Raw genomic sequence first — 115,343 nt, forward strand, 5'->3', positions numbered from 1 at the left:
CAGGAAGACGGCGTAGTCATGATTGATGAGGAACGATGCATCGGCTGCACCTCCTGTGTTTTGGCCTGCCCCTTCGGGGCAATCGAGGTGTCTCCGGTCTATCGAGCCGGGCACGTTATCACGCAGTCCGGCCTGACTCACCGTGCAAATCGAACCGCGCTTCCCCGCACTGCGGCAAGCAAATGCGATCTGTGCGCGGAAACAGAGAACGGACAGCCTGCTTGTGTAGAAGCCTGTCCAAATCATGTGCTACGGCTGGCCAATGGTATATCCGACTCGCCTCCAGAGCCTCGGCGGGAAGTCTTTTTCCCACGCCTGTAAGGTCAAAATCAGCCGCAGAAAGGTAGAAAAACATGTCAACAACAGACAAGATCTCTTCGCCTCCTTGTATGAGGACGTCTGATTCTACAGACCCCGTCATTCATATTGACCCAACGCTCTGCACTGGATGCAGACGCTGTGCGGGTGTTTGTCCGGTAGATGCCATAGAGGGACTGCCTGGAGAACCTCAAACCGTGAACGCAGACCGCTGTGTTATTTGCGGTCAATGTGTGCAAATATGCAGCGTATACGCCTCAGATTGGGCAGATTCATCTCCACAGGCAGCCGCCATCAGACGACAGGAACGTATACGTGAACGCGATATGCCTGCCGACATCGGCGAACCGCTATTTGCTGCCTATTATAGCTATAACCTGAATAAGGTAGCTGACATGATGAAGAAGCCAGGACAGCTTCGAATCGTGCAGTGCGCCCCAGCCATTCGCGTGTCACTCGCAGAGGAATTTGGTATGCCGTTTGGTACCCTGACGCCCGGCAAAATGGCCGCTGCCCTTCGTCGCCTCGGTTTTGATCGAGTATATGATACGAATTTCGGAGCTGATGTAACTATCATGGAAGAAGGCACTGAGCTGATTCGCCGCGTAACCGAGGGTGGACCGCTGCCGATGTTCACATCCTGCTGTCCAGCTTGGGTCCGTTTTGCCGAGATTGAATACCCCGATCTGCTAGACCATCTATCCAGCTGCAAATCGCCAATGCAAATGGTGGGAGCGCTGATCAAGACCTATGGTGCACAGCTGGATGAGGTGGAACCTGCGAATATTTACAGCGTCGCGATCATGCCATGTACCTGCAAACAATTTGAATGCGATCGTCCCGAAATGGAATCCGACGGTTATCGTGATGTGGATGAGGTGCTGACCACGCGTGAGCTGGCATACTGGATCAAGCAGCGCGGCATTGATTTTATGAACCTGCCTGATGAAGAATTTGATGCACCGCTAGGACAATATTCAGGCGCAGGCACTATTTTTGGGGTAACTGGAGGAGTTATGGAAGCTGCCATCCGCACAGGCTATGAGCTGCTGACGAATGAGAAGCTGCCCAAGCTCCAGCTGGATTTTGTCCGTGGCGAGGAAGGCATTCGAGTAGCAGAGGTACAGGTAGGCGAGCTGCAGCTCAAGGTGGCGGTCGTCGCTGGACTCCAGCATGCCTACCAACTCCTGGATCGTGTGCAGGCGGGTGAATGTGATTACCATTTTATTGAGGTCATGGGCTGTCCAGCCGGCTGTATCAGCGGAGGAGGGCAACCCAAGCTCATGTTGGAGAAACAAAAAATCGATGCTTATCGTGCACGTAAATCGTCCATCTATGGACACGATGCTGCATCTCAGGTGCGCAAATCGCATGAGAACCCTTTTATCATCAAGCTGTACGATGAATTTCTGGGTGAGCCGCTAGGTCATGTATCGCACCATCTGCTGCACACGACCTTCCAAAAGCGTGGACCCGGCAAGCAGAGCCGTAGCAATGATATGCCCGTCAAAGGGCATAACGATTATTCCATTCATTAGTGCGCTCAACACATAAGTATGATCATTAGAAATTATATTTTGCTGTTAGTTAGAGAGGAGTCGAGTTGTATGAATCGCTTTGTTTTAGCTGATCCCGATCAGTGTATCGGCTGTCGCACCTGTGAAATCGCCTGTGTTATCGCACATTCGCCGGAGAACCCTTTTATCTCGCCAGATGACGAGTTTCATTTTCACCCTCGCCTACAGGTGATCAAATCATTCGGAGTCACTGCACCTGTTCAGTGTCGTCACTGTGAGGATGCTCCATGTGCTAATGCCTGTCCGAACGGCTCCATTACGAACGCAGACGGCTGCATTCTTATTAATAGCGAAAGCTGCATTGGCTGTAAAACCTGTATGATCGCCTGCCCTTACGGTGCGATTACCATGGTGCCTCAATACAGAGACGGGCAGCCGGTCGTGCAAGACGGACTGTACACCAATGTGTCGGGTCGTTTGCAACCTAAAGAACGCATGATTGCCAGCAAATGTGATTTGTGCGAAGGTGTGGACGGCGGACCGGCCTGTATTGGAAAATGTCCAACTCAAGCCCTCAAGCTGGTCGAGCCAGATCTGGTTCATGCCCGGGTTGAGGAAAAACGAGCTGCAAGTGCACGTCAGCTGCTGCATATGACACGCATTCCGGCGACGGGTCTATAACATGACTCCGTCTTCTCCTCTGGTCAAAGTTATGCGGACCGAACGGGATGCACTAGGAGACATGGAAATTCCTATGGATGCCTTGTACGGTATTCATACCGCACGTGCGATGAACAATTTTGCAGTCAGCGGCAGGCCCGTGAACAGAAATCTGATTCACGCTCTTGTGTTGGTAAAAAAAACCGCCGCTCAAGTGAATGGTGAGCAGGAACGATTACCTGCCCACCGGGTCTCTGCCATTGTAAATGCCTGCGATGAATTACTCGCCGGACGGCATCAAGATATGTTTATCGTGGATGCCATGCAAGGCGGCGCAGGCACCAGTACCCATATGAACGTAAATGAGGTCATTGCTAATTTGGCCATTGTACAGCTGGGGGGGCAGCCAGGACAATATGAGATTGTACATCCGCTGGATGATGTGAACTGCTGCCAATCTACGAATGATGTATATCCGACGGCGCTACGAATTGCAGCGATACGCCTGCTGCGCCCTTTGTGTGACACGATGTCTTCGTTACAAAATGCTTTACAGCAAAAAGAAATAGAATATGCCGACCTGCTCAAGCTAGGCCGCACACAGCTAATGGATGCCCTGCCTATGATGGCCGGGCAAGGCTTTGCCGCATACGCAAAAGCTATAGGGCGTGACCGTTGGCGCCTCTATAAAGCCGAAGAGCGGCTACGAGAAATCCCTATTGGAGGCACGGCGATTGGCACAGGTATGAATGCGCCTCGGGCTTACAGCTACCGGATGGTCGAAAAGCTGGCGGACGAGACTGGATTAGGGCTATGCCGTAGCGACCACCCCATGGACCCGATTCAAAATATGGATGTCTTCGTCGAGGTGTCAGGTCTACTTAAATCCGCCGCGGTAAATCTGCTCAAAATATCTAGCGATTTTCGTCTGCTAGCCTCTGGTCCTTTCGGTGGTATCGGTGAATACATGCTACCTCCGGTCCAAGCTGGTTCCTCTATTATGCCTGGCAAGGTCAATCCGGTGATGGCAGAAATGGCCGGATTGACAGCGATGCGTGTGATGGCCGAAGATGCGGCTATCACGATGGCTGCTGCCTCTGGACAGTTGGAGCTGAACGCGTTCCTGCCGTTGATTGCCGAATCGCTGCTGGAATCGCTGCATATTCTCACCAATGCCGTTCAACTGTTCGAGGAACGGTGTGTGCGCGGTCTGATCGTACAGGAGGAACGCTGCTCTGCTAATCTGCACAGCTCAGCTGTGATGGCCTCCGCGCTGGTCGCTGAGCTTGGCTATGATGAAGCTGCTTCCATTGCATCAGCAGCCATTGCACAGGGTCGCACACCAGAGGATATTGCAGAGGATCGCGGTCAGCTGACCCGTGCGCGGATTGACCAATTGTGCCATCCCTATACCGTAACCAAGCCCGGAATTCCGGGGCAGGAAGAAGGAACTCACCATGGGAATGAATGATACCCCAAGAAGTAACCGACCACATATCGTTCTGCTTGGTCGCCGAAATGCAGGCAAATCCAGCATTCTGAACGCCTTGACCGGCCAGCCCGCCGCTGTGGTATCACCTATAGGAGGAACGACTACGGACCCTGTTTTCAAGCCGATGGAGCTACTTCCTGCGGGTCCCATTGTTCTGGTGGATACCGCCGGACTGGACGATGAGGGTGAGATCGGGGAGCTGCGCCGCAACAAAACGTTAGAAATACTTAATAGTACAGACTTGGCTCTGCTGGTCATCGACGCCACTGTTGGAGTCGGACCATTCGAGTACGAGCTGCTCGAAAAGCTACGCACCAAAAAGATTCCTGTCATTGGTGTACTGAATAAAATAGATACCCTTGCTGAATCAGATCCAATGGCTGCAACGCTGGAGACCGAATTGAATCTCGCACTGATTCCTTTCAGTGCATCTATACTCCGGGGTGACGCAGAACTGAAAAAGGCCATCACAAATACACTCCCCCAAAACGAAGATCGCTTCCGTATCGTAGGTGACCTGTTGTCACCCGGCGATCTGGTCGTGCTGGTGGTTCCCATCGATAAAGCGGCACCAAAGGGACGATTGATTCTGCCGCAGCAGCAAACGATCCGTGATACGCTAGAGAGCGATGCCATCGCTGTCGTGACCAAAGAGCATGAGCTACGTTTGACGCTGGAGCGACTGGGACGCAAGCCCAGCCTCGTCATTACCGATTCACAGGTCTTTATGAAAGTTGCGGCCGACACGCCCAAGGATATACCACTTACCTCTTTCTCCATTCTGTTTGCCCGTCACAAAGGCGATCTGGACGAACTGGTGCGAGGAGCAAGAGCTATTGAACGCCTCAAGGATGGAGACCGTGTGCTCATTGCGGAAGCCTGCACTCACCAATGTCAATCTGACGATATTGGTCGAGTAAAAATCCCTCGTTGGCTGCGTCAAACGATAGGTAAACGCCTCATTATTGAGCATGCATCCGGCTCTAGCTTTCCTGATGATTTGAGTGAATATGCATTGGTTATTCATTGCGGTGCCTGTATGCTCAATCGGCGTACAATGCTTCACCGAATGTCTGAAACGAAAGCGTCCGGCGTGCCGATTGTGAACTATGGTGTGTTTATCGCTTATGTCCAGGGGGTCTTCCCCCGGGCTATTGAATGCTTTCCATCTGCTATGCTGGCCTGGGAGCAAGCCGCTAAAGCAGGAAGTTATTCTTAAAATCTCGTCATTAATATTCTTTTCTCTAGACATACAAAAGCAGCCGCGCTGATTCCAACGCGACTGCTTTTTATTTTCAAATGCTATTATTATCAATTGCTAAAAATACAAATCGCGCTCGCCTGCTTCTAATCGTTCAAGTCTGTCAAGCGTCAAACGGCGCGTTGATTCACGTGGTATACGCTCCAGATTTTCACGCAGAGCAGCAGCTCCCAATTCACGTGCTTCCTCATCCCCATAATCCAGCAGATATTCTTGGAAGGTCAGCAGCGAATTCGGCTGGCACACATTGTGAATTTGTCCGGATTTGGCAAGTTCCATGAAGCGATCTCCGGTTCGTCCCTCACGGTAGCAAGCTGTACAGTAGCTTGGCATATATCCGCCACGGCACAAACTTTTAATAATTTCCGATGGAGAGCGATGGTCTCCCACCTCAAATTGAGGCTTATCTTCCGTCTCCTGTTTTGCATAGGCGCCTACGCCTGTAGCTGATCCAGCACTAATCTGTGACACGCCTAAACCAATGACACGGTCTCTATATTCCGGCTCCTCGCGCGTAGACAGGATCATCCCAGCATAAGGGACAGCCAGTCGAAGAACGGATACAATTTTCATAAAATCATCGTCGTTGACCAGGTACGGATATCGCTCCAGATCTACATTTTCAGCCGGACGCAATCGTGGAACCGAGACCGTGTGAGGCCCGCAGCCAAAGGTTTCTTCCAAGTGCTCTGCATGTTTCAGCATGGCTACTGTTTCATACCGGAAATCATACAAGCCATACAACACACCGATCCCCACATCATCTATACCCGCACGCATAGCCCGGTCCATTGCGGTGGTGTGCCAATCATAATCCCGTTTGGGTCCCTGCAGATGAAATTTGCGATAGCTCTCCCGATGATACGTTTCCTGAAATAAAATATACGTACCAATACCCACCTCTGCCAGCTTCCGATAGTCCTCCTCGGTTGTAGATGCAATATTCACATTAATCCGCCGAATGCTGCCGTTATCTACCTTGACCTCATAGATCTGGCGCAGACAATCGACGATATAATCAATGGGACAATGGACTGGGTCTTCCCCCGCTTCTAATACAAGTCGCTTGTGTCCCAGTTCTTGAAGCACTCTAACCTCCTCCACCAATTCCTCCGGGGTCAGGCGGCTACGCGCAAAGCTATCATTGGTATGCTTATACCCACAATATTCGCAGTTATTAACGCAGTGGTTGCTTACATATAAAGGAGCGAACAACACAATCCGGTTGCCATAAATCTGCTCTTTGACGGCCCGCGAAGATTTGAACATCTCTTCCAATAATTCAGGATCATCTACATGCAAAAGAGCCGCCGCTTCACTTGCATTCAGCCCGCGGCAGGCTCTACCCTTTTCTAAAATTTCCAAAATGCGTTGTCGATTTGTTGCCTCTTGTTTCCCCTGCTCCACTGCGGCCATTATCTCTGCTTCATTAATAAAATCTGCCGACACTTTCTCCCGTACTCCACTCACGTATACCCATCTCCTTATTTATGGTTACTGCAATGTTTCCGTCACGTTCTCACACGGTCCCCTGTCTCATAAGCTGTCGTTGCACTCTCAAACTATCGCCGCGCCCCATATCGACTTCAAATCCCGCTCCACGGATTCGCAGCTCCAAGCAATGTCTACATTGGGCAGACTCATCGCCCAAACATATTTTATTCTCATAAATCGCATACTTAGGCCTCACCGCCAGTGGCGACAAATTAGGCATCACCACATTCGCTCCCGCCTGAAGCGCCTTCTCCCTTCCCTGGGGATGAATCGTCCCCATGGCCGTGGATGCCGGAATAAGCGCATCTGGAACGACCAACCGGGATAATGAAATGATATCAAGTGCCTTTTCCATGCTCCCCTGGCTGGCCTCACGAAGCGGCGTATTGCTATGTGGTAAAAAGGGGCCAATTCCGATCATATCTGGCGACAGGCTATGCAAATAGACCAAATCATCTGCTAATTCACTGTTCGTTTGTCCCGGCAATCCCACCATACATCCAGCCCCGATCTGAAAGCCGATCCGTTGCAAAGCCAGCAGCCGGCTACGCCTGCTTTCGATCGTCATCGTCGGATGCAGCTTGGCGTACAAACTGGGTGAAGCTGTCTCATGCCGGAGCAAAAAACGGTCCGCGCCCGCCTCGTATAGTTGCTCATAAGTTTCGTCATCCCGTTCACCGATGGACAATGTAACCGCCACATCTGCAAAACGGCTTTTAATTTCCCGAATTAGTTTCGTCAGCCGGGCAGCCGTAAACCAGTAATCTTCCCCACTTTGCAAAACAAAGGTCCGATAACCCAGTTCATACCCCTCCGCGCAGCAGGCCAGAATTTCTTCCGGCTGCAAACGGTAACGGTCTGCCTGTTTATTCGAAGCACGCAGCCCACAGTACATGCAATCCTGACGACATATACTTGAGAATTCAATTAATCCTCGTAAAAAAACACCTTTGCCATAACGCTCCAATTTGGTGCGAGCTGCCAGTTGGCGCAGTTGTGCTCGTAGCGTCGGCTCACTATCCAGACGTGTCAGCAGCTCCGTCATTTCCGTATGCGTCCATTCCTTGCCATCAGCCAGACGCAGTAATAATTCGTCCGTGACTCATCCCTTCTTCCCTCGTCCATCCGGACTTTACATCATCAGTGGCTTATATCGTACATGTATTATTCTAGCAACATCAGAGAGAATATAACGTGACTAGTTTCACAAAAAATCCCATTTTCTGAGAACCAATTTCATTCTCACCTTAAAAACTACATATTCATCTCTACACACAAAAAAAGCTGTTCCTCCGTTATAGAAGAAACAGCTTCTCTCGATAGGTCTATTTATCACTGAATCAAATCAATCGCCTGCTGGGGTACAAAATAATCAACGCCGTTAAATACGACTACACCGTTGAGCGTAGAATTTTTACCATTCAGTGTAGCAATATTTTTGTATACTGGAAGCTCCAGCTTGTTACTGCCTTTGGTCACCGTAATGACTTTCGTGTCCGCAGTAAACTTGGCTCCTTTAGCTTCAAAAGCGGCTTTTGCAGGAACAAACAGTTGCTTGCTGACTGTATCCAAATCCAGTCCAAGTACACGTGTCATATACTTATTTACATCTGTATTGTCGATGACACCGGATGGACGGTCACCGTTCGGCGCGTACGTGTACAACACGACATCACCCCCTGTGTGTCCACCTGTAGTCCAGCCAATATTGGCGCGTTTGCTAATAATTGGTCCGACGGCATAGTTCATGCTGCCTTCTTTGGCATCTTTAATTGTTTTTACTTCTTCGTCTGACAAATCGGTGATGCCAAAATACGTGGAAAGCACCTCTTTAATATTGCTGCGATCTGCATTCAGCTTGGATTCCAAGCCTTCACCCGTCAGCTTCGCTTTTTTCAATGGATCTATAAAAGAAGCTAAAGGCGTTTTGTCATAATTGCTAGTTGTATCACTGCTACCAATCGTCAATCCACCGTTTCCGTGGTCTGTCACTGCTACGACGACAGTATTTTGGTTTTGCTTGGCGTAATCAAGAGCAACCTTCACTGCATCGTCAAATGAAAGCACGTCACTAATAATTCCCGTTGGATCATTAGCATGTGCAGCCCAATCCACTTTACTGCCCTCTACCATTAAGAAAAAGCCTTTATCATTTTTGGATAACACATCAATGGCTTTCGTTGTCATTTCTGCCAAGCTAGGTTCCTTCGATGCATCGCGATCCAGGTCATATGCAAGAGCTTCAGGAGAAAAGCTGCCCCAGAGCTTGCTGGAGGTCGAATTTTTCAGCCCTTCAGGTGTTGTGACAAAATCATAGCCCTGGTCTTTAATTTGAGCAATTAAATCTTGGCCGTCCTTACGCCCTGCTGGCTCCAAAAACTTGCCGCCTCCACCTAACACAACGTCAACTCCGTTGTAGGCTTGTTGCATGCTGAGTGCATCATAATTTTTGCGGTCAGGATAATGTGCGGTAAAATCAGCTGGTGTCGCATGCATAATCTCCGAAGTAGCAATAATTCCGGTTGATTTCCCTGCTAGCTTGGAAGCCTCCAGAATGGAAGCTACAGGCTTTTTGGCGTCACCTGCTGCGATCGGTTGCTGTCCGGGCATCGTTGCTTCATCTGGAAGAACGCCTACATACCCAGTATGTGATTTATGTCCTGTGGCAAAAGCTGTACCCGCCGGAGCAGAATCGGCAATCGGTGCATCCGCAGAATGTGTACGCACCATCCCGCTTGCCATGCTGTCTAACGTTAAGGATGATCCTTTGTACCATCTAGCCAATGCAGTAGCGTCATTAGCCATGCCGTCTGGAATCAGAATAATTACATTTTTAATTGTCGTGTCCTTCTCGACTGCCATCGCTGTCCCGCCGCTTACGGTTAGCATCATCGTCGCTAGGAGTGCAGCTACCGATTTTTTCGTATGTATCCCCCAACATTTTAGCATTCATTTTCCTCCCAGACCTTTTTTTTGTACAACCAGAACTAAGATTAATTATGTTTTATCAGGAGAATGTTAAGGGAATTAATTATCTATATTAAAAGACTCTATTTGTGAATAAACGCTTCATCTTATATAAAACTTGTGACACATGAGATTCGTTAGGATTGGGCATTTAATTTTATTATTGTATAATCAGTCTATGATGTAATAGGAAAAGCTTATAAGATAAGGAGCATAAAATTCGATGGAATTCAGACAGCTTCAGTACACCCTGCAAATTGCAGCGGAAAAAAACTTCTCACGCGCAGCAGAAAAACTGCATATCGCTCAGCCTTCGTTGAGCCAGCAATTGTCCAAACTGGAAAAAGAGCTTGGGGTACTGTTATTTCAACGCAACACCAGCACGGTGGAACTAACACATGCCGGAGCAAGCTTTGTGGAAAAGGCAAAAAAAATAGTCGACGCGGTGGAACAGCTCCGACAGGAAATGGACGATATCTCTCAGTTGCGAAAAGGGAAGGTCGTCGTTGGCAGTATGCCTATCACGGGCTCCCATTTGCTGCCACATGTGCTGCCTGTATTCAAGAGGGCTCATCCAGACATTGAAATCGTGTTAGTCGAAGATTCATCCATGAATCTGGAGAAAAAAACGGCAAGTGGCGATACCGATCTCAGCCTGCTCTCTCTTCCCCTAGTAGAACCTACACTTTCTTATGTACCCATCGGTGAAGAGTGGATTGATCTCGCTGTTCCTCCAGGTCATCCCCTAGCCCTGCGTAAAAACGGTAATCAGCCGCAGCCAGTGCACATGGAAGAACTTAAAGACGAGCCTTTTGTCGTCCTGAAAAAAGGGCAAGGCTTCCGCAAGCTGACGATGGATCTGTGTCATCAGGCAGGCTTTGAACCTAATGTGGTGTTTGAAAGCACCAATATGGAGACACTCCAATCGCTCGTAGCGACAGGTATGGGAGTGACGCTCGTTCCCCGTTTTATCGCCCGCGCCGCCAGCAGCGAGTTTGTTCCAGCATTGCTGCCACTAGCCGAACCTACCCCCAGCCGTACTCTGGCGATTGCTTACCGGAACGGACGTTATTTGTCTAAAGCTGCCGAAGCTTTTATTGATACCTTCCGAGAAACGGTCAAGCAACTTTCTCAAAAGTAGCATCGAACGTGAAAAGGACCGTCTTCCTCCCCAGCCCAAGCCAGAGAGGAAGACGGTCCTGGGGCTTCGCCCCTATACTTTCAATACGGCATTTAGATCACGGGTTCGATTACACTGTTGCGATTGCTTCCCTCTGTCTTCAACGAACCACATTTCATGTTCATTTGAAATCCATGTCAGCCTCGCCTGATTACTCTACACTTGCTCGGAAACTCCACTTTATCCATCCCGCATCACTTCTTTCCTTAAGGTCTCTAGTCTTGGTATCCAAGAATGTCCTACCTCAGTTCCAATGTGCTGTGTGATCCCAAAGTGCCTGTCCTCGCCTTGTTGTGATCAGGGTCTCCCTACATGGGGGGGACTTTTATCCTGATCATAGCCCATTTCAAAGTTGTTTCCGACAACCTGTCTATTTAAGCCTCTCGGCCGTGACAGGCCATCCCTATTCGCCAGTTCGGATCTACTTTGGTTATCCATCGTTATCAACCTCCTGGTGTCGGGATACTATTATAATACACCTATGGGCTGTATCTGAAACAGATTCAACAATTTTTTTATCGGGATGAACCAAATGCTTGCTGCACGTCGGATTCACTCACTTGTGTCTTAATAACCAGTTTCGAAGGATCTTGAGGCGAATATATCACCTCTATAATACTTCCCTGTTGCAGTTTGGATAGTTGGGAAGAAAAAACTTCCTTTTGCGTGGTTACATTAAATGTTTCGCCATTGCTTTTCGTCACCGCTAGTGTAAATTGAAGCTTAATTTTATCGGGTCCCGCTTCCCCCATGGGTGTAACATCCAGTATCTTCGCGTAAGCCTGCTCACCGGTTTTGGCGATTTCCATCAGCTCAGGCGAGACGCCCTGCTTGACCATCTGCTCATTCATTAATGCTTGCAAATCCATTTGCGACACCTGACCTTTCAGGTCAAGACCTACCTTCATTTTGTCTTTCTCAGATACGATCAACGGAATGATCGAGCCTGGCTGAAATTGAGCCATGGAGGTCAAAGGAATAATCGTCGTCAAGGCAGTATCATATTTATCTTCACCCTGTTTGGTTACGGTCAACCCGAGCTTTACCTGTGGCTGATTGTTTACATAAGTCCCTGTTTGTTGAACACTTGTAATGATTCCAACCCCCGGAACACCCTTCTTGACTTTACCGCCACCAAAAAACAAACCTAAAATACCCGGTAGAAATATAAGCGCAAAGCCTGTATAAATTAACGGCCGATACCACGGGGCTTCCATAATTAAAAATGGATCATCCCATAAATATTCAGCCAGAAAAGGCGAAAATCCTACCCCAAACACCAGAAGTACCCCGATCAAACTCAAAAATCCTTTCATTCTCCAAAACCCCTTTTTCAATCATTTATTTAAAAAAATGTGCTCGCAAGAATGGTGAAACGCCCGCCAATCATTTACGCTGTCACCAGCCCCATATAAATCAGCTCTGATGGATTTGCCGGATTGCTACCCAGACCCACCACATCTCCAGGTCGCGGAATTTGCAGCTTAGATACGAGCGTTTCCAGCGTTTTTTGGTATTGATTGCCGCTAACTTCCGTCACATCTAGTACAAGCACCACAATCGGATCAAAATTCACGAGCTTCCCGGTATCTGTTACCGAAATCACAACCGCAGTTGCTGCCATCGCCAAGCCTCCGTTAGCCGCCGTTTGAGCTTGTCTTGCCGAGTTTAAGCTCTGGTTGATCTGTTCCCGATGCTCTTTGGGGACCAGACCTTTCATAAATAATCCGGACAAGCCCTTATTCATCAGTTGATCTGCATGTTCTATCGCATCCTGCTGTTTTTTCTTCTTACCGAAAAAGTTCATCATGTGGTTGCACCTCATATTTTGTATTGTTGTACCTTATGAATTCAGTATAGAAGACGGTATCCAACACCACAATACGTTTTGACGCATACAAAAAAACCGAAAAAACAGCAGCTTTAAACTGTTTTTTGTCGGTTTAGTTTTGAGCTTTGGGGCGGTTTGCACAAAATTTTGCGCACTTCAGAGCATTCTTTTGCACGATCATCTGAATGTTTTGTGAAAAACGAGTGCATTCAGCCTATTTTTTACGCAAAAGATAGACCAGTTTACGATAATACGCTGATGATTCTTTATAGCGACGACTGTCCTCGGATACTACAGCCAGCGTTTCATATAGTTGCTCAAGCCGCGCTGGATGCTGGAGAGTTTCAAAATAAGGCAAACATTGCAGAGCATGCGTCCAAAAAGCATCCTGTTTTCCCTGGGCAAGCGCAAGCTGGCTTTCATAAAAATCAAGCCCCATTTGCTGATCCGTTGTCAGATTAGTTTTACGTAGCTGATCCAGATGCTGTGAGAGCAGTCCCCAGTTTTTTCGGGTAAATGCAATCTCACAACGGTATATCAGCGTAACGGGCAGCATCATTTGTTGCATTTCCTCTCGCTCCCGACTCACCAATGCTTCAAAACGCACTACTTCCTCCAAGGCCTTATCCAGCTCGCCAATCGACGTCAGCATAATAATCCGATTGTTCAGGATCGTCGTAAGCATATCTGCCGCATTTTCCAAATAGACCAAATTCGCCTCCGCCATAGACAACGTTAACAGTGCTTCCTGTACAGAACCCATAGCAAAGCAATATCCGCTATAAGTCACGTACAGGCCCGTCAGACGGTGAAAGAGCCGATCATCATATACCCTGCGCATTGTTTGCTCAAACACCTGTTTGGCCTGATCAAATTGCTTGACCTGAATGCAGGCCTCCATCATAATGTTTTGCGCATTCAGCCAGTTTTCGGTTCCCTCATCCACCAGGCGGATGAGCTGCGTAACGTTATTTAGTACATCATAATAATGATTTTTAGAGCGGAAATATTGAATTTTATAAAATAAAATTGCTTTTTTTAGTGGTGCGGGCAACTCCACCTCATCCGAGCGACCAAACCTCTCCAAATAAAAATTCAAATAGGTTTGATGCAAATATTCATAGGCTGTTGGATCATTTAGCTGCTGGAAATAAACAGCCTTCATCAAATAAGTCGTCATTTCCACCACGAGCGAATCGTTGCGATCCTCCAACTGATCCACATAGCTTTCCGTAGCGGGATTAGCCAGCTTGGACAGCTCTGTGAAAATCGTATCCGCTGTAGCCAGCGTCTCCTCATCCTCTGCCGATGCACGTAATAGGTAGGAAGATTGTACACCTAGACGTTCAGCAATTTGCTCAGCTAAATCCTCAGCCAGCGGGTAACGGTCAGCCAATATATTCGCAAAATGTGCAGGTGTAACTAATCCGTCTACTAACTCTTTACGGGATAGGTTTTTCTTTTTACACAAAAATTCAATGCGTTCCTTAAGCATGGATTATCCTTTCTATACTGACTATCGGTCATACAGCAGGGGACGCCGATCTTCAAACACTGGAATACGCCCACGCACGTCCTGAACCAAGGCAGACTCAATTGAGCCTGTGAGAATCTCCTCCTGCTCTCCGCCCTCGGCAATCATTTCTCCCCATGGATCAATGATGAGCGAATGCCCGAAGAAATCGGTATCTCCACTACGACCTACCCGGTTACAAGCAATGACATACATCTGATTTTCAATAGCCCGTGCGGTCAGCAGGGTACGCCAGTGGTGAAGCCGGGGATGAGGCCATTCTGCAGGTACGATCAGCAAATTTGCGCCAGACAGGGCCAGACTGCGAGCCAGCTCAGGAAAACGGATATCGTAACAAATTGACGCCCCAGCCTGTATTCCACCATCCAGTGCGAATACAACTTTCTCCTCGCCAGGCTGTAAATATTTCTCTTCATCCATAAGTCGGAACAGATGAATTTTAGAATACGACGCCACTTCTTTGCCTGTACGGTCAAAAACGAGCATCGTATTGTATACATGACCGTCGCTTTTTTTCTCTGCGATCGACCCTGCTACTACATTCACTTGATAAGTGGCGGCAAATGCCGCTATCCATGCCCGAGTCTCCGTGCCTTCTTCGTCCGCCAGCTCATGAATGCGATCCAAGGCATAACCTGTATTCCACATTTCCGGTAGAACAATCAGATCTGGCTTTTGTTCGGCCTTTACCGCTTGTTCCATTAAAGAACGGATATGATTGTGGTTTTCGGGAGGATTTCCTATCTCTATATGAGCTTGTATAAGTGCCACACCGAATGGCTGAGCTTCCTGATACGTCAAAGTTCTTCATCCTCTCTATGAGCCGGAACTTTTCCCGTGTCCCATTGTCCGGTATTTTCTCCCATCATAGCCCGATTAGTCTGGGTTACGCAACCATACAAGCTCAATTCCCCCTATACAACTCGGTAAAATCGTGATAGATTGTTTCTTAAACTATTCCAAAAGGTCGTGTACATTGATGACTCATTTTTCTATTCCCTCGGCTGACGTCATGAAACAGTTACCCACTCAATTTTTTGCCACACTTGTACAAAATGTAAACCGTGAAATTGCAGAAGGGCATGATGTCATTAATCTCGGACAGGGAAACCCGGACACTCCTACTCCATCTCATATTGTAAAAGCTTTGCAGGAATCAGCGGATAACCCGCTGTATCATAAATATTCTCCTTTCCGCGGCTACAGCTTTCTCAAAGAAGCCATCGTCCAGCGCTATCAGGAGGATTACGGTGTAACGCTTGACCCGGAAAGCGAGGTCGCCATCCTGTTTGGCGGAAAAACAGGCTTGGTTCAGCTACCGCAAGTTTTGCTCAATCCCGGCGATGTGTGTCTCGTCCCTGATCCCGGCTACCCGGATTACTGGTCTGGCGTAGCCTTGGCTAAAGCGGAAATGTCATTTCTCCCCTTAAAGGAAGAGAACCGTTTTCTGCCTGATTATGAAGCCATTGCCGAAGAAGATCGCCGCCGCGCCAAATTAATGTTCCTTAATTATCCGAATAATCCCACTGCGGCAACTGCCCCACTCTCCTTTTACGAGGATACGGTTGAATTTGCGCTACGTAACGGTATTGTGGTTGCCAGTGATTTTGCCTATGGCGCTATTGGATTCGATGACAAGCGGCCTGTAAGCTTCCTACAGGCCGAGGGGGCTAAGGATGTGGGGATTGAGTTCTATACCTTGTCCAAAACATACAACATGGCCGGCTGGCGTGTTGGTTTCGCGCTCGGTAATGCCAAGATCATCTCGCTGATTAATTTGCTACAGGACCATATTTATGTAAGCCTGTTTGGAGGTATTCAGGCAGCAGCGGCGACAGCTCTGACGTCCTCACAGGAATGCGTAACCGAGCTGGTTGCTCGCTATGAATCACGCCGCAACGCTTTTTATGATGCCCTTGGTCAAATAGGCTGGAAGGGGACGCGTCCAAGCGGCTCCTTCTTCAGCTGGTTGCCTGTGCCGCAGGGCTATACTTCGGCTTCTTTTGCTGATCTGCTACTGCGTGAAGTCAAGGTAGCTGTCGCTCCAGGGATTGGGTTCGGTAGCGGCGGCGAAGGATATGTGCGAGCAGGACTTCTGAGCTCAGAAGCCCGACTGGCCGAGGCGGCTGATCGAATTGGCAAGCTAAACCTGTTTGGTTAAGCCGTATTTTCCAGCTACAACTTCTTTGCCAAACCTAGTCTTTTCGTGGTATTCTGTATCCAATATCATTTAGCGCGTTGAAGGGACTACTAAGAGAGGCTCAGTCCTGTTCAGAGAGTAAATTCCGATAGGCTGCAAGAATTTACCTGGACTCTCTCCCAACTCCTATCCCCGAGCGCCCTGCGCAATCAGGCGGTTCCTGCCGTTAACAGGTTTTAAGTGGGATGATCATGAATCATCAATGAAGGTGGTACCGCGGAAGCACAAACTTTCGTCCTTTGCATACAAAGGATGGAAGTTTTTTTGCATTAAAAAGAGTAAAATTAAGGAAGTGGACGTCTTGTCAACACGTATCGTCATTAAAATCGGTAGTAGCTCCCTGACTGGAGTGGAAGGTGGTCTGAATCGGGAAGCCATCGCTTATTTTGCTAGGGAAATCAGCTTGCTTCGTGCAAAAGGCCATGAAGTGCTGCTGGTTACATCAGGTGCTGTAGCTGCCGGATTTCGGGAGATTGGGTATCCCTTTCGGCCCAAACTGCTGCATGAAAAGCAAGCAGCAGCTGCCGTCGGCCAAGCTCTTCTCATGCAAGCCTATGAGCAGGCTTTTAAAAATTTTGACCTCGTAATCGCGCAGGTTCTGCTGACCCGTAGTGACTTTCTGAGCCGCAAACGGATGAACAATGCCGGAATGACTGTAGAAGAATTGCTGCGCCAGCAGGTTATCCCGATTTTTAACGAAAATGACACCGTATCGATTGACGAATTGAAATTCGGCGATAATGATATGCTGTCTGCACTAGTTGCCAATCTGGTCAAAGCCCAGCATTTGATTATCATTACGGATACCGATGGCGTATATACGGCTGACCCGCGCAAACATCCAAACGCTGTACGTTTTGAACGTATCGAGGAAATTACAGAGGAGATTTATGCATTAGCCGGAGGTTCTGGATCAGCAGTAGGAACTGGCGGCATGCGATCCAAAATCGAGGCTGCCAAAGTGGCTACACGCGGCGGTGTGCCTGTATATGTGGGACGGGTAAGCGAAAATGGTGATCTGGACGCAGCCGTCGAAGGACACGGACCGGGCACTTATTTTGATACTCACCTCTCCTCACTGCCGATGAAAAAACAATGGCTTGGCTTTATGTCCACCCCTCTGGGCTCGGTGCATGTAGACCAAGGGGCCGAAGAAGCGTTAGTACACGGAGGACATAGTCTGCTTCCGGTTGGCGTACGACGTGTCGAAGGCAGCTTTCATGCTGGAGATGTCGTTGAGGTACTGGGACCGGAAAATAAGGTATTAGGACGCGGCATCGTCAATTATGATGATGAACAGCTTAAAATGGTACAAGGTTTACCTAGCGGTGAGGTTGTGGGCAAAATTGGTCCCATCCATCGGCTTGAGGTGATCCACAGGGATGAATGGATTACATTATGTATGTAGGGAGGCCATAATATGAGTGATTTAACGACAAACACAGCAATAACAGAGGATAACCAGTTCAGCGAAGTACGAACCAAAGCAAGTCTCGCGAAAAAAAGTGCCGGGGTTATGAACCGACTGACTACAGCACAAAAAAACGAAGCATTGCTTGCTATGGCTGAAGCTCTAGTAAACCATGCAGAAGAGCTGATTGCAGCGAATCATATGGACTTAAAACGTGGTCGGGAGTTGGGAACGTCGGAATCGCTGCTCGACCGCCTCAAGCTGACCGAGGAACGAATTGAAGCTATTGCTGAAGGATTGCGGCAAATTGCGGCACTACCTGATCCGGTCGGCGACACGCTTGAGCAAATTGAACGTCCAAATGGTCTGCGGATTGAGAAAATACGTGTACCGCTGGGTGTCATCGGAATCATATATGAAGCGCGTCCAAATGTGACTGTGGATGCAGCGGGTCTGTGCTTGAAAACAGGCAATCCGGTTGTGCTGCGCGGGGGTTCGGCTGCTCTCTCCTCCAACCGCAAGATCATTGAAGTGCTTCAGCAGGCGCTAGACGCAACAGCCGTGCCACGCGAGGCGCTTCAACTCATTGAAGATTCAGACCGTGCCTCCGTCAGCGAAATGCTCACCTTGAACGGCTTGCTGGATGTGATTATTCCACGCGGCGGGCGTTCACTCATTCAAAATGTTGTTCAGAATGCTACCGTGCCTGTCATCGAAACCGGGGCTGGCGTATGCCATACGTTCTTGGACGCTACAGCGAATGTAGAAATGGCCGAAGCGATTACACTCAATGCGAAGGTACAAAGACCGTCCGTGTGCAACTCAATGGAAACACTGCTCGTACACTCGGATTATGCCCAAGCACATTTAACAGGATTGGCTGAACGTTTTCGTGATGCTGGGGTTGAGCTGCGCGGATGTGCACGGACACGAGAACTAGCTCCTTGGGCTGTCTCTGCGACGGAAGAGGATTATGGCACTGAGTACAATGATTACATTTTGAATGTAAAAGTCGTAAACAATTTGGACGAAGTACTGGAGCATATTGCCCGGTATGGCACGATGCATTCAGAGTGTATTGTTACTGAGAATAAAGCTCATGCTGAGCGTTTTCTGCAAGAAGTGGACGCGGCAGCCGTGTACCACAATGCATCCACCCGCTTCACGGATGGCTTCGAGTTTGGATTTGGTGCCGAGATCGGAATCAGCACACAAAAATTACATGCCCGCGGCCCTATGGGGTTGCCTGCCTTGACTTCAACCAAATACCGCGTGTACGGTACTGGACAAATCAGGGAATAATATCATAAATCAATCCGTATCTTTGGAGGTATGAATCCATGTGTGAATCACAAACAAAGGTGTTAATTAACGAGCAAATTACGTTTTTCGGTGCAGGTTCAATGGCTGAGGCTATTATTCGTGGGATGACGAATCGTTCTGTCGTTAAACGTGGCGGTATTACCGTCATCAACCGCAGTAATCAGGCTCGTCTTGAAGAACTCCAACAGCAATACGGAGTATTGTTCCAAACTGAGGATGCAGCCAAAACGGAACTGCTGCGTCATTCTCCAGTGATCGTGCTTGCCATGAAGCCTAAAGATGCTGCCGGGGCACTTGGACAGCTCGGTCCCCTTCTGTCAGATGAACAGCTGATCATTTCGGTCATCGCCGGGTTGTCTATTCGTACCATGCAAACGTTGCTTGGTCGCAAACAGCCAATCGCACGAACGATGCCCAACACATCCAGTTCGATTGGACTGGGAGCCACAGGCATCAGTTTTTCCAAGGAGATCAGCGAAACTCAACGTAAAAACGTGCTTACGATGTTCGAATCCGTAGGTACAGTAACGGTTATAGAGGAAGAGAAAATGGATGTACTGACCGGCATTTCCGGAAGCGGCCCTGCCTATGTCTACTACTTAATGGAGGCGATGATTGCCGGGGGAATCCGCGGTGGCTTGACTCCTGAACAAGCGCATGAACTAACAGTGCAAACTGCGCTTGGCGCAGCACGCATGGTCCAGCAAACCGGAGAGGAGCCTTCTGCCCTTCGTCATAAAATCATGTCTCCTAATGGCTCCACGGTAGCTGCATTGGAAACACTGGACAAAGGTGACTTCTACGAAACGGTGATTGCGGCGGTGCAGCGCTGCGCTGAACGATCCCGCGAGATGGGAGCTGTACTTAAGGAGGGAATTGAGTGAGCTATTGCCTGGCGACCTACCGAATATACGATGACAAAGCTGATTTTAAGCAAAAGGCCCAATCTATTGCCATCGGCATGACGGTGGGCAGCTGGACTGAGCTCCCGCAGGCCAAGCGGGATGCGATGCAAAAGCATCTCGGCTCTGTTCAATCTGTGGATATTCACGATGGAGGTCCCGGTGAGCGGTACGCCGACTTAACGATCGCTTACCCGGATGTCAATTTCAGCCGTGATATTCCCGCATTGTTGGTTACGGTCTTCGGCAAAATTTCGATGGATGGCCGAATTAAGCTGACGAAGCTGGGTTTCTCGGAAGCATTCCTCTCTGCTTTTTCAGGTCCGAAATTCGGTATCAGCGGCTTGCGTGAGCAGCTTGGCGTGTATGACCGGCCTCTGCTCATGAGCATTTTCAAATCCATAATTGGGCTCAATTTGGACGAACTGCGTGAACAGTTTACCCGTCAGGCTCTCGGCGGCGTTGATCTGATCAAAGATGACGAGATCTTGTTTGAAAATGGGCTGACGCCGATTGAAAAACGTGTCGAAGCCTGTATCCGGGCTGCCGAAGCGGCTGAACGTGAAACTGGTAAAAAGCTGCTGTATGCCGCTAATTTAACCGGTCCAACCTCGCAGCTCAAGACGCAAGCCCTCAAGGCTATTGACGCAGGCGCGAACGCGTTACTGTTTAACGTGCTGGCCTATGGTTATGATGTGCTGCATGAGCTTAGCAGCGATCCCGCCGTTTCGGTACCGATTGCAGCCCATCCTTCATTAGCAGGTGCTGCATACCCATCACCTCATTATGGTATATCGGCGTCCGTCCTGCTTGGTCAGCTTATGCGGCTAGCTGGTGCTGATCTCGTTCTCTTCCCTTCCCCCTATGGCTCAGTGACAATGCCGCGTAAGGAAAACATGGCGATTCGCGACGAGCTGATCACCCCTGCTCTACCGCTGAAGACCAGCATGCCTGTCCCTTCCGCAGGGATACACCCAGGTCTGGTGCCACTCATTGTACGCGACTTTGGTACTGATGTGGTGGTTAACGCCGGGGGCGGTATTCACGGACATCCACTGGGTACGGAAGCTGGTGGGCGCGCTTTTGTGCAGGCGATTGAGGCGGTGCAGCAGAATGTCCCGCTGGCCCAATACGCCCGCACTCATCCTGAGTTGCAATCTGCGCTCGACACCTGGGGAGGCGAACGATGAGCACAGCCAAGAAGCCCGTCATTTTTTGTGATTTTGACGGGACCATTACGAACAGTGATAATATTGTCGCTATTATGAAGCATTTTAAGCCTGTGAGCTATGAGCCCATCATGCATCAAATTGTGAACGGGCATATGTCCATTCGTGAAGGCGTAGGTGCGATGTTCGCCTTGATGCCTTCGAAGCTTAAGGAAGACGTTATCTCATATGTACTTGGACAAGCGGGTATACGTCAGGGCTTTGCACGCTTTTTGGACTTTGTACGAGAGCAGCAGATTGAATTTTTCGTTACTAGCGGCGGCATTGATTTTTTTATTGATCCATTGCTAGAACCGTTCGGCATCCCGCAGGATCACATTTTTTGCAACGGAGCGGATTTTTCCGGGGCTCACATCCAGATCACGTGGCCGCATCGGTGTGAGGAGCCATGTAAGAATGACTGTGGCATGTGCAAAACGACCGTCATTCGTCAATACCCTCCCGAGCAATACGAACGGATTTTGATTGGCGACAGCCTGACAGATTTTGAAGGAGCCAAAATTGCCGACCTTGTGTACTCCCGCTCACATCTGACATTAAAGTGTCAAGAGCTTGGCGTACCGCATGTACCCTTTGAGACATTTGACGATATTATCGAGGATTTAAAGCAAAAACAGGAGCAGGGGGTACTGTAATGAGTTTTAACTTGGCAGACATTTCGTTTGAGGAAAAACGCCGTTCACTGGAAGAACTCGCTGATGTCAAGGAGCTATTCGCCTCTCGCAACTGGTTCCCAGGTACAAGCGGTAATCTGTCGATCCGAATCGGTAATTTTCACCCAGAACAATTTTATTTTGCAGTCACCGCTAGCGGCAAGGATAAGACCAAACGTACTCCTGAGGATTTTCTGTTCGTAGACCAATACGGAAAAGCGGCAGAAGCCACAAACCTCAAGCCAAGTGCAGAGACGCTCATCCATTGCGAAATTTACCGCCTGACAGGCTGTGGAGCAGTTTTTCATGTGCATACCGTGTTTAACAACCTGATTTCCGAATATTACGGTGAGCAGGGCTTTGTACCTGTGCAAGGCATCGAGCTCATTAAGGCTTTTAACATTTGGGAGGAAAATGCCGCCATTCAGATTCCCGTACTGCCAAATTATGCTGACATCGCCTCGATTGCCAAGCTGGTATCAGACGTGCTGAATGATCAGGTTCCAGGCATTTTATTGCGTAATCATGGCATTTATGCATGGGGTCGTGATGTGTTTGAAGCTAAAAAGCATCTGGAGGCGTTTGAATTTCTGTTTGAAACGACCTATCGCTCCTTGCTACTGAAAACTTCAAAATGAATAAATTATATATATTAAAGATGCGTATCATTGAATGGTAAAAGTGGTCATTGAATGAATATTGAGAACGGTACCTAGCGAAAGCACGGAACGTTCTCTTTTTTATTTAAAAAAAGCAACCTATCCTACTGGCTACCTAAAAACTAACCTGTTTTCTCAAATGGACTTTTTTAATCCCATGAAGGTATCACTGAAAATTGAAAGGCAACCTGGGGTGATAAGTTGAGTAAAGAATTAAAAGATATAATATTAAGTTTAGAAAAGCAGTTAATGCATGCTCGAAGAGAGGATTTTGAAAAACTATTAGCTCATGACTATATTGAGTATGGTTCGTCGGGTAGAAAGTACGACAAGTCAATGCAATTAACCTTTTTAAAGAGTAGGTCTCCATTGAACCATATACCATTTATAATTACTGACTTTAACATAAGGTTGTTATCTTCAGAAATTGTGCATGCAACATACTGTACTGAGTCAAATGATACCGGAATTAAATCATTAAGAAGTTCAATTTGGAAATTAAATGAAGGGCGATGGCAAATGTTTTTTCATCAGGGTACTCCAACCAAGTAGAGACTCTTTTTAAACAATTGTTCTTCTAAATCCTACAATCCTCTCTGAACATTTCGTTGCCTGATAATTCTTTTATTCAATGTTGTAAAAAAAAACAACGTCCCCTATTGGGGACGTTCCAGCGTGAATTGCTCTCCTAGCTTTGCATAGTTGTTTCCAGCCAACCGACTCACCGGACGCAACTCCTTGGCAATCACATATGTATTTTGGTACGCTTCCTCTGATAAATGATACTGCACTACGCGCCCAATTAATAGGTCACAGGCAGGTGTGTCCTCCTTGCCTCCCAGCGGTATCACCTTCTCCAAAATACATTCCATACGTATTTTCGCTTCAGTCACACCGGGAACTGCAATTTTTGTACTCTTTATTGGGGTGAGACCTGCCAGTGTAACCTCACTCTCCTCCGGCGACAGACGAGAAGCCGTCACATTCACTGCCCCCACATTGTCTTCGTCTGTAATATGTACGACAAAAGCATTGTGCTCCATCGCATTACGCGCTGTATCTTTAGAAACTCCATCGACACGCTGTACGGATACAGACAGCAGTGGCGGCTCGGCGGCAACGATGGAAAAATAACTGAACGGAGCACCATTCAGCACCCCTTCGCTGCTCAAAGTCGTTACAAACGCTACCGGCCTTGGGATAATACTCCCGGTCAACAGCTTATAATTTTCACGCTCTGTAAGTGTGTCAGGATTTAAAGAAATCATTTTTCCCCTCTTTTCCGACTACATTCGCCTCGAATGTATATCATCAAGTTACGCCTGGTAAGCAACTACATCTTATAACCAGTCACATGGTGCAACTCAGGCTTCCCTAACAAGTATCGCGTGAATGATACAAAATGTAAAGCTGAAGCTAGAAGCCCTCTCTATTTTTCAATCACATTCCCCTGAATGTCACGCACAGTAACCGCTATTCCCTCAGGGACAGCAATGGTAACGTCAAGCTGATGATGTGTCTGCATAAAACGTGTGGGAACCTGGCTGAGAAGTACATATAGTGTGTCTCCAATTTGCTTTGTCTGATACAGCTCCGTTCCTTTGAAATCATCCTCATTGCCTGTATATATATAATTCCCGAACACATGCACCTCCGGTGAGGTGGTTGCGTCAATTTTGACCGCATAGGGATCTTCTCCCTGTACAATCACCTTGGTCACTCCGGCAGGCAGTTTTTCATGCCAGTCTGGGAGAGTCCTTGTTTCCTGAACCGAACTCATCATTTCTCTGACTTGCGGAGTGATGCCCAATGAGCTGACTAAGGCAAATCCGATACAACAAAAAACCAATATCGCCGTAATAAACATACTGAACAGATCATAGCGAATGCGCTCACGTGTCCCTTTCCAAGCGGTATACATTAAAATCTCCAGTCCCAGCAAAACAAACACGACAGGCCACCACGTCAACGCTTGATCCAGTATGCCCGCTCCCCAAAACTTAGACGCAAACGTTACGCCGCCCAGCAGTACCAGAAAAAGCCCCATGGACAGCCTTCCAACTTTCCACACACCTGTTGGAGCGTTTGAGCTCTTGGAGGTGCCATTCTTATGGGATGAAGTACCCAATAAACCTATTGCCCCAGTCACGTCGCTCTGAGAGTGATGGGCTCCCTTAAAGGAAGCCTCACTCTTTGAAAATTCAGTATCCATTCTATCGTTTCTCCTTTGCTCGCTTCAATTTGGAATTACCGATCATCATCCAAACACCGCCGCCAATTAATAGAAGGGAGACAATAATGGTTCTTAAATACATATCAACTAAATTGTAAATTTGTCCATCCGGGAACAGACGGTCCAGTGTCGGAACAAGTACGTTAATCAGGATGTAGTATGCACCTAGCAGAAGCAGTCCCAAGCCTACCCAGCGATGATATTGAGCAAACATACCGATCACAGGCTTGTCGATCAGCTGCTCCTGCCCATAACGGCTTACCTGCTGCAATGCATCAAAAAAGCTGTAAAACCAGACCACCGGGATTAGAAACAAAAAGAGTGAAAGATGCAGCACGTCCAGTATATAGATAAATCCTAAAAACAGTAGCATGAGCTGTAGTCCACGTTTTTGCAACCCAATATACATATGTCCGGCACCAGGAAATACCGATAAAATGGTAGCCAGCATTTTACTACGACGTCCCTCAACTCTTCCATGCTCCAGTTCCTCAAACAAAGTCCGGTCCTGAAGAATGTCTCCAGCTTGTTTACGATGTACATGCTGCACCGCATCAAACATGCAATACAGCCAAATAATCGGCAACACGCCTGCAAACGCCAAAAATCCGGATTCGTTTGTTATGCTAGTAATAAAGATGAGGATCGCACCAAAGCCAAAGAAGGATAACAGAAAAGACAAGCCACGCTGCATCAGCCCCAAATGAAGGTGCCCCAATCCCGGAATGAATGACAGCAAAATCGTAAAAAATCGTTCATTATCCGATCCTTTTTGAAAAACAGGTGATCCTGCCATACCATAGTATCCTTGTTGATAATACCCGGGACCAGATCCCATACCTCCCCCCGTGGTATTCGTGCCTGTGTCTGTTGCCCCCTCCGGTATCTCTCCTGATAACCCAGTCTGTCCATAAGACCCATTTGGAGAGTAGAAGCCATATGGATTAGAACCTGCATGAGGAGGATATGGAGCAGCGACAGCACGAGGATCATAACGTAACAAGCTAATCACGATATGCAGCATGCTAAGTCCCCATAAAAGGGCAGCAACAAATATACTAGCAAAAAAAGGCGTTCCGTCACTTGCTATCACTGACAAAAATATTCCTCCTGCCAGACATCCGAAAAACAAAATCGTATAGACAAACGCATTGGCTTTTCTGGTCCAGTAATAGTGTCCTACACCCGGAATGATGTTCAATAGAAATGCCAATAGCTTGCTTCGTTCCGTATAAGGCATCGCTACACTTCCTTTCTATTTATGGAATCTTGGTAAAATTCCCAACTGAAGGTTGATTTTAAACTTGTTCATATTACCCTTAAGTTATTTAGGGCTTTAATTTATCGAGCCAGGTTGTCGTAGCTTGCATGACTTCTTCACTGTAAGAGACGCGTTCTTTTGAAGGAACTGGCTTATTGCCTGTTTGCGGCATCATTTTGTCAAAGGCTCCACTGGATAGCAAGATCAACGTCAGACTTGCGGCAATAACATAGTGGAACACAGGTTTCTCAAACCAGCGACGTTTTTTAAACATAATTTGACTCGGTTCAGCTTCTATATCGGGAAGAACGGCCATTACCTGATCTGTGAAGCGCTCCGTATCCATCCAGGCAGAGTGTTCTTCCAATGTCGGCTCTAATTGCTCCAGTGCGACAAGATATAGCATCAGCGCTTGTTCATCTTCCAACAAGAGCTTTTCCAGTCGGGTAGATTCCTCTATCGAACAAGTTCCTGTAATGTATGCATGCCAGTCATTCGTTTGCCCTTCCATCCACGGTCTATCCTGTTGGTCAGTCATTGCCATTCCTCCTCCTTCCAGTGATTCCGAATCCATAGTCGTGCCCGATAGAGTCTGGACTCTACCGTTTTTAAAGCTACCTGCGTCTCTTCTGCTATTTGATCGTAGGTTTTGCCCTGCATATAGTAGGCTTGAATAATATCTCGATGCTGCTGGGGCAACTGGGCGATTTTTTGTAATAGTTCTACCGTTTGCTCTTCACGGATGAGACGGGCCAATACATCTTCATCCGGGGAAGGGAGCTGCACAAGGGATTGTGCCACGTCTATAAGCTCTGCGGGTCGCCTGTCTTGTTTGCGTTTAATATCCAGCGCTTTATGGAGCGCAATTCGGCTCAGCCACGTTTTAAACCCTTCGTTCCGGTACTGGGGGAGAGACTTGTACACTTGAACGAACGCCTCCTGCGCGGCATCCTCCGCTTCCTTGCTGTCATGCAGTACCGAATAGGCCACATGAAATACATGCTTGCTGTACAGCTCTACGATCTCACGGAACGCCTGCCGATCACCGGACCGGATTCGTTCAATGATTCTCTCTATATCAATGACGCTCTCCCCCTTCCCAATACTATAGACGCCAGGAATTTTTCTTCCCCTGCATATTTCTAAAAAAAATTTAAAAAGGACACACCCTCCTAATCGGAAGGGTGTGTCCTCTATCATTAAAGTCTACTTGCTCACTTTAAATTTCTGCCCTACATTACATGTTGCACAAGCGATACTCCGCGTTGTCCATGTATCGCCATTTCAATGTGACAGCCATAGCGCATCAATTTACTACCTAAAAGGCTCAGTTTGCTACTTTAATTGCGACCGCCACCACGGAATCGCTGGGCATATTCTTTCGCATCCTGTGCATTACGAACCCGGTTTCGGCTCCACTCTAGCAGAATGCGATCTATATACCGGAAATGTACCTTCCCAGCAAATACCGCTTCCTTCAGGGCCAGCAAAATAAGCTCCTCCGGATACCGATCCTGATCCACCCAACTGCTGATCGTCTCATATTCCATCGGTGATAATGGTCGGCCGAATTCTTTCTCAAAAATTGTGAATAAATTTCGTTCTTCTGTAAGTGGAGATTCCGATACTCCATTCAGTAAATCCGGCTTCCCGGCAAACAAAATGTCATCTTCATCGTGCTGCTCCGAACGCTCGGCGATCATACATTCAGCCAGCTTGCGATACAGACCCGCCAAGTTATAACGTTCAAATTGGACGGATGAACTGCGGTCCTCCACGGAATCTATTCGCAAAAACCCTTCTTTCATGAGCTTACTGAAATAAAGCGCGATTTCGTTTGCAGTGCACCCAATTCGAGCCTGCAATTGCTCCCATGTCGGAAATTCATTACGTTCCGCTTGTTTAAATGCAAGTAACTGCATCAGTAGCAGCATTTCACCATCCGTCAGCCGAAGCGTCCGATAATGCTTGAGCAAAGCGTAGGGAATTTGAACCATTCCGGTTTCCATAGCATAGGCTACTCCCTCCGCCCATTCTGCCGCTGATGTCTTATCAAATGATCCTGTCATTGATTATGGATACAAACGATACAGCATACGTGGGAACGGAATCGTTTCACGTACATGATCGAGTCCACAAATCCATGCTACTGTACGCTCCAGACCCAATCCAAAGCCAGAATGCGGAACGGTACCATAGGTGCGCAGATCCATATACCATTGGTAGGCTTCACGTGCCAGGTTATGCTCGTTAAAACGTTCTTCCATCAATGCTGGATCGTCAATTCGTTGGGAACCCCCGATAATTTCGCCATAACCTTCAGGAGCGATCATATCGGCACACAGAACAACCTCTGGGCGGGATGGGTCAGGTTTCATATAGAATGCTTTAATGTGAGTCGGCCAATGCGTAATGAACACAGGCTTGTTATATCTTTCGGCAATAGCTGTTTCATGAGGAGCACCGAAGTCTTCTCCCCACGGGATGTCGAATCCTTCACCTTGAAGGAAGGCAATCGCCTCATCGTACGTAATCCGTGGAAACTCGCCTTGAATTTGCTCCAGCTTCGAAACATCGCGTCCGATAGCTTCAAGCTCCTTCGCACAATTTTTCAGAACAGACTGCACGATATGGCTTACAAACTGCTCCTGAACGCGCAAGGATTCTTCGTGATCCACAAAAGCCATCTCAGGCTCGATCATCCAGAACTCAATCAGGTGACGACGTGTTTTGGACTTTTCCGCACGGAAGGTTGGACCAAAGGAATATACTTTACCCAGCGCCATTGCCGCAGCTTCCATGTACAGCTGTCCGCTTTGTGTCAAATAAGCATCCTCGTCAAAATATTTGATGTGGAACAACTCAGTTGTACCTTCCGCAGAAGAAGGAGTCAAAATAGGCGGGTCTACCTTCGTAAAACCGTTGCCGTTGAAAAATTCCTGTACAGCACGGATAATTTCCGCCCGTATGATCAGAACCGCACGTTGCTTGGCGGAACGTAGCCACAAATGGCGATGATCCATCAGGAAATCTACACCGTGCTCTTTTGGGGTAATCGGGTAGTTTTCGGTCAAATGAATGATTTCAATACCTGTAACCGTTAATTCATAGCCCGATTGACTGCGCGGCTCCTCTCGCACGATTCCAGTTACATAAAGGGAGCTCTCTTGTGTCAGGGATTTGGCGTCATTCCAAATATCCTCAGACACTTCGCTTTTTACGATAACCCCTTGAATATACCCGCTACCATCACGTAGTTGCAGGAACTGAATTTTACCGCTAGACCGCTTATTGTTTACCCAAGCGCCAATTGTAACCGTTTCCCCTACATGGCGACCCACTTGGGCAATCGTACTTTTATTTGTCATGACCGTCTCTCTCCTTGAACCGAAAATCAAACAGCCCTCCCCCTTGGGTTAGGCTGTTTGCTCTCGCTGTTTGGTGCATGTGGTACTTAAACCATAGTTCCACATGTATAAAGTTTACACTTACGGACCGAACTACTGAACCAGACGGAACGTGTCACGGGCAATTACCAGTTCTTCGTTTGTTGGAATGATCAGTACTTCTACCTTTGAATTTGCAGTTGTAATCCGGCGAATCTCGCCAGAACGAATAGCGTTCAATGATTCATCCAGCTCGATACCGAGGAATGTCAGTTGTTCCAACACTCTCTTACGCAGAACGATGGAGTTCTCGCCTACGCCTGCTGTAAATACAATTACGTCTACTCCGTTCATTGCGGCAGCATACGAACCAATATACTTGCGCAGACGGTATTCATACATTTCAAATGCCAATGTAGAATTAGCTTCGCCTTTTTCCATACCTTCAGTGATTTCACGCATATCACTGCTGATACCAGAAATAGCTAGAAGTCCACTATGCTTGTTCAGCATCGAATTGACCTCATTGACAGTCAATTCTTCTTTGTTCATGACATAAGGTACGATTGCTGGATCCAAATCACCACTACGAGTACCCATCATCAGTCCTTCCAGTGGAGTCATACCCATGGAAGTATCTACAGACAAACCGCCTTGAACTGCTGTTACACTACCACCATTACCGATATGGCAAGTGATAATCTTCAGGTCTTCCAAAGGACGGCCGACAAATTTGGCAGCTTCCTTACTTACAAAGTCATGGGAAGTGCCGTGTGCACCGTAACGACGTACCTTGTACTTATTGTACAACACTCTCGGTATGGCGTACATATAAGCTTTTTCTGGCATGGTTTGATGGAACGAAGTATCAAATACCACAACTTGTGGTACTTCTGGCATATTCAATTCAGCCGCTTTAATCCCCATCATGGATGCTGGGTTATGCAGTGGAGCCAGGTCGAACAAGCGACGGATTTCACTCTTCGCTTCAGGAGTTACGAGCGCTGACTGTTTGAAGATTTCGCCTCCATGAACCACACGATGGCCCACAGCCTGAATTTCGCTAATGCTGGAGATAACACCATGCTCTGCATCTGTGAGTGCATTCAGCACTTTACGGATGGCAGTAGTATGCTCCAAAATTTCGCTAACTTCAGTGTATTCTTCCTTATTGGTTGGTTTATGCGTCAGAATTGAAGAGTCCATACCGATACGCTCTACCAATCCTTTTGCCAAAACGGACTCGTCCGTCATATCATACAATTGGTATTTCAGGGAAGAACTCCCTGCGTTGATTACGAGAATTTTCATATCCGGTCACCATCCTTGTCATACTTAAAGAAGCCTTCGCCCGATTTCACGCCCAGATTACCTGCACGCACCATTTTCTTCAGGACGATGGACGGACGGTATTTCAGTTCGCCAAATTCACGGAACATCCGCTCCAAAGCAGCCAAAACGGAATCCAGACCAAAGCGGTCAGCCATTTCCAAAGGACCGTTTTGGAAGTTGTAGCCGATGCGCATAGCATCGTCAATATCTTCCGCAGAAGCTACGCCCTCTTGAAGTACATGAGCTGCTTCGTTAATTAGCAGACAGATAATCCGGCTAGTTACAAAGCCAGGAGATTCATAAATCATGACTCCTTTTTTCTCCACGATTTCTTCTACGAACATTTTCGTGTTTTCAAAGGTATCGTCTGAAGTTTTCAAACCACGAATAATTTCTACAAGATCAATACGGGATACTGGATAAATAAAGTGCATACCAATAACACGCTCTGGATACTTGGTCGAGCTGGCAAGCTCGGTCAGGCTCAGCGTGGATGTATTACTTGCAAGAATAATGTTGCTTGGACACACATGATCCAGCTCTTGGAAAACAACTTTCTTCTCGTCCAGATTCTCTGTAATGGTTTCAATGACCATATCACAGCTAGCGAGCTCCGCCAGATGGGATACTTTTTCAATGCGAGATAAAATCAGTTTTTTCTCTGCTTGGGTGATTGCCCACTTTTCCAGTTGCTTGTCTAGACTTGTTTCAATCATATTATAAGCGTAGTCTAGTTTCTCTGGTGTCTGCTCTACTAGCAGCACATCGATTCCTTTGGACGCGAGCATTTCAGAAATACCTTGTCCCATGGTGCCGCCGCCAATGACGCCGATTTTTTTAAATTGCATGGTTCTTAACTCCACCCTTTCCTGGTCACTCTCATATATTGTATCCTTCTTTGTCGAAAAATACATGTTTATGTCCCAATAGATAATAATATCTTAGCACGGACTAAAAGTAAAAAAAAATAACCAGCATAAAAAATTATGCTGGTAATAAAGCATTTTCACTAAATTGACATCTAAATTGATCCCCGGACAGAGTTTCTTCCTTCATCAGAATGTCAAGAGAATTGTCGAACACAGGACGATGCTTTTCCAGCAACTCCAAAGTCCGATTATGCAGGTCATTCATAATTTCGCCATTTTCCCGCATAAGTTCCTCTTTTGTAACCATTTCCATGTTAATAATCCCAAGAGAAGTCAAACCGGAAGTCATCATCGTATGAACAATGTTCAGCGCCTGCTCAAAATCATTACTTGAGCCCGTACTTCGACCGCCATAGTACATTTCTTCCGCAGTAGCCCCTGCGAGCGAGATCATAATCTGCTCCTCCAGGTACTGCTTGGTATATAAATAATGTTCTTGCTGTGGATTGTGACGCACGTAACCGAGCGCTTTCCCACGCGGGCTGAGCGCTACTTGACTTACGCTACCGGGACGGACGATTTCAGCCATAATAGCATGTCCCAGCTCGTGAATCGCTACACGTTTTTTCTCTTCCAATGTTGATTCTCGGTCTGTTTTTTCACCCATCATCACCTTGTCAATCGCCATGGATAGATGACTCTGCGCAATCATTTGCTGATCCTGTCTCATTGCATAGATGGCCGCTTCATTCATGACGCTCTCTAACTGTGCACCGGAAAAACCGTAAGACTCCTCTGCAATTTTGTCCAAATTAGCATCTTCCTGGATCGGTTTATTTTTGGCATGAATTTTAAGGATATGAAGACGGCCCTTCTTATCAGGCAAATCTACTTGAATATGACGGTCAAAACGTCCTGGGCGCGTTAAGGCGCTATCCAGCATTTCTTTGCGGTTTGTTGCCGCAATGAGCAATATCCGCGGCGTATCTGCCGAATAAATGCCATCCATTTCTGTCAGCAACTGATTCAAAGTCTGATCATATTCTCGTTGCTGTCCACCCTCACGCTTACCGCCAATAACATCAATCTCGTCAATAAAAATGATTGCATTTTCTTTCTTTTCCTTGGCTGCACGAGTGCGAGCCTCCCTAAACAACTCACGGACACGACCTGCACCAACACCTACATACATTTCAACAAATTCACTGCCTGAAGCTGCAACAAACACTGAATTGGTATAGTGTGCAGCTGCTTTCGCCATCAGCGTTTTCCCTGTTCCCGGGGGGCCTGTAAGCAAAACGCCTTTCAATGGACGGATGCCAAACTTGGAAATTTCATCATGACGATTCAAAAAATCCAAGGCTTCACGCAATTCCTGTTTAGCGCTTTCTTGTCCACCAATTTCCTCAAAAGTCAGCTTGTCCGGACCATTTTTTTTACGTTTGCGCTCTTGCCCGGCACCTACGGCCAAGCCGCCACGAGCATGCATGAGCATTAACAAGCCACTGAGCATCACGCCCGCAACAAGAAGAGGGATAATATTCACCCCAATAAAAACGAGAAATATAATGGCCACCGGCACAATACCGATTAATATTTCCTTGATCCATCTAGGCATTAGGCCATACCCCCATTTGCTGAGATTGACGTGGCAAAACGATAAACTTCGTCGCATTGCCTTCGCTGAGTCGGATATAGACATTGTTCGAATCCATATCGGTATCAGCCTTGATACCTGTCTTTTTCTTTTTCATCTGCTCAACTGTAGATGAAATTTGAGTATACTTTTTATTTTCCATCGCTTCGGCTACAGGAAACATAGCCTCAGACCACCATTGATTCAGTGCTGAATTGGAACGATCTGCGATATCCAGCTTAATGGTGCGGCTGCCAATGATGGATTGCCCTTTTTGCTTAACCACATCGACTAATCCGGCCACATCCGCCTGCGGTTTGAGATCTAGTTTCAATACCACCTGATCCTGTTTAATATCTATTTGAGCGCTTGTCACGCCTGGATATTGAGATACCAGTTTTTCCAGAGGACTTTGCATTGTAACCTGACGATAAATGAACCATCCTCCAAACATTAACAAGGCTGCCAAAACGGCCGCCACAACAATAGGAACTGCACGCAATTTCAAACAACATCCTCCTCTCAAAATGTAAAACCCAGAAGAAACGGGACGAATGTCAACAAACAACCAAATTGCATGATCTTATAATGATCAGCAACTCATTTATCTATCATTTTTGTCTATCACTTATAAAATATAGTATATCATAACGTAAATCTAATATCGAAGGCAATGTGTGGAGGAGTTGTGATAAGGCAAAAAGATGCTTCTGGCTTTTAGTCCAGCTTTGCGGAGCATTAAGTAAAAAGACGCAAATACGAATTAAATCGTATTTGCGTCTTTTTCTAATACTTTCAATCATTCCAAGCTATATAGACTGAGTATAAAAGTTATTTGGAGTGGCCCCATAGCTGTCAGCCAGCGGAGTGGAACACTTGAATCTGCAGAAGCGAAGCGATCGTAAGATCAAATGGACTACGCAGCGCTCCTAACGCTCTTGGGTACTCCCAAGCCACCGATCCACACTCTTAACATCGCGCTAGTAATTAGGCAAAGTATACTTTATCCCCGTCGATGCTCCATCTGAGAAACGGTAAAAGGTATAGTTGTGATGGCTTTCATCATCGTAAAACAGTTGCCATACATATTCGCCATTGAACACACTCGGTTGGAGCCTTACAATTTTTGCATTTGGAAGTTGCTGCTGAATTATCGCTGTCATTTTTTGCTCGTCGACTCCGTTTTTCATCAGCTCGGTATGAACACCGCTTGGATCTGCCGCAGGTATGTTAGGTTTCCCCTCCATTTTTTGAAAAGGAACCCATACCATTATATTTTCATTCTGTGCGTTTTTTCCTTGAACTACCCAATATATCTGATCCCACACAGACTTCCATGTCTGAGTCGTGCTAACCAGACCACCTGATTGCTTGGCCTTCATGATAGCGGCATTTTTCTCAGCCACCTGGTCTTGAGTAACATACGAATAATACCAGAAAATGCTGACCAGGATCAGTATTACGGCCAAAATGGCGACCGCTATCCATTTCTTCTTATTTTTCAAACCTGTGCTTCCTCTCTAAGGGGATGTGACACCTAAATTAGCGCGACAGCAGCCCTTCAAAGGCGGCTTGTGCCTCATGTTTGATACGTTCCTCGTCCATCGTCAGGCATTCGCCATTTTTCACAACCTGACGGCCGTCTACCCACACATGAGCCACGTCTTTGGCACTTGCAGAGTATACGGCATGAGAAATAAGATCTGTACGCGGCAAGAAATGGGCCTGATCCAGATCTAGCGCGATAAAGTCAGCCTTATTGCCTGCTGCCAGCGCTCCTACCTCTTTTAAACCAATCGACTTTGCACCATACTCTGTTGCCAGACGTAGTGCTTCATTTGCAGGAACTGCCGTTGGGTCGCCAGATACTCCCTTGTGAATGAGTGCCGCCAGACGCATTTCCTCGAACATATCCAGGTTATTATTGCTGGCAGGACCATCTGTTCCGAGTGAAACAGTAACTCCTGCACGCAGCAATTCAGGCACTCTAGCTACACCACTTGCCAGCTTCAAGTTGCTGCCTGGATTATGCGATACCGCCACACCTCGTTCCGCTAACAAAGCTATTTCTTCGTCGTTCAAGTGAACGCCGTGGGCAACAAGTGAAGGACGGGAGAAAAAGCCAAGCTTATCTAAGTGTGCAACTGGACGCAAGCCGTAGTCGCGTACGTTTTGTTCAACTTCGGCGATCGTCTCGGACATGTGCGTATGCAATGGTAAATCGAGATCATGTGCTGCTTGAACAAATTTCTCAATAAACGCAGGCGGGCATGTGTATGGGGCATGAGGAGACATCATTGTTGTGATACGTCCGTCTGCTTTTCCATGCCAGTTACGCGCAAAAGTCACGGCCTCAGCTAGCTTGATCCGCTGTTCTTCTTCTGAACAGAGTCCAATGGCTCCACGCATCAAGCTTGCACGAATGCCCGACTCTTCAGCTACACGAGCCACCTCATCCATATGATCGTACATATCCAGGAAAGTCGTGGTTCCACCTTTCAGCATTTCCAGCACTGACAAAGAAGTTCCCCAGTACACATCCGTAGATGTAAACTTGGCTTCCATAGGCCACATTTTTTCCTGAAGCCACACTTGAAGTGCCAAATCATCTCCATACCCCCGCAGCAGAGACATCGCCGCATGACCATGAGTATTGATCAGACCAGGTAAAAACAATAACCCCTTGCCGTCGATTGCTTCTGTCTCTTCCTCACCCGCAGGCAAAGTCTCGCCAATGTAAGTAATACGGCTATCCTCCACAATCATAAAACCATCGATTACCCCAGCCTCGGGTCCATTCACGGCAAACGAGCCGTTTTTAATCATCCATTTATTCACTGTCATATTGTGCTTCTTCCTTTCCGTCCTCCAGATAATAAGCGAGGCTAAGCAAATCAGTTGTAAAGTCTGTGGCATGTATCCGAATGTTAGCCGGTGCCTTGAGAATGATAGGTGCAAAGTTCAAAATCGCTCCAATTCCACTCTCAATCAGCCTATCAGCTACGTGCTGTGCCTCAAAATCAGGTACAGTAATAATCCCGATTCGTATATTTTTTTCTTTCACAGTCGCTTCCAGTTCATCCATCGGCTGTACGACCAAAGTATTGATTCTGGTCCCAACCTTATCCGGGAACGCATCAAAAACCGCCACAATCTTCATATTGTCTTTTAAATAAGCATTATAGTTCGATAGGGCTTGACCCAGATTACCTGCTCCGACCAATACTACATTAATTTGCTGGTCGATTTTCAGGATATGGCGTATTTTCTCAATTAGATAAGAAACATCGTAACCGATGCCCTTCCGACCAAAATCGCCAAAATAGGCAAGATCTTTACGAATTTGGGCCGGATTCAAATCTAACCTCTGTCCCAGCTCTTGAGAAGAGACCGTAGCCACCTCCCGTTTGTGCAGTGCATTCAGATAACGTAAATATACGGGTAATCTCCGTACGACAGCCTCTGAAATTTTATCTGATTTCATACTTGCTCCCCCTAATTGTAACGGACTTTAAGTGTCCGTCCGTTGTGCCTCAGTCTCCGGGGCGGATTGGAGCCATTCGGCGATGCGGGGCACCATTTGCTCCGATGGCATATGCTCCATTTTTGGTCCCGGTAACGAGTACAAAAAGTGCTTTCCATAATAGGATTCGATCACACGCGTATCGTAAACGATGACGACTCCGTGGTCGCTCGCTGTACGTACCAATCGCCCAAATCCCTGTTTGAAGCGAATAACTGCTTGTGGTACAGACAGCTTCATAAATGGATTCTTCTTCTGCTGCTGGAGCAACTCGCTTTTGGCCTCCAGTAACGGGTGGTTGGGCGGTTGAAACGGCAAGCGAACGATAGCCAGACAAGTCAAAGCTTTCCCTGGAATATCGACGCCTTCCCAGAAGCTACTGGTTCCCAGCAATACAGAAGCTTTCGCTTCCTGAAAACGGCGGGTTAGCTTGCTGCGACTCCCACTGTCCACACCTTGTCCTAACACGGTAATATCGCTGGACGCTAACGCCTCTTTGAGCGGCTCATACACTTGCCGGAGCATCCGATAGGAAGTAAACAGAACGAGCATTCTCCCCCGCGTCGCCTGGGCAGTCGCTCCTAGAGAGCTAACGAGCATCTCTACAAAATGTGCATCTCCTACACTGCCCTTCACACTCGGAAAATCTCGCGGAATGACCAGCAACACCTGATCCCTGTAATTAAAGGGTGATGGGAGCTGTGACGTCATTAATCGTCCTTGATCTGCTGCCTCCTGCAAGCCGAGTTGATCGGTCATGTACTGAAACGATTTATCTACCGATAAAGTAGCAGATGTCAGAATAATACTTCTTTTTTTGTCAAAAAACATTTCTTTCAACTGGCGGCTCACATCGACGGGCACCGCATAAAATTGCAATGATTTACTACGGAATTGTCCACTCGCTTCAAGCCAATATACGGTTGTTTCATCATCGAGTCGTATAAAGAAGCGCAAATTTTCCCTAATCCCCGCCAAATCCTTAAGCAGACCCGTGATATCTGTAATGAGACTATCCGCCGCATAATCGTCATGTTCTTCCTTGACATCCAGCATCAGCTTGTCGCCCTTGCGCAAAATTTCGCTCAATGTTACATAAAGCTGATTTTCCAATGCCGCCGCCTGATCCCACTTTGCAGGCTTGGCTGACGGTTTGAGACGCGAAGAAAATTGCCCCGTTTCACCTGGTGTGGCATCAGTTCGCTCTGGTAACATGCCAAACAGCTTATCGCTTAGTAGGTCCCAAGTTTCCTTAACCTCTAACACAAGTGGGTACAACTGATCAATGACCGAGGCCCATTCCGTCGACTTCTCATGCCCCGACTTTGCCAACTGCTGACGTAACGAAGGCAATTGCCCATTCTTGCTGTCCTTGAACAATCGAGTCAGCGTATGCACGAGTGTGAAATATTTCATATGCATGCCCAGGTGCTTACCAGCTACTTCCTCTAGATGATGTGCCTCATCAATCACCAAGTGTTCATAGCTAGGCAACAGTTGATGACTTGCTTTGACGTCGGTGAACAGCTTGGAGTGATTCGTTATAACCACATCCGCTGTTCCTGCTTCATGACGTGCACGATGATAGTAGCATTTGCGGAACCATGGACAAGAACGACCAAGACAGGACTCGGAATCACTAGCAACCGTTTCCCAAAAATCCCCTCCACGGTTGCTCAGGTTTAGTTCCTCATCATCACCGGTTTCTGTCAGAGTCAGCCAGACAATCATTTGAGCCGCTGTAATCAAGTCTTCCTTTGGTGTGGCGAAGTCTCTTCTGTTTATTTTATGTTCAAACTTACGCAGACACAAATAATGCCCCCGTCCCTTAAAGATGGCAGCCCGGAACGGGAAGGGAATCACTTTGGTCAGCATCGGAATATCACGCTCTCGCAATTGCTCCTGCAGATTAATGGTATGCGTGCTTACGGTGACCCTCTGCCCATATTTTACACTGTGATACAGTGACGGAAGCAAATAGCCCAGGGACTTCCCTGTTCCTGTACCCGCCTCAATCAACAAATGCTTATCTTGACTCAGGGCTTGATTTACACCCTCAATCATTTGTATCTGCGCCTCGCGCTCCTCATATTGGCTCAAGGATGAACGCAAATTGTCCCGTACATCATCCATATACTGCTCAAAGGAAACGCCTGACAGTGGATTCGGATCATCTTCTCTGCGTGGAGCAGCCAGTTCAGTCCAATCTTCCACTTTAAGCGCAAGCTGACGAAAAAACTGATGTTTCTCCAAATCCTGAATAGGATCTAGCTCTTTCTCTTCTCGTATGCCGTCAAGAAACCAACCCAGGTCGCTGTCTTCCTCTGCGAACAAATCGCTAAGCCGCTGTATCGTTATCAGAGGCAGTGCTTGAAGCTCACCCAGACACTTTAAAAACACCTCAGCCGTAGCCAACGCGTCGCTGTCTGCTTGATGAGGGCGGTCATGCGCCAGCCCAAACTCTGAGGAAACAAAACCTAGCTGATAAGAAGATAATGATGGAAACATAATTTTCAGAAAATCCATCGTATCCAAAATTCTACCGCTAAAGGGTAAATATCCACACCGGTCCAAAGCGCTTTGCAAAAAATTAAAATCAAACGCCACGTTATGACCGACGAGTACGACATCGTCCAGCATAGGCACGAGCTCCATCATCATTTCTTCGAGTGCAGGTGCATCCTTGACGTCATCGTCTGTAATTCCGGTCAATCCGGTGATAAAAGGTGGAATAGATCTGCCAGGGTTTACATAAGAGCCGTAAACACGGGAAATGCTGTTATCATGATCTATAATTGCAAGTCCGACTTGAATGATGTCATCCGCGGACTGGGTGCCTGTCGTTTCAAAATCCAATACCGCAAATTTCATTCGAGCTTAATCCTTTCTTATGACACATACAATAATAATAACTCTGTATAATAGCATAGCAGAAGATTGCCTGTTTGGAAATTAAGACAGCCAAAAAAGACGATGCACACGCCGCCTAAGAGAGGTGGGCATGCATCGTCTTACTCGGTGTCTGACAACTACATCCAGGTCAACATGGAGCTGTCGTAGCGAAGCTTTTCGACACCGGACAAACAGGCTTGCATATTGTGCAGTGGCTCGGGCAACGTTGGATCGAACTGATGCGCGAGAGCAAAATATTTTTGCGCCTCTTTTACGTCAGCCTGCTTTGCCATCAAACAACCCAGCGCATTATAGATGACCGCTTTTAGCCCTGGCTGTTCAGTCAGGTGCAGCACCTTTTGAAACTGGCTTATAGCCTCTGCTGGATCATCCAGTTGAAAATGAGCCATTCCCATATACATGTGACTCTGCCAGCTGTTCGGAAAATGCTGTAGCACCTGCTCAAATTGCTGGATTGCCTCCGGGTACATAAGTAAGCGATAATACCCCTGCCCCCTGTTAAATGCCGGTAGCTCCTTTTCAGGCAGCTCAGCGTCAGACATGTCGGCCTCTGCAGAAAATCCTGCTGCACGCAGGTAAACCATTTTTTCCTCAAAGGCCAGCCACTCATCCATAATTCCGTCACTCATTCTCCGCAGCAGACTCCAGTGCTGTAGCAGCTCCTGTCTGCGGGGGCCCTGGGCTGATGGGTAATGCTTCACGATATCATCTAACATGCTGTTCATTTCTGCGAATACATGCTGGAACATGTGCATCCCGCCCTTACGAAAGATGGATTAATACACTCACATTTTTCGCTTAAAAGACGGGTTTCATCCGCATTCCCATTCATTACATGATCGTTGCATGTACTTCCTTGTTCATCGTTTGGGCTGGTTTATTATGTTCATCCACAAATACCACAGTTGGTTTGTATGTTTTGGCCTCTTCATTTGACATGGAAGCATAGGAAATAATAATGACTGTATCACCGGGCTGGACCAGACGGGCTGCCGCACCGTTGAGACAAATTACGCCGCTCCCACGCGGTCCGGGGATCACATAGGTTTCCAGTCGAGCTCCATTATTATTGTTTACAATTTGAACCTTTTCATTCTCCAGTAGATCCGATGTCTCCATTAAATCCTCATCTATGGTAATACTTCCCACGTAGTTCAGGTTAGCTTCGGTAACCGTCGCGCGGTGAATTTTTGATTTCATCATAGTTCTAAACATGGGAAAGTACCTCCACTTTCTGTATTCTTATATTATCAATCAGTCGGGTATTCCCAAATTTTACAGCCAGCGCAACAATGACGTCTTCTTGCACATCACATAGGCGCTGCTCAGGGCGAAGGGGCTCCAGGCCAGGAAATGTTAATATTTCAATATAGTCAATATCTGCCAAAGGAGATGAGGTAATGGTCGACTCCACCATTTGATGCAACTGCTCAATCGTAATGGTGTTCTGTACAATATCTTCGCTCACTTCTTGCACCTTGCGCAGTGACTGGGACAGCACTAACGCCTGCTCTCGCTGTTCCGCACTTAAATAGACATTACGGGAGCTAAGGGCCAAACCATCGGCCTCTCTAACGATAGGACAAGGTATGAGGGTCACATTCATATTAAGATCAGTCACCATTTGTTGAAGCACAGCAACCTGTTGCGCATCCTTCATGCCAAAGAAGGCCAAATCAGGACCTACCATGTTAAACAGCTTGGCTACCACTGTAGTCACACCATCAAAATGGCCAGGACGGGAAGCGCCGCACAAGCGGTCTGTCAAAGCGGATACGCGAATTTTGGTTTGAGTTGGCTGTGGATACATTTCTGCTACAGTCGGCAAAAAGACAATATCCACGCCTTCGCGCCGTGCTACTTCCAGATCACGAGCTTCATCGCGAGGATAGCTGTCCAAATCCTCGGTAGGTCCAAATTGAATCGGATTAACGAAAATACTAAGCACGACTGTATCTGCCATTTCACGCGCCTTTTGCATCAAGCTCGCGTGCCCTTCGTGCAGGTATCCCATTGTTGGTACAAAGCCGACTTTATGTTGTTGTACAGAGGCAGAATCGTGTAGCATTTTTGCTCCATTGGCCCCAAGCTGCCGACGCTCGGCAATAACCTTACGCAGTTGAGCCACTTCTCTTACGATGATCATGACTGTGATTCCACCTTTTCCTTAGCTTGTTCCTGCGCTTGTCCTTTTGCCTGACCGTACAAGGACTCCAGGGACTCCACAACGCGATCATCCGCGCTGAACACATGCTCTGCGGCCGGGAATGCCCGCCCTTTTACATCGCTCACATACTGCTCAATGCTGCTGCGGATCAAGCCGCCTACATCGGCATAGGTTTTAACAAAACGTTTACTGAAATATGGCGATGCATATTGAATCAGATCGTGATAAACAAGTACCTGACCGTCACATCCACGTCCTGCACCGATTCCAATGGTTGGAATGGAAAGTTCTTTAGAGATCGCCGTTGCCACTTCCTCAGTCACTAATTCCAGTACAATACCAAAGGCACCCGCCTGCTCTAACGCCTTGGCATCAGCCATTAACCGGCGTGCGTCTGCTTCATCCTTACCTTGAATGCGATAACCGCCAATCTGATTAACCGATTGCGGAGTAAGTCCGATATGTCCCAGCACAGGCACACCTGCCTGAACAGTCGCTTTTACGACATCGGCAATTTCAGCTCCGCCCTCCAATTTAACAGCATGCGCATGCCCTTCCTGCATCAAACGGCGGATGCCTTGAAGACTTTCGGATATGCTGCCGTGATATGTCATAAAAGGCATGTCCGCTACGATAAATGTATGCTCAGCGCCTCTTGCCACTGTCCGGGAATGGTACACCATATCATCCAAGGTCACAGGGATGGTTGAATCGTAACCAAGAACTACGTTACCCAGCGAGTCACCCACGAGAATGATATCAATTCCCGCCTCCTCAGCTATTTTAGCCGATGGATAATCATAGGCGGTCAGCATACTGAGCGGAATGCCCTCCTGCTTCATTTTTTTCATTTTTACAATATTCAGTGCTTGTTTTCCTGCCATTGCGAATGGCTCCCTTCCATCTTTTTTTGGCACAAAAAATAACCTTTTATGAACGCCTGTACATCTGCGTCATCAAAAGGTCCGAACAGCCAAAAAAGACACTCATTTTGAGATCGTCCCTTCTGTCTCGGTCCTGTTCGGCTCAGAGCAGAATCCAACGTAACCTTCAAATGAAGTTATGATGGTCTTACAAACTTACTAAAGTAGAGCATGTGCCCTTGGAGTGCAGCTCGGACCGTCCGATGCCGCCTCCTGCACAGTATAACAAAAAATATCAGCTTTTTCACGTGAAGTTTTACACAGGAAACAGAAAAATTGTGGTCGTATGCTCAGCTAAGGTCGCTTCTACAATTGTATATCCCCTGAAATGACCTGGATTCGCTCACCGTGGTCCGTTTCAATTACAAGTGCTCCTGAAGGGTCCAAGCCAACCGCTGTACCTTCTACCGCCATCCCTTGTCCCGTATGTGCCCGTACGCTGCGGTTCATCGTCACGGATAACGCCTCCCACAGCATGGCTATAGGCTGGAACCCCTGATCGGCATATAGCTTGCTTAGCTGCTCCATTTCTTCCAAAACAGCAGCAATCAGCGCAGTACGGTCAATTTCAAGCCCTGCCTCTATTTTCAAAGATGTCCCTACATGGGATAACTCTTCCGGGTAATCTTCTACATTCAAATTAACGTCAATGCCAATCCCTGCAATGCAGTAGCGAACCCGTTGATCCTCTGTTGCAGATTCCAGCAGAATACCGGATACCTTGCGACCATGAATCAGCAGATCGTTGGGCCATTTGATGCCTGCCTCTACACCCGTCAGTCGGCGAATAGCCCTACACACCGCCACGCCTGTTAACAGCGTTAGCTGAGGGGTAAAGGCCAAGGGCTGGGTGGGGCGCAATACAATGCTCATCCAGATACCTTTGCCGCGAGGAGAATACCATTTCCGCCCCAGACGTCCCCGACCTGCCGTTTGTTCCTCCGCAAGCACTAACGTTCCCTCCGGCGCACCCTCTTCTGCCAAACGCATTGCATCCTGCTGAGTGGATACCGTTGAGTCCAGAATAACGATACGCTGACCAAACGATTGAGTGGTTAACATACCTGCCAATTTGGAGACTTCCAGCCGGTCTGGCTGAGATATCAGCCGATAGCCCCGCCGTGAGGAGGCATCGATATTATAACCCAGCTCACGCAGTTTGTTGATCTGCTTCCATACCGCTGTACGACTAACCGACAGTCGTCGGCTAATCTCCTCCCCAGATACGTAATCGGATGAACCTTCCTCCAGTATGCCTAACAATCTTTCATGATTATTCACTACTCATCACCCGTTTCACTTCCTGAAGCAATGTTTCTGTTTCATTCGGGATATCTCCGCAAGCGACCGCTTGTAAAAGCCGTTCCATCATCTGTCCCAGCCAAGGTCCACCTGGTCGATTCATTGCCTGAACCAGTTCATTTCCAGTAATATTTAAATCCTTGATACGAACGACGACCGCCTGCTGTGTCCACGAGTTTGCCAGTTCGGCAATTTTCTTCACATGCTTTTCTACCCATGGCGGTAATCCGCGAAACGAAGAAGGCAGTGTCTTGTAAAGCTCCAGCCAGTCTGAAGCTGTGTCCTTTCCCAGCTTAATTAACAATCGAATCCAGCTACGACGTAATTCCTCATCGTTGATACGGTCAGGACCCCTCGAAACTGAGTTGCCAGCTATGGCAACAGCATGACCGATGAGCTCGTTTTCCCATTCCAATAAATGAACCAAACGTAGACGTACAGCGTTGGAGAAAGTCCAAGCTCTTAAAAGCTCGTCCGCTGCCTCTGAGCTAAGTCTACAAGACATAAGAAGCAAACCCCACCGCAGCTCTGCTGGCAGCTGCACGATCTCCTGGAGCGCCTGTGCGTCACATTGTTCCCAGGGAACCGGAACCTTCGTACAGCCCAGCAATCCGCTACGGCCCAGCATCTCCAGTCCACGTAATGGGTCAGGTCCCGCTAGCACCTTTTCTAACTCGACTCGCACCCGTTCCATGGCTATGTATTGAAGTCCCTCTCTGCGACGAATCATACCTTTCCAAGTATTGTAGGCCACTCGGAACCGAAATACAGAGGCGAAACGGATGCAGCGCAGCATTCGCAGCCCGTCCTCCTCAAAACGTTCCTCAGCTCGTCCCACACAACGAACGAGAGAGGCTCGCAAATCTGCTTCCCCTCCAAACGGGTCCACTCGCTCCCCATGTTCAGCCATCGCGATTGCGTTCATCGTAAAATCGCGCCGCATCAGATCCTCACGGATGTCCTTCACAAAGGATACTTCCGTCGGACGGCGGTGATCGGTATAACCGCTTTCCGTACGAAAAGTGGTCACCTCGAACGCATGACCGTCCTGCATGACCGTTACCGTCCCATGCTGGATTCCTGTCGGAATAACATGAGGGAATAGCGCTAAGACCTCTTCAGGTTCAGCCGAGGTGGTCAGATCCATATCATGAATAGCACGTCCTAATAGCTCATCCCGCACACAGCCACCGACCCAATAAGCTTCGTGGCCTGCTGTGGTTAGTGTATGTATGACCTCTCTGCCGTGAAGAGCCATCTCTGGGTCAGCATGTTGCCAAGTATTTGTATTCACAGGGTTTCCCCCTTTGCAAGTATTCAATAAAAAAACGGACGCGAGTCCGCCCCCTTAAACGCTGATCGGTTTAAGATCCGGCACCTCGCGTCCCAACACACGGTAATAAATCTCTTCATATTGACGAGTAATCAGCTTATCACAGAATACGGTACGTGCGCGTGTCAGGCACGCTTCACGGAAACGTTCCGCCATTGCTTCATCGGACAACAGTTCTACAGCATATTCTGCCATCGCCTCTGTATTACCGATTTCAGCCAGATACCCCGTACTTCCATGTACAACGAGTTCAGGTACTCCTCCTGCCTGAGAACCGATTGTTGGCACTCCACAAGCCATGGCTTCCAGCGCAACTAGACCAAAACTTTCTTTCTCCGACGGAAGCAACAGCACATCTGCCATAGAAATCACTTCTGCGATTTGATCCTGCTTACCTAAAAAGAAGACTTTGTCCTGTAAGCCTAAACTTTCGATTTTACAACGAATTTTCGGAAGATCCGGTCCTTCTCCCACCAACAGTAGCTTCGCAGGTACCTTTTGTTGCACTCTGTCGAATATATCCAGCACATCTCCCACCCTTTTGACAGGACGGAAATTGGAAATATGCATCATAATTTTTTCGTGCGGTTGGGCAAAATCTCTCCTAAGCGCAGCAGCATCTCGTGGATAATATACTCGTTTATCTACAAAGTTGTAAGTCAAATCAATAGGTCGTGTTATTTCCAACGCATCAATCGTCTCCCGAATCAAATCTTTGGAGACGGCTGTCACAGCGTCACTTTTGTTAATAGCCAGTCGAATCAGATCCTTTAATGATTCATCCTGTGCCAACACTGTAATATCTGTACCGTGCAGGGTGGTAACCACTTTCAAATGATCGCCCACCATTTCCTTCGCCAAATATGCGCATACTGCATGCGGAACAGCATAATGGACATGGAGTACATCCAAATTCTTCATTTGAGCCACCTGGGCCATTTTTGTCGCTAGCGACAAATCATATGGCGGATATCTAAACACGTAATAATCGTTAACCTCAACTTCATGATAAAAAATATTCTTCTGGAACGCCCCGCCTAATCTGAACGGAATGCTATTGGCAATAAAATGAACCTCATGCCCTTTTTCTGCCAGCAACTTGCCCAGCTCTGTAGCCACAACGCCAGAGCCACCCAGCGACGGATAACAGGTAATCCCAATTTTCAGTTTGTCATTCAAGCTAAGCTGCCTCCTTCCGTCCATCCATAATCACTCGTATGCCCATGTATTTCAGCATTCTACAACATGCGTAAGTATATAGTCCTTATTTGAATAGCTTAACCAGATATGGCGTTTTGGACGCAAATCCTTCTGCATATGAAATCAGTATACGTTGACCCAACAACGAGTCCCGAGCTTTTACACGTTCCACATACCCCTGATTCAGTGGTGTGGATACCGTATCCTTCCCAGGCGCTGCCTGAAATTGCGAAGCATAACTCAACAACGACTGTTCCTTGGCTTCATAATGCTCGGTAATGTCCACGATCAAGTCCGTTCTGCCGATATCATTAATAAAATAAAAATATAATTGCTCTACCTGTACCGCAGGACTTTCTGGCATAAAGCGTCTCAACTTGGCGTTAAACACAGCTTCCTCTACTAGCTTGCTGCACATGACATGATCCGGATGCCGATCCTCCCAATAAGGAGCAAATACAATTTTTGGTGCATGTCGTCTGATTTCTGCTGTAACTGCAGCTACATGTTCAGGAGTTACATATAACCCACGATCAGGCAGACCCAAATTCGTCCGCACAGCCAGCCCGAGCACTTTTGAAGCGTGTTCAGCTTCTGCCATACGAGTATCCACATCACCATTAGATGACATTTCAGCCCGTGTCAAATCGCACACCCCCACCTTTAACCCAGCGGCTGTATGCTTGGCAATCGTGCCTCCCATTCCTATTTCTGCATCGTCGGCATGGGCTCCGAAAATCAGGATGTCCAGCGTCATTTTACATCACCCTGCTGGTCAATGCCCGGTTTATATTTATGTACCAGCTCACGCCAAGCAAAATCGCCACGATCCAACGCTTTAACCAGTATTTCAGCAGTTGCAACGTTGGTTGCCAAAGGAATCCCCTGTACATCACACAGACGTAATAATGCGCTAATGTCCGGCTCATGCGGCTGTGCCATGAGTGGATCACGCAAAAATATAATCAAGTCCATGTCATTTTGCGCAACCATAGCCCCGATTTGCTGATCTCCACCAAGCGGCCCAGACATGAAGCGGTGAATTTGAAGCTTGGTTTGCTCCATAATGCGCTGACCTGTTGTACCTGTTGAATATAATTGGTGATCTGTAAAAACATGCTCATATGCCGTAATAAAATTAACCATTTCATCCTTTTTGCGATCATGCGCTATAAATGCAATCTTTAACATTCGAAATTCCTCCTGCCTCATTCTATAATTCCATTCATCAATTCATTCGTATATCTTAATCAATGTAATGCTCAAAACCATATACAAGCCCCGGCTGCTCCATTACCTTCTGGATACCGATTTTAACACCAGGCATGTATCCAGCCCGTTCATATGAATCCTGACGAATTTTCAGAGATTGTCCAAATCCTCCAAATATGACTTCTTGCTGTGCGAACACACCGGGAAGACGGACACTGTGAATGCGGAAGCCTTGATAGTAACCGCCACGCGATCCTTCTAGCGTTTCTTCCTCTTCCGGGTTGCCTTGTCGTAGCTCCTGACGCTGCTCGGCGATCAGTTCAGCAGTCTTAATGGCTGTACCTGAGGGCGCGTCCAATTTTTGGTCACCATGATATTCGATGATTTCCAGATGTGGGAAATACTTCGCTGCCTGAGCCGCAAACCGCATCATCAAAATGACGCCGATCGAAAAGTTGGGCGCAATCAGACCACCAATTTGTTGCTCACGACACTGCTTGTCCAGTTCATCAATTTGTTCAGGAGTAAACCCTGTCGTACCGATAACTGGACGAACTCCATGCTTAATAGCAAGCGCTGTATGTGCGTACGCAAAACGCGGCCCCGTAAAGTCAACCATGACATCGGCTCGGCTCTCCAGTAAAGCCTGCTCTACATCCTCCATAATAGCGATACCAGCTTCCGGTAGTCCGACGAGAAGGCCGGCATCACTGCCGGCGTGTGTTCTGTTCACTGCGGCTACAAGCTGTAGTTCCTCATCCTGAAGAACCAATTTGACCACCTCACGGCCCATACGTCCTGCTGCTCCAACGACAGCCACTTTTATTGGTTCTGACATATCCCTACAACTCCTTATGCATCCATTTGTGCTAGATTTGTTCATTCATCTGCTGGCATAATTTCTTCATGAGGTTGGCAAGCTGCACATTGTGAGGAAACAGCGCTGCAGCCTCACGAGCAGCCTGCACAGCCAGCTTATATTCATTCAATTCGTCATAAATCAAAGCGAGCAGTAAAAATGCATCACCACATAACGGATCAAGGGAAATTGCCCGTTCGAGCAGCAAAATCGCATCCTGGCGCATCTGTGGCGTAGCTCTGTCGACTTCCAGCATTTTTCTGGCTTTTTCTGTATACTGCCTGGCTTCCTGCGCATGCAGATGGAGAACATATTCATCCTGCTGTGGAGCGAGACGGACCGCATGCTCTGCATATGCCAGGGCCTGCTCCAATCGTCCACTGCGAGCATAGGTAACCGAGCAACGGAAATAATGCTCCGCATGATCAGGCTGGGCTGAAATCGCTTTTTCAAACCATTCCACCGCCTGCTCAAAATCGTTCTGCAAAATGCACTGATAAGCTTTCTGAACGTATTCCTCCGCCTTCATGACATTGCACCTCCGGGTAACCGGTTTGGTACAGCATATGTACAAAACGCCTAATCGGTGTCCTTTTTGGTCCAGCGATTCGCGTCACGCGTGTTAAATTTATGCATAACCTTATCATGTGCCTCAGTCAAATTGATACCCAGTGAGTTCGCAAAGCAAACAGTGATGAACAAAATGTCCCCCAGCTCCAGCTCAATGGAATTGTCCGCCTCATCCGTTTTTTTCGGCTTCTCACCAAAGGAGTGATTGACTTCCCTCGCCAGTTCACCGACTTCCTCGGACATCCGGGCCAACATGGCCAAAGGACTGAAATACCCTTCCTTAAATTGAGAGATGTACTGGTCTACCTCACGTTGAATTTCATCTAACGATTTTTCCATGAAACACGCAATCCCCCCATGTGCAGGTTTATTCATATGTTATCGTAAAGCACATTTTAAAACAAATTTTTTTTAATTGTGAACTAACGAACCCAATTTGCAGTCATCTGTCTTTTAAAGCTGTCGCAAAAAGGTATACTAAACATAAGAGGCTGCGATTTAGCAAAAATTGCATGTAGTCGCCATCCTTAAACTGCTACTGTGAGGGATCATATGAAAATATCCAAGTCTATGGAACAGCTTAAATTGATTTTGCCCATCGTATTTGGCACCGCCATCTATGCATTCGGTCTGCTTTATTTTATTATACCCAGTAAACTGATGGAAGGCGGTATTACAGGGATCACCCTGCTGCTAAATTATGCTTTTTCGATTTCACCTTCTCTCTCCACTTTGTTACTGAACATTCCATTATTTTTGATTGGATGGAAAATGCTTGGGGGCAAGCAGATTATATACACGGGGGTTGGTATCGGGTCGCTCACATTCTTTTTGTGGTTGTTTGAAAAAATGATTCATCTCGGATGGATGGGGACCTTTCAGACTGAACACGATTTTATACTTTCTTCATTATATGCGGGGGTTACGCTTGGGGCCGGGTTAGGTATTGTGTTCCGCTTTGGCGGCACTACTGGAGGCTCGGATATTATCGCTCGTATTTTAAACCGGAAGTTTGGCTGGAGTATGGGAAGGATTCTGCTGGTCATTGATATTGTCATTATCGGTGCTTCACTACTTTACATACCCAAAGAAAAAATTCTATATACATTAGTGGCTGTGTTCATCGCGTCTAAGATTATTGATTTTATACAAGAAGGGGCGTACTCTGCCAGAGCCTTTATGATTATCAGCGACCACACGATGGATATCGCAGATATTATTACCAGGGACATGGATCGCGGAGTTACCATTATTCCGGCTGTAGGTGCATTTTCCAAACAGGCCAAGCATGTTGCCTATTGTGTCGTGTCCCGTCAGGAAATAAGACGACTGCATCAAATTGTTAAATCAGTTGATCCACGGGCGTTTATCATCATTCAGGATGTGCATGATGTACATGGCGAGGGGTTCAAAGAGGAATAGCCCGGTAATCCGGGCAATGGGCTGACATCTATGAATGGCTCCACAGCCAGCGATGCGAATGTTCAAACTTTCATCATTACCCAGTGAAACCAGCCCGATATTTACGATAACCTGCATAGGCCAGCGCCAACAGCACAATCATGCCGATAGCCAATTCAGCCCGGCGCTCACTCTCACGCGGGATAAATGGTGCCAGTGCGGTAGCGTCTTTTTCACGTCCAAACAAGGCATTCAACGTCGGGTTGCCCTGGTCCAATGCTCCTCTAATCGCTGAGGCATCTGCATTTTGCTGATCCCCCAATCCTTTGACGTAGGAAATCCAGGAATCAGTCCGCACGACCTCGGTTGTTCTGCCATGGATCAATGCTGCTGTACGGATCGTTTCATAGTGGTCTTCCAGGACTTCGGTACCAGCTTTGAATCCCTTCATGTTCCCTTTAGCAAACTGGTTATTCAAACCGCTAACATCTTCTCTTAAAATCTTATAATACTGCTGCCATAAGGGCTGGCGTGGGTGTGCAATCGCATCTGTCGCAAGCCGTAAATTGGCCGCTGCCTTCACCCACTCATCCGGGGATGCTTGAACCGACTGTGTAGCTTGCTGCACCTCCAGGATGCTGCCGGATAGAGCATGAATGGCCTCTACAGATAACGTGGCCTGTACCTGTCCAGTGCTGAACCATCTGCTCACCTCGGCTACATCCACACGCGCTTTTTCAATATTCCCGTCCATTACGTCACGGTACAGTGTCGCAGCTGCATGATCCAGTTCTTCAATTTCCTTGCTATTACCTTCGAGTTTTGACTGATCGCGCGCTTCTGCCATACCTGGAGGGACGCAGACGGACAGCAGCAGGACCATGGATAACACAATACTCGAAACCAAGCGTAACGTAATATGAACCCCCCGACCCCTAATCATGGGACATCCCTCCTCACCTTACTGTATGGCAAGGTTAACGGGACTAGAACTGGCTTTAGGTGAAACCGGCTATGCTCTGGACAAAATAGGAAACATAAGTGGATTTTCATTACATCTGTTTGGGTGCTTAGTCATATAAAACAGTGTAGTATAAGGAATGTCGCCCGCTCCAAAAATATCGTAACAGTTCATCGTATCTCCTTCAAATCTGCAACAACAATCGTCTCGTATTGAGGTATGGCCAAAACTTGTCTTTATAAAATAACGTACTATAAAATAAAACCAACCACTCATTGTTTTCCGCAGAAAAAAGTGAATACGGATTGAAGTCAGCACTCTTCATTTTCAACAACTGCAAATCCGGCATTTCTTCCATATTTAATTGATCAATCTTTATGTTTAGGTTGCTGGTAGGTGCCTTCCGACTACATTGATACTCAGGTGCCGAAGCGAAGCCCAATCTAGGATAAAAATCCTTCACACTATCATTTCCAAACAGATAGATACCGTCACAATTGCCATGCCAATCTTTCAGCGCTTGCTCTACTAAAAACCGACTCAAACCTTGATTCCTGTAGTTTGCAATCCCCCAATTGAAACCAGGTTTAAAATCAAAACCAAAACTCTGTTTTGCTAAATAATTAAAGCTTACTTTTATTTTGTGATCATCACGGATGCATTTTTGGAATACATATTCCTTCTGATTTATAACGATATGCATCTCTATTTCTCCATTCAAAAGACTCAAGCTAGTTCACGATAAGACGATACCTTTCGATTGCGTGCTAGCATGGCAAGCCATGCCGCTACAATACTAACAAGGGTCAGCATGTAGGTAAAAGTACGCACTTGCGTCACATCATCCGTTAGCGTCCTGGGAAGATAAGGGTATATGCCATAGGTATAATCCATCGTATCATTTAACAATGTCCAAAGTGCGGCTAAGCATAAAGCAATCCATTTGCAGCTAAAAAACCGTACAAACAGTAACGCTTCGACCGCCATTGCTGTGTGAGATGCTATCAGCATCCAATCCTGCCACACCATGGCCCCCCCCTGCGCAACTCCCCACAAAATAATAGCCGAAGCCCAAATGCCGTACTTTACACTCGTAACGACAGCCAACGCTTCCATGATCTGGCGAATGACCTTCAAGCTTTTGAAATGCGGAGGATAGAGCAAAAATGCTATAGAAATTGTAAAAAATAGGCTGGCCGTCGGACTATCAGGCACAAATACAATCTGCCACGCCGGGTGATAATTCAGTGTATATTCCAGCTGTCCGCCATACCATATGTACCCATACACCGTTCCAACTAAATTACACCAGAACAGCAGCCACAAAAAGGGCCGGCTCGTCAAGAACGACCGGCTCCACAAATAAGATAACGACACGTCCTTCATCCTCCGTTCATACGACAGTTGCCTTGTACAGGCACTATCCTACAATGACTATATCATATCCAAGCGTATCAAAAAAACCTGACCGCCGTTACAGTCAGGTTTGATGATATAATCTCGAACTGGCGCTTGGTCAAAATGACCACCTTAAGCTTACCAAAAGCGTTCTAACTCATTGCTTTCAGCTCATCCGTAAGATGACGAAAAGCTACTTCATCTCCGGAGGCTAACGCCTCATCAATATCCTTGTAGAGTTTTTCACTCCGGTGTTTACGTAATGCCTCGTCCAAAACCATCTCAGCAGACAGGCCCAACATTACCTCATAAGTAACCTTCATTTTATCCATAGGATGCACCTCCAACATGAGTTTAAGAGATCCTATATTCTTTTCCTTTCGCCACATAGCTGAGTGTCGTTCGTGACATCCGCTGCAAATCTGCATCTGTCAATTCGCGCACCACTTTGGCAGGTGTACCGATAGAAAGAGTATAGGGTGGTATTTTGGTATTTTCCGTAACGACCGACCCTGCTCCTATTAAAGCATATTCACCAAGCTCCGCTCCGTTGAGTACAATGGCCCCCATACCAATTAAAGTGCCTTTGCCTATCGTACAACCGTGGATAATGGCAGCATGTCCTACCGAAATATCATCCGCCAGCAACAGGGGCTGATTCGTGTTCACATGTCCCACGACACCGTCTTGAATATTGCAGCGTTCACCGATGATGATAGGCGCCATATCCCCGCGCAGTACGGCATTAAACCATACGGAGGAATCTTGGCCGATCGTTACTTTTCCGACAATTTTTACTCCTTCTGCCACATAGACAGATGAATGGAGTTGTGGCAAGTTTCCGTTGTAGTGAATTAGCATCAACTTCACCCTCTCATATTTTGGGTGAAATTCTATCAACATGTGTACTGCTTGTCAATGGAGCTGTATACCCGAGTCGCTTCGCCCAAGACGGCACTCTCCCGCCAACTTCTGCCCCCAGGCCGTCATTTGTACTGAGGGTCCTGTCGAATGTTCACCTTGTCGAAGCATACCCAAGTGAAGCATCATTCGTATAATCCTCTGATCAAAGACCGAACGGGAGGTATCATAGTAAAACGGTCGGATCAGTGGGCCGATATGCACAAAAATCGACTCTGAGGAAGTCCATGGCCTGGCACATTCTCCAATCCAGTAGACTAGTGAAAGCAGATTGGGTACGGCTCCTTTATACAATCTTAACCAAAACCTGAATAGCTGTATCATTTCATCCTCAATTGCGAGTTCCTGTTGTGCCTCCCCTTTTGCGGTCAGCTCAACCCTGTCTCCCTTCTCCTCAATATACTTGGAGTGCCGGGCGTAATCATACAGTAATGCCATTCGATCCGGATAAAACTTAAAAGAGGAACCATAGCCAAAACGCCATCCTCCTTTACCCAATAACGGCTCCGCAATGTGCAAATGCTCCATTAGTTGCTGCTGATTGCGACGGTACCAAGCTCCCTCAGGATTAAGCAGAACCTCATGCTGCCTCATATATTGAAGGAAAAGCCGTAAATCCTCCGCCAGTAGATGCCCTTCATCCCGATACGACGACGGTTCGCTTACCCGGATCATTCCGTTTTGAAAGTCATGTACCATAACACGCCGAAAGCGCTCCTTCATATCCGAAGGAATTTGGTACAAATATCTCGTATTGTGCGTTGAACCATTGAACAACCAGCCGCTAGAACGTAGACGGGTCACAATATCTCGTGGTCGCTCACCAACATCTCCGTCCTGCTCGACAGACTGTTTGGCAATCGCAATCAATTCCTCCATACTGAAATAAGGTCGGTCATCGAACAATAGCGCATTCAAAAACCTTACCTCTGACAACCTCAGCTCCTTGACCTGCGTCTCAAAAAAACTACTACTGCCGAGCTTTGTCAAAATCCCTTGGATCAACTCATGCTTGGAATTAGGTTTGCAGTCACAATCGTAATACACTGCGATTCTGTTCAAATGCACAATATCCGCAAATGTCAGCATATCCGCCAGATTCATTGTTCCATCGCCTCGTCACTGGACTGTCATCCGGAAATGATTCTTACCTGTTGTACCCACAGCTTTGACGGAATCTTCAGACTCTAAACCTCTTTTTTTGCAAAGGTATAATTAAAAAACAAAAAGACCACGACTCTACGATGAGTAGAAGCCGTGGTCTTTCACAAAGTATTGGAGTTGCAGTCACTTTTTCTCTTGCAAATGCTTCGTGCAATTATATAAAAGCGGTTCCCAGTCCGCATCCTCACGCTGGAGTACACTTAGTGACAAATTGCCAATTCGTTCTGTAAATTTTTCCTGATACAGAGCCTTATACAAATTAGCCAAGAAACCCCCGTGGGAAACGATCAACAGATTCTTGTCCCGATTTTCTGTCCAAAGAGCCTCCATAAAAGCTAGCGCACGAAGCTGAAGATCTGCATCGCTTTCCTGCCCTAAATCCAGCAGATGCCAGTCAACTCCCCACTTCTCTTCACGTTCGGCCTGTGTCATCCCCTCGACCTGACCATAAGCACGTTCTCTTAGTCGATCATCAGGTTCCAGCAATGGCAAATGCAGGGCAGAGGCAATAATATCCCCCGTCTCTTTCGCTCTGGAGAGACTACTTGTAATAAGCCCGTCCCATTGATAAGGCTCTTCCTTCAATCGTTCTGCCAGCAAGCGTGCCTGCCGACGCCCTTCCTCATTCAACGGAATATCACTGTGCCCCTGGATTTTTCCTACCGCATTCCAATCCGTCAATCCATGTCTGATCAAGCCAATAAGCATTGTGTCAGTCCTCCGCTGTTGTGTTATTCAGGCATATAATGAATTTTATATGGAGCCCATCTGCCAGCTAATTTCTAACTCTTCTCGTCCGATGGATCCAGCCCAGAGAAAATAAAGCAAGCGCAAGTGCCAATACAGACAACAACATCCAGTATTGCGGGTAAGTAGGAACAATGCTTGCAACCAGCGGATCCATAATGCCACTATTCACATCTTTAATGTGGTATTGATACTGTGGAGATGTACTTGTAGTTTCCAGCAGGCCTGTCGGTAAAATACCCGTGTCCATGACAGGAGCCGCTTGGGGGGGATTTTCCTGAGAGGAGCTTCCATTCCAGTTCAAAAACAAAAAGCTGCACAAAAATACGGCCAAGAAGCCGGCGATCCATACAGACATATACTTACGGGCTGCTGGGTTCACACGCGCACGTCGATGCTCGCCCGGAACAAGCCACGGTGATTCTTCATAAATTCGATCCATGACTCTACGATTCATTGCCTCTAGCTTATCATCTGTTATTTCAAAGGAAATATCACGAATAGCCGATCGACTTTCTTTTGACAAATTCCAATCATTCTCTTCCGAACCATGCTCCCACCCGGCAGACGAGCTTTTGGCCCGTCTGCGCTCCGAGTCTTGTTTCGATACATTTTTGCCTGTAGCGAACAAATCCTCAGCGTCCCTGGATTTCATTGGCTGCTCATCCCTTCGTTTTCCTCATAGAGAGGCTCAAAAAAATAAGGCTCCAACTGCGTCTTCACACTGGTTCTTGCCCGGAAAAGCAATGACTTCACCGCACTGACCGTCTGTCCTAAAATAGTCGCAATCTCCTGATAATCTAATTGCTCATATTCACGCAAAATCAGCGCAGATCGCTGTTTCTCAGGCAATCTGTTGATTGCTTCACGAACCATCTCTACCTTCTCACCGCGAAGAACAGCCTGCTCCGGGATTACATCCGATGGAGCTACCGGTACATAACCGCTCTCTTCCAATGGAACCTGACCACTACGGTGCTTACGAAGCTCACTGAGCACCGTATTGCGTGCAATTGTATATAGCCAAGTGGAGAACGATGCATCTACCTCGCGAAAAGAATGCAGGCTCCGATACGCTTTATAAAACGTCTCCGAGCATAAGTCCTCAGCAATCATTTCCAGGTTCGAACTTTTCAGCATATGATAAACAAAAGCTAAAATTTTACGTTGGTGCCGCCTCATTAATTCTGAATAAACCTCAACATTACCTTGTTTGATTTCCTGAATCATCTGGGAATCTGTCATCATCCGAGTGAGACCCTCCTCGCCCATACATGTGCTGTTTTCCCGTCCGATTCTGTCTATATATACCGAACAGGCCAAAAAAAGTTGCGCCCTCTGCGCAAATGGATGAAACAGCATCATGGAACATTTGTTATTTTCTTACCCTATGTAGTGCCAACATTAACGGTGCTATCCCCAACAATATTCAATATCCAAAATGGACTTACCCATTGTACCACAAAATGGCCGCCAGTAAAAAAGTCCAAAATCCCCACGATTTCCATCAAAGGCTCCCTAACGCTGGCAGCTAATTCATTTAAACCGCTTTTCATTGGATTTTAAGTTTATTCAAGATAAATGACAAATCCAATTAAAGTGTTTCATTTAGAGCACCAATAAGGATAATTAAACAAAAAGAAAACGCTTTAAAAAAATATTGACAAAATGAAAACGTATACATATAATAAAAGTACAGTATGGTTTCTCTCCACTCCTATCCTACTCAGCTACTTTACTGAAAGTAGCTACCACCCGGGGCTTTACCCGGGTGGTTTTTTTTTCTTTATTAATAAGTAGTAAAGGACCATTCCATCGACTCTTCAAATAACAAAAAAGCGGGAAGAGAACCTTCGCCCGCTTTAAATCTTTTCTTACTACTTCACTCCAGAAAGTATGATGCTTTTAAGACGGTCCGTAGCGGAGCGATTCATTTGAATCTGGAGAAGCGCAGCGTTCGCCTTTGCCTGCGGATTTCCCCCTTTGTACATATAATCAGAAAATCTGCAGGCAACAGCGATCGTAAGATCAAATGAATCGCGGAGCGGTCTACCTCCTTATTGAACACTCATACTTTCCTTCTATACAACCACTTTATAACCCATCGAATCCAGTAAGGTTTTGGCACGCTCCCAGTCCTGCTCTTGACGGAAGGAAAGCCTCATGATGCCAGGAACATCCTCCCGACTTTCAATAATTCGCATATTGCTCAGATTAATGCTGTGATTTCCTAGTTCCATTGCAATTCTTCCGATAATCCCTGGGGTATCCGGTACATCAATATACAGATCAAACGTAGAGACAATAACTCCTTTACGACGTTCTGGCAGTTCACTACGGAAATGCCCTGCTGTCAAAAATTCGTCAGCAATTCCCTCTCCGTCTTGTGTTCTCAGCAAATGAGTAAAACGCTCAATCTGCCCATTCCATTCTTCTAACAGGCCCAGTAAAACATCACGATTACTCAGCAAAATGTCCCGCCACACAACCGGATCACTAGAGGCTATCCGTGTAATATCACGAAACCCACCAGCAGCCAATGTACGGTACAACGGATTTTCATCATTGTGCTTTCGTACCTGATTCACCAGCGCTGCTGCAATAATATGTGGAAGATGGCTAATCGCACCGACAATATCGTCATGCATATCAGGTTGGACACGCACAACATGAGCACCGGTATATTTCAACAAACGCTCCAGCGAGCTGTAAGCTTCCTCAGGCACACCCTCTGCAGGGGAAAGCACATAATATGCATTTTCAAACAACAACGCAGAAGCGGCCCTGACACCGGAACGCTCCGAGCCAGCCATCGGATGACCCCCGATAAAGTAAGCATTGTGCAAAGATATTTCTGATGCCTTTTTGGCAATCGCCGATTTTGTGCTACCTACGTCGGTAATAATACACCCCGCTTTAAGCGGTAACTTGCTTAACAATTCGAGGTAATGCTCCAGTAAACCAACCGGAACGCATAAAAAAATAAAATCGGCATCCTTGACCGCCTCTTCAACCGAAAGAGTCGCGGTGTCCACGACACCACGGCTTAGCATCGGTTCTATCAGTTCAGGAAGATGAGCATGACCGACCACAGTAATATCCGGCTTCCCTCTAAAACAAAGTGCGAGGGACCCGCCAATCAGTCCCACGCCGAAAATGGCAATCTTCATCTATTATCAAATCCCATCTGCGGAAATTATAGGCGTACTTTCGCCGCTTCCGCCCCCAGGACCTGTTCCAGCGCACGAATAAACAACTCATTTTGCGGCTGTGATCCAACCGACACCCTAATATATGTCGGATATTTGTGATGACCTGCGCGAATAATCACACCTTTACGAAGCAACTCCTGAAATACCTCACCGGATGGACGACGTACGTCCAGCATAATAAAATTACCATGTGCCGGGAAAGACTCCAGCCCCAAACGCTTCAGCTCATTTTGCAAATAAGCTCTACCCTCTGCATTACGATCCCGACATTCCTGAACAAATTCCTGATCTTCCAAGGCAGCAATGGCCGCAGCCTGTGCTACCCGTGAAGTATTAAACGGCTCACGAACCTGATTGATCAAGCGAATGGTTGCCTCGGCTCCCATACCATATCCGATACGTAGCGAAGCCAGACCATAGATTTTGGAGAAGGTACGCAGTACAACCAAATTTTCATAAGCTGACAACAAGCGAATACCGTCTGGATACGAACGATCTATTACAAACTCAGCGTAGGCTTCATCCAGCACCACCATGATATGCTTTGGCACTTGGTTCAGAAACGCAATCAGCTCAGCTTCGGGTACAATCGTTCCCGTCGGATTATTTGGATTACAGATCCAAATAATTTTTGTACGGTCATTGATATGAGACAGCATGGCATCCAAATCATGTACACCGTCACGCAAAGGCACCTCAACTGCAACTGCTCCCTCAATTTCCACGTTACTTTTATAGACGGAAAATGTCTGATCAGCCATGATGCTTTCTTCCCCTGGAAGGAGGAATGCACGCGTAATCAACGCAATAATTTCGTCAGAGCCACAGCCATAGATAAATTGTTCTTCTTTTAATCCCGTCCGTTTAGCTAGTGCCTGTGTCAGAGCAACTGCACTTCCATCAGGATATACACTGATGTTAGCAAACTCCTGCTGAATGGCCTGCAACACTTTGGGAGAGCTGCCATACGGATTCTCGTTTGAGGCGAGCTTGATTACTTCATCGAGTCCCAGCTCACGTTTCACATCCTCAATCGGTTTACCGGGCTGATATACTGGCAAATGTACAATATGCGGTTTAGGCTGCATGCCCCTTCCTCCTCTATCCAATCAGAACTAAATTAAATATTTTATATTTGACACCCATTACTGCTTTAATTGTGCCACAAAATCGCGAATTTGCAAAAGTCCTTCTTCTCTGCGTGCAGAATCCTCCAGCAATGGAATGGCTTCCTCCACCTGTCGCACAATGGCACTGCCAACCACAACTCCATCGCAAATGTCTGAAAACCGGACAACCTGCTCACGATTTGAAATACCAAAGCCTATCGCCACCGGAACATCCGTATGCCGTTTGACCTGCGCGATAAAGCCCTCTATACCTTCAAAAAAAGAAGCTCTTTCTCCGGTTACACCCAGCGAAGATACACAGTACACAAATCCTCGGGCCTGACGGGCAATTCGTTCGATCCGTTGTTCAGACGTTGGGGCTACCAGCGGAATCAGATGCACACCTACCTCTGCTGCCCGTCCTCCCAACTCCTCTGCTTCTTCAAGCGGAAGATCCGGAATAATCAGACCACTGATACCGTGCTCCTGCAAGCCTGCAAAGAAAGCATCCATCCCCATTTGCAATACAGGATTATAATACGTGAACAGAATAAAAGGCAGGCTTGAACCTGCCGCCCTAGCCAGAGACGCTGTCTCCATACAGGTGCGGATTGAAATTTGCCGTTTCAGTGCACGTTCAGACGCACGCTGAATCACAGGGCCGTCAGCCAACGGGTCCGAATAAGGTACGCCTAGTTCCAATATATCGGCTCCGGCTGACTCTAACTGCCGAATGATCTCTATCGTAGTATCCACATCCGGGTCGCCTACCGTCAGAAAAGGAATTAATGCCGTTTTGCCTTCATGTTTAAGGCGTTCAAACGCCTGATCAATTAAATTCATGACGGATTTCCCCCTAAATACTTGATAATGGAGTCCACATCTTTATCCCCGCGCCCAGACAAACAAATAACGATAATATCATCTGAAGTCAACGTAGGTGCCAGCTTGGCGACCTGTGCAACGGCATGTGCCGACTCTAATGCAGGCAGTATTCCTTCGGTACGGCAAAGGAGCTGAAGTGCATCCAGCGCTTCCTGATCAGTAATCGGGACATATTGGGCCCGCTCAATATCTTTTAGGTATGAATGCTCCGGTCCAACACCTGGATAATCCAGTCCAGCCGAGATGGAATGCGCAGGTTGCACTTGTCCGTACTCATCCTGAAGCAGATAACTCATAGAGCCTTGGAAGACTCCTTGCGTCCCCTTGCTCATGGTAGCTGCATGGAATTCCGTCTCGACGCCTTTACCAGCAGCCTCCACGCCAATCAAAGCAACACCTTGATCCTCTATGAAAGGATAAAACATACCGATAGCATTGCTTCCGCCACCGATCGCTGCCACAACAACATCCGGAAGTCTGCCTTCCTTCTCCAAGATCTGACGGCGTGTTTCATCGCCTATCACACGCTGGAAATCCCGCACCATCATCGGATACGGATGCGGACCGACAGCCGAACCCAAAATATAGAACGTGTCATGAACATGGCTCACCCAATAACGTAAAGCTTCATTCCCGGCATCCTTAAGTGTACGCGTACCGGATGTCACCGGAATCACTTCTGCACCCAAAAGCTGCATCCGAAATACGTTCAACTGCTGGCGAACCGTATCCTCTTCGCCCATAAACACTTTGCATTCCAATCCGAGCAATGCAGCTACGGTAGCCGTTGCGACACCATGCTGTCCTGCACCTGTTTCGGCAATGACCTTCTGTTTACCCATACGCTTTGCCAGCAATCCCTGGGCCAATGCATTATTAATTTTGTGGGCGCCAGTATGGTTTAAATCTTCGCGCTTCAAGTAAATTTTAGCCCCGCCCAGATGTTGGCTCAGACGCTCCGCATGATAAAGCGGAGTTTCCCGACCCGAATAGTCTTTTAGAAGTCCGTTCAACTCTGCTTTAAATTCAGGATCATCCGCGTATTTTCGGTAGGATTCCTCCAATTCAATCAGTGCGTTCATCAACGTTTCCGGTACAAAACGTCCGCCAAATGTTCCAAAACGTCCGTTGTTATCAGGTAATTGTGTCATGCCTGCTTCACCCTTTCTACGAATGCTGTGATTTTTGCAATGTCCTTGACTCCGTTCGTCTCTACACCGCTGGAAACATCCAGCCCGTCGGGATGATACTCGCTAATCAGCTTTTCTGCGTTATCGGCAGTCAGCCCCCCAGCTACAAACAGAGGGATTCCGTGTTGATGAGTCCAAGCCTGATAGGCGGGAATTCGATCCCACGCAAACGTTTTTCCAGAACCGCCGCCATACAGGGGATCGTATGTATCCAGCAGTAAAGCATCAATTGTTCCGACATAAGCCTCTAATTCGTCTGCTCGGTGTTCGGTCTTCCCCTGCTCTGTCTGCCCTTGGCTGTCCACAGACCAAGCCTTGAATATCTGTATGCCAAAACGTTCCTTAAGCTCCCGACAGCGCTGTGGACTTTCCTGTCCATGCAACTGAATGACATCCAATGGTGCTTTCTCCATCACATCGTTTAACAGTGCATCGTCAGGGTTCACAAATACGCCCACGCTGCGCGGTCTGCTGCCCGAGGCCCATTCATCCAATACGCGAAGCAACTCTCCAGCATGTGCGCCGTCAATCCGGCGCTTGCTGTCAGCAAACACAAAACCTATATAATCGACCGGTAAGTTTACCATAGATTTTAGCACTTCAACGCTTTGAAGTCCACAAATTTTTACGCCCGTTTTGTTCATGCTTTAACCCCGTCCATCAATTCGACTACAGCCTGTCCTACATCTTCCTTACGCATCAGATGCTCCCCTACCAGAATGCCGTGCGCACCTACCGAATGCAGATACTTAACATCTTCCGGTCCTGCAATGCCGCTTTCGCTGATGAATGTAACCCCTTTTGGGATCAGGGAGATCAGCTCCTCTGTCGTCTGGAGACGGGTCTCAAATGTCCGAAGATTGCGATTGTTCACACCAACTAAGGTCGCTGTACCCAGATCCAGCACTGCTTTAAGTTCCTCACTGTCATGCACCTCTACCAACGCATCCAGCCCAAGATCCTTGGCGATTTGTAAGAATGAACCTAATACATTCTGTTCCAATATCGCGGCAATCAACAGTACCGCATCCGCTCCCAATAGACGAGCTTCATAGATTTGCCGTTCATCAATGATAAAATCTTTTCGCAGCAGTGGAATTTTCACTTGATCGCGAATTTGCTGTAAATATTCAGGACTCCCCTGAAAATACGTAACATCTGTCAGTACAGAAATGCAATCGGCTCCTGCTCCCTCATATGCACGCGCAATATCCACCGGATGGAAATTTGGTCGAATCAACCCTTTGGACGGAGAAGCCTTCTTTACTTCAGCAATCAGCCCGAGCGGACGGTTGCGTCTGCTAGCGATCGCATTTTCAAATCCTCTCGTCACAGGTAAATCTGCAATTAAGCGTTCGGCTTTATTAATCTCAAAATGCTGCTTAAGCTGCTCCACTTCTTGTCGCTTCGTCACCACAATTTTATCAAGATACATATTGATATTCCCCCGTTGCCTGTATTAATTGATCCAGCTTGGAAAGAGCCAATCCAGAGTCGATGGCTTCTGCCGCTCTCGCTACTCCGTCTGTCAAGGTAGCTGCTGCGCCTGAGACATAAATACACGCTCCTGCATTCGCTAGCACAACATCACGATAAGCTCCATGCTCTCCGTTCAAAATTCGCCGTATGATCTCTGCGTTAACCTGAGCATCGCCGCCCAACACCTGATCGAGAGAATGTGTCTGCAAGCCCAGATCGGACGGATGAAGCTCGAACGTGTGAACCTTGCCGTCCTTGAGCTCGGATACTCGTGTGGCGGCCGAAATACTAATTTCATCTAGCCCATCCAAACTGCTGACGACCATGGCTCGTTTGGAGCCAAGCTGGTTCAATACCTCGGCAATCACTTCCGTTTTGCCAGCATCATAAATACCCAGCAACTGCCGATCCGCACCAGCCGGATTCGTCAATGGACCGAGCATATTGAATACCGTCCGCACACCTAGCTCGCGGCGCGGTGCTGCGGCATGCTTCATAGACGGATGATACAGCTGTGCGAATAAAAAGCAGATACCGATGCGGTCCAGACACGAGCGAGCCTGATCACTTGTCAAATGAATGTTGACTCCGAGTGCCTCCAGGACATCAGCGCTCCCGGCACGGCCACTTGCAGAGCGGTTGCCGTGCTTGGCTACCCGTACAGAAACCGAAGCCGCGATAATAGCGGAAATGGTGGAAATATTAAACTTGTGAATACCCGAACCCCCGGTGCCGCATGTATCCAGTAGACGACTGTTCCCCTCTCCAGCTTGCACTGGACTAGCGTAATTGCGCATTGCTTCGGCAAAACCGGTGATTTCATCTACCGTCTCTCCCTTGAGGCGAAGAGCCGTCAGGAGCCCGCCGATTTGCGCCTGTGTAGCACTCCCACTCATAATCTGTTCCATCACGCTACGGGCCTCCGTACGCGAAAGATGCTGTCCTTCAATGATCCGGCTTAACCCTACTTGTATCATGTCATGTCGTTCCATTGTCGTCTCCTCCTCAGAATCAGATTTTTGTGTTACGGAGTGTACAAATAATCTTGGTTGATGACGCTGTTGTAAGGCTGTGTCGTTGCTGGAAACATCGCTTCCGCCGTGCGGATTGCTTTGAGCAGTGCCTTTGCTTTGTTCACCGTCTCCTGATACTCGCTTTCCGGTACCGAGTCCCACACAATTCCAGCCCCTGCCTGGACATAGGCCCGGTTCTTTTTAAACACAATTGTGCGAATCGTAATGCAAGCATCCATATTGCCTGAGAAGCCCAAATATCCAATTGCTCCTGCATAGGTTCCGCGTGCTTCCCGCTCCAGCTCAGCAATAATCTCCATCGCCCGTAGCTTTGGAGCTCCGGATACGGTGCCGGCCGGCAGGCAAGACAGGAAAGCATCGAAGAAATCTTTGTCCTCACGCAGTTCGCCCGACACATTCGATACAATGTGCATCACGTGGGAATAGCGTTCAATCTCCATGAATGTATCGCATTTTACGGTGCCAAACTGGGATACACGTCCCAGATCATTTCTTCCCAGATCTACCAACATCAGATGCTCTGCACGTTCTTTTTCATCCTTCAACAATTCTTCAGCAAGCGCCGCATCTTCGGTTTCCGTTACGCCACGCGGTCTCGTTCCTGCAATCGGTCGGGTCTCTACACGGCCGTTTTCCACCTTGACGAGTGCCTCCGGCGAAGTGCCTACGATGATCTCGTCATCCATTTTCAGATAATACATATATGGCGACGGGTTCATCGTGCGCAGCACGCGGTATACCTGTAGTGGAGAGGCCTCTGTATCGATGTGAAAACGCTGGGACAGTACAACCTGAAAAATATCACCGGAGCGGATATACTCCTTTGCCTGCTCCACGTTTGATATAAACTGTTCCTTTGTCACATTGGATTGGATCTCACCCAGTTCCACATCATCAGGAATGGAGGCAGAGCCTAATCGCTCCGGTGGGGACTGCTTGCGCAAATACTGCGCCGTGTTCTCCAACTTGCGTTCCACATCTGCATAAGCAGCACGAATGTCCTCCTCGCGGAACCCTTCACCTATATGAACATTGCCAACCAGCAAAATTTGCTGTTTCACATGATCAAAGACAATGACTTGATCGCAAAACATAAAACGAATATCATCCATATTCAAATCATCTACCGAGTGCTCTGGCAGCTTTTCGTAGTATTGAAGCAGGTCATATCCAAAAAATCCGATAGCCCCGCCTGTAAATGGAGGCATGTCTTTCAGTTTCGGACTACGGTATTTACGAAGTAATGCTTTGAGCGCTTCAATCGGCTTGTCGCTTAATATTTGCCGTTTACCGTGTTGTTCCAAAATCAATCGACCTTTTTTACCTGAGACCATCAGAAATGGGTCTGTTCCGATGAAGGAATGTCGCGCCCACTGCTCGCCTCCCTCTACACTCTCCAGCAGAAAGGCACGGTCCCGCTCAGCATACCGACGGAAAATCCGAATCGGCGTCTCCATATCAGCCAGCACTTTTTTGTACACAGGAATCAGGTTAAATTCATTCGCCATCGCTATCACTTGCTCCACATGCGGCGTTAACATGAGATCACTTCCTTTCCAAATTGGCGCAGAACCCAATGGAGAGAATAAAAAAGCCTCTACCCGTAAGGTAGAGGCTGTCAGTTATTGAAATTATAAGAATGCTCCATATGTAAAATGATCACAGCAAATAGAAAAGCATACACTTATCCCTTTTGCATAACCGCGCAGGTTACCTCAAATAAGCTTCTCTTTATGAAGAAGGTCTCTTCACGGACAAAAGCTTACCCGCTACCGCTGGTCTCTGTAATCTCATATGGAATTGGCTAGACTACACTCTTCTCATCTCAACTCTGCTCTGGCTAACTCTACTCTACTCAACTCTGCTACACACACTATATCTCATGGAATGTTACTTTGGCAACCATCAACTTAAAAAATGGACGATTATTTCCCTTGGGAAGCCAGATCCGGTCTTAGCATCTGTGCTCCGTTCAAATATACATGTTTCATTTCACGCTGAGATTTATCGGTATTCACCTGTACCATCAAACGGATGCACTTGGGCAAGCTACCAGCCACAGGAATTTCTAATGCACACATGAGCGGGACCATGTCCCAGCCGTCAAGCTGACGGATGGCCATGGCTGGAAAGGCAGCATCCAGGTCATGGGTCACCGTTATCCATACATTACTAATATCCTCCGGCTGAATTTCATTGTAGGATACAATTTCCTCCAGTAGTTGGCTTGTTGCTTCCAAAATTTCGTTTGCTTCATTATTCGTCACGGTCGTCGCGCCACGAATTCCACGATTGTACATCGTTACGCCTCCTCTTTTAACTGTTCAATGACTTCCCGGATGTAAGAGACGGAAATATCCTTCACAACCTCCACACGCCCAATACTGCGTGGGACAACGAAAGTAATGCTGCCTTCTTTGAATTTTTTGTCATGCATCATCGCTTCGAGCAATCGATCTGTATCGAGATGTGACGGAAGAGAAGTCGGTAAGCGCAGCGATGACAGCATTTCCTTCGTTTCGTTTACCAAAGAAGGATCTGCCCCCAGCTTTACACCCAGAAGTGCTGAGCCGACCATACCAATAGAAATGGCTTCCCCGTGTAAAAACTCACCATATCCCGCAATCGCTTCAATCGCATGACCGATCGTATGGCCTAAGTTTAAAATAGCGCGCAAATCATTTTCTCGTTCATCGCGCGATACAACTTCGGCTTTAATGGAGCACCCCTTCTCCAGCCCGTACTCCAGTGCCGTCGCATCCAGTCCGAGCAAATCCGTCGAATGTTCACGGCACCACTGAGCAAAATCAGCATCCCAGATCAAGCCATGCTTGATCATTTCAGCAAGCCCCGCAGATACCTCGCGAGAAGGTAATGTTGACAACGTATCTACGTCATACAGTACGAGTTCCGGTTGGTGAAAGGCTCCTATCATATTTTTCGCCAAAGGATGATTGATGCCGACCTTACCACCCACGCTGCTGTCATGGGCAAGGATAGTAGTTGGAACCTGTACGAACTTGATGCCTCTCATAAAAGATGCCGCCACAAATCCAGCCAAATCACCCACCACACCACCACCAAGAGCGATAACAGCTGAATTGCGATCCAAACCGCCCTCAATGGCTGCTGTTATACCCCGCTCAAATACAGCAAGCGACTTGGATGTTTCACCTGGCTTAACGACATATGATACCGTTTTGTACCCCGCCTCTTGAAGATTGCTTTCCAATGTTGCCAAGTAGAATCCCGCTACATTTTCGTCTGAAACAATCAATAATGGGCTTTTTTGTGCAATTCCTCGTTCCTTCAACGACTCTCCGGCTTGATGCAGCAACCCACGTCCGATAAGAATAGGATAAGAACGTACGCCAAGCTGTACCGTCAGCGTACTCATCTTAGTATTGCTCCAGTTGTTGTTCATAGGATGCAATATTCGCGCGGATTTCTTCAATTGAATCCCCGCCGAATTTCTCTAGTAAAGCTTTGGCTATCTCCCAAGCTACCACATGCTCCATGACTACGCTTGCCGCTGGTACCGCACATGCATCCGAACGCTCAACCTGTGCAGTGAACGCTTCTTTCGTATCAATGTCAACGCTTTGCAGCGGCTTATAAAGTGTGGGAATTGGCTTCATAACGCCACGAACCACCACTGGCATTCCGTTGGTCATGCCACCCTCAAAACCACCCAATCGATTCGTACGACGGTGATATCCACGTTCCTCATCATATAAAATCTCGTCATGCACCTGTGAACCACGCAATTCTCCTGCTTCAAACCCAATGCCGATTTCCACACCTTTAAATGCATTGATCGACATGACGCCTTGTGCGATACGTGCATCCAACTTCCGATCATACTGTACATGACTGCCCAGACCAATCGGAACACCTTCCACGATACATTCCACTACACCACCGACGGAGTCACCTTCTTGCTTGATCAGGTCAATATACGCTTCCATCTTCTTCTCCGTTTCTGGATCGGTTACTCTTACCGAAGAAGCTTCTGTTACGGCAATCAGTTCATCAATCGGCAAATCGCGATAAGGAGCTTCGATTTCACCAATGCGGATGACCTGACCTGCCACCTTGATCCCGAACTCAGCCAGTAATTGACGAGCCAAACCGCCACATGCCACACGAATTGCTGTTTCACGTGCACTGGAGCGTTCCAACACGTTACGAAGATCCTTCAGGTTGTATTTCATTCCGCCATTCAAATCCGCATGACCCGGACGCGGCCGATGAACCCGACGTTTTTCTTCATCACTGCCTTCAATAGGCTCAATATTCATAATATTCTGCCAGTGCTTCCAATCGTTATTTTCCACAACTAGTGCAATTGGTGCACCTGTGGTATATCCGTGACGTACGCCACCAGCAATCTTCGCCGTATCTTTTTCAATCTGCATACGCCGCCCCCGTCCATATCCTTTCTGACGACGGTGCAATTGAAAATTCAATTCTTCAAAATCCAATTTCAAATTACTCGGCATACCCTCTACAATGGCAGTTAGCTGGGGACCATGCGTTTCCCCCGCGGTTAAATAACGTAAACTCATGACGCGTTCCCCCTTTAAACTGTTAAACTGTGCATCGCTAAAATCTTTAACTGTGCTTCATTATAGTATACGCACCTTTCTTTGACAAGAAAAGCCACGTCTGAGGCAGATAAACAAAAAAACACGTCCCTCAGCCAGAAGAGCTAAAGGACGTGCGCTGTTGATAAGCCAGCCATCCATTACTTAAGAATAGAAATAAGTTCCTACGAAACGATGGATGATATGTACAGGCTTATGCTTTTTTGCGATAAAAAAAGGTTTCAGTCGATTCCAGCCCATATTGGTTAGGAGAAAAGATTTGCTCGGTACTGCCGACAAATAAAACACCGCCGGGACGAAGGCTGGCAGCAAACTTTTGATACAACGCATGTTTGGCCTCTTCTGTAAAATAAATCATAACATTTCGACAGATAATGAGATCATACCCATCCTCAAACCGATCCAGCAGCAAGTTTTGCTTTTGAAATTTCACAGCCTGTTTTAGACGGTCATCAATCCGATACATGGCACCATCTGGTTTAAAATATTTGCTAGCTACCTGCTCAGGCACATCCTTGAGCGAACGCTCCAAATATTTACCTTCCTTGGCTTTAGCCAATGCACCATCATCAATGTCGGAAGCTGTAATAGAGCAATTTCCTAAAATTCCTTTACCCTCGAGAACCATAGCCAGGCTATAGGGCTCTTCACCAGTCGAGCAGGCTGCACTCCACAGCTTAAGCTTCTGCTTTCCTACAAGCAGCTGTGGCAAAATGATATCCCGTAGCACTTCCCACCGATTGGGATTTCGCCAAAATTCGGAAACATTGATCGTCATACGATCCAGAAATTCATAGAATAGAGGTTTTTCCTTCATCATGGCATCATAAAAAGAAACAAAACTGGGAAACCCGTTTTTGTTGCGAAGCGTCGTTAACCGCCTTTTCATCTGTGCTTCTTTGTATTGTGCAAGATCAATACCTGTGCTGTCCTTGATTTTGCGGATAAACGCTGTGTAATCGGGGTCCGTCTGACCCAGTTCCAGATCCGTCATGCTACCATCCTTCTTCATACGTAATTAAACTTACACCCAGGTCGCTACAGTTTTTTCATACCGAACCAATTCTTCTGGTGTGAAAAAATTTGCAATCTCGCGCTCTGCGCTCTCCGGTGAATCTGAACCATGAATGAGGTTAAACGGTGTGTGTGCAGCAAAGTCTCCACGAATGGTGCCGGGAAGAGCCTCTGTTACTTGTGTTTTACCAATCAGCAAGCGGGAAAGCGTAACAATGTTATCCCCTTCCCAAACCATGGCAAATACAGGTCCTGATGTGATAAAGCCTACAAGCTCTTCAAAAAAAGGCTTGCCCACATGCTCCGCATAATGCCGCTCTGCTTGTTCTCTAGATACCTGCACAAGCTTGCCAGCCGCCATTTTGAAGCCCTTGTCTTCCAAACGACTGACAATACGTCCAATCAGTCCGCGTTGTACACCATCCGGTTTAACCATCAAAAACGTACGATCCATCGGCTCACTCCCAATCCAATCTAATGTATTTATACAGTACTAATCTGTATTGTAACAGAAAGATTGGAAACGGTTAAAGTATTTTGTCACAGCAAACCTAAAATACAACTTTAGTAGGAACGGCGTGTTACAAAATGAGCAATATCGCGCAGCGTCTTTTTTGTTTTGACATCTGGTAGTAAGTCCAGCGCGTTCAGCGCTTTATTAATATATCGGTCGGCGAGAATTTCAGCTTTAGTGATTCCTTCACTTTTTTTGATCATATCCACCGCTTTACGGGCGTCTCCTTGCCCGTCCCCATCCTGAATTCGCCGAATTTCAGCCAGCAGATCATTCCGCAGTTCGGGTTGTTCAAGCGCATAAATGACCGGAAGAGTAATATTGCCCTGTCTCATATCACTGCCTGGCGGCTTGCCGATCTTTTTTTCTGTTCCACACAGATCAAGCAAATCATCCTGAATTTGAAAAGCCATACCTACGTTATAGCCGTAGCTGTACAACAGAGAGTTGACTCTTTCCCGTGCTCCTGCAGCCATAGCTCCCAACTGGCAACTGACCGCAATCAACAATGCCGTTTTGCGCCGAATGCGAAGCAAGTAATTGCGCACACTCTGATCCACATTAAAAAAATCACGTATTTGTTCCATTTCACCAATCGACATCTGCACCAACGCCTTAGACAGCACTCGGTGAATATCGGGATTCGGCAGCCCAGCAGCAATAGATAGTGCGCGTGCATATATGTAGTCTCCGGTGTACATAGCCACCCGATTGTCCCATTTGGACTTCACGGTGGGTTGGCCGCGTCTCATTTCCGCATCGTCAATCACATCGTCATGAACGAGAGAGGCAGAATGAATCAGTTCCAGAGGTACCGCTATGCGCTTGAGCTTGTCCAGATCATATTCTCCAAACTTGCCTCCCAGCAATACAAATACGGGACGCAAACGCTTGCCCCCTGCTTTAAGTAGATGAAGCGACGTATCATTAATCAACGGCTCCCTACTGTCAATGCTACGGTACAGCTCTTCTTCTATGAAGTTCATATCCTTTTTTAATAAACCGAACAAATCCAATCGTTTCATTCTTTCACCCGTGTCAGCGTATTGTCACTCCAGAGAAGCGGCTTCACTCGTCGGTCAAGCAGCCCCAGTTCATATGCATACTTAAAATAAAGCTCTAAACCTTGTTGTTGCTTCTCTCCAAAATCATAACACAGATTCGTAAAGTAGCGCTCCCAATAATCTTCTGAACCTCCAATTTCCTTGCAAGCTTCAGAAATAACAGGTGTCAGGTCAGACAGACTACGCTGTTTGCTTACGCGGAACGCACTCGCAATTTCAGCCACTGCAGCGGGATTCTGAGCAGCAACAGCACGTCGAACTGCCCATACAGCAAAGGTCATACTATAGCCCGTCCAGCGTTTCCACTCTTCCCCGAGGTCGGTTACGTACAGGCCCTCACTTCGCCAGGAAGCCTTGATCGCGTGATCTCCAATCAGCAGCCCTGCATCTGCCTGTTCCAGCATCAAATCAAGATCTGGTTCACAGTCAAAGTAAGTAGGCTGGCCTTCCCATGCCTTTTGCATCAAAATTTTCAACAAGTTCACCGATGTGGCTGAAGTATTCGTCAGTGCAATGGTTCCGTTAATGATTTCATTTAGCGGCTTGCGTGAAAATAATAAAATGGATTGGACTGGACCGTCTGCACTAACGGATAAATCGGGCAACAGCAGCATTTCCTCAGCACCTGATGCATACGCAAAGGAAGACATCGCACTCATATCCAAACTCCCGTTCAGCATGCCTCGATTCAATTCAGCCGGAACTTTGGAAACCATCTCCGCCGAATGGAGAAGCTTTGAAGGATTAAAGTAATGAAAAATAGGCCAAGCGTTTGTATATTTAATTTTTCCGATTGTGATTGTCTTGGTGTCCGGTGCCGGCATCGGAATCCCCCCATCTCGTAAACAATTGATGTTCTATACGCAAGCTGTCTAATACTTTGCCTACGAGGAACAGTACAATATCATCCAGCGTCTTTGGATGAAAATAAAAAGCTGGCATGGCCGGAATCATTTTGACTCCGAGTCTGGCAAGCTTAAGCATATTTTCCAAATGAATGGCATGCAGCGGTGTCTCACGAGGCACAAGGATTAGCGGACGCCCTTCCTTCATCATCACATCTGCTGCACGTGCCATGAGATTATCAGACGAACCGTGGGCTACTGCTGACAACGTCCCCATCGAGCAGGGCATGATAATCATGGCATCTACTAAATAAGAGCCACTCGCTATTGAAGCTCCAATATCTGTGAACGGATGGTATACAAGAGAACCGGGACGGCCTCCGAATTGTTCATTCAAAGCTCCTTCCCGGTCGGTCACATTCCAGCCCAGCTCCTCTTTCAATACCCGCCAGCCAGCATTAGAAACAATCAGGTGAACTGTATACTGCAAGTCCAGCAGTGTCTCTACCAGTCGTACACCATAAATGCTTCCGCTCGCACCTGTAATGCCAATAACGATTCGTTTGCCTTGATGGTTGCTCACCTGATTATTCATTAGTATTGACGCACCACCAAATCAATCAGTGTAAAAGCAAATACGACAATGCTAAGTACACCGTTCATAGTAAAGAATGCCGTCTGCAAACGACTCAAATCTTTTGGAGATACGATATAGTGCTCATAAAATAAAATAATGTATGAAATAATCATGCCCGCCAGATACCACCAGCTTAAATCTGCGATAAAGAACAGCACAATAAATCCGATCGCCGTAATGACATGGAACACACGGGCGATGTTCAGAGCACCTGCTACACCAAAACGGGCAGGAATAGAATAAACCCCTTCGCTCTGGTCAAAATCAATATCCTGACAAGCATAAATAACATCAAAGCCAGCGGTCCAAAATGCAATCGTGAGATAAAGTACGATAGCAGTTAAATCCATTTGTCCCGTCACTGCAACCCACGCGCCTAGCGGCGCCAAACCAATGGTCAAACCAAGTACAAAGTGGCAAAGCCAAGTAAAACGCTTGGTGTAAGAGTAAAAAACAAGCATAAAAAAGGCCAGCGGGAACAGCTTGAACGCCAGCGGACTTAACTTGAATGAGGCCCAAAATAACAACAACAAGCTAACGATGATGAAAATCACCACTTCGCTCGATTTGAGCAGCCCTGCCGGAATAGCGCGTCCTGCTGTACGCGGATTTTTCCCGTCAATCACACGGTCAATCATACGATTGAAGCCGAAGGCTGCGCTACGTGCGCCAACCATAGCCAGCAAGATCCAACCGATCTGCGGCCATGAGGGAAGGTTGTCCGTCACGACAACTGACCCCAATACAGCCCCCATAAATGCAAATGGGAGCGCAAATAAGGTATGTTCAATTTTAATCATTTCCAAAAAAATGGCAATTTTCTTAAACATGCTGACTCTCCTTGATTCCAATATGCAATGCCGCAATGCCTCCGGTGAGAGAATGAGCCTGAACATCCTTCAATCCGACTTCACGAAAGATGTCAGCCAGTTCATCCCTTCCTGGAAAAAGCGCCAACGAATCAGGGAGCCATTTGTACTGCTCATAACGTTTGGCGAACAATTTGCCGAGCATGGGCAAGATGTGTTGAAAATATGCGTAGTAAATTCCCTTGAACGGCTGCCAAGTAGGTTTGGACAACTCCAAACATACGACCTGCCCACCAGGCTTGACGACACGTTGCATTTCCTGCAACACGCGGCGCAAATCAGGTACGTTGCGAAGACCGAAACCAATCGTCGCATAATCAAATGAATTGTCTTCAAAAGGTAGATCCATCGCGTTGCCTTGAACAAGCTTGATTTGCTTTTCGCGGGATTCTGATGTAATCTTGCGCTCGCCAACATTTAGCATGTTCTGGCTAAAATCCAGTCCTACGATGTGACCACTTTCACTTGCACGCGCCATCGCAAGCGTCCAGTCACATGTCCCACAACAAAGGTCGATTGCCGTATCGCCGTGATGCATGTTCATTTTTTTCATTGTAAATTTCCGCCAAGCCTTATGTCTGCGAAAGCTCAGTATATCGTTCATCAAATCGTATTTACCGGCTATACTTTCAAACACGCCATGAACGAATTGCTCTTTCGGCTTGGTGTCGCTTGATCCCATGACGTTCACCTAACCTTCCCTCACAACCGGGTGCGAACTGTTTAGCAGCTTCAGGAAAGGCTCAAGCATGCATTCAAATTCCTCAATCCCCGTGTTTTGTTCATCTGACAGGGTCTGCCGGATGTGTGTAGCAGCCGTGCGAAGCTTGTCCAGTATCGCATCCTCGGCTTTGTATTTCAGCACAAGCTTACGCCAAACTGCTGTTTCAGTACCACCCTCTGAAAGCAGTGCCTGCTCATGCTGGTCTCCGTTACCGTAAATATGCCAGAACATATATCCGAAACGGGACTTGTCTGGCTCTGCCCGCTTCTCCCATTCCTCCACCAGCGTGTCACAGAGAGCGAATTCATTAAGAAGCTGCTTCCAGACTTCCTGATCCTGTTCTGCAATAAGTGAAGTCAATGATAAAAAAAGCTCCTGTTTGAAGCAAACCATCTGAGATAAATACTGAGCGGCATTCAATCGATAATGCTTCATCTCCCAGTATAAGCTCATTTTCCCTGCGTTCACTTCACATACAGCATCACTCAGCTTCGAAATGGCCTCGATTCGGCCTGCCAGTGCAAGTAGCTGATAAAAACGGCTACTGAAGTAGTCACCGGCTAACACTTTCAGCTGTCTGGATCGCATCTCTTCCGGACTTCGTATACCGGATAAAGTATCAATCATATCATGCGTATCCAGTCCCATCTGCACAAGTGATGTAACCAAAGCGTACAGTTCATCCTCACTGGCATGCAGCCCTTGCGCATTCCGGTTCAAAAACTCAAACAGCAAACGGGTACGGCTGTCAGGAAAAGCCGGCATTTCCGTATGTTGTTGAATCATGTCGTATTCCACATATTTCCTTGCTAATTGAGGTACGCGATACGGTTTCATCCTAAGCCTCCGAGCCATGACTTTCTGGTATACTCAAATAATTGCAATGCCTTATATTATATCACAATTTAAAATGATTCGCGACTAAAGTACTGTAGGTCCAGCGGTAGAAACATCTAGTTTGTATATACACCGCTAAACCTGTTTTGCCACATAGGCGTTACTGTAATGCGGAAACGAGATTTCAAATCTTCTGGCAGTTCAGCGCCTTCCCGATTTCTAAGTTGTTCCAATGCCTCGTTCGTCCACTCGTTCCGGCGTATATCGGATGCCAGCAGCAAATGGCGTTCTCCTGACCATTCGTCCTGCGTCACCACCCGCAACAGCAATTGCCGTACATTCGTCGTTCCGTAAAAGCTAAAGGCGGCAAGCTCCGCCATGTTCTGATAAATCTCCAGAGGTGTGGTTTCTTCCTTGGACAGCTTAACATCCAGAGTCAGGACAGAATGTTCCCAGCTTGCACTTGCAATCGGTGTGGTCAATGGAAGCTCGTTCAGTGTATCTACCAGATTGTCATCCGTCAGCAACACTCGTTGCTGGGGCGAGATTGTTGCTTGTGTTTCACGAACTGCTGCGGTACCCGAGTCCAGCATCTGTAAGGACGGCAGCAATATTGCTGCTGCGGCGGTTATGAGAATGGAACCACCGAGTGCAATCCAAGGTTTCATCAGAGCCTCCCCTGACCCCTACCCCATAATGTGGGTTTGCTACGGTAAAGGTCCTCACTCTCATTGTACAACAAAAAAAAGCAGGCTATGCCTGCATTTTACTCCTCCGTATCTACAACACCGTGCTTGGTCATCACCACGGCCTTGCCGCGAATTTTGATGGCAGAAGTATGATCCGTAAATTGAACGATCAGTATCTCACCCTTGTCCAATTTTTCTGAATGATGCAGGCGTGTATCCTGACCTCTGGTCAGACCAAAAACCTGACATCCGTTGCTTTTTGCTTTAATTACGACGTACTCACTGCTGCCCGTCACGTTATCTTCCATGTCCTTTTCCTCCCTGAGAGCCGAAGCTATATTTTTATGATGGAGATTTAAGATTGTTTTGTCAACTACATGCTTTCCTCGCGCCTGCAACAATTAGTGCTTCCTGTGCCATACTATCTGTGCAGTCCCATCTATTAACGAAAGGAACGGATCGGATGGAAAACTATCGTCCCGCCAATCTCAGTCCTGCTCAGATAGAGCAGCTTCAACGGCTGGAACATGAATTTGCCGAGCTGACAGGTGAACCCCTGGTGCTGATTGCTTATGCCTCGCGAAACGGCAAGACACCTTCCTCTTCTTCAGTCCATAGCACCTCTACCACAAAGTAAATAGGACAAAAAGAAAAGGCCGTGAATCAAATTCACGGTCCTTTCAGCGCATTGGGAATATGTAAGAAATCTTATTTAATTCCGTCTTTGAGCGCTTTACCCGGTTTGAATGCCGGAATTTTGCTCGCAGGGATTTCGATTTCTTCTCCTGTTTGCGGGTTACGTCCTTTACGTGCGGAACGTTCACGAACCTCAAAGTTCCCGAAACCTACCAGTTGTACCTTGTCTCCGTTTTGCAGTGCTCCAGCGATCGCTTCAAATACTGCATCGATTGCTTTGGTTACGTCCTTTTTGGACAATTCAGTGCTCTCAGAAACCTGATTGATCAAATCCGTTTTATTCAACATATTCACCTCCCAATTCAAGTGTAGTCCAGCATTAAGGTTATCGGTGTGCTCCACCGATAATGAAGTCGCCTGTATAAAATAACCCGGGCGGCATACTGCCTTCCATAATGTTATCATCTGTTTCCGTTTCGTCGTTAAATATACATATAATATACCTAACCACCGCCATATAGGCCGAAACTGGCGTTTTATGGCACCCTTCTTGCGTGGAACAAGGTTTATAGTAATACAGTCGACAGACAATTTCAAGTACGACGACGGTTCAGTACGTAAAAAGTAACAGCCAGCGCAAGCACCAGCACTACTCCTTTGACAATGTCATGGGCAAAATATTGCACATTCATCATGGTCAGTCCATTAACTAATACGCCGATTAACACCGCACCAATAAATGTACCAATAACATTGGGTTTACCCGCACCAAACACTGAAAAGCCGACGAATACTGCAGCTACTGCCTCCATAAGTAAGGGAGAGCCAGCGTCAATTTGACCCGAGCCTACACGCGAGGCATATAAAATACCGGCAATTGCCGCAAATACGCCTGAAGCAATATAGGCCAGTGTACGGACCTTTTTTACCCGTATACCTGACAGACGAGCAGCCTCCTCATTCCCGCCAGTTACATACATTTGACGCCCGTGCTTTGTGTAGGTCAAGAAAACATGCACCGCTGCCACAGCTAGCAACAGTAAAATAACCGAAATCGGGATACCCAACCATTTACCCTGCCCCAGTAAAAGAAATGCTGGAGATATCTCGCCTGGCGCCTTGCTGCCATCAGGAAACTGCATATGATTGTAGATGGTATAGCCTTGTGCGTATGTTTGGTGAATCCCGCTAACGATATACATAATGGCTAGAGTTGCGAGCAAATCGGGGATACGCAGTTTAATAATCAAAAGTGAATTCAACAGCCCAACCAAAGCTCCAACAATCAGAGATACAATAATAACCACTGCAACAGGCTGTTCATACCAGACCATCAACGAGGCTGAGACGACCGTCGTCAAGGATACCGTTGCACCAACCGACAGGTCAAAACCGTCTACAATAAGTGATAACGTCACACCAATGGCCACGAAAGTCACAATCGCAATGGAGCCAAGAATATCCATCAAATTATCATACGTCCAGAAATAAGGTAATGTGGCTGAGAAAAACGCCAACACACCTATAATGACAACTACAGCACCGTAACGAAACGAGACATTTAACCATTTTTCCTTCATGAATGCACCTCTTCACCACCGCTGGCGTACAACAGAAGCTGTTCCTGTTCGACTTCGCCTCGCGCAAATTCCCTTATTATTTTACCGTCATACATGACTGCTATCCGATCACCAATGCCTATACCTTCCGCGAATTCACAGGTAAGATAAATGATTGCTTTTCCTTGTGCAGCCAATTCTCCGATGATACGGAAAATATCACTTTTTGCCCCTATATCCACACCCTTGGTTGGCTCGTCAAAAACGAATACATCCGCACCGGAATGAAGCCATTTTCCTATCGCAACCTTTTGCTGATTCCCACCGCTCAAATACTTAACGTTCTGGCGCAGTGAAGGCGTCTTAATACCAAGAGAGGCGACAACCCCATTAGCGTTATTACGTTCTTTATGCCGACTGATGAAACCCAGGACACTCAGCTTGCCCAAGAGCGGAAGACTAAGGTTTCGTTCCACGCTCTCCTCAATCAAGACCCCCTGCTTACGCCGCTCCTCGGGTATGGACACAATTCCTTGAGCTACCGCGTCCGCTGGCTCACGCATACGAATGAAGCGCCCCTTGAAGGTCAGCTTCCCCACATCGGGCTTGTCTGCCCCTGTAAGTAGTCGTGACAACTCCGTCTTGCCCGCACCGACCAAACCCACAATAGAGAGAATTTCACCGCGTCTGACCTGCAAATCAACGCCGTGAACTCGCAATCCCTTACGGAGTCCTTTTGCTTCCAATACCGTTTCACCAATAGGTACCTCTGTTTTCGGAAATTCCTCATCAAATGTTTTCCCAAGCATATACGTGATAATGTCGCCTACATTTAAATCAGAAGCAGGTCCCGAGAACACGCGCTCACCATCACGCATCACCGTAATACGGTCACTGTGCGCGATGACCTCCGGCAATCGGTGCGTGATGAGAATACATGCTACTCCCGCATCCTTGAGGGTATGAATGGTGCGGAACAAACGCCTCGTTTCTTCCTCGCTCAGCGGTGCCGTTGGCTCGTCAAAAATGATAGTATTCGCCCGCTGTGTCAAAATCCGTGCGATGAGTACAAGTTGCTTTTCTGCCAACGTCAATTCTGACACGTATCGTCGTACATCTATATCAACCTCCAGACGCGCTAATGCCTCACGTGCTCGCCTGCGCATGGACGCTGGTGCAGCCCACCATCGACCATTAGGTGCAGACAAATCGTCCATTACAATATTTTCAGCGACGGTTAACTGAGGCACAAGTGCCGAATCGACTTCTTGATACACGCAGTGAATTCCGGCTCTTTTGGCTTCCCACGGTGAACGAATAATCAGCTCCTTGCCATCCACAACGATCGCTCCCTGATCGAAACGATACGCACCTGATAAGATTTTCATTAATGTGCTTTTCCCTGCCCCGTTGGCACCTAGCAGAGCGTGAATTTCACCACCCTGCACCGTAAAATCCACGGCTCGCAGCGCATCTACACCAGCAAACCGTTTGCTGATGTTCTTCATCTCCAATGTATATACTTGTGTACTCATGAATGTCCCCTCACTCCCGCTTATGATAAAAGCGCGCCGAAGCGCGCCTTTGCATTTGCGTTATGCATCCATTTTATTTGGACGTTTCATATTCCTTCATCCAATCCTTGTAGCCCTGCTCACTCTTGCCCCATCCTTTCACAAATTGAGACAACTCGGATGTGGAAATTTGCTTATCTGGCAACTCTTCGCGCTGTACATATACTGCCTTCAGCACAACTTTCTCCTCAGGGTTATCCCCATGCAACTTCTGGTATGCATAGCGCACTTGTACGCGCCCGATATCTGTTGGATCTACGGCTGCTGAAGCCACCCACGGGTTTTTCGGGTCCTGAATCATTTGCAAATCTTCATCACTCATATCAATCCCATAAACTTTAATTTCCGTACGCCCAGCTTGTTGTATCGCACGAGCTGCACCTTTGGCAAATTCATCCCAAGCCGCCCACACTGCTGTAATTTCACCCTTAGGATATTGCTTTAGCACTGCTTCCATTTTGGCTTGCGTATCCAAAGCAGGATTCTGAGCCGAACCAAAAGTTGCAATCTCTTTAATATCTGGATTGGCTTTCAAAAATGCGTCATAAGCAACCTGACGGCGCTCCATTGGCGCAAACCCAGCAACCCATACCTTCACAATGTTTCCTTTGCCACCGATGTCCTTTTTCATTTGCTCAAGCGTCAGCTCTGCCATGCTTTGATCATCCTGTGAAAGCACTACCGCACCCGGAACATTGACGGCGGCATCGAACACGATAACCGGAATATTGCGGGAAATTGCTTTTTTAAGTCCTGGCTCCAGCAATGCGTCACCGTGGTCAGTCAAAATAACATCAAACTGCTGGTTAATCGCACTATCTAGCAAAGAAGCCATTTTAGCCTTATCGTTATTGGCAACAAACTTGGTCAGCGTACCGCCAAATTTCTTAACCTCATCTTCCACACCTTGAACATACTGCTGCGAAAACGTACCTGTATTAAACTCCATGATCAAAGCAACCCGTTTACCCTTTAGATTCGAACTATCTGTTTTTCCGTCTCCTGTACTCGTTCCTGCAGTGCTTGTCCCTTGAGCGCCGTTCTCTGTTTTCGGCGCGCCACATGCTGTGACCAGTATAATCAGCACCAGTAGCATGATGGCTCCGAGCCCTAGCTTCTTGTTTTTTTGGAGCCCTTTTTGGATATACATGATTTGTTTCCCCCTCGTTCGATCCACTAATATGTTTCAAATTTGATACTTAATATATCGCGTTAAACCAAGTATGTAAATAGGTTTTATTCAATATAAAAAAATACCGCAAAGAGCAGTCAGCTCTCTACGGTATTCCCCTTACATATTTTGGTTATGGCTTAGCCTTAAAGAATGATAGCAATAAGACCACCAGAACCTTCGTTAATAATGCGACCCAGCGTTTCTTGAAGCTTGTAGCGTGCATTGTCCGGCATCATGGCAATCTTGCCTTGAATACCTTCACGCACAATAGAATGCAGCGAACGTCCGAAAATGTCAGATTCCCAGATTTTGATTGGATCATTCTCAAAATCTTGCATCAGGTAGCGTACGAGCTCCTCACTTTGCTTCTCTGTTCCGATAATCGGAGCAAATTCCGATTCCACATCGACACGAATCATGTGAATGGAAGGGGCTGTCGCTTTAAGCCTCACGCCAAATCTTGTACCTTGTCGAATCAACTGCGGTTCGTCCAGTGCCATCTCGGCCAGTGACGGAGCTGCAATACCATAACCTGTTGTCTTGACCATTTCCAGAGCCTCGGCAAAGCGGTCATATTCACGTTTAGCGTGGGCAAAATCCTGCATCATTTGTAGCAAATGATCCTTGCCACGAATCTCTACCCCAACGACTTCAACCAAAATCTGGTCATACAGCTCATCAGGCGCATACAAATCAATTTCCGCTACGCCCTGCCCCATATTCATACCGCTTAATCCGGCTCTATCGATGAACTCATACTCCATAAACTGGCTGACCACCCGATCTACATCACGCAGGCGTCGAATATCTTTAACCGTATCACGAACGGAATTTTCATAGTTGCTACGCAGCCAGTGATTTTCGTTCAATACCATAACCCAGCTCGGCAGGTTCACATTCACCTCATGCACCGGGAATTCATACAATACTTCACGAAGTACACCCGTAACATCATCTTCCGTCATGGTCGCCGCGCTGAGTGTCATGACTGGAATATCATACTTGGCAGCCAGTTCACTGCGAAGTTGGAGTGTTTCATCACTGCGTGGATGCGTGGAGTTGATAACCAGAACAAATGGCTTGCCAACTTCCTTCAACTCTTCAATGACGCGTTCCTCCGACTCTACATAAGAGCTACGCGGGATTTCAGCAATGGTGCCGTCTGTGGTGACTACCACACCAAGTGTCGAATGTTCTTGAATAACCTTACGTGTACCGATTTCTGCCGCTTCCTGAAAAGGAATGGGTTCTTCAAACCATGGTGTAGAGATCATCCTTGGACCATTTTCATCCTCGTAGCCTTTTGCACCTTCTACTGCATATCCCACACAGTCAACCAGACGTACATTCACGTCCAGTCCTTCCGTTACTTTGATCTGGACGGCATTATTCGGTACGAATTTAGGTTCCGTCGTCATGATCGTCTTCCCTGCCGCACTTTGCGGCAACTCGTCTACGGCGCGGGCACGGTCCGCCTCACTCGTAATGTTGGGCAGTACAATCGTTTCCATAAACCGCTTGATAAACGTTGATTTTCCTGTTCGGACTGCGCCGACGACCCCAAGATAGATGTCTCCTCCGGTGCGTTCGGCAATGTCTTTAAAAATGTCCACTTTCTCCAATGAAATCCCCTCCTCAAAAGTCTCCGAAGGAAAAATGCTTAAAGAGCATCCGCTTCGTGTTCAACCAACTGCTTGATCCCAGATGCGGCAGAACAGCCTTTAAAATGCCCGGAAGTCGTCCGCCGCCGAGATTCAGGAGACTGATGGAATCGGCGAAACGGCGTAAACTCGTACATGCATTTGGACTGATACCATCATATGTATCCCCTCCGTAAAATATGTTTAGTTTTTTAAAAATAGATTACGTCACCGTGATCATTGCAGGAACGATATTTTACGTTTGGGTCCACTCACCTAATATATGCACAGCAAGATTTCCCCATGACTTTGTTGCTAGACCTAAATAAAAAAAGGATATTTCTCTGACCGGTTCTAGCCGTTGAGAAATATCCTTTTCTTGTTCTAATTATTAAAATCGATATTACCACAGCTCGTCATCCAGCGCTTGACGCTCCAGTTGACGTCTAATAGCTGCTTTGAGTCTATCCTCCGGTATGGTTACCTCCATATCACCTTGAACACGTGTCTGGCAGGATAACCGTATTCCTTCATTCAGTAAGGGTCCCAGCTTACGCCGCTCTGCATCGTTAGGACGACCTGCGAGCTCAGCCCGTTCCGGTGCTATCTCTACCTTACACATCAGACAGGCTGCTTTTCCATCACAACGTGTAGGAATGTATACACCTGCTTTACGGGCAGCCTCGAGCAATGACGTGCCCTGACCGACTTGTACGCGCTTGCCTGACGGCTTGAACGTAATCTGCACATTCATGAACGGTCCTCCATTCACCTTTTCTCTTAATACGCACGCAACCTATATTTCATTACTCATCCCGATTATGGAGTGAAGTTCTGGCCAAGGGAGAAGCTCTATAAGCTTGCCCAACTGCTCCTTATTCCAAATGTTACGGACCAATAGCTGTGTTAGTATCCCTATGTGTTGTTGTGGGTCTCGCTTCATGACATCTGCAATCGCTTGATAGCGGTCAGGACGATTTCGCAACAGATTGAATAGCAACTCGTGACTGAGAGGCATCAAACGCAATGAGGTATTTTCCAGATCAAGCTGAATCCCAGCCGACCAGAGTAGCCGCTCGACCTCTAAGCGATATAAAGCTCCATCACATAAAACCTCAAATCCTCCCACCAATTCGACTGGAAATCCCTCCAGTTCATAGTGGCTTAGCAAAGAAACGTAAGATCCGCTACGGTCAACCTGCTGTTGATCTATACTCACACCTGGCGAGTGCGCGTGTAATAGCTTTGCGGCATGAATATCCGCATAAATATCAATGTCCCGAGGCAGACGATCCAGTTCAACTTCTTGCACAAGTAGTGCACAGCTTCCCCCCAGCATCCACGGAACCGACACCGCTGACCAGCTCTCAGTCAAGCTACCCAGCGCAACTGCCAGATCGTGAGGAAGCCTGTCCACTAACACTGATGATATTGCCTCCTTCAACATCGTTTCCTCCTTTGCTGTCTTTCCACCCGTTTCCTGATGGGCATCATTATAACATGTTCGACATGGCAGTTCGACATTTTGTGTACTGAAAAAGCACTTTACTGCCTCAAAATATAAAAAAAACCGCGAACCTTCCCGGTTCACGGTGAATAAAACGAACCATCGTACGGCCAGTGTTTTATTTTTTCATCATCATTTTCATTAACGCTTCCATATTGGAAGGATTCATTCCACTCTTTTTGACGGCTCCGACAATATCCCTGACTGTATCTTCCGATACCGGAATGTTAGCCATCGCAGACACCTGTTTTATAAGCTGACGCAACTGCGCTTCACTTTGAAGCGTGTCCGGCTTTACCGTGCCTGCCAGCTTTTTCACTGCATTTTCGGATATGTTTTTTCCGCCTTTTTTGTTAATGGCCTTCAATGCATCTTTCGGAAAGTTTTTACTCACAATCTCCCCTCCTCCGCCATTGCTCAACTCAGTCTATGAGTGACGGAGACAAAAGGTGATTAAGCATACAAAAGACATGCCAAACGCCTAACTAAAAAAGGCTATCTCATCGTAGAAAGATCTACTCATGAGACAACCTTTATACTTTAGAAGCTCCTCTGTACTCTTATGAATGCCATTGCTCCCAAGTTTGAAGCGGCATGACTTCCATCTCGGTTTTCGGATCGCGACCCATTAATGCCTCAACGGCTTTGCGGACGTCACGTCCTTCAAACAGCACTCCATACAACACCTCTGTAATAGGCATTTGCACACCCAATTTTTGTGAGATAGCGTATGCTGCTTTTGTCGTACGAATCCCCTCTACGACCATTCCCATAGATTCCAGTACGGCATCAAGCTGTTGGCCCTGTCCCAATAATGAACCTGCACGCCAGTTGCGGCTGTGACGACTCGTTGCAGTCACAACTAAATCGCCTATACCAGCGAGTCCGGCAAAGGTTAATGGATTAGCCCCCATCTCAACTCCGGCACGGGTAATCTCAGCCAATCCACGGGTCAACAAAGCCGCTTTGGCATTATCACCGAAGCCAAGTCCATCCGACATTCCCGCGCCCAGTGCAATAATATTTTTTAAAGCACCGGACAGTTCTACACCGAGTAAATCACGGTTTGTATAGACGCGGAAATAAGAGTTCATGAACAGCCCCTGGGCAGCCTGAGCAGCCTTCTCATTGGAAGAAGCTACAACAACCGTTGTAGGACATTTCTTCACCACTTCCTCCGCATGACTCGGGCCTGACAGCACGGCAATATCATCCTCCGCGATTTCCAGCTCTTCCGAGATCACCGTGGACATACGCTTGAGTGTCTCTGTTTCAAAACCCTTAATGGCATGTACTACCAGCATATCCTTGGTGAAATGAGCCTTCAGACTACGTGCAACCTGCCGAGCGGCAGACGAAGGAGATACGATGATCACCGCTTTAGCTCCAGATACCGCAGTCTGCATATCCGTTGTAGCTGAAATGCGATCAGACAAAATAGAGCCTGGTAAATAATGCTCATTCGTATGCTTCTCATTGATCTCAGCAGCTTGTTGTTCGCTTCTCGTCCAGACAGAGACATCGTTGTTATTGGTCGCAAGTACGGAAGCTAAGGCTGTTCCCCAACTCCCTGCCACCAGCACAGCTATTTTCTCAGACAAGACGATCTCCTCCTTTGGAGCCAAGCTTATTCTCATTTCCCCGTGCCAACTTGACTATGTTAGTACGGTGTCTCCACACAGCGAACAGGCAAATGATTAGAGCCGTCCAAAATAACGGCCAAGCATAACCAAGTACGAGTAATATCCAAGGGGTCAAAATGACAAAAATTAGTGATCCCAAGGATACATAACGCGTTATTACGATCGCAAGTATCGCAATGATTCCGGCATATAATGCCGGCAGCAAGGCAAGAGATGCCAATACACCAATGGCAGTCGCAATCCCTTTGCCTCCGCGAAAGTGAAAATATACCGGCCAGTTATGGCCCGCAATCGCCGCTATGCCACACAAACCCGGTAACCAGGATGATTCTCCACCCAACCAGTGCCCTATCAGCACCGCAATAACCCCTTTAAGTACGTCCAGCAGCAGTACCAGAATAGCTGGGCCTTTTCCAAGCACGCGCAGCGTATTCGTCGCACCGGCATTGCCGCTTCCATGCTGGCGAATGTCGATTCCTTTTAATTTTCCATACAGCAAACTAAAGCTGACAGAGCCAAGCAAGTAACTGAGTACGATGGCAACGATCTGTAAAATCAACCTATTCGCTCCTAACTTTCGTCAGACTTGCGCCGTGTAAATATTCGAATTGGAGTTCCTTCAAAATTAAAGGCGGCGCGAATTTTGTTCTCCAGATAACGCTCATAAGAGAAGTGCATTATCTCTGGATCATTTACGAATACAACCATCGTAGGCGGTTTAACAGCAACCTGAGTCACATAGTTAATACGCAGACGACGGCCCTTGTCTGTTGGCGGTGGATTGATGGCAACCGCATCGGAAATGACATCGTTCAGCAGATGTGTCTGAATACGCATGACATGCTGCTGTGCCACATGCTGTACAACTGGAAGCAACTTTTGCAGACGTTGCTTTGTCTTTGCAGACAAGAACACAATCGGAGCATAGGTCATGAACAGAAAGTGATCACGGATTTTAGTCTCAAACTGATGCATCGTTTTATCGTCTTTATCTACGACATCCCATTTATTAACGACAAACAACGAGGCTTTACCCGCTTCATAAGCATAGCCAGCAATGTGTTTATCCTGCTCAATGATGCCTTCCTCGCCGTTAATAACGACCAGTACAACATCTGCACGCTCAATCGCACGCATCGCTCGCATTACACTATATTTTTCTGTGGTTTCGTATACTTTACCACGTTTACGCATACCTGCCGTATCAATCAGTACATACTTTTGACCGTCTTTTTCAAAAGGCGTGTCAATTGCGTCACGCGTTGTACCAGCAATGTCACTAACGATAACCCGTTCTTCTCCTAGAATGGCATTAACGAGTGAAGATTTACCTACATTCGGACGTCCGATCAAAGCGACACGTATAACGTCTTCATCATAATGATCTTCTTCTAGTTCAGGTAAATTGGACGTAATTGCATCCAACAGATCACCGATCCCTGTACCATGACTACCAGAAACAGCAATTGGATCACCAAATCCATAAGAATAAAACTCATAGATCAGATCAGCGCGACTGAGGTTGTCCACCTTGTTTACTGCTACGATGATCGGTTTACCCGAACGATACAGCATTTGAGCTACCTCTTCATCCGCTTGCGTTATTCCTGCTTTTGCATCGCTCATGAATACAATAACATCTGCTTCTTCTATTGCGAGTTCGGCCTGCATACGGATGGACTTCAAAATAACATCCTCACCATCAATCTCAATGCCGCCAGTGTCAATAATACTGAAGGACTTACCATTCCACTCCGATATACCGTAAATACGGTCACGAGTGATTCCCGGTTTATCTTCCACGATGGACAGACGATCCCCGATAATCCGATTAAAAATCGTGGACTTACCCACATTCGGACGACCAACGATAGCCACAACGGGTCTTGCCATAAATTCACTCCTCCTGTCAATTCTTCCGCTATCATCATAGCAAAAAACATACCTATTGGCGATATAGTGACGTAACAACAATCGGCGAACCCTCTGGGTCCGCCGATGGTGTACGTTATGCTTATTATAAAATGTATTGATTTAAACTCATTTAAATTTGTTCAGCTTATCACCAAAACGCTCGCCAAGCGTAATGCTCAGTCCGGAGTTGTTGAGGGAAACGTTAGGATTATTCAGTTCCTCACGAGGTGCGCGAGATGCACGTGGTGCTCTTTCTGCTTTTGGAGCAGCTTCAGGAGCCTCCTCAGTTTCTTTAATGCTCAGACTAACACGTTTTTCGGAAGGATTCATTTCAAGAATTTTAACTTTAACTTCTTGTCCTTCTTCCAGAACTTCTTGTGGAGTTCCAATGTGTTTGTGGGAAATTTGAGAAATATGAACCAAACCTTCCACACCAGGAGCGATTTCAACGAATGCACCGAAGTTAACCAGACGTTTAACAACACCAGTTACGATGTCATTGTTATTGAATTGTCCAGCAGCCGATTCCCAAGGACCAGGCTGTGCAGCTTTCATGCTCAGGCTGATTTTTCCTTTTTCAGGATCTACTTTCAAGACTTTCACTTTCACTTGATCTCCTTCGGAAACTGCATCAGAAGGCTTATCAACATGAGTCCAAGCAATTTCAGATACGTGAACCAGACCATCTACTCCGCCAACATCTACGAAAGCACCAAACTGAGTAAGACGTTGAACCGTACCAACGATTTCTTGTCCTTCTTTCAGCTCAGCCATTACTTTAAGCTTGTTAGCTTCAAATTCTGCTTCCAGAACGTCTTTTTGGGAAAGGATCACTTTGTTGTTTTCACGATCCAGTTCTTTTACAACAACACGCAATGTGCGGCCTTTGTAATCACTGAAATCTTCAACAAAATGGCGTTCTACCATGGATGCAGGGATGAATCCGCGCAGACCCACGTCTACTACGATGCCGCCTTTAACAACATCATTCACAACAACTTCAAATACTTCTTTGCTTTCGAACAGTTGCTCCAACTTTTCCCAAGCATTTTCACTGTCGATTGCACGTTTGGACAGAACAAGTTTTTCCTTGCCGTCGTCGATGCTGATAATTCTAGCTTCAACTTCTTGGCCTACTTGTACTGCTTCTTCTGCATTGTCCAGACCAGAAGACAATTCGCGAATTGGAATAACTCCATCGTATTTATATCCAATGCTTACTACCGCTTGGTTATCTTCCAATTTCACAATTGTACCCTTAACGGTGTCACCTTTTTTCAGGGAAACGATTTGATCGAGCTCGTCTTGATTTGCCGCTTCAGCAGCTTCTTGATTTTTAATTTCTTCCGACATGTCAATACCCTCCTCAATTCAAAAAAACCATTTATTTAAACCTGCGCATAGCAGAGTTCAAAACAAAATACATTTTTGTTCTAGTTTTCCAAGCTTAGACACAATTCATGCAAGCCGTTCAATCATTCGTAGGCTTACCCGTTTCCTTCATTGTGCGAATACGTGACATAATTGCTTCTGTTGCCAGTTCAAGAGGATCTCCTTCGATATCGGCACCCTTTTGGTAAGCGTCCAAATTAACAGGTTTACCGTATATCACTTTCGTTTTACGGAAAAGCTTGTAATCACCAATAATGGCGACCGGAACGGCAGCCGCTCCACTACGCAGTGCAAAACTGGCAGCACCCTTTTTACCAATTCCCCCAGCTCCTCTGGAGCCTTCGGGAAAAATCCCCATAACCTTACCTTCACGCAAAATGTTCAATGCCAGCTTAATAGATTCCTTACTCACACCACCACGTTTGACTGGAAAAGCTCCCAGTTTGTCGATCAGTGGTCCCAGTACAGGAACATTAAACAGCTCTGCTTTGGCCATAAAGTGAACCTTTCGCTTCAGCAAAATGCCAACTGTAGGAGGGTCAAGATTACTAATATGATTAGAACACAACAGCACTCCACCCTCAGCAGGAACATTTTCCCTGCCTACCGCCTCAAGCCTAAACAGAACGCGGTAAATGAGACGCAAAATACTGGCGCATACAGTATATATCATTGGCTGATCTCTCCATCCTTCTCCGTTAAGCAATAAGATACGATCGTATCTACGACATCCTGAATGCCCATATGGGTCGTATCAAGCACGATGGCGTCCTCACTGCAACGAAGCGGGGATACCTCCCTCTCCTCATCAAACTTATCACGTGCCGCAATGTCACGTTCAAGCTGTTCCAGAGTGATATCATCAGTTTCGCTCAGTTCTTTAAAACGACGTGAGGCACGTTCCTGAACACTTGCGGTCATGAACACTTTGACTTCCGCATCGGGAAGCACAGTTGTTCCAATATCGCGTCCGTCCATGACGACACCTTTACGCGCAGCCATTTCACGCTGGTATTCGGTCAAGCGTGTACGTAAACCAGCAATACTCGAATACTGTGACACATTGCTAGTCACTTCCATCGAACGAATCACAGTGGTTACATCTTCCCCGTTACAATAAACCTTTTGGCCTGTGGGGTCCGGTACTAATTCAATCACCAGCTCAGGTACATGCTGAAGCACTTTTTGTACATTTTCTGCAGGAATTTCTTTGCACATCATGTACCATGTTGCTGCTCGATACATGGCTCCGGTATCTACATATACATAGGAAAGTGCTTTCGCCACCAAGCGGGCCACTGTACTTTTCCCTGCGCCAGCAGGTCCATCAATGGCTACATTTATTTTGTTAATTGAAGATGCATGTTGCCTTGCCAACAGGGAATTCCTCCTAACCTAACCTCAAGAAAAAAGCAGGCATTGCCTGCGACGTGAAAATTATACCACACATTTATAGGCGATGCAAAATAAGCGACAGGTTTACTAAAAAAGAAAAGCTTCGGATGATTACGATTTCCCCCGGAATTCCAACTGTCTTTCAAAACAATATTTAATCAGTTTTTGGCGCTCCTGGTCAGCGATTTTCTCATATTTCAACATAATGAGTTTGCGGCCATTTTCCATCTGCTGAATGCGTACAATCTCGGATTGGAACGGAACATGTTCTTGAGTGCCGTTTTTATATGGAACCAAAATCCAGCAAGACAATGATTCTCCTTCTTCAAGATGATGTGAACCCTGAGTCTGAAAAGATACGCCTCCACCTCCTACATCATGCGTCTCTGCTACAAATCTAGATTCGTTTGCACCATGTTTAACCGCAATTTCCAAGTTGGCCTTTACCCTGAGAAAGTTTCGACGCTGAATTTTGCTGATGCTGTCGGGAGCAGGCTTGTGAATGCGAACCATCCGGAGGACGTCTTCTTTAAAGCCTGTAACGTGGGTATTAAAATAGTTTTTAATCCCACCCTCGCTCATAAAAAATATAGACAGTTCTTCCCCAAGAAACAGCTTTTTCAAATGCCCGCTTGTTTGTGACATGGGAATTTCGATTAGAAAGTTCTGTGGGTCCTCTTCCGCAATACGTGACTTATATTCAAAAGATTCCTCCTTCTGATCGGTACCGGCAACTTGTATGTATAACACATCGTTAATTTTCGGAAACAAACGATTCACCATCCTTGTCCATTCAAAACTATAATTAAGGTATATAATACCACGACTTTGTGCCTATATTAAGCATTATATTTGCTAGAACCATGACTAAAGCACAAAAAACCTCCTTAATAAAGGAGGTTTAGAGTGACTATAGATTCATTTTAGTGTAATCAACTAGGCATTACTTGCCGTAACTTGTGGTTCATCTGAATCTTTTACCTGTTCAATCGTTTCTTCCATTCCCGTGTTCGCGTTAATGTAAATTCGATAAATGGAACCGTTGATTTTACCGCCAAATTCATAGCACAGAACTTCATTTGACAGTTCATTTTCAATTAGTGCTTTGCGGTGGTAAGTTTCGCGAAACTCAGGATTCAACTTCGCTCGTGCTTCATTCAAATTCAGTTTTGCCTGAGGAATGCGACGGAGGTGACTGTGCTCATAGACATAATCGCTGCATTGGAAACCAATCACTTGTCCGTTATCCAAGCCTGATCTGATTGTGATTTTTTCTGGATAGATAATCACATCCCCTTGTTGGCTTGCAAATGTAATGTTGGCTAAATTCCCGCTTTCATCATATGCTACGGGCTTCATTCCTTTGTAGCCCTTTTGTTCAAGATACTCACTTGCATAGCGAACCGCTTCATTACGAGTTGCTTTTTTAGGACCTACTGTTCTCATGTCATGATAAGAAATGAGCTTGCCGCCCTTTTTCGTAAAATCCATCGTGGCTACAGGCTGTTGCTTATTTAACAGCGTAGCCGTATAAGACGCCCATTCTGTTCCTTTGCCATTTTCGTTCACACGAATCTGACTTTCTGGTTTTCCTGTAAATTCAGCGGCATTACGCTTAATTTGTCCAGCATCCACCGCCGGGAGACTCAACTTTTTCACTGAGCGCTTATCATAAATGCTCGCAACAGACGGTCCCCAATCCAATTCTTTGTAGTTCTCTACTTTTTTGTCCACGGTTTTGAAGCCATCAATAATGGTGTTGTCCTTCGGTCCAGTTTGAGAACCTGCCGCCATATCAACATCCATCCAGCGCAAGTTTTTGCTAATGACCTTTTGCTGCACCTCATGCATGTTTTTCGAAATTTCCTTGGAATTGTTATATAACGTTTTTAGATTCGAAATTTCTTTCTCGTTTAAAGGCTCGTGATCCAGATCACGAACAGCGGTCTGATACGAGAATGCAGATAGATGTGACAGCAAATCTTTAGCATGATTAAAAGGCATTACATTGAGAGGCAACTGATTAACCTCGTTTTGGGCTTCACTTGCAATCCTCCACACGTTCATCAAGCATTTGCGGTGCATCGCGTGTGAAGTAGTATGGACAGCAACCGCGTTACCGAGTTGGGAATGCAGCTGATCCATATGAAACGACAAATCATGAAATGCACGCTGGTATTGATTTTCCGCTTTAATCGACATGCTATTTGCCTGAGAAGACACCTCTTTTCTCATCTGGTTTTGCTGATAACCCCACACAAATGCTCCTATCATAATCAGGGTAACCACCGGGAACAATACGGCACTAAGTCGTTTATACATATTGGGAGTCTCCTTTCTTCAAATACACTACCGATAGTGTGACAAGAAGAAAGCTCTCTTATGCATGGTTTTCCATGACTTCAACAATAAACTCACAGTTATCGCAAATACAGCGTTTAAAGCCGGTCTGAATCTGTCCTTGCTCCATTCGCCCTCTCAGTACAAAACGTTCTCCGCATCTTTTACAATGAATTCTTACTTTTATACGCAAAAAAGACACCTCTTTCTCTAACAGGTTTGTCAGATCAGTGTGTCCCATTTCGTTACATATTAACCTTTTCTTCCCGTTTTAACATTCGAAAAGGAGAACGGTTATTCGCTCGACTGATTTTTGCCATCCCTCCATACCATAGAAATGCCATCAGCGGAATGATAAACCAGATCCAGTCGTGTGAAAATTTCGTCAAAATTAAATCATACACTCCATGCCAAAACCATGGAAGCACTAATGACAGAAGCAGCATATATTTACTCTTCAGGTCTTTCGAAAACTTGGCTTTCCCCATATAGTAGCCCATCATAACGCCAAACATCGCATGACCGGATACCGGTAGCAACGATCTCATTAACATCATGCTGATCGAAGCATGCCCCGCCCAGGCATATAACAGATTTTCAACTGTGGCAAACCCGAGTGAGACTGCGGCCGCATACAATATACCATCATAAGGCTCGTCGAACTCCGTATGGTTATAGATGATGTGATACAGCAGGAACCATTTAAAAAACTCTTCCACTCCAGCGGAAATACCGAACACCTGAATTAAAGTGTCATCTCCTAGCCAAAGCAGCAACCCACGTTGAAAAATCATGACCGGAAGCACCACCAAAAAACCGAGCAAAAATACTTTAATAACCATGTGCAGAGGCTCCGAATCATATCGATCCTTTAAGTAAAAATACATCAATAAGGCGAGACCCGGCGCTGTAGCTGCCGCTAAAACAGAAAACAGAAGCACCGATCATCCCTCCATAAAAATGAGTCGGCTCTGCTTTCAGCGCAGAGCCGACAAATTAACTTCATTATCACTTTCTAAACCAAATCAAGAACGGCTGTCAAAATGGGTGCAGATGACAGCAACTGCCTGTTCAGGAATGATCAGCTTTCCATACTCTTCCAGCATAGCTGGTGTTACGGATGAACCTTCTCCGAATTCAGCCAGAATCGCGATTAAGGCCGCGAGCTTGGACTCTTCTACTTCTTCTGGCTCCAAATGCAAAATCCATTTTCCTCTATAATGATACAGCTTACCTGCTTCCGTAGTGTTGCTGCGGAGCATATGAGCCGCTTCTATGAGTACTTCGAAATCGCTAAACGCGTAAACGATGGAATCACTGTGTTCCATTGTGACTTCCATTTCGTAGACTTCCTCTGGAAGCTCCTCATCGGGACCCGAACCATACTGCTGGTGATCGTATTTTCCCCGAGTGACGATAACAACCATTCCCTGAGCAGGAAGCGCAAAGACTTCAACAGCTAACGGTCCCGTGGCATCGAAGCCCAGTTCGCTGTATGCCTGATCCATCATTTCAGTAAACAGCTCATGAACTCTTGGAATTTCTTGCCACATATCATCTTTTTGGATACCCCGTTCGCTCAAATCGTCAAAGGTAAGGAAAATCCGTATCTTGTCCTGACTTAATCTTTCTATTTTCATACTGGACCCTCCTCCTGGCAGCCGAGTGTTATTAGCAGATTATGATACAAATATGATGCCTGTGATGAAAATGGTTCTATGTAATCATGTTATCATTTTATAATCGTAAATGCACGAATAAAAATGATAAAAAAAAGAATCATTTGAACGGCTTTAACAAAAAAGCCGCAAAATGATTCGGAATAGAGGTTTCGGGTTACAATCCCGGTACGGCTGTATGAGTTTCTTTCAGTATTTGCTCGACCTCACGTTTAACATCGGGACTGGTGCTAATAAACTCTTTAATCAACTTCATATTCTCTTCTTTGCTCTTGGCAGTTTGGGCGTTATGAACGGTTTTATCTGCTTGTGAACGATGATCATGATCCTTGTGGGTGTCTTGTGTATTTAGCGCAATATCACCCATGCCTGGAAATGCGGCGTCCATCATTTTTGTACGAGCTTTCTGCACCAAATTTCCGCCTTTTTTCCCGCCCATGTCCATGGATAAACCCAACGCATTGCGGTTACGAGAGATCAGAGAGCTTGCGACAGCCCCCAAGACGATTCCCAGGAAAAATGAAGATGTTTTCACAATTAGAACCTCCCTTTGTGGTAGAATCAAGCATAGTGTTCGTCAGCAGAGACAAACTCATACGGTATAAATACAGGAAGGTGAGATGAATTAATGGGTACAAAAACAGCAGCCATTTTACTAACAGCATGTCTGCTGCTTAGTGCTTGCACTGCGACGAAGCCGGAATCAGCGAATTCAGGTAACAGTGCCAAAGATCAGAGCAGTATGTCTTCCCTCCAAGGAAGCAATAAGCAAGCAGACAGTGATGAGCAAAAATCAGCGAGTACAACAAATACACAAAATGACAAAACCGCCGTTGAGAGCAACGACACTACAGTTTCGACATCAGCGGCTACCACTAACAAAATGTATCACTTGGACAAAGCTTACAATGTAATTCCTAATCAACAAGGTGCCGAAAAAAAAGTGGTGTTGCTGACATTTGATGATGGTCCGAAGGAAGCGGTCATGATTAACAAAATCATAGATATATTGGATAAGCACAAGGCAAAAGCGATTTTCTTCGTAAACGGTTATCGTGTAAAAGAACATCCTGAGTTGCTCAAGCTTATCCATGACCGTGGACAGCCCATTGGCAACCATAGCTGGGACCACATCGTTCTCAAGAACAAGTCTGAGGCTGAGGTCAAAAAACAGATTGAAACGGTACAAAAAATCGTTAAAGACACTACAGGCCAAGCACCCGTGTTCTTCCGTCCGCCTCATGGTGCTGGTGGAGACGTAGGTCGCAAGGTGGCTAAGGAAAATGGGCTCTTGTATATGACATGGTCCGTAGGCTCTCTGGACTGGACCATGAAAAAAAATCAACCTCATAAAACGGAGACACTTCTGAAAAACGTAACTGAACAACTTCATCCAGGCAGCAATATTTTGATGCATGAATTGCCATGGACAGCGGAGGCGCTGGACAGTCTATTGACGCGCCTTGAGCAGAAGGGCTATCAATTTGTTGATCCACAAAGCATTGAGATTCCTTCCAGTTAATAATCACTTGCGCATAGATCAAATGTAGATGATGTAAAAAAGCCTCCATCTCCACACATTTTGTGGGAAATGGAGGCTTTTTTAGCGTAATATTGCACGCACGTACTAGACGCAAGCTGTCACAATGCCTTTAATCACCAAAGCATTTCACTAATGGGTGGCGCACCTTTAATTCCCCACCATAGTAACGCTGCTGTAATAAGCACAAAAAGAGTGCTCAAAAAATTCAAAAACCATTTACTTACCCGAATACGGCGGGACGGAAACATTTCTGTCCGTGTTCGGTACTCACTGGCAGGAGTGTCCTCCTCCATTGTCACAGCAACTTCTGGCGCAGCGGCAACGTCTGCCAATTCTGGCATGGGTCGTGAAGCACGGGAGCGAACCAGTTTTGGCTTTGACCTGTCCTCCTCCTTGCCTTTACGACCATTTCGGCGGCTACCATAGGTCTGCACTCTGCTAAGTTCCTGATTCATTCTTCATACCTCCGAAAACGTAACGCTAAGCCAGATATAAGGTCAATCACAAAATGACAAATGATCGGTGCCCACAGGCTGCCTGTCTGCACATATATATATCCCAATCCATAACTGCTAAGAAAAACCCAGCCCGTGGGAATCCAGTGCCGTAAATATCGGATATGAATAACCGCAAACAAAATGCTTGTCCAATAAGGACCAAAGCTGTACTGAATCGCACCTCTAAACAAAAGTTCCTCACAGATCGAAACGATAGCAGCTATACAAATAATATGCCAAACCGGTCGATTTTGAAACAGCATTTGGTTAATACCACCGTCATCCATGGCATCCTCAGGCATGATCCGAGATAGCAGCAGATCCACTAATAGCATAGCGGCCGCCAGTCCCAATCCCCACCACAAGACGTGTAGAGTGCTGGGCAATGCAAATAGTTCAAACACATTTCTTTTCTGCAATATAATCCAGATTGCGCCAATCAGCAGGGTCAGCCCCTGAGTTAGATACAAATTGTAAAGCAGCAAGCGGTCATTCAATTCATGAATTTGCGCTCTTTTCCATTTCACTTTAAGCTTTTTCATAGTTAGTTAGTCCTCTGCTTAGTCTTCTTTAGCATCATAGCCAAAAAGTCGGGCGGATTCAAGAAGACTTAAATCTTAATTTTTCCGCATTCTGTAGCTATGTATCTAGTCGTCTATCCACACATGTCGCATGTCCTATTGACATGCCCATGTAAGCCATGATACATTATGAAAAAATTATTAGCGACAACAACAATGATGGAGAAAAGGTATTGATTTCGTCCTCAGAGAGCCGGTGCTTGGGTGGAAGCCGGTGGCGAAGTAACTACTTTCAGCACTCCTGAGTTATTGCATCGAGGTCTAGGGAATCTTTTCCCGACATTAGATGCAATCGGCAGAAAACCGTTATCCTTTCGGTCATTATATGACCGCTGAAGGCAGTCCATTGCGAAGTGGCTGCGAATTAGGGTGGTACCACGATAACTCTCGTCCCTTACTATGGAGATAGTATGTGATTCGGGAGTTTTTTTGATGCCCGAAAACCGTAAAGCGACTCCACATAAGGCCTTTGGTTGTCTGTTTGGTGCAAAGTGCTATTTTATTCCTTTTCTGCGTCAATGCGTTATCACACTGGTGTTTAGACCGCTCTCCTGTACTTTTTAGAAGCATTTCAAGTTTTTTCATGTTCTTTATGGAATGTATTTCAGTTTGAAGTACATCCTGTCCATAAAAGAAGTTAACTTTGAGGAGGAAACCAAATGTTTAAAGTGTTAGTATCCGATCCAATCAGTGACCTGGGCATTCAGCAGCTGATGGATGCAGACGATGTCACGGTGGACAAGAACACAGGTCTCAGCGAGGATGAATTGGTTCAAATTATTGGTGATTATGACGCATTACTCGTCCGAAGCCAAACCCGGGTAACCGAACGCATCATGGCGGCAGGTAAAAACCTCAAGGTTGTCGGACGTGCCGGGGTCGGCGTGGACAACATCGACCTTGAAGCAGCAACACAACGCGGGATTATCGTTATTAATGCTCCTGACGGCAATACAATTACGACATGTGAGCACACTTTTGCCATGATGATGGCACTGGCTCGCCATATTCCACAGGCTTACGCTAAAACCATCGGTGGTACATGGGATCGTAAAACATTCCTAGGTGTCGAACTGCGTAACAAAACACTTGGAGTCCTCGGCATGGGACGTATCGGCAGTGAGGTGGCTAAACGCGCCAAAGCATTTGGCATGAGCATCCTCGGTTATGATCCGTTTCTGACCGAAGAGCGCGCTGAGAAGCTGGGCATCAAGCTGGCCAGCGTGGACGAAATTATCCGCAACGCAGATTTCATGACTGTACACACGCCATTAACACCAGAAACCAAGCATATGATTGCTCGTCCGCAGTTTGAAGTAATGAAAAAAGGAATGCGCATCATCAACTGTGCCCGAGGCGGAGTTATCGATGAGATGGCTCTCGTTGAAGCCATTGATGAAGGTATCGTTGCCGGTGCAGCCTTTGACGTATTTGAGTCTGAACCACCAGCACAGGATCATCCATTCCTGAGCCATCCAAAAATTATCGTTACACCACATCTGGGTGCATCGACTGTCGAAGCTCAGGAGAACGTGGCGATCGACGTGTCTGAGCAGGTGCTGCATATTTTACGTGATGAGCCGTTTAAAAATGCGGTCAACATGCCTCCAGTACCATCCAATGTTATGACGCAATTGCAACCATATTTCTCGCTCGGAGAGAAGCTGGGCAGCTTTGCCGCTCAGATTACAAACCAAGCTGTACGCGAAATCCAAGTGGATTATGCTGGCGATTTGTCCTCTGTGGATACACAGCCGCTCACACGTTATATTTTGAAAGGCGTACTTAGCCGTCATCTAGGCAGCGATGTGAATATCGTAAACTCTGTGCATCTTGCCAAAACACGTGACGTTCATCTCATCGTCTCTCAGGCGCCTGCCACTAAGGGCTTTACCAACCTAATCACCGTTACGCTAAAAACGCAAAGCGGCGAAGAACAACGTGTATCTGGCACCCTGCTCGCAGGCTATGGTGAACGTATTGTTCGGTTGAACCAGTTCCCGGTAGACGTGGCACCTGAGGCTCATTTCTTGCTCATCTCCCATAATGATAAACCAGGCATTATCGGCCGTGTCGGCACCTTGCTTGGGGAGAACGGCGTCAATATCGCCTCCATGCAAGTAGGGCGTAAAATTGTTGGCGGCGAAGCGATCATGATTCTGACCGTTGATAAAGCCGTACCTAAAGAAGTGCTGATTCAACTCGTTGGCTTACCAGAACTGAATACTGCCCAAGAAGTAGTGCTGGATTAGTTTCAGTCAGTGTTGAGAAATTTCTTGGTTTTATTTATAAAGAGAGGCGCCCGGCTACCGAGGCGCCTTTTCTTATCTCCTTATCTAACATAGAAGCATACATTTGAATCAGAATGTTCCACGTTGAACAAGATAAATGTTGATTTTTCAACAAAAAGCACCCTCTTCCGAGGATGCCTGCAAACTAGGGTAAACAAGCCGTCGTTATAAGCTTGTTACAGAGCCCAGCCTTGTTTTATTGGAAATTGGCAACAAAATAGTGAACTCCGTCCCCTCTCCCAGTACGCTAGCAGCTGAGACAGAGCCTCCGTGAGCCTCTACGATGTTTCTAACAATAGCAAGCCCCAGTCCAGTCCCTTTGTCCTCACCACGTACTCTGGCCTTGTCTGCCTTGTAGAAGCGGTCAAAGATATAAGGTAGATCCTCGCTGGCAATGCCCACACCTTCATCCTTAATCCGAATGCGGATTAACTCATTCCGTTCTCCCAGAATTTGATCCGCCGCAATGGTAACTTTTTTCCCAGAGGGCGTATGTCTGAACGCATTATCCAGCAAATTGGTCAACACCTGCTCCAGTCGGTCTTCATCTGCCTCAGGCAACAGCAAGCGTTGACCTGGCTCATAATAATCGAGTGTCAGTCCCCGTTCCTTGGAACGAACCGTAAATTTCCGGTGAACACGCTCGATCAGTTCATTCACATCTACTTCCTGACGGTACATGTCTGTATGACCTGCCTCCATTCGGGCCAAATCAAGCAGATCCTTGACTAACCTTCCCATACGCAATGATTCATCATGGATGACCTGTACTAGCTCCTCAGATTCTTCCGGTGAACCTGCCATGCCGTCCAGCAAAGCCTCACTGTATCCCTGCATCATAGATAAGGGTGTACGAATTTCATGGGATACGTTGGCTACAAAATCGCTACGCATCTTCTCAAGTTTTACTTCTTCCGTAATATCTCTAAGTACGGCTACTGCACCACGAATAGCGTTATCTGTATACAGCGGCGCCATTTGCACTGACCAGGAGCCTTTCTTGACATGGATGTAGTCTCCGACATCCTCGCCTCTGTCCATAACCGTATGGAACAAAGACAGCAAAGGCTCTGGCACAGAAGCCCCGAATTCCTCCAGATCACGCCCCTGCCTCTCCAGCTTTCCCCAAATATCCAGCAAACTTTGTGCAGGCGGATTCGTCAAAATGATTTGTCCACTTCTGTCGAACGTAATTACGGCATCAGACATACTTCGCAGTACACTGGATAAATGGTTTTTCTCCTCATTCAGACTGCGGATCGTCGCTTCCAGTTCCGTAGACATATGGTTAAAAGTTTTCGCCAGCTCTCCAATCTCATCGCTGGTCACCAGCGAAAGCCGAGTATCATACCTTCCCTCACGGATGGCATTCGCCGCCTGAATCAACAGCTGCATAGGCTGTGTGATTTTAGTAAAAAGAAATAGAGCAAAAAAGGTCGTCAATAAAAATCCGACGATACATGTATAGGTGAATAAATGCTTGATTTCCGTCGATTCATGTGCTGCAAAATTTCTATTGATATACGGCAATAAAAAAAGCCCCAGAAAAATAAGCACAGAACCTACAAGACAAATGATGGTGATCCACAGCTTACCTACCAGCGATCTCCAGAAGTTCACGTTATTTCGGAACCTCCAGCTTATAACCTACGCCCCATACGGTCGTAATCATAGCCGCTGCCTCTGGCGATACCTTATTCAACTTTTCACGAAGCCGTTTCACATGCGTATCCACGGTGCGCAGATCACCAAAGAATTCGTAATTCCAAACATCTTTAAGCAGTTCTTCGCGCGAGAAGACTTTATCTGGCGATACAGCCAAATAATGCAATAGCTCGTACTCTTTAGGCGTTAGACTGATTTCAATTCCACCTGCAGTTACCCGGTGTGCATCATGCTCAATAATAAGATTTGGAAAAACAATACTATTGCTCGGCACCGCCTCTTTCGTTAAAAAGGCAGTCTCCGATGACCGTCGTAAAATTGCCTTTACCCGGTAGATGACCTCTCGCGGGCTAAAGGGCTTGACCACGTAATCATCAGCTCCGACTTCGAAGCCTTGCACGCGGTTCACTTCCTCGCCTTTGGCTGTCAGCATAATCACGGGTGTAGATTTGGTTTGACGTAGCCGTGTACACACTTCAATCCCGTCCATACCCGGAAGCATCACATCGAGCAAAATAATACTGTAATCGCTTGCAGTCGCTTTTTGGAGAGCAATCTCCCCATCCTCAGCTTCTTCAATTTCGTATCCTTCTTTTTCCAGATACATCCGCAGAAGGCGGCGAATGCGTTCTTCATCATCTACAATTAATATGCGGTTGCTTTGTTCTGACATATTCCCAGCCCCTTCGCTAAAAAAAGCATTCTCTCTATTTTACTATTTTCCCGTGCTTGGTCAAACTTTACTCTCATCCAACAGCCTCTTTACGCCAAAAAGGCCGGGGTTATGACCCCCGTCCTGTCCGTTTCTTTTTCGTGTTGTCTGATTTGGCAAGTTGAATGAGACGGTTGATTTCGTCCTTGGTTAGGGGTCTGGTAAGACCACGCTTCAAGTTTTGCAGCAATAGATCCCCGAAGGCAATCCGCTTGAGTCTGATGACTGGGTGCGAAATGGCCTCAAACATCCGTCTTACCTGACGATTTCTGCCTTCATAAATGGTAATCTGGATCACAGATTCCTTACCGTCCGGATCTACATCCTTATATTCTACCTCGGCCGGTGCAGTAATGCCATCCTCCAGCACGATTCCTTTTTTCAGCTTGTCCAGCTCAGTACCGTGCGGAACGCCTTTGACTGTAGCCACATACGTCTTCGGCACATGATGCTTGGGATGGGTGAGCAGATTGGCGAACTCTCCGTCATTGGTAAGCAACAGCAACCCTTCGGTGTCGTAATCGAGACGCCCGACCGGATATACGCGTTCTTTGACGCCTTTCAGATAGTCAGACACAATTTTGCGACCTTCCGGATCAGAAGCGCTTGTAATGACCCCTTTGGGTTTGTTCATCATCAAATAGATTTTTTTCTCAGTTTTGATCGGGCGTCCCTTTACTGTAATCATATCTTGATCAGGGTCTGCTTTCGTTCCCAGCTCAGTTACGGTAACCCCGTTTACTTCTACACTGCCCGCCTGAATAAGCTCCTCACATTTACGTCTGGAAGCTACACCAGCTTGGGCCAATATTTTCTGCAATCTTTCCATGTTCGCTAATTCACCTCATGCTAATGATACCCATCCATGAGCAAAATCACAACCCCCGTTCAAAAAACGGTGCAAATTTCAGAATACAAGCAAACAAATGGCAATAGCCGCCACAAAACCAACCACATCAGAAAATAGTCCCACCTTCAAGGCATATCGTCCATTGCGGATACCTACCGCACCAAAATATACAGTTAATACATACAGCGTTGTATCTGTGCTGCCCTGAATCGTTGAGGCAATCCGACCGATCATGGAATCGGGACCATAAGTGCGAATTAGATCCGTCGTGAACGCAAGTGAACCAGTGCCCGTCAATGGACGGAGCAAACCTAAAGGCAGCACCTCGCCAGGTACGCCCCAGTTTTTAATCCACGGGGCTACCCAGGATATTACATAGTCCAAGGCGCCGGATGCTCGAAAAATGCTAATCGCCACCATCATACCTACAAGATGAGGAATGATGCTGATGGCGGTAGAAAAGCCGTCTTTGGCTCCATCTACAAAAGAATCGTAGACAGGGACCTTTTTGGCATATGCATATAAAGGAATAAAAGCGAGAATAACCGGGATGGCCCAAGTCGATACGAGGTTAATAAAATTCAGCATGCCTCCCTCATCCTTTCCAAGTGGTGTCCCTGCCCTTGGTAGCTGTGATTCCTGTTCGCGGTACGGCGGGTGAAGATACGGGTGGTACAGGTGAAGAATCCGCAGATGTTGGTGCTGGTGAGGTGATTGGCGCCAAGGAGGTCTGGAACGGTGGATTGACTGGAGGACGGCGGCGCAATTCTCGACTACGATACCAACGATCCGCCGCAATGGCAGCAAAGGTGGCTATTGCGGTCGCCACCAATGTCGTTCCGACGATTTCTGCCGGGTGTGCAGAATGAAAATTTAACCGAATGGCGATCAACGTTGTAGGAATAAGCGTAATGCTGGCTGTATTCAGCGCGAGCAGCGTACACATGGCGGGTGTAGCGGTTTGCTTATCCGGATTGAGTGTTTGTAACTCTTGCATCGCCTTGATCCCCATTGGTGTTGCTGCATTCCCCAGTCCGAGCAGATTGGCGCTCATATTGGACAAAATGTAGCCCATAGCGGGATGATTACGAGGCACATCAGGAAAGAGAAAGGCGACCAACGGAGAAAGCAGTTTAGATATTTTCTGCAAGAGCCCACCGTCTTCAGCCAGCCTCATCATGCCCATCCAGAATACCAGCACACTTATCAGTCCAAAGCATACTGTAACACCCGTAGTTGCCCCGTCAAAAGCCGCCTTCGTCACCACCTCTATATTTCCCTGTGCGGCTGCAAATACAAATCCTATACAAATCAAAGCCACCCATATGAGATGAATCATGACTGATTCCCCCTTTTCCCAATGATGTGACACCGCAGTTTTATAGCATCAAGCCTACTTGCTTTATGCTCCGAACAGATTCTTAAGGATTTCATTCCATTTACTCGTCCAACCTCGTTGCTGAGTATGGTTTGCAGGAACTTGTGCAGTCGGCGCTTCCTGCTGTGGCTGTACAGTAGTTTGGGCAGGCAGCTTACTACCTTTTTCATATACAGGAACGGAACCGATCAATTTACCTTCCAGTAAAAATTCGACCCGTCCTCGTAAACCAAAAGACACGTCAACTCTATCTGCCGAAGCGGAATTTTTAAACAACACCAGTCTTTTGTGCAATTGAGTCTTCTCACCATCATGTAAAGGATAAGAAAAACTCGCACCTGTCAAGAGGGGGTAACCATCAATAGGCTGCTGCTTGTCCGTAATCGGAATAAGGGGATAATATCGGAAGCCGTAATCAAGCATACGGGCATGGTCATTCCAATCGTCCCCGTCATTCAAGGTAACAGCAGCAAGCTGACGCCCCTCACGTGTGGCCGAGCTGACCAGACAGCGAAACGCTTTTTTAGTAAAGCCTGTTTTAACACCGTCAGCTCCTTCATACAGCCGCAGCATTTTGTTTTTATTATGCCATGAGTAGTCCCAGGAATCGTTGGGGTTCGGTGCTTTTTTCAGTTCCGTTTTCACGATACGGGCAAAAGTTGGATTATGCAGCGCGTAAGCGGTGAGCCGGGCCAGATCGTTGGCTGAGGAATAATGTCCTTCGGCATCCAGCCCATGAGGATTAGCAAAATGTGTATGGTTTAGCCCAAGCTGAACAGCCTTGTCGTTCATTAAATGGACAAACCCCTCTTCTGTCCCCCCCACATGCTCGGCAATGGCAGAAGCCGCATCATTACCCGAACGGAGCATTAAGCCGTACAGCATATTTTCCAACGTCATTTGTTCACCCATTTGCAGAAAAAGCGAAGATCCTTCTTTGGCATACGCTGTCGAACTCACCTTTACTCGGTCCTGCAAGCGTCCATGTTCAATGGCTACGATCGCAGTCATAATTTTGGTTAGGCTAGCTATACGGAGCTCCCGGTCACCTTCGGCTGAATATATGATCCTTCCTGATGTGACATCAATCAAAGAAGCAGCCTGTGCATGAGTTCCTAACGCGGGCGGAGCTGCTTCTGTTTTTATTGCTCCCAGAACAGGCTGTGGACTTAGCAATGTAAGCGGCAATGACAAAATGAGCATAAGCGCTAGCGGCAAAACAAATGCGCGTGCCTTATTCTTAAAATGGCTATGATCCGCATGGATATGTTGTTTTTTTTTAAACATTTGGATTCCTCCGGATTTGAGCAAGTCTTGTACCATTCTATGTCCAAGCTGTTCAAAGTATGTCCACCTTTATAACAGAAAATTCCTTATACAGGACAGTCATTAGCCGCTCCTGTTTTGCTTTCTTTATACGTTAACCAAGCAACTTACACTCCTGAACACATATAATATTAGTTACTAACGTTAAATATGAAATCGGAGGATTACAACATGCAGCGATTACAGTTTGAAATGATTTTAAGATCGCGGATTGTAGAGTCCGCACAAGCATTGCATCAAAGCGGTGTATCCTTTGCCACTTTTGCTACCGCGCGTTGCAACCCGCAATTTTGGGAGTTAACGGAAAAAGGCGGTTTTCAGATCAGAGCAGGTGTTACTCCCGCACAGGGGATCAGAGATATCTTTATAAACGGTCAACAATACGCTTTTGAATGTGCAACAGCAATGGTTATTGTGCTGTACAAAGGAGTACTGGATTCCATTCTAGAAAGTGAGTTTAATCAGAATTTTGCAGATATGCTGTTGTATGATTGGCACTATGACAGTGATCTCAGGCTTATACAGCAGCAAGGCAGTCATAAAGCAGTTCCTGGGGACATCCTGTATTTCAACAATCCAGATGTGTCGTCAGATTCATTGGAATGGAAGGGAGAAAATGTCGTCAAACTGAAGGAAGATTCATTCTATGGACATGGGATTGGCATCTTGCCGGCTCAAGGTATTATTGATTCTCTTAATCGACATCGTCGCCCCGATGCCACGGTATCTGCTTATTTGACAAATGAAGTGATCTACCCTGACTTCGTTTACCTATCACAGTTCGCACCCGAAGAAAACCGAGAAAATGAACTATCAGTGAATACATTTTATTGCCAAGAATTCAGTCACTGTATACATGCTGTCATTGGCGGAAGGCAGTATATTCAGGAATAGGGCCGAGTGCATATTAAAAAGAAGGTATTCCTAGGCCGCGCTCGGCTTGGGGATACCTTCTTAAGAGAACACTTTTACTTTCAATAACTTTTACAAGTAAGCCGGTCCAGATTGACTTTGATCCGTATTAGCATTTGCAGGTACCTGTGGAGGTGGAGTCTGCATGTTGCTGCCTGAATTCTGGAAGATAGACTGCACCTTATCGATCAGGTATGGTGTGGAGTCGATGATTTTCTCAAACAGATGCGTTTGATTGTCCAACGGAACGATTTGTGCTCCCTGTTTGCCGACAACTAGAAAGGCAATGGGATGAATAGATACACCACCACCGCTACCGCCACCAAAAGGATGTACTTCCTTCCCACTATGATTCCCCGATGAGGAAGTATGAAGCGACTCTTCATCTACGTTAAAATCACTTCCGCCGGCTGCGAAGCCAAATCCCACCTTGCTGATTGGCAAAATAACGGAACCATCGGGTGTTTCCACTGCGTCTCCCACAATCGTATTCACGTCCACCATGGCCTTGATGTTCTCCATCGCGGTTTGCATGAGCCCTTGAATCGGATGATCTGACATGTTTTATTCCTCCTCTGCTTATCTCAAGCGTAGACTGCTTTTCTTTCGCTATTGTGCGCAAAGGTTCAGGAAATATGTATGTCAATACTCTACACTGTTTATTCTTTACTGTTGGCTTGATGATTCTCAGGAGCTTTGGAAATAACTCGCTTCCATGCCTCTATGCCTCCCGGAACGCGCCATATGCGGAAAGCTAATCTGAGCATGGAAAAGATTAAATAACCGAACGATATTTTTGCTTCACAATTCAAAATGGTAGTAAAACGTAGCCGGTCCACCCAATAAGGCACCACAAACACCTTTGGGGTACATTCCATGCGCACAATGCTGGAGGCAAAACCGATCAAGGTCGTTTTTAACCCCCACAACATACCAGTTGAGGTCGCTGTATAAGCTGCGTCAGCCAGACTAATATTGGTAGACCACTCCATTTTCGACACCGTTACATGGGCCAATGTATGTCTCAGCCATCGCTGTAAGGATTGTGTACCCTTGAGCAAAACCCGTATATCATGTATAAATTGCTTGATTTTTTCGGTATCAATATTTCCGCTATCCACAGAAGCATCCGTTTTATGTATGTTTTTATTGCGGTCAAGCCGATAGAGAAGCCCTTTTTTCAAACCTGTAATGAGAATGGCTGGAATATCGTAATTCATTTTGATCAAGCCGTATAGAAATCTGATCTCTAGATGCGCCCGATCATCATTGTCATGCTTGGCAATTTCCAGCTTCAATCGAATACGAGAGAGCAGAATAGCCAGTACAATGAATATAAGAATGATGATGGCGATACTGATCCATTTCCACACTGGCGAGTCCTCCCTACCCTTTTCTATAGAATACCATGGCAAAAATAGTATGACCTTTCAGCGGAAAATCATGCATCTTAAAATGCCAAACAGCCAGCCCTCAATGACGTAAGGACTGGCTGTCTTTTGAATTTTTTTGTTTTTTTGAATTTAGGATTCCAGATCCGAATCGTTCTCCGCAGGCTGGCTACTCTCCAGACGCTCGAACAACAGCTGTGTCTCTTCTTCTAAATTGTCTGAATCCTCGAACTGCTCTGGTTGCGGTAGATCTTCGAGAGACCCTAGACCGAAATAATCCAAGAATGATTTCGTCGTTCCATACAATATTGGTCGTCCGATGGCCTCAGCTCGACCCTTCTCTTCAATGAGCTCCTTGTTGACCAGTGTATGTATGGCCCGCTCGGATTTGACCCCTCGAATCTCTTCGATTTCAACTCTTGTAATGGGCTGGCGGTAGGCCACAATGGCCAATGTCTCCAAAGCAGCTTGAGACAATGAGGCACGTGCCGGAGAGTAGGCGAGCTTTTCAAAATAAGGTGCATGTTCGGATAAAGTTGCAAGCTGATAATGACCGGCAATACGGACAAGCTGCAGACCTCTTCCTCCCTGCTCCATATCCTGTTTCATATCCTCCAGACACTTTTCAACCAGCTCTTGCTGCTGCTCTACAATGTCGGCGATCTGCTTGGTGGACAACCCTTCCTCTCCCGCGAGAAACAGCAGCCCCTCAATAATTGATTTCAGCTTCAGATAATCCATTAACCCGTAAATCCCCTCTCCACTCCATTACAATATCATCGAAAAGCTTCTCCTGATAACAGAAGATTTGCTTCATTTTCATCAATTCAAGGATAGCCAAAAAGGTTACAACCACCTCATGCCGATACATATCCTCATGCATCAGCTTGGAGAACAGCAGCCGTCCTCCATTCCCCACCTTCTCTAACGCCCCGATAACTTGCCGGATACGGTCCTTGACTGAAATTTCGTCCCGATGAACACGGGTTACCGTCGTACGTCGTTCAGCTTTGCGCAATGCACGCTGAAAGGCCGCGACCAAATCGCTCGCATGCAGCCCATGCACCGGATTTGCGGGTTCGGTTGGCAGGAATGCGCTCAAATCTTCCGGCTCCTTGCCATAAATCAGACTACGTTCCCACTCCCGTTCGCTCAGATGGCGAGCAATCCCTTTGTATTTACGATACTCCACCAGCTTGCGAACCAGTTCCTCGCGTGGATCATAGTCTTCTTCTTCATAAAAATCCAAATCGTCATATTCCATCACAGGTGGCTTGGGAAGCAACAATTTACTCTTAATGGATAAGAGCGTCGCCGCCATCACTAGAAACTCGCTTGTAATGTCCAGCTCCAGCTCCTGCATACTGTGCAAAAAAGCCATGTACTGATCAGTAATATCGCTAATCGGGATATCCTGAATGTCGATCTCGGCTTTATCAATCAGATGCAACAGTAGATCCAGCGGACCCTCGAATGTTTCCAGCTTGTAATTTACGACTGTCAATGTGCTTCCCCCTGCCTTACTCCAATCATCATTCAACAATACCTTTCCCCATTAGCACTTATGCTCTACGTTATCAATCCCTCTTTCTGTAGTATATACGTCATCGCCTTGCTTAACAATCTAATCCCTTTTCCACTTTGCAGTTTATGCCGTTCTTTCAGCCATTTATATGATTAGAACTGCTTACCGAGATTGGCCATTTCAATCGCAGCCAGCGCAGAATCCCAACCTTTATTACCAGCCTTTGTACCTGCCCGTTCTATGGCCTGCTCAATATTTTCCGTAGTCACTACACCAAAAATAATAGGGACACCCGTTTTCAGACTGCTTGCCGCCACACCCTTGGCCACTTCATTGCAGACGATATCATAGTGTGAAGTAGAACCACGGATAACCGTGCCAAGCGTAATGACAGCATCATACTTTCCACTTGCGGCCATTTTTTGTGCAATAAGCGAAATTTCAAATGCACCCGGCACCCACGCTACATCAATTTCATCTTCCTGTGCACCATGTCTTTGAAGTGCATCAAGTGCACCGCTCAACAGTTTGCTTGTAATAAATTCATTAAATCTGCCCACCACAATACCATACTTTAAACCATTCGATACGAGATTACCTTCCAGAAAACGTGCCATGCTTATCAACCTCTCTTTTTTTGAATTATTTACAATGACAAACGACGACGGTAGTCGATTAAATGCTGAATGCTAATCAGCTTCAATTGATGTCGCTTGGCGATCACGACCAAATCAGGTAAGCGGGCCATCGAACCATCTTCCTTTATAATTTCGCAAATGACCCCGGCAGGCTTAAAGCCGCTGAGTCGGGCCAGATCGACAGCCGCTTCAGTATGACCGGCACGCTGCAAGACCCCACCATCGCGAGCAATTAGTGGGAACATGTGACCAGGTTTGCGAAAATCGCTTCCCGTGATTGCTTCGTCGGCTAAGGCACGAACAGTCAAAGAGCGCTCAGCCGCTGAAATCCCCGTTGTTGTCTTCATATGATCTACCGATACCGTAAAGGCGGTACCATGAAAATCTGTGTTTTGCTCTACCATAGGATGCAATTCCAATGCCTTGGCTCGGTGCTGTGTGATCGGCACACAGACCAATCCGCGACCTTCTGTAATCATGAAATTGATCACCTCGGGCGATGCTTTTTCAGCCAAAGCGATAAAGTCGCCTTCATTTTCCCGCTGTTCATCATCCACTACAATAACGACTTTGCCGTTCTTTAAATCCTCCAATGCTTCTTCGATGGAATCCAATCGGATCTCTTCGTCATAGTGCAACTCATCCTGCTCCATGATGTTTGTCGTTGCACTTGTTTGGATGCCTCTATCCATAACCCTCTCCTCCTTATGTCTTGTGTCACGAATGCTCCTGAACCAATTTCTCTATTATTCTGTAACAGGCTGTATCAGGCAAAGCCGTGTTTCGCCAAATAGTCCAAACTAAGTGGGGCTTGATCGGCTCTCTCCATCGACGCTGAACCTCTGTAATGTAAAAGTTGCTCCACATATTTGCCCAATATATCGCATTCAATATTCACGGTATCTCCCTCACGTTTGGCTTGTAAGGCCGTTTCGGCTAAGGTGTGGGGGATAATAGATACAGCAAAGCTATTTCTCGTCCGCTGCGCGACTGTGAGGCTGATACCATCAATTGTAATTGACCCCTTGAGAAGAACATATTTAAATAATGCTTGATCAGAAGGCTCAACTTCGAACACTACCGCATTCTGCTCTGATGTCACTCCGCGAATCGTACCCGTCCCGTCCACATGTCCCTGTACGATATGTCCTCCGAATCTTCCACTCGCCGCCATCGCCCGCTCCAAATTGACTCGACTGCCGGATCTGAGTTCCCTTAGATTACTGCTGCGAAAAGTCTCAGGCATCACATCAACCTTAAAATCTTTAGTACCAATCTGTATTGCCGTCAGGCAAACACCATTCACCGAGACACTGTCGCCTATTTTCAAATCGTCCAATACCACAGAACCCGAAATCCCCAGCACCATCGCTTCACCACTTTTGGAAATACTTTGAATGCGACCCACTTCCTCGACCAATCCGGTAAACATGCTTTCACTCCTTTCCACTACATTTCAGTTTATCCCTAATTCATCAGCTGTAAGCGCAAATAACCCCCAGTCAGGATTCAATCCGTCATGGGGGTGATGAGAGTCACATATGTAGTATACAAGCGCAGTTCATACATGTATTAAAATGACATGAAATCATAGGTCTGCCAAAAGAAAGCATGATGACAATACAGCCAATTATGCTCAGAACACTATCGAAAAGAAAGCTTAATAAAAGCTGTCGTCCGATGCTGTCCTACAACGAAATAAGCCGTACGTACTTTTACGTATGCTAAAAATTGGCACATGTCACGTCATGCACATGCGCTTCGTATCCTTCTCCCATCCAGACTATACTGTCGGTCCCGGAATTGCACCAGGTCCACCTTCTGCTGATTGTTCAGCATCCGGGTCACGGACTAAGCCATGCTGTGTTCTCAGAAGCGATTCACAAACATGTCATCACCGCCGGTGGGGAATTTCGCCCCGCCCCGAAGGATCTTGCTCTTATTTAATTGAATTAACATTAAACTTGTTACGTATATTAGCACCGACTTCTAAAAAAAGCAAGTTATCTAATCGAAGCTCCTGCTTTGCTTTTGACATATTGAGTGGAGAGTTCCTCAAACCAGGTTTTATCATTCATATGAAGCGCCAGGTCAATCAGATCGGCCAGTTCGTCGACTCCAAGCTGCGTATCATGATCAAAGGTAATGACAGCTGAAGCAACAGGTCCTCGCTCTCCCTCAGAACATGCTTCATAATCCAGTCTTACATCCACATGCCCATCAATAAACTCGCATTTTAGAAAATAAATAATTTCACACATTAAAATAGGGCGCACTTGTGTTTCTAACACGCAATCCATCACCTTGGCAGAATAATGCTGGTTCGTCAGCGTGAATTTGTGTTCTGTTGCCGCCAGCGATGCCCGTCCAAAATCATCCGTAAACTTGAGTTCCACTGGCGTGATGTTCATAACCTTGGGGATTTGCTTCTTTATAATTTCAATTATTTCAACTGTGTTCAGCTTAATCATTACCTGCACCTCATTGCATCTTAAAATTCAGAAGAAGACTTTATAACATACCTTCTATAGGCCTCCACTCCTATATCGGAAATCATTACCTGTTTTTTTATGCTTCAACCCATAAACGCAAAAAAAGATTCCTGGCGCAGCAAGCGCTAGGAATCTCAATCGAACCGGTGCCGAAACAGCGGCTAACAATGTTACACAATTATTATGCAAAAAACAGAATTACAACTCCGAAATTTCATGTTTCTTTTTCAGGATAGTCCAGCGACGCTCAATTTCCTGCTCAAAGGTAGCCAGCGTTGCTTCCTCTTTGAGAAGATGCTTCGTTTTACCCATTAATTTCAGCCATTCTGCGGCTGGAATCCGTTTTCCCTTGTCTTCCGGATTGTACGTAATCGTCGTGCTCCCTTGCTCGATTTCGTACAAAGGAAAGAAGCAAGACTCGACTGCGGCGCCCACGATGCTAGTACCCAATCTGTCTTCGGATTTCCAGTTGAGTGGGCAGGCGCACAGAATTTTACCATATGCCGTACCCACGTTGTTGGCGTACCATTGAGCCTTGGCGGCTTTGCGCAGCATATCCTGCGGATGACTTTCGGCTGCTGTAAAGGCATACGGGATGTTACAGGCGGCCATAATTTGCACAGTATCCTTATGATGCCCTTGTTTCCCTTTTTGCATTTTCCCTACACCCGACGTACTCGTCATATGCCCCATTGGAGTGGAGTACGATTGCTGAGAGCCTGTATTCATGTATCCCTCGTTATCATATTCGAGCATGATCAGTTTATGGTTACGCAGAGCCGCACCAATCGCAGAACCCATACCAATATCCATCCCGCCGTCACCACTGATCATGATAAAGGTCGGATCATCCGACATCTCAATTTCATTACGTCGCTTCATCTCCATGTAAGCTTCCAGCGCTCCTGAAAGGGTAGCGGCCCCGTTTTGAAAAAGATTATGGATCATCGGTTGCTTGTGTGATGTGTATGGGTACCCTGTCGTCACCACATATACGCAGCCAGTCTGGAACAGTACAACAATGTCGCCTTCAATCCCTTTAAAAAACAGTTCTAGTGCAGACAAGGCTCCACAACCAGGACAAGCCCCATGACCCGGAGTAAGACGGCGTGGTTTGGTTGTTAACGAACGCAGAGGTGGTACCTTGACTTTGAGCTTCCCGGTTGCCTCGTCCGGCGTAACCTGAATCAGACCCGTACGGTATGCATTGCCACGTGGTGGCTGCATGACTTGCGGCATCACCTTGTCCGCTGAACCCGGATTAATCCCGTAATAATCAAAGGGCTTCTCCGCTCGTCCAGCCTCTGCCGCCTCAATCGCAAGCTGGAAGAACGCCTCTGCATCTTCCGCATAAAAATCCTTTCCTCCCAAGCCAAAGATACGGCTCAATACGAGGGTTTGATTCAGTGGGTCCTCCTGCAACGCCGCTTTAATTTCGTGGGTCAAATTACCGCCATCCGACCCGTACGAATCTGCACGTTCACCCACCAACAACGCCTTGACATGGCGCAACGCCTCCCGCAGTTGTGCGGCTGGGAACGGCCGGATAATATTCGGACGAATCACACCAGCTTTAATGCCACGCGCACGGAGTTGATCCGCCACATCCTTGGCCGATTCAGCCGCCGAATTCAGCAGAAATACCGCAACCTCAGCATCCTCCATATGATACAGGTCCAAAATCGGATATTCCCGACCGGATAAAGCAGCATATTCTGCTGCTACCTGCTCATATACTCCTTCTGAAAGCTTCAACGCTTCGGACAGTTGAACGTGATTATTCGTCAGGTCATCACCGTTCATATGCGCACCCACAGTGACAGGATGATCAAAATCCGTAATATTCGGATAATTCAGGTTCGGATTGGGGCCTACAAAATCGCGCACGGTCTCTGCATCGGCAAAATATTGCACTTTACGTTTTTGATGAGATGTATAAAAACCGTCGTATGCGACCATTACAGGCAACCGTACATCGCTATGCTCTGCGATTTTCAGGGCCATGATGTTCATATCATACACAGCCTGTGGCGTACTTGCCGCCAAAATGACCCAGCCTGTGTTCAAACCATAATACAGGTCCGAATGATCCCCCCGAATATCCAAGGGACCACTGACAGCTCTTGTCACCAGGTTCATAACCATAGGGAAACGGGTACCTGACTGAACAGGCAACTGCTCCAGCATGTACAGGAAACCTTGCGAACTGGTGGCGTTCACAACCCGCGCTCCAGCTGCCGCAGCTCCATAACAAATCCCTGCCGATCCGTGTTCTCCATCGGCTGCAACCAGTTTAATATTATGCTGACCACGCGTTTTCATTTGATCCAGATACTGCGCTACCTCGGTCGATGGAGTGATCGGGAAATATCCCATCATATGATAATTGATCTGCGCAGCCGCCGTAGCTGCCATTTCATTACCGGATTCGAATGTTG

The 115,343-nt window shown here is 46.8% G+C and carries 120 protein-coding genes, 1 riboswitch and 1 other annotated feature (2 of these 122 only partly in view); of the genes, 19 read left to right on the top strand and 101 right to left on the bottom strand.

Annotation, left to right across the window (positions count from 1 at the left end):
- The 5 genes from ACUC6J_RS13985 to hydF all read left to right on the top strand — a co-directional run.
- A protein-coding gene (locus tag ACUC6J_RS13985; RefSeq protein ID WP_256620844.1) for a 4Fe-4S dicluster domain-containing protein crosses the window boundary here: on the top strand, positions 1-321 show its 3' portion. It extends 267 nt beyond the left edge of the window; only the last 321 of its 588 coding nucleotides appear in the window; the start codon falls outside the window, past its left edge; it ends in the stop codon at positions 319-321.
- Positions 322-353: 32 nt separating this feature from the next.
- A complete protein-coding gene (locus ACUC6J_RS13990; RefSeq protein WP_225164766.1) occupies positions 354-1,856 on the top strand; it encodes a [FeFe] hydrogenase, group A in 1,503 nt (500 codons plus the stop codon).
- A gap of 69 nt (positions 1,857-1,925) precedes the next feature.
- Positions 1,926-2,516 (top strand): 4Fe-4S dicluster domain-containing protein, encoded by a 591-nt coding sequence (locus tag ACUC6J_RS13995; RefSeq protein WP_016822146.1) that lies wholly within the window; start codon positions 1,926-1,928, stop codon positions 2,514-2,516.
- Between the two features lies 1 nt (position 2,517).
- Entirely contained in the window at positions 2,518-3,966 is a 1,449-nt protein-coding gene (locus tag ACUC6J_RS14000) for an aspartate ammonia-lyase (RefSeq protein WP_447249001.1), read from the top strand.
- On the top strand, positions 3,953-5,206 hold the full coding sequence (gene hydF / locus ACUC6J_RS14005) for a [FeFe] hydrogenase H-cluster maturation GTPase HydF (RefSeq protein WP_447249002.1): 1,254 nt from the start codon (positions 3,953-3,955) through the stop codon (positions 5,204-5,206). Before ACUC6J_RS14000 ends, hydF begins: the two co-directional genes overlap by 14 nt.
- Positions 5,207-5,305: 99 nt before the next feature.
- On the opposite strand, the gene hydG is transcribed toward hydF, so the two are convergent.
- The 3 genes from hydG to ACUC6J_RS14020 all read right to left on the bottom strand — a co-directional run bounded on the left by hydG (position 5,306) and on the right by ACUC6J_RS14020 (position 9,691).
- A complete protein-coding gene (hydG, locus tag ACUC6J_RS14010; RefSeq protein ID WP_016822149.1) occupies positions 5,306-6,718 on the bottom strand; it encodes a [FeFe] hydrogenase H-cluster radical SAM maturase HydG in 1,413 nt (470 codons plus the stop codon).
- A 49-nt stretch (positions 6,719-6,767) separates the two neighbouring features.
- Positions 6,768-7,820, bottom strand: a complete 1,053-nt coding sequence (hydE, locus tag ACUC6J_RS14015; RefSeq protein WP_256620845.1) for a [FeFe] hydrogenase H-cluster radical SAM maturase HydE — start codon at positions 7,818-7,820, stop codon at positions 6,768-6,770.
- Positions 7,821-8,074: 254 nt separating this feature from the next.
- On the bottom strand, positions 8,075-9,691 hold the full coding sequence (locus tag ACUC6J_RS14020; protein ID WP_019687829.1) for an alkaline phosphatase: 1,617 nt from the start codon (positions 9,689-9,691) through the stop codon (positions 8,075-8,077).
- A 241-nt stretch (positions 9,692-9,932) separates the two neighbouring features.
- Between ACUC6J_RS14020 and ACUC6J_RS14025 the strand changes: the two genes are divergently transcribed.
- Complete coding sequence (locus tag ACUC6J_RS14025) at positions 9,933-10,850, top strand: LysR family transcriptional regulator (protein WP_017427573.1); 918 nt, start codon at positions 9,933-9,935, stop codon at positions 10,848-10,850.
- Positions 10,851-11,186: 336 nt separating this feature from the next.
- On the opposite strand, the gene ACUC6J_RS14030 is transcribed toward ACUC6J_RS14025, so the two are convergent.
- From ACUC6J_RS14030 to ACUC6J_RS14050, 5 genes are all read right to left on the bottom strand, one after another.
- Positions 11,187-11,327 carry a hypothetical protein gene (locus tag ACUC6J_RS14030; protein WP_016822153.1) on the bottom strand — a complete coding sequence of 47 codons (141 nt, stop codon included), beginning with the start codon at positions 11,325-11,327 and terminating at the stop codon, positions 11,187-11,189.
- 77 nt (positions 11,328-11,404) lie between these two features.
- Positions 11,405-12,205, bottom strand: coding sequence for a hypothetical protein (locus ACUC6J_RS14035; protein ID WP_025365098.1), 801 nt, complete (start codon positions 12,203-12,205; stop codon positions 11,405-11,407).
- A gap of 74 nt (positions 12,206-12,279) precedes the next feature.
- On the bottom strand, positions 12,280-12,699 hold the full coding sequence (locus ACUC6J_RS14040; RefSeq protein WP_193190995.1) for a hypothetical protein: 420 nt from the start codon (positions 12,697-12,699) through the stop codon (positions 12,280-12,282).
- 235 nt (positions 12,700-12,934) lie between these two features.
- On the bottom strand, positions 12,935-14,215 hold the full coding sequence (locus ACUC6J_RS14045; protein WP_430100701.1) for an XRE family transcriptional regulator: 1,281 nt from the start codon (positions 14,213-14,215) through the stop codon (positions 12,935-12,937).
- A 21-nt stretch (positions 14,216-14,236) separates the two neighbouring features.
- Complete coding sequence (locus ACUC6J_RS14050) at positions 14,237-15,055, bottom strand: carbon-nitrogen family hydrolase (protein WP_016822157.1); 819 nt, start codon at positions 15,053-15,055, stop codon at positions 14,237-14,239.
- Positions 15,056-15,233: 178 nt separating this feature from the next.
- On the opposite strand from ACUC6J_RS14050, the gene ACUC6J_RS14055 reads away from it, so the two are divergent.
- The 8 genes from ACUC6J_RS14055 to ACUC6J_RS14090 all read left to right on the top strand — a co-directional run bounded on the left by ACUC6J_RS14055 (position 15,234) and on the right by ACUC6J_RS14090 (position 23,183).
- On the top strand, positions 15,234-16,415 hold the full coding sequence (locus tag ACUC6J_RS14055; protein WP_447249003.1) for an aminotransferase class I/II-fold pyridoxal phosphate-dependent enzyme: 1,182 nt from the start codon (positions 15,234-15,236) through the stop codon (positions 16,413-16,415).
- Between the two features lie 241 nt (positions 16,416-16,656).
- Entirely contained in the window at positions 16,657-17,862 is a 1,206-nt protein-coding gene (gene proB / locus ACUC6J_RS14060) for a glutamate 5-kinase (RefSeq protein WP_016822160.1), read from the top strand.
- Between the two features lie 12 nt (positions 17,863-17,874).
- Positions 17,875-19,167 (top strand): glutamate-5-semialdehyde dehydrogenase, encoded by a 1,293-nt coding sequence (locus ACUC6J_RS14065; RefSeq protein ID WP_016822161.1) that lies wholly within the window; start codon positions 17,875-17,877, stop codon positions 19,165-19,167.
- Between the two features lie 38 nt (positions 19,168-19,205).
- On the top strand, positions 19,206-20,072 hold the full coding sequence (gene proC / locus ACUC6J_RS14070; RefSeq protein WP_016822162.1) for a pyrroline-5-carboxylate reductase: 867 nt from the start codon (positions 19,206-19,208) through the stop codon (positions 20,070-20,072).
- Positions 20,069-21,280, top strand: a complete 1,212-nt coding sequence (locus tag ACUC6J_RS14075) for a 2,3-diketo-5-methylthiopentyl-1-phosphate enolase (RefSeq protein ID WP_016822163.1) — start codon at positions 20,069-20,071, stop codon at positions 21,278-21,280. Before proC ends, ACUC6J_RS14075 begins: the two co-directional genes overlap by 4 nt.
- Positions 21,277-21,954, top strand: a complete 678-nt coding sequence (locus tag ACUC6J_RS14080; protein WP_447249004.1) for a 2-hydroxy-3-keto-5-methylthiopentenyl-1-phosphate phosphatase — start codon at positions 21,277-21,279, stop codon at positions 21,952-21,954. Before ACUC6J_RS14075 ends, ACUC6J_RS14080 begins: the two co-directional genes overlap by 4 nt.
- The gene (locus ACUC6J_RS14085; RefSeq protein ID WP_340864923.1) at positions 21,954-22,610 is read left to right on the top strand and encodes a methylthioribulose 1-phosphate dehydratase; all 657 of its coding nucleotides are present in this window, start codon (positions 21,954-21,956) and stop codon (positions 22,608-22,610) included. The genes ACUC6J_RS14080 and ACUC6J_RS14085 overlap by 1 nt, the downstream gene beginning before the upstream one ends.
- A gap of 222 nt (positions 22,611-22,832) precedes the next feature.
- On the top strand, positions 22,833-23,183 hold the full coding sequence (locus tag ACUC6J_RS14090) for a nuclear transport factor 2 family protein (protein ID WP_447249005.1): 351 nt from the start codon (positions 22,833-22,835) through the stop codon (positions 23,181-23,183).
- Positions 23,184-23,287: 104 nt separating this feature from the next.
- On the opposite strand, the gene ACUC6J_RS14095 is transcribed toward ACUC6J_RS14090, so the two are convergent.
- The 27 genes from ACUC6J_RS14095 to ACUC6J_RS14225 all read right to left on the bottom strand — a co-directional run bounded on the left by ACUC6J_RS14095 (position 23,288) and on the right by ACUC6J_RS14225 (position 49,689).
- Complete coding sequence (locus ACUC6J_RS14095; protein ID WP_025365106.1) at positions 23,288-23,899, bottom strand: flavin reductase family protein; 612 nt, start codon at positions 23,897-23,899, stop codon at positions 23,288-23,290.
- Positions 23,900-24,060: 161 nt separating this feature from the next.
- Positions 24,061-24,843: a hypothetical protein gene (locus tag ACUC6J_RS14100; RefSeq protein ID WP_447249006.1), complete on the bottom strand. Its 783-nt coding sequence runs from the start codon at positions 24,841-24,843 to the stop codon at positions 24,061-24,063.
- A gap of 1 nt (position 24,844) precedes the next feature.
- Positions 24,845-26,104, bottom strand: a complete 1,260-nt coding sequence (locus ACUC6J_RS14105; protein WP_447249007.1) for a multi-tm2 domain protein — start codon at positions 26,102-26,104, stop codon at positions 24,845-24,847.
- Between the two features lie 88 nt (positions 26,105-26,192).
- Positions 26,193-26,663, bottom strand: coding sequence for a hypothetical protein (locus ACUC6J_RS14110; protein ID WP_263560426.1), 471 nt, complete (start codon positions 26,661-26,663; stop codon positions 26,193-26,195).
- Positions 26,660-27,325, bottom strand: coding sequence for an RNA polymerase sigma factor (locus tag ACUC6J_RS14115; RefSeq protein WP_340864928.1), 666 nt, complete (start codon positions 27,323-27,325; stop codon positions 26,660-26,662). The genes ACUC6J_RS14110 and ACUC6J_RS14115 overlap by 4 nt, the downstream gene beginning before the upstream one ends.
- Before the next feature lie 140 nt (positions 27,326-27,465).
- The gene (locus tag ACUC6J_RS14120; protein WP_447249008.1) at positions 27,466-28,194 is read right to left on the bottom strand and encodes a DnaD domain protein; all 729 of its coding nucleotides are present in this window, start codon (positions 28,192-28,194) and stop codon (positions 27,466-27,468) included.
- 3 nt (positions 28,195-28,197) lie between these two features.
- A complete protein-coding gene (gene asnS, locus ACUC6J_RS14125; protein WP_016822173.1) occupies positions 28,198-29,493 on the bottom strand; it encodes an asparagine--tRNA ligase in 1,296 nt (431 codons plus the stop codon).
- A 132-nt stretch (positions 29,494-29,625) separates the two neighbouring features.
- Positions 29,626-30,822, bottom strand: a complete 1,197-nt coding sequence (locus ACUC6J_RS14130) for an acetate/propionate family kinase (protein ID WP_013371630.1) — start codon at positions 30,820-30,822, stop codon at positions 29,626-29,628.
- Complete coding sequence (locus tag ACUC6J_RS14135; protein ID WP_013371631.1) at positions 30,819-31,691, bottom strand: 3-hydroxyacyl-CoA dehydrogenase family protein; 873 nt, start codon at positions 31,689-31,691, stop codon at positions 30,819-30,821. The genes ACUC6J_RS14130 and ACUC6J_RS14135 overlap by 4 nt, the downstream gene beginning before the upstream one ends.
- A gap of 136 nt (positions 31,692-31,827) precedes the next feature.
- Entirely contained in the window at positions 31,828-33,330 is a 1,503-nt protein-coding gene (locus ACUC6J_RS14140; RefSeq protein ID WP_447249009.1) for an AAA family ATPase, read from the bottom strand.
- Positions 33,323-33,856: a hypothetical protein gene (locus ACUC6J_RS14145; RefSeq protein ID WP_016822175.1), complete on the bottom strand. Its 534-nt coding sequence runs from the start codon at positions 33,854-33,856 to the stop codon at positions 33,323-33,325. The genes ACUC6J_RS14140 and ACUC6J_RS14145 overlap by 8 nt, the downstream gene beginning before the upstream one ends.
- Positions 33,857-34,328: 472 nt before the next feature.
- A complete protein-coding gene (locus ACUC6J_RS14150) occupies positions 34,329-34,853 on the bottom strand; it encodes a cell wall elongation regulator TseB-like domain-containing protein (RefSeq protein WP_019687843.1) in 525 nt (174 codons plus the stop codon).
- Between the two features lie 37 nt (positions 34,854-34,890).
- Positions 34,891-36,192 (bottom strand): amidohydrolase, encoded by a 1,302-nt coding sequence (locus ACUC6J_RS14155; RefSeq protein WP_447249010.1) that lies wholly within the window; start codon positions 36,190-36,192, stop codon positions 34,891-34,893.
- A complete protein-coding gene (locus ACUC6J_RS14160; protein ID WP_016822178.1) occupies positions 36,179-36,832 on the bottom strand; it encodes a redox-sensing transcriptional repressor Rex in 654 nt (217 codons plus the stop codon). The genes ACUC6J_RS14155 and ACUC6J_RS14160 overlap by 14 nt, the downstream gene beginning before the upstream one ends.
- A 27-nt stretch (positions 36,833-36,859) precedes the next feature.
- On the bottom strand, positions 36,860-39,742 hold the full coding sequence (dinG, locus tag ACUC6J_RS14165; RefSeq protein WP_044785193.1) for an ATP-dependent DNA helicase DinG: 2,883 nt from the start codon (positions 39,740-39,742) through the stop codon (positions 36,860-36,862).
- A 158-nt stretch (positions 39,743-39,900) separates the two neighbouring features.
- The gene (locus tag ACUC6J_RS14170) at positions 39,901-40,533 is read right to left on the bottom strand and encodes a tetratricopeptide repeat protein (protein ID WP_016822180.1); all 633 of its coding nucleotides are present in this window, start codon (positions 40,531-40,533) and stop codon (positions 39,901-39,903) included.
- Between the two features lie 82 nt (positions 40,534-40,615).
- Positions 40,616-40,999, bottom strand: a complete 384-nt coding sequence (gene panD / locus ACUC6J_RS14175) for an aspartate 1-decarboxylase (RefSeq protein ID WP_013371641.1) — start codon at positions 40,997-40,999, stop codon at positions 40,616-40,618.
- On the bottom strand, positions 40,992-41,930 hold the full coding sequence (gene panC / locus ACUC6J_RS14180) for a pantoate--beta-alanine ligase (RefSeq protein WP_447249011.1): 939 nt from the start codon (positions 41,928-41,930) through the stop codon (positions 40,992-40,994). The genes panD and panC overlap by 8 nt, the downstream gene beginning before the upstream one ends.
- The gene (gene panB / locus ACUC6J_RS14185; RefSeq protein ID WP_016822182.1) at positions 41,927-42,835 is read right to left on the bottom strand and encodes a 3-methyl-2-oxobutanoate hydroxymethyltransferase; all 909 of its coding nucleotides are present in this window, start codon (positions 42,833-42,835) and stop codon (positions 41,927-41,929) included. Before panB ends, panC begins: the two co-directional genes overlap by 4 nt.
- Before the next feature lie 345 nt (positions 42,836-43,180).
- Positions 43,181-44,155, bottom strand: coding sequence for a biotin--[acetyl-CoA-carboxylase] ligase (locus ACUC6J_RS14190; protein ID WP_447249012.1), 975 nt, complete (start codon positions 44,153-44,155; stop codon positions 43,181-43,183).
- Positions 44,148-45,470, bottom strand: a complete 1,323-nt coding sequence (locus ACUC6J_RS14195) for a CCA tRNA nucleotidyltransferase (protein ID WP_025365115.1) — start codon at positions 45,468-45,470, stop codon at positions 44,148-44,150. The genes ACUC6J_RS14190 and ACUC6J_RS14195 overlap by 8 nt, the downstream gene beginning before the upstream one ends.
- 54 nt (positions 45,471-45,524) lie before the next feature.
- The gene (gene bshA / locus ACUC6J_RS14200; protein ID WP_016822185.1) at positions 45,525-46,688 is read right to left on the bottom strand and encodes an N-acetyl-alpha-D-glucosaminyl L-malate synthase BshA; all 1,164 of its coding nucleotides are present in this window, start codon (positions 46,686-46,688) and stop codon (positions 45,525-45,527) included.
- Positions 46,689-46,773: 85 nt separating this feature from the next.
- Positions 46,774-47,466, bottom strand: a complete 693-nt coding sequence (gene bshB1 / locus ACUC6J_RS14205; RefSeq protein ID WP_447249013.1) for a bacillithiol biosynthesis deacetylase BshB1 — start codon at positions 47,464-47,466, stop codon at positions 46,774-46,776.
- Positions 47,463-47,900, bottom strand: a complete 438-nt coding sequence (gene mgsA / locus ACUC6J_RS14210) for a methylglyoxal synthase (protein WP_013371648.1) — start codon at positions 47,898-47,900, stop codon at positions 47,463-47,465. Before mgsA ends, bshB1 begins: the two co-directional genes overlap by 4 nt.
- A 55-nt stretch (positions 47,901-47,955) precedes the next feature.
- Positions 47,956-48,759: a 4-hydroxy-tetrahydrodipicolinate reductase gene (gene dapB / locus ACUC6J_RS14215; RefSeq protein ID WP_016822187.1), complete on the bottom strand. Its 804-nt coding sequence runs from the start codon at positions 48,757-48,759 to the stop codon at positions 47,956-47,958.
- Positions 48,760-48,790: 31 nt separating this feature from the next.
- Positions 48,791-49,309, bottom strand: coding sequence for a tetratricopeptide repeat protein (locus ACUC6J_RS14220; RefSeq protein WP_016822188.1), 519 nt, complete (start codon positions 49,307-49,309; stop codon positions 48,791-48,793).
- A 50-nt stretch (positions 49,310-49,359) separates the two neighbouring features.
- The gene (locus tag ACUC6J_RS14225) at positions 49,360-49,689 is read right to left on the bottom strand and encodes a nucleotide pyrophosphohydrolase (RefSeq protein ID WP_007430805.1); all 330 of its coding nucleotides are present in this window, start codon (positions 49,687-49,689) and stop codon (positions 49,360-49,362) included.
- Between the two features lie 213 nt (positions 49,690-49,902).
- On the opposite strand from ACUC6J_RS14225, the gene ACUC6J_RS14230 reads away from it, so the two are divergent.
- Positions 49,903-50,772: a YitT family protein gene (locus ACUC6J_RS14230; RefSeq protein WP_016822189.1), complete on the top strand. Its 870-nt coding sequence runs from the start codon at positions 49,903-49,905 to the stop codon at positions 50,770-50,772.
- 76 nt (positions 50,773-50,848) lie between these two features.
- Here ACUC6J_RS14230 and ACUC6J_RS14235 read toward each other — a convergent pair whose 3' ends face one another.
- The 30 genes from ACUC6J_RS14235 to mtrB form a co-directional block, all read right to left on the bottom strand.
- Complete coding sequence (locus tag ACUC6J_RS14235; protein ID WP_447249014.1) at positions 50,849-51,694, bottom strand: sporulation protein YpjB; 846 nt, start codon at positions 51,692-51,694, stop codon at positions 50,849-50,851.
- Positions 51,695-51,896: 202 nt separating this feature from the next.
- Positions 51,897-52,415 (bottom strand): GNAT family N-acetyltransferase, encoded by a 519-nt coding sequence (locus ACUC6J_RS14240; RefSeq protein WP_447249015.1) that lies wholly within the window; start codon positions 52,413-52,415, stop codon positions 51,897-51,899.
- Between the two features lie 23 nt (positions 52,416-52,438).
- Entirely contained in the window at positions 52,439-53,089 is a 651-nt protein-coding gene (locus ACUC6J_RS14245; protein WP_447249016.1) for a DUF1405 domain-containing protein, read from the bottom strand.
- A gap of 173 nt (positions 53,090-53,262) precedes the next feature.
- On the bottom strand, positions 53,263-53,442 hold the full coding sequence (locus ACUC6J_RS14250; protein ID WP_013371655.1) for an IDEAL domain-containing protein: 180 nt from the start codon (positions 53,440-53,442) through the stop codon (positions 53,263-53,265).
- 22 nt (positions 53,443-53,464) lie between these two features.
- Positions 53,465-53,971, bottom strand: a complete 507-nt coding sequence (locus tag ACUC6J_RS14255; RefSeq protein WP_090890187.1) for a gamma carbonic anhydrase family protein — start codon at positions 53,969-53,971, stop codon at positions 53,465-53,467.
- 54 nt (positions 53,972-54,025) lie between these two features.
- A complete protein-coding gene (locus tag ACUC6J_RS14260) occupies positions 54,026-55,135 on the bottom strand; it encodes a hypothetical protein (RefSeq protein WP_430208334.1) in 1,110 nt (369 codons plus the stop codon).
- Positions 55,136-55,318: 183 nt separating this feature from the next.
- Positions 55,319-55,903 (bottom strand): histidine phosphatase family protein, encoded by a 585-nt coding sequence (locus ACUC6J_RS14265; RefSeq protein WP_025365124.1) that lies wholly within the window; start codon positions 55,901-55,903, stop codon positions 55,319-55,321.
- Positions 55,904-55,970: 67 nt separating this feature from the next.
- Complete coding sequence (locus ACUC6J_RS14270) at positions 55,971-56,597, bottom strand: hypothetical protein (protein WP_013371659.1); 627 nt, start codon at positions 56,595-56,597, stop codon at positions 55,971-55,973.
- Positions 56,594-57,190, bottom strand: a complete 597-nt coding sequence (locus ACUC6J_RS14275; protein ID WP_013310707.1) for an RNA polymerase sigma factor — start codon at positions 57,188-57,190, stop codon at positions 56,594-56,596. The genes ACUC6J_RS14270 and ACUC6J_RS14275 overlap by 4 nt, the downstream gene beginning before the upstream one ends.
- An 833-nt stretch (positions 57,191-58,023) precedes the next feature.
- Positions 58,024-59,112, bottom strand: coding sequence for a prephenate dehydrogenase (locus ACUC6J_RS14280; RefSeq protein WP_090890180.1), 1,089 nt, complete (start codon positions 59,110-59,112; stop codon positions 58,024-58,026).
- Between the two features lie 26 nt (positions 59,113-59,138).
- Positions 59,139-60,242 (bottom strand): histidinol-phosphate transaminase, encoded by a 1,104-nt coding sequence (hisC, locus tag ACUC6J_RS14285; protein WP_017427553.1) that lies wholly within the window; start codon positions 60,240-60,242, stop codon positions 59,139-59,141.
- A 57-nt stretch (positions 60,243-60,299) separates the two neighbouring features.
- On the bottom strand, positions 60,300-61,106 hold the full coding sequence (trpA, locus tag ACUC6J_RS14290; RefSeq protein WP_016822199.1) for a tryptophan synthase subunit alpha: 807 nt from the start codon (positions 61,104-61,106) through the stop codon (positions 60,300-60,302).
- Positions 61,103-62,299, bottom strand: a complete 1,197-nt coding sequence (trpB, locus tag ACUC6J_RS14295) for a tryptophan synthase subunit beta (RefSeq protein ID WP_016822200.1) — start codon at positions 62,297-62,299, stop codon at positions 61,103-61,105. The genes trpA and trpB overlap by 4 nt, the downstream gene beginning before the upstream one ends.
- Positions 62,296-62,982, bottom strand: coding sequence for a phosphoribosylanthranilate isomerase (locus ACUC6J_RS14300; protein ID WP_044785203.1), 687 nt, complete (start codon positions 62,980-62,982; stop codon positions 62,296-62,298). Before ACUC6J_RS14300 ends, trpB begins: the two co-directional genes overlap by 4 nt.
- Positions 62,979-63,773 (bottom strand): indole-3-glycerol phosphate synthase TrpC, encoded by a 795-nt coding sequence (gene trpC / locus ACUC6J_RS14305; RefSeq protein ID WP_447249017.1) that lies wholly within the window; start codon positions 63,771-63,773, stop codon positions 62,979-62,981. Before trpC ends, ACUC6J_RS14300 begins: the two co-directional genes overlap by 4 nt.
- Positions 63,763-64,809 carry an anthranilate phosphoribosyltransferase gene (gene trpD / locus ACUC6J_RS14310; protein ID WP_126666179.1) on the bottom strand — a complete coding sequence of 349 codons (1,047 nt, stop codon included), beginning with the start codon at positions 64,807-64,809 and terminating at the stop codon, positions 63,763-63,765. The genes trpC and trpD overlap by 11 nt, the downstream gene beginning before the upstream one ends.
- A gap of 32 nt (positions 64,810-64,841) precedes the next feature.
- The gene (gene trpE, locus ACUC6J_RS14315) at positions 64,842-66,392 is read right to left on the bottom strand and encodes an anthranilate synthase component I (protein WP_016822204.1); all 1,551 of its coding nucleotides are present in this window, start codon (positions 66,390-66,392) and stop codon (positions 64,842-64,844) included.
- A 384-nt stretch (positions 66,393-66,776) separates the two neighbouring features.
- The gene (aroH, locus tag ACUC6J_RS14320; RefSeq protein ID WP_016822205.1) at positions 66,777-67,151 is read right to left on the bottom strand and encodes a chorismate mutase; all 375 of its coding nucleotides are present in this window, start codon (positions 67,149-67,151) and stop codon (positions 66,777-66,779) included.
- 2 nt (positions 67,152-67,153) lie between these two features.
- A complete protein-coding gene (gene aroB / locus ACUC6J_RS14325; RefSeq protein WP_447249018.1) occupies positions 67,154-68,248 on the bottom strand; it encodes a 3-dehydroquinate synthase in 1,095 nt (364 codons plus the stop codon).
- Position 68,249: 1 nt separating this feature from the next.
- Complete coding sequence (gene aroC, locus ACUC6J_RS14330; protein ID WP_019687864.1) at positions 68,250-69,419, bottom strand: chorismate synthase; 1,170 nt, start codon at positions 69,417-69,419, stop codon at positions 68,250-68,252.
- Positions 69,420-69,651: 232 nt separating this feature from the next.
- Positions 69,652-70,452, bottom strand: a complete 801-nt coding sequence (locus ACUC6J_RS14335) for a CheR family methyltransferase (protein WP_447249019.1) — start codon at positions 70,450-70,452, stop codon at positions 69,652-69,654.
- A gap of 30 nt (positions 70,453-70,482) precedes the next feature.
- Positions 70,483-70,926, bottom strand: coding sequence for a nucleoside-diphosphate kinase (gene ndk / locus ACUC6J_RS14340; RefSeq protein WP_013371674.1), 444 nt, complete (start codon positions 70,924-70,926; stop codon positions 70,483-70,485).
- Positions 70,927-71,036: 110 nt separating this feature from the next.
- Positions 71,037-72,011, bottom strand: coding sequence for a polyprenyl synthetase family protein (locus ACUC6J_RS14345; RefSeq protein WP_107733426.1), 975 nt, complete (start codon positions 72,009-72,011; stop codon positions 71,037-71,039).
- Positions 72,008-72,874 carry a menaquinone biosynthetic enzyme MqnA/MqnD family protein gene (locus tag ACUC6J_RS14350; protein ID WP_447249020.1) on the bottom strand — a complete coding sequence of 289 codons (867 nt, stop codon included), beginning with the start codon at positions 72,872-72,874 and terminating at the stop codon, positions 72,008-72,010. The genes ACUC6J_RS14345 and ACUC6J_RS14350 overlap by 4 nt, the downstream gene beginning before the upstream one ends.
- The gene (locus ACUC6J_RS14355) at positions 72,831-73,490 is read right to left on the bottom strand and encodes a UbiX family flavin prenyltransferase (RefSeq protein WP_242211021.1); all 660 of its coding nucleotides are present in this window, start codon (positions 73,488-73,490) and stop codon (positions 72,831-72,833) included. Before ACUC6J_RS14355 ends, ACUC6J_RS14350 begins: the two co-directional genes overlap by 44 nt.
- Positions 73,490-74,362: a UbiA-like polyprenyltransferase gene (locus ACUC6J_RS14360; protein WP_016822211.1), complete on the bottom strand. Its 873-nt coding sequence runs from the start codon at positions 74,360-74,362 to the stop codon at positions 73,490-73,492. The genes ACUC6J_RS14355 and ACUC6J_RS14360 overlap by 1 nt, the downstream gene beginning before the upstream one ends.
- Positions 74,355-75,083 carry a demethylmenaquinone methyltransferase gene (locus ACUC6J_RS14365; protein ID WP_447249021.1) on the bottom strand — a complete coding sequence of 243 codons (729 nt, stop codon included), beginning with the start codon at positions 75,081-75,083 and terminating at the stop codon, positions 74,355-74,357. Before ACUC6J_RS14365 ends, ACUC6J_RS14360 begins: the two co-directional genes overlap by 8 nt.
- 9 nt (positions 75,084-75,092) lie before the next feature.
- Positions 75,093-75,962: a heptaprenyl diphosphate synthase component 1 gene (locus ACUC6J_RS14370; protein WP_090890166.1), complete on the bottom strand. Its 870-nt coding sequence runs from the start codon at positions 75,960-75,962 to the stop codon at positions 75,093-75,095.
- 116 nt (positions 75,963-76,078) lie between these two features.
- Positions 76,079-76,630 (bottom strand): hypothetical protein, encoded by a 552-nt coding sequence (locus ACUC6J_RS14375; RefSeq protein ID WP_123797338.1) that lies wholly within the window; start codon positions 76,628-76,630, stop codon positions 76,079-76,081.
- Between the two features lie 98 nt (positions 76,631-76,728).
- On the bottom strand, positions 76,729-76,959 hold the full coding sequence (mtrB, locus tag ACUC6J_RS14380) for a trp RNA-binding attenuation protein MtrB (RefSeq protein ID WP_025365133.1): 231 nt from the start codon (positions 76,957-76,959) through the stop codon (positions 76,729-76,731).
- Positions 76,960-77,114: 155 nt separating this feature from the next.
- On the opposite strand from mtrB, the gene ACUC6J_RS14385 reads away from it, so the two are divergent.
- Positions 77,115-77,288: a hypothetical protein gene (locus ACUC6J_RS14385; RefSeq protein ID WP_016822215.1), complete on the top strand. Its 174-nt coding sequence runs from the start codon at positions 77,115-77,117 to the stop codon at positions 77,286-77,288.
- 71 nt (positions 77,289-77,359) lie between these two features.
- On the opposite strand, the gene ACUC6J_RS14390 is transcribed toward ACUC6J_RS14385, so the two are convergent.
- The 19 genes from ACUC6J_RS14390 to ACUC6J_RS14480 form a co-directional block, all read right to left on the bottom strand.
- Positions 77,360-77,632 (bottom strand): HU family DNA-binding protein, encoded by a 273-nt coding sequence (locus tag ACUC6J_RS14390; protein ID WP_014599981.1) that lies wholly within the window; start codon positions 77,630-77,632, stop codon positions 77,360-77,362.
- Positions 77,633-77,880: 248 nt separating this feature from the next.
- Positions 77,881-78,867 (bottom strand): ABC transporter permease, encoded by a 987-nt coding sequence (locus ACUC6J_RS14395; RefSeq protein ID WP_016822216.1) that lies wholly within the window; start codon positions 78,865-78,867, stop codon positions 77,881-77,883.
- The gene (locus ACUC6J_RS14400; RefSeq protein ID WP_447249022.1) at positions 78,864-80,381 is read right to left on the bottom strand and encodes a sugar ABC transporter ATP-binding protein; all 1,518 of its coding nucleotides are present in this window, start codon (positions 80,379-80,381) and stop codon (positions 78,864-78,866) included. Before ACUC6J_RS14400 ends, ACUC6J_RS14395 begins: the two co-directional genes overlap by 4 nt.
- A gap of 73 nt (positions 80,382-80,454) precedes the next feature.
- Entirely contained in the window at positions 80,455-81,570 is a 1,116-nt protein-coding gene (locus ACUC6J_RS14405; protein WP_019687870.1) for a sugar ABC transporter substrate-binding protein, read from the bottom strand.
- Between the two features lie 167 nt (positions 81,571-81,737).
- Positions 81,738-83,216, bottom strand: coding sequence for a stage IV sporulation protein A (gene spoIVA / locus ACUC6J_RS14410; protein WP_017427540.1), 1,479 nt, complete (start codon positions 83,214-83,216; stop codon positions 81,738-81,740).
- Positions 83,217-83,637: 421 nt separating this feature from the next.
- The gene (locus tag ACUC6J_RS14415; protein WP_447249023.1) at positions 83,638-83,988 is read right to left on the bottom strand and encodes a 2Fe-2S iron-sulfur cluster-binding protein; all 351 of its coding nucleotides are present in this window, start codon (positions 83,986-83,988) and stop codon (positions 83,638-83,640) included.
- A gap of 42 nt (positions 83,989-84,030) precedes the next feature.
- Positions 84,031-84,681: a hypothetical protein gene (locus ACUC6J_RS14420; RefSeq protein ID WP_447249024.1), complete on the bottom strand. Its 651-nt coding sequence runs from the start codon at positions 84,679-84,681 to the stop codon at positions 84,031-84,033.
- A 178-nt stretch (positions 84,682-84,859) separates the two neighbouring features.
- Positions 84,860-85,135 (bottom strand): stage VI sporulation protein F, encoded by a 276-nt coding sequence (locus tag ACUC6J_RS14425; RefSeq protein WP_016822222.1) that lies wholly within the window; start codon positions 85,133-85,135, stop codon positions 84,860-84,862.
- 166 nt (positions 85,136-85,301) lie between these two features.
- Positions 85,302-86,342 (bottom strand): NAD(P)H-dependent glycerol-3-phosphate dehydrogenase, encoded by a 1,041-nt coding sequence (locus ACUC6J_RS14430; RefSeq protein ID WP_013371696.1) that lies wholly within the window; start codon positions 86,340-86,342, stop codon positions 85,302-85,304.
- Complete coding sequence (gene plsY / locus ACUC6J_RS14435; RefSeq protein ID WP_013371697.1) at positions 86,335-86,943, bottom strand: glycerol-3-phosphate 1-O-acyltransferase PlsY; 609 nt, start codon at positions 86,941-86,943, stop codon at positions 86,335-86,337. The genes ACUC6J_RS14430 and plsY overlap by 8 nt, the downstream gene beginning before the upstream one ends.
- Positions 86,944-86,954: 11 nt before the next feature.
- The gene (gene der, locus ACUC6J_RS14440; protein WP_013371698.1) at positions 86,955-88,277 is read right to left on the bottom strand and encodes a ribosome biogenesis GTPase Der; all 1,323 of its coding nucleotides are present in this window, start codon (positions 88,275-88,277) and stop codon (positions 86,955-86,957) included.
- Positions 88,278-88,424: 147 nt separating this feature from the next.
- Positions 88,425-89,651 carry a 30S ribosomal protein S1 gene (gene rpsA / locus ACUC6J_RS14445; protein ID WP_013371699.1) on the bottom strand — a complete coding sequence of 409 codons (1,227 nt, stop codon included), beginning with the start codon at positions 89,649-89,651 and terminating at the stop codon, positions 88,425-88,427.
- Positions 89,652-89,769: 118 nt separating this feature from the next.
- Complete coding sequence (locus ACUC6J_RS14450; RefSeq protein WP_447249025.1) at positions 89,770-90,363, bottom strand: lysophospholipid acyltransferase family protein; 594 nt, start codon at positions 90,361-90,363, stop codon at positions 89,770-89,772.
- On the bottom strand, positions 90,360-91,067 hold the full coding sequence (gene cmk, locus ACUC6J_RS14455; protein WP_017427536.1) for a (d)CMP kinase: 708 nt from the start codon (positions 91,065-91,067) through the stop codon (positions 90,360-90,362). Before cmk ends, ACUC6J_RS14450 begins: the two co-directional genes overlap by 4 nt.
- 129 nt (positions 91,068-91,196) lie before the next feature.
- Positions 91,197-91,856, bottom strand: a complete 660-nt coding sequence (locus tag ACUC6J_RS14460; RefSeq protein ID WP_019687873.1) for a flagellar brake protein — start codon at positions 91,854-91,856, stop codon at positions 91,197-91,199.
- A 165-nt stretch (positions 91,857-92,021) separates the two neighbouring features.
- Positions 92,022-93,407 (bottom strand): germination protein YpeB, encoded by a 1,386-nt coding sequence (gene ypeB, locus ACUC6J_RS14465; RefSeq protein WP_447249026.1) that lies wholly within the window; start codon positions 93,405-93,407, stop codon positions 92,022-92,024.
- 263 nt (positions 93,408-93,670) lie between these two features.
- Entirely contained in the window at positions 93,671-94,366 is a 696-nt protein-coding gene (gene prsW, locus ACUC6J_RS14470; protein ID WP_016822228.1) for a glutamic-type intramembrane protease PrsW, read from the bottom strand.
- Between the two features lie 84 nt (positions 94,367-94,450).
- Positions 94,451-95,065 (bottom strand): genetic competence negative regulator, encoded by a 615-nt coding sequence (locus ACUC6J_RS14475; protein WP_016822229.1) that lies wholly within the window; start codon positions 95,063-95,065, stop codon positions 94,451-94,453.
- A gap of 196 nt (positions 95,066-95,261) precedes the next feature.
- Positions 95,262-95,639 (bottom strand): hypothetical protein, encoded by a 378-nt coding sequence (locus ACUC6J_RS14480; RefSeq protein WP_013371707.1) that lies wholly within the window; start codon positions 95,637-95,639, stop codon positions 95,262-95,264.
- 93 nt (positions 95,640-95,732) lie between these two features.
- Between ACUC6J_RS14480 and ACUC6J_RS14485 the strand changes: the two genes are divergently transcribed.
- Positions 95,733-96,626, top strand: a complete 894-nt coding sequence (locus ACUC6J_RS14485; protein ID WP_447249027.1) for a polysaccharide deacetylase family protein — start codon at positions 95,733-95,735, stop codon at positions 96,624-96,626.
- A gap of 134 nt (positions 96,627-96,760) precedes the next feature.
- On the opposite strand, the gene ACUC6J_RS14490 is transcribed toward ACUC6J_RS14485, so the two are convergent.
- On the bottom strand, positions 96,761-97,102 hold the full coding sequence (locus ACUC6J_RS14490) for a hypothetical protein (protein ID WP_447249028.1): 342 nt from the start codon (positions 97,100-97,102) through the stop codon (positions 96,761-96,763).
- Entirely contained in the window at positions 97,099-97,686 is a 588-nt protein-coding gene (locus tag ACUC6J_RS14495) for a CPBP family glutamic-type intramembrane protease (protein ID WP_447249029.1), read from the bottom strand. The genes ACUC6J_RS14490 and ACUC6J_RS14495 overlap by 4 nt, the downstream gene beginning before the upstream one ends.
- A 186-nt stretch (positions 97,687-97,872) precedes the next feature.
- Positions 97,873-98,123, top strand: a binding site (T-box leader).
- Between the two features lie 261 nt (positions 98,124-98,384).
- Here ACUC6J_RS14495 and serA point away from each other — a divergent pair.
- Positions 98,385-99,977 (top strand): phosphoglycerate dehydrogenase, encoded by a 1,593-nt coding sequence (gene serA, locus ACUC6J_RS14500; protein WP_447249030.1) that lies wholly within the window; start codon positions 98,385-98,387, stop codon positions 99,975-99,977.
- A gap of 204 nt (positions 99,978-100,181) precedes the next feature.
- Here the strand turns inward: serA and ACUC6J_RS14505 are convergent, their stop codons facing one another.
- From ACUC6J_RS14505 to ACUC6J_RS14530, 6 genes are all read right to left on the bottom strand, one after another.
- Complete coding sequence (locus ACUC6J_RS14505; RefSeq protein ID WP_447249031.1) at positions 100,182-101,636, bottom strand: ATP-binding protein; 1,455 nt, start codon at positions 101,634-101,636, stop codon at positions 100,182-100,184.
- Between the two features lies 1 nt (position 101,637).
- On the bottom strand, positions 101,638-102,354 hold the full coding sequence (locus ACUC6J_RS14510; protein WP_013371713.1) for a response regulator transcription factor: 717 nt from the start codon (positions 102,352-102,354) through the stop codon (positions 101,638-101,640).
- Between the two features lie 109 nt (positions 102,355-102,463).
- The gene (locus ACUC6J_RS14515) at positions 102,464-103,222 is read right to left on the bottom strand and encodes a pseudouridine synthase (protein WP_013371714.1); all 759 of its coding nucleotides are present in this window, start codon (positions 103,220-103,222) and stop codon (positions 102,464-102,466) included.
- Positions 103,223-103,300: 78 nt separating this feature from the next.
- Entirely contained in the window at positions 103,301-103,831 is a 531-nt protein-coding gene (locus ACUC6J_RS14520; RefSeq protein ID WP_447249032.1) for a spore maturation protein, read from the bottom strand.
- Between the two features lie 7 nt (positions 103,832-103,838).
- Positions 103,839-104,582: a nucleoside recognition domain-containing protein gene (locus ACUC6J_RS14525; RefSeq protein WP_447249033.1), complete on the bottom strand. Its 744-nt coding sequence runs from the start codon at positions 104,580-104,582 to the stop codon at positions 103,839-103,841.
- Between the two features lie 63 nt (positions 104,583-104,645).
- Positions 104,646-105,908, bottom strand: coding sequence for a serine hydrolase (locus tag ACUC6J_RS14530; RefSeq protein ID WP_447249034.1), 1,263 nt, complete (start codon positions 105,906-105,908; stop codon positions 104,646-104,648).
- A 210-nt stretch (positions 105,909-106,118) separates the two neighbouring features.
- Here ACUC6J_RS14530 and ACUC6J_RS14535 point away from each other — a divergent pair, with 210 nt between their 5' ends.
- Positions 106,119-106,841 (top strand): protein-glutamine gamma-glutamyltransferase, encoded by a 723-nt coding sequence (locus ACUC6J_RS14535; protein ID WP_447249035.1) that lies wholly within the window; start codon positions 106,119-106,121, stop codon positions 106,839-106,841.
- Between the two features lie 90 nt (positions 106,842-106,931).
- On the opposite strand, the gene ytfJ is transcribed toward ACUC6J_RS14535, so the two are convergent.
- The 9 genes from ytfJ to ACUC6J_RS14580 form a co-directional block, all read right to left on the bottom strand.
- Complete coding sequence (ytfJ, locus tag ACUC6J_RS14540) at positions 106,932-107,420, bottom strand: GerW family sporulation protein (protein ID WP_016822238.1); 489 nt, start codon at positions 107,418-107,420, stop codon at positions 106,932-106,934.
- A gap of 98 nt (positions 107,421-107,518) precedes the next feature.
- Positions 107,519-108,232, bottom strand: a complete 714-nt coding sequence (locus ACUC6J_RS14545) for a DUF2953 domain-containing protein (protein WP_447249036.1) — start codon at positions 108,230-108,232, stop codon at positions 107,519-107,521.
- A 150-nt stretch (positions 108,233-108,382) separates the two neighbouring features.
- Positions 108,383-108,991 (bottom strand): SMC-Scp complex subunit ScpB, encoded by a 609-nt coding sequence (gene scpB, locus ACUC6J_RS14550; RefSeq protein ID WP_013371722.1) that lies wholly within the window; start codon positions 108,989-108,991, stop codon positions 108,383-108,385.
- A complete protein-coding gene (locus ACUC6J_RS14555; RefSeq protein WP_017427525.1) occupies positions 108,960-109,754 on the bottom strand; it encodes a segregation and condensation protein A in 795 nt (264 codons plus the stop codon). The genes scpB and ACUC6J_RS14555 overlap by 32 nt, the downstream gene beginning before the upstream one ends.
- Before the next feature lie 173 nt (positions 109,755-109,927).
- Positions 109,928-110,392 (bottom strand): 6,7-dimethyl-8-ribityllumazine synthase, encoded by a 465-nt coding sequence (ribH, locus tag ACUC6J_RS14560; RefSeq protein WP_025366264.1) that lies wholly within the window; start codon positions 110,390-110,392, stop codon positions 109,928-109,930.
- A 29-nt stretch (positions 110,393-110,421) separates the two neighbouring features.
- On the bottom strand, positions 110,422-111,105 hold the full coding sequence (ribB, locus tag ACUC6J_RS14565; protein WP_447249037.1) for a 3,4-dihydroxy-2-butanone-4-phosphate synthase: 684 nt from the start codon (positions 111,103-111,105) through the stop codon (positions 110,422-110,424).
- A gap of 74 nt (positions 111,106-111,179) precedes the next feature.
- On the bottom strand, positions 111,180-111,845 hold the full coding sequence (gene ribE / locus ACUC6J_RS14570) for a riboflavin synthase (RefSeq protein ID WP_016822244.1): 666 nt from the start codon (positions 111,843-111,845) through the stop codon (positions 111,180-111,182).
- A 330-nt stretch (positions 111,846-112,175) separates the two neighbouring features.
- A riboswitch (FMN riboswitch) is annotated at positions 112,176-112,348 on the bottom strand.
- 68 nt (positions 112,349-112,416) lie between these two features.
- Positions 112,417-112,884: an IDEAL domain-containing protein gene (locus tag ACUC6J_RS14575; protein WP_016822245.1), complete on the bottom strand. Its 468-nt coding sequence runs from the start codon at positions 112,882-112,884 to the stop codon at positions 112,417-112,419.
- Between the two features lie 219 nt (positions 112,885-113,103).
- Positions 113,104-115,343 carry the 3' portion of a thiamine pyrophosphate-dependent enzyme gene (locus ACUC6J_RS14580; protein WP_123797345.1) on the bottom strand. Its footprint extends 49 nt past the window's final position, so only the last 2,240 of its 2,289 coding nucleotides appear in the window; the start codon falls outside the window, past its right edge; it ends in the stop codon at positions 113,104-113,106.

The sequence above is a fragment of the Paenibacillus sp. JJ1683 genome (assembly GCF_053006485.1).

Coding starts and splice junctions, on each gene's coding strand:
- ACUC6J_RS13990 (WP_225164766.1), top strand. CDS start 354: ATGTCAACAACAGACAAGATCTCTTCGCCTCCTTGTATGAGGACGTCT.
- ACUC6J_RS13995 (WP_016822146.1), top strand. CDS start 1,926: ATGAATCGCTTTGTTTTAGCTGATCCCGATCAGTGTATCGGCTGTCGC.
- ACUC6J_RS14000 (WP_447249001.1), top strand. CDS start 2,518: ATGACTCCGTCTTCTCCTCTGGTCAAAGTTATGCGGACCGAACGGGAT.
- hydF (WP_447249002.1), top strand. CDS start 3,953: ATGGGAATGAATGATACCCCAAGAAGTAACCGACCACATATCGTTCTG.
- ACUC6J_RS14020 (WP_019687829.1), bottom strand. CDS start 9,691: ATGCTAAAATGTTGGGGGATACATACGAAAAAATCGGTAGCTGCACTC.
- ACUC6J_RS14025 (WP_017427573.1), top strand. CDS start 9,933: ATGGAATTCAGACAGCTTCAGTACACCCTGCAAATTGCAGCGGAAAAA.
- ACUC6J_RS14030 (WP_016822153.1), bottom strand. CDS start 11,327: ATGGATAACCAAAGTAGATCCGAACTGGCGAATAGGGATGGCCTGTCA.
- ACUC6J_RS14035 (WP_025365098.1), bottom strand. CDS start 12,205: ATGAAAGGATTTTTGAGTTTGATCGGGGTACTTCTGGTGTTTGGGGTA.
- ACUC6J_RS14040 (WP_193190995.1), bottom strand. CDS start 12,699: ATGATGAACTTTTTCGGTAAGAAGAAAAAACAGCAGGATGCGATAGAA.
- ACUC6J_RS14045 (WP_430100701.1), bottom strand. CDS start 14,215: ATGCTTAAGGAACGCATTGAATTTTTGTGTAAAAAGAAAAACCTATCC.
- ACUC6J_RS14055 (WP_447249003.1), top strand. CDS start 15,234: ATGACTCATTTTTCTATTCCCTCGGCTGACGTCATGAAACAGTTACCC.
- proB (WP_016822160.1), top strand. CDS start 16,657: ATGAAGGTGGTACCGCGGAAGCACAAACTTTCGTCCTTTGCATACAAA.
- ACUC6J_RS14065 (WP_016822161.1), top strand. CDS start 17,875: ATGAGTGATTTAACGACAAACACAGCAATAACAGAGGATAACCAGTTC.
- proC (WP_016822162.1), top strand. CDS start 19,206: ATGTGTGAATCACAAACAAAGGTGTTAATTAACGAGCAAATTACGTTT.
- ACUC6J_RS14080 (WP_447249004.1), top strand. CDS start 21,277: ATGAGCACAGCCAAGAAGCCCGTCATTTTTTGTGATTTTGACGGGACC.
- ACUC6J_RS14085 (WP_340864923.1), top strand. CDS start 21,954: ATGAGTTTTAACTTGGCAGACATTTCGTTTGAGGAAAAACGCCGTTCA.
- ACUC6J_RS14095 (WP_025365106.1), bottom strand. CDS start 23,899: ATGATTTCTTTAAATCCTGACACACTTACAGAGCGTGAAAATTATAAG.
- ACUC6J_RS14100 (WP_447249006.1), bottom strand. CDS start 24,843: ATGGATACTGAATTTTCAAAGAGTGAGGCTTCCTTTAAGGGAGCCCAT.
- ACUC6J_RS14105 (WP_447249007.1), bottom strand. CDS start 26,104: ATGCCTTATACGGAACGAAGCAAGCTATTGGCATTTCTATTGAACATC.
- ACUC6J_RS14110 (WP_263560426.1), bottom strand. CDS start 26,663: ATGACTGACCAACAGGATAGACCGTGGATGGAAGGGCAAACGAATGAC.
- ACUC6J_RS14115 (WP_340864928.1), bottom strand. CDS start 27,325: ATGATAGAGGACACACCCTTCCGATTAGGAGGGTGTGTCCTTTTTAAA.
- ACUC6J_RS14120 (WP_447249008.1), bottom strand. CDS start 28,194: ATGACAGGATCATTTGATAAGACATCAGCGGCAGAATGGGCGGAGGGA.
- asnS (WP_016822173.1), bottom strand. CDS start 29,493: ATGACAAATAAAAGTACGATTGCCCAAGTGGGTCGCCATGTAGGGGAA.
- ACUC6J_RS14130 (WP_013371630.1), bottom strand. CDS start 30,822: ATGAAAATTCTCGTAATCAACGCAGGGAGTTCTTCCCTGAAATACCAA.
- ACUC6J_RS14135 (WP_013371631.1), bottom strand. CDS start 31,691: ATGCAATTTAAAAAAATCGGCGTCATTGGCGGCGGCACCATGGGACAA.
- ACUC6J_RS14140 (WP_447249009.1), bottom strand. CDS start 33,330: ATGCCTAGATGGATCAAGGAAATATTAATCGGTATTGTGCCGGTGGCC.
- ACUC6J_RS14155 (WP_447249010.1), bottom strand. CDS start 36,192: ATGACAGTGAATAAATGGATGATTAAAAACGGCTCGTTTGCCGTGAAT.
- ACUC6J_RS14160 (WP_016822178.1), bottom strand. CDS start 36,832: ATGAAATCAGATAAAATTTCAGAGGCTGTCGTACGGAGATTACCCGTA.
- dinG (WP_044785193.1), bottom strand. CDS start 39,742: ATGAAATTTGCGGTATTGGATTTTGAAACGACAGGCACCCAGTCCGCG.
- ACUC6J_RS14170 (WP_016822180.1), bottom strand. CDS start 40,533: ATGTTCCAGCATGTATTCGCAGAAATGAACAGCATGTTAGATGATATC.
- panD (WP_013371641.1), bottom strand. CDS start 40,999: ATGTTTAGAACTATGATGAAATCAAAAATTCACCGCGCGACGGTTACC.
- panC (WP_447249011.1), bottom strand. CDS start 41,930: ATGATCATCGTAAGAGAAGTGGCTCAACTGCGTAAGGTTATTGCCGAG.
- panB (WP_016822182.1), bottom strand. CDS start 42,835: ATGGCAGGAAAACAAGCACTGAATATTGTAAAAATGAAAAAAATGAAG.
- bshB1 (WP_447249013.1), bottom strand. CDS start 47,466: ATGACGCTGGACATCCTGATTTTCGGAGCCCATGCCGACGATGCAGAA.
- mgsA (WP_013371648.1), bottom strand. CDS start 47,900: ATGTTAAAGATTGCATTTATAGCGCATGATCGCAAAAAGGATGAAATG.
- dapB (WP_016822187.1), bottom strand. CDS start 48,759: ATGTCAGAACCAATAAAAGTGGCTGTCGTTGGAGCAGCAGGACGTATG.
- ACUC6J_RS14220 (WP_016822188.1), bottom strand. CDS start 49,309: ATGAAGGCGGAGGAATACGTTCAGAAAGCTTATCAGTGCATTTTGCAG.
- ACUC6J_RS14225 (WP_007430805.1), bottom strand. CDS start 49,689: ATGGAAAAATCGTTAGATGAAATTCAACGTGAGGTAGACCAGTACATC.
- ACUC6J_RS14230 (WP_016822189.1), top strand. CDS start 49,903: ATGAAAATATCCAAGTCTATGGAACAGCTTAAATTGATTTTGCCCATC.
- ACUC6J_RS14235 (WP_447249014.1), bottom strand. CDS start 51,694: ATGATTAGGGGTCGGGGGGTTCATATTACGTTACGCTTGGTTTCGAGT.
- ACUC6J_RS14240 (WP_447249015.1), bottom strand. CDS start 52,415: ATGCATATCGTTATAAATCAGAAGGAATATGTATTCCAAAAATGCATC.
- ACUC6J_RS14250 (WP_013371655.1), bottom strand. CDS start 53,442: ATGGATAAAATGAAGGTTACTTATGAGGTAATGTTGGGCCTGTCTGCT.
- ACUC6J_RS14255 (WP_090890187.1), bottom strand. CDS start 53,971: ATGCTAATTCACTACAACGGAAACTTGCCACAACTCCATTCATCTGTC.
- ACUC6J_RS14260 (WP_430208334.1), bottom strand. CDS start 55,135: ATGAATCTGGCGGATATGCTGACATTTGCGGATATTGTGCATTTGAAC.
- ACUC6J_RS14265 (WP_025365124.1), bottom strand. CDS start 55,903: ATGCTTATTGGCTTGATCAGACATGGATTGACGGATTGGAATGCGGTA.
- ACUC6J_RS14270 (WP_013371659.1), bottom strand. CDS start 56,597: ATGAAATCCAGGGACGCTGAGGATTTGTTCGCTACAGGCAAAAATGTA.
- ACUC6J_RS14275 (WP_013310707.1), bottom strand. CDS start 57,190: ATGATGACAGATTCCCAGATGATTCAGGAAATCAAACAAGGTAATGTT.
- ACUC6J_RS14280 (WP_090890180.1), bottom strand. CDS start 59,112: ATGAAGATTGCCATTTTCGGCGTGGGACTGATTGGCGGGTCCCTCGCA.
- hisC (WP_017427553.1), bottom strand. CDS start 60,242: ATGCAGCCTAAACCGCATATTGTACATTTGCCAGTATATCAGCCCGGT.
- trpA (WP_016822199.1), bottom strand. CDS start 61,106: ATGAATTTAATTGATCAGGCGTTTGAACGCCTTAAACATGAAGGCAAA.
- trpB (WP_016822200.1), bottom strand. CDS start 62,299: ATGACACAATTACCTGATAACAACGGACGTTTTGGAACATTTGGCGGA.
- ACUC6J_RS14300 (WP_044785203.1), bottom strand. CDS start 62,982: ATGAACAAAACGGGCGTAAAAATTTGTGGACTTCAAAGCGTTGAAGTG.
- trpC (WP_447249017.1), bottom strand. CDS start 63,773: ATGTATCTTGATAAAATTGTGGTGACGAAGCGACAAGAAGTGGAGCAG.
- trpD (WP_126666179.1), bottom strand. CDS start 64,809: ATGGAACGACATGACATGATACAAGTAGGGTTAAGCCGGATCATTGAA.
- trpE (WP_016822204.1), bottom strand. CDS start 66,392: ATGTTAACGCCGCATGTGGAGCAAGTGATAGCGATGGCGAATGAATTT.
- aroH (WP_016822205.1), bottom strand. CDS start 67,151: ATGTACAATCGTGGAATTCGTGGCGCGACGACCGTGACGAATAATGAA.
- aroB (WP_447249018.1), bottom strand. CDS start 68,248: ATGAGTACGCTGACGGTACAGCTTGGCGTACGTTCTTATCCTATTCTT.
- aroC (WP_019687864.1), bottom strand. CDS start 69,419: ATGAGTTTACGTTATTTAACCGCGGGGGAAACGCATGGTCCCCAGCTA.
- ACUC6J_RS14335 (WP_447249019.1), bottom strand. CDS start 70,452: ATGACGGATCTGGAACTGGGTCAGACGGACCCCGATTACACAGCGTTT.
- ndk (WP_013371674.1), bottom strand. CDS start 70,926: ATGGATCGTACGTTTTTGATGGTTAAACCGGATGGTGTACAACGCGGA.
- ACUC6J_RS14345 (WP_107733426.1), bottom strand. CDS start 72,011: ATGAAACGATTGGATTTGTTCGGTTTATTAAAAAAGGATATGAACTTC.
- ACUC6J_RS14350 (WP_447249020.1), bottom strand. CDS start 72,874: ATGCCGGCACCGGACACCAAGACAATCACAATCGGAAAAATTAAATAT.
- ACUC6J_RS14355 (WP_242211021.1), bottom strand. CDS start 73,490: ATGAATAATCAGGTGAGCAACCATCAAGGCAAACGAATCGTTATTGGC.
- ACUC6J_RS14360 (WP_016822211.1), bottom strand. CDS start 74,362: ATGTTTAAGAAAATTGCCATTTTTTTGGAAATGATTAAAATTGAACAT.
- ACUC6J_RS14365 (WP_447249021.1), bottom strand. CDS start 75,083: ATGGGATCAAGCGACACCAAGCCGAAAGAGCAATTCGTTCATGGCGTG.
- ACUC6J_RS14370 (WP_090890166.1), bottom strand. CDS start 75,962: ATGAAACCGTATCGCGTACCTCAATTAGCAAGGAAATATGTGGAATAC.
- ACUC6J_RS14375 (WP_123797338.1), bottom strand. CDS start 76,630: ATGAAACCTTGGATTGCACTCGGTGGTTCCATTCTCATAACCGCCGCA.
- mtrB (WP_025365133.1), bottom strand. CDS start 76,959: ATGGAAGATAACGTGACGGGCAGCAGTGAGTACGTCGTAATTAAAGCA.
- ACUC6J_RS14385 (WP_016822215.1), top strand. CDS start 77,115: ATGGAAAACTATCGTCCCGCCAATCTCAGTCCTGCTCAGATAGAGCAG.
- ACUC6J_RS14395 (WP_016822216.1), bottom strand. CDS start 78,867: ATGAAGGAAAAATGGTTAAATGTCTCGTTTCGTTACGGTGCTGTAGTT.
- ACUC6J_RS14400 (WP_447249022.1), bottom strand. CDS start 80,381: ATGAGTACACAAGTATATACATTGGAGATGAAGAACATCAGCAAACGG.
- ACUC6J_RS14405 (WP_019687870.1), bottom strand. CDS start 81,570: ATGTATATCCAAAAAGGGCTCCAAAAAAACAAGAAGCTAGGGCTCGGA.
- ACUC6J_RS14415 (WP_447249023.1), bottom strand. CDS start 83,988: ATGAATGTGCAGATTACGTTCAAGCCGTCAGGCAAGCGCGTACAAGTC.
- ACUC6J_RS14420 (WP_447249024.1), bottom strand. CDS start 84,681: ATGTTGAAGGAGGCAATATCATCAGTGTTAGTGGACAGGCTTCCTCAC.
- der (WP_013371698.1), bottom strand. CDS start 88,277: ATGGCAAGACCCGTTGTGGCTATCGTTGGTCGTCCGAATGTGGGTAAG.
- rpsA (WP_013371699.1), bottom strand. CDS start 89,651: ATGTCGGAAGAAATTAAAAATCAAGAAGCTGCTGAAGCGGCAAATCAA.
- ACUC6J_RS14450 (WP_447249025.1), bottom strand. CDS start 90,363: ATGATATATACTGTATGCGCCAGTATTTTGCGTCTCATTTACCGCGTT.
- ypeB (WP_447249026.1), bottom strand. CDS start 93,407: ATGTATAAACGACTTAGTGCCGTATTGTTCCCGGTGGTTACCCTGATT.
- ACUC6J_RS14475 (WP_016822229.1), bottom strand. CDS start 95,065: ATGAAAATAGAAAGATTAAGTCAGGACAAGATACGGATTTTCCTTACC.
- ACUC6J_RS14485 (WP_447249027.1), top strand. CDS start 95,733: ATGGGTACAAAAACAGCAGCCATTTTACTAACAGCATGTCTGCTGCTT.
- ACUC6J_RS14490 (WP_447249028.1), bottom strand. CDS start 97,102: ATGAATCAGGAACTTAGCAGAGTGCAGACCTATGGTAGCCGCCGAAAT.
- ACUC6J_RS14495 (WP_447249029.1), bottom strand. CDS start 97,686: ATGAAAAAGCTTAAAGTGAAATGGAAAAGAGCGCAAATTCATGAATTG.
- serA (WP_447249030.1), top strand. CDS start 98,385: ATGTTTAAAGTGTTAGTATCCGATCCAATCAGTGACCTGGGCATTCAG.
- ACUC6J_RS14510 (WP_013371713.1), bottom strand. CDS start 102,354: ATGTCAGAACAAAGCAACCGCATATTAATTGTAGATGATGAAGAACGC.
- ACUC6J_RS14515 (WP_013371714.1), bottom strand. CDS start 103,222: ATGGAAAGATTGCAGAAAATATTGGCCCAAGCTGGTGTAGCTTCCAGA.
- ACUC6J_RS14520 (WP_447249032.1), bottom strand. CDS start 103,831: ATGCTGAATTTTATTAACCTCGTATCGACTTGGGCCATCCCGGTTATT.
- ACUC6J_RS14525 (WP_447249033.1), bottom strand. CDS start 104,582: ATGATTCATCTCATATGGGTGGCTTTGATTTGTATAGGATTTGTATTT.
- ACUC6J_RS14530 (WP_447249034.1), bottom strand. CDS start 105,908: ATGTTTAAAAAAAAACAACATATCCATGCGGATCATAGCCATTTTAAG.
- ACUC6J_RS14535 (WP_447249035.1), top strand. CDS start 106,119: ATGCAGCGATTACAGTTTGAAATGATTTTAAGATCGCGGATTGTAGAG.
- ytfJ (WP_016822238.1), bottom strand. CDS start 107,420: ATGTCAGATCATCCGATTCAAGGGCTCATGCAAACCGCGATGGAGAAC.
- scpB (WP_013371722.1), bottom strand. CDS start 108,991: ATGGATTATCTGAAGCTGAAATCAATTATTGAGGGGCTGCTGTTTCTC.
- ribH (WP_025366264.1), bottom strand. CDS start 110,392: ATGGCACGTTTTCTGGAAGGTAATCTCGTATCGAATGGTTTAAAGTAT.
- ribB (WP_447249037.1), bottom strand. CDS start 111,105: ATGGATAGAGGCATCCAAACAAGTGCAACGACAAACATCATGGAGCAG.
- ribE (WP_016822244.1), bottom strand. CDS start 111,845: ATGTTTACCGGATTGGTCGAGGAAGTGGGTCGCATTCAAAGTATTTCC.
- ACUC6J_RS14575 (WP_016822245.1), bottom strand. CDS start 112,884: ATGATTAAGCTGAACACAGTTGAAATAATTGAAATTATAAAGAAGCAA.